The sequence below is a fragment of the Allgaiera indica genome (assembly GCF_900106675.1).
GTDB lineage: Bacteria > Pseudomonadota > Alphaproteobacteria > Rhodobacterales > Rhodobacteraceae > Acidimangrovimonas > Acidimangrovimonas indica.
This window is the reverse complement of record NZ_FNOB01000002.1, coordinates 110759-224031: the sequence shown is the minus strand read 5'-3', so window position 1 is coordinate 224031 and position 113273 is coordinate 110759. Positions and strand designations below refer to the sequence as shown.

Sequence of the window (113273 nt, the reverse complement as noted above, 5' to 3'; positions counted from 1 at the left end):
GGCCAGATCAAGTTCCGCCAGCGGGCGGGTCATGCAATCGGGGTCGGGCGGGATCTGGCGCGCCGCGGGTTCGGGGGGCAGATCGAGGCCGTTGCGGGCGATATAGGCATCGGCCTCGTCCAGCAGCTCCAGATACTGCGCGTCGCCGCGGGCGATGTTCCGGGCCAGGTCCGGGGCAAAGCGCAGCCGGCCATCGGCATAGCCTTCGCTGCGCCCCACCAGGGTCAGCCCGCGCGCCGCCAGACGGCGGAAATCCACGGTCTCGCCGCCATGGGCGCCGCTGACGGCGATGGTGACATGTTCGCTGCCCTCGGGGGCGGGGGGCAGATCCCATTTGCCCAGCACCCCCAGCCACCAGACGAAATCGCGCCCGCGATAGCGGCGCGGCGGGCGGTCGTGCGGGCCCACCGAAAGATAGACCCGACGCCCCGAGGCGGCGAGTTCCTCTGCGATCTGCACGCCGGACGCGCCGGCGCCGATCACCAGAACCGCCCCCTCGGGCAACACGCCCGGATTGCGGTAGGCGGCGGAATGGATCTGGGTGAGGCCGGCCTCGGCGGGGATCAGCGGCGGGATATGCGGGCACTGGAAGGCGCCGGTGGCGACGACCAGGCGCTGGGCCTCGACCGCTCCGGCGCTGGTTTCGACATGGAACCCGGACGCGCCGTCGCGCCGGCGCGCGCGGGTGGCGGTAATGCCGCAGCGGATCGGGGCGCGGTTGCGCCCGGCGTAGGCCTCCAGATAGTCGGCCACATCTTCCTTTGCCGGAAAATCGTCGGCGGCGGTCCCGGTGTAGGGCTGGTCGGGGAAGCGATCGTGCCAGGCGGGGCCGTTCGCGACCATCGAATCCCAGCGCCCCGTGCGCCAACGTTCGGCGATCCGGTCCTTTTCCAGCACCAGATGCGGGACGCCGTGCCCGTTCAGGTGCATGCTGATCGCGATGCCGGCCTGCCCGCCGCCCACCACCAAGGTGTCGATCCACTCCATCCGCGGCTCCGCCCTACATTGTCGAGATTAAAGGTGTAACGTCTTGTCACCCCGGCACAACATGCGATTTCCGGCGGCAACTGCGCCGTCCCCCTTCGCCTTGCCTGATCACGACCGGATACGACACTCCGCGCGGCGCGCTAGCGTGCGGCGTCGGCGTCTTCGGGCGCGGGCGGGGTTTCGGGCAGGACCGGCAGTTCGAACCAGAATAGCGATCCCTTGCCCTCGCGCGGGGCGTAGTTCACCGAACCGTCGTGCAGCCGCATCAGGAAGGCGGCCACCGCCAGCCCCAGTCCCGCGCCTTCCGCACTGCGGCGGCTGCTGGAATCGGCCTGGGTGAAACGATCCCAGATCTTCTTGCGGTTCTCTTCGGGCACGCCCGCGCCTTCGTCCGCGACGGTGACCATGCCCAATTGCCCGTCCTTGGTGCGACGGATGCCAAGCCGCACCTCGCCGCCATCGGGTGAGAATTTGACCGCATTCGACAGCAAGTTCTCCAGCACCAGTTCCAGCCGCTCCCGGTCACCCAAGACGCGAACGCTTTCGCAATCCTCGGCCACCACGATCCGCACACCCGATCGCGCCTCTAGCTCCTGACGGTAGGCGGCCGTGGTCTCGACCAGATCCAGCAGATCCAGCGGTGCGCGGGCGATCGAATGGATCTTGCCCTCGAATTCCATCATCTCGGTCATGTTCACGATCAGCCGCCGCAGGCGTTCGCTATTGGTGGCGGCGATGCCGACGAAACGCTCGCATTTCTCGGGGTCGTTGCGGATGGATTCATTGGCCAGCAGCTTCAGAATTCCGTGGATCGAGGTCAGCGGCGTGCGCAACTCGTGGCTGACGGTGGCCAGGAATTCCGATTTCGCCTGCTCCAGTTTCTGGCGCTCGGAAATGTCGCGCAGGACGCCGATGAAATGCTGCACGCCGTCGATCTCGGTCTCGGTGACGGTCAACTCTAGCGGAAAGCGGCTGCCGTCGCTGCGACGCCCGACTTCTGCGCGGCCTTCCCATTCGATCTTGCGTTCGCCGCTTTCGACATAGCGGCGCAGATACTTGTCGTGCGAACGCGCCTGGCGCAAGGGCATCAGCATGCTGACGTTTTCGCCCAGGGCCTGTTCGCGGTCATAGCCGAACATGCGCTCGCACGCGGGATTGAAGCTGACGATCGTGCCACTGCCGTCGATCGTGACGATACCTTCGCCGATGCTGTCAAGGATCAGGTTCAGGCGCGTCTCGGCCTGGACGCGACGATCGAAAAGCTTCTGAAAGGCACGTGCCAGGCGACCCAGTTCATGATGCCAGTCTTGTGGCATACGCAGGTGCGAATTGTCTTCCGTCGCAGTGTCGATCGCGCGCCCCAGCGCGCGCATCGGGCGCATGACGATCGAGGTCAGGGTCACGGTGGCGATCAGCGCCAGTGCCAGGATCAGACCGGCTGCAACCCAACCTTCCCAGGTCGGGTTTCCGAGCGCATTCATCAGATCCGGCAGCGATTCGACAAAGGCCACACGGATCACTTGTCCGGGCTGGTCGGGCGACAATTTCACCGTGGTGTAATAGCCGATCGCATCCGAGAAGGTCAGCAGCCCGCGCGCGGGCTTGGCCGTCAGGACGCTCTTGACCAGCGCCGAGGGCTCTTGGGTGTACTCGCCGTTGATCTGCAGGTTCTGCTTGCCGTCGTGGCCGTCGACCGTCAGGTAATCGCCCTGTTCGTTGCTCACCACGATGCGCGAGGCCTTCGGCAATTCGTCGAAGACATGGGACAGAAGGTCACTGTAGTCGAAGTTCAGAATGACGAAGGCCGCCGGCTGTCGTCCCGCGTCCAGCAGCGGATACATGACCCGTTGGGTGAAGACCACGGGGTACGAGATCTTGCCGAACTCGCGGTTGAAATCGACACGCGAGAACAGCGCGGGCGGGCGCAGGGTGCCTGTCCGCGTGCTGGCACTCCAATCCTGCCGGGCGATGAGCCTGTAATAGCTTTCGTTGGATTTGTCCTGCAGCCCGGCCTCCGGCACGGGCGAGACCGAACCATCGGATTGCTTGTCAACGCGCAGGATCTCTCGGCCGGTGCGGATCGAGATGACCCGCGCCTGGAGATATTCGTGATTGGTTTCAAGCAATGTCTTGAACAGCGTGGTGGCTGCTTGTTTCGCCTGCGCCGGGTTGGCGTCTGGCGGCTGGCCCGCAGGGGCAAGGGCCGTGACGTTGGCGCTGTTGTCCGATCGCGGTTTCGAACCTCCGGCGTTCTTGGCGGCGAGCCTGTGGTTGTTCGCAAAGGGGGGCGCCGCGGGCACCGGCGGCAGGCCGACAAGTTCTCGTACGCTGGCGGTATTGCCCAGCAGGGCGGCATCGCGCGCAAACTGCTGGAACTGAAATTCATACTGCTGCGCAAGCCAGATGGATTGGCTTCGCACCGTTGCCTGGGCGCCCGCCTGAGCGATTTCGCGCGCCTGCAGGTGAAACAGCACCGCGATAATGCCGGCCGCCGCGATCGCGACGGCCCCGGTGATGGCTGGGATGGTGACGCGAAGTGAAAACAAGTCTGGCGCTCGTTGATTGCTCGTTGCGACGCGGCATGCGTTCCGTTGCGGAAATGGTCGCTGTGCCCGTCCTATCTTCTATGCGGCGGTTCTTCCATACCCTGGCAAGGGGATGCCGGCGACGATCTGCGAACATCCGACCACCAGACGACCGTGTCGCGGGGCTTGCGGCCGGGGCCACGGTTTCGTGTGACCCGGCCGAATGATCGGCGTGTCCGCGAACACGCGGCCGGGCATCAATCCTGAAGGGGGATCACGTCGTCTGCGGTTTCCCTTCCCTTGAGGCCGATTTCGAATTGATCAAGATAGGCATTGGGGTGACGCGCGTCGAAAACCTTGCCGTCAATCGCCGCGGCACCCGGTTCGCGGCGCTCGCCGCCGCCCTGCCAATCGAAGTCGCCGGGATTCGCCCGGCCCTGGGCAACCAGCTGATGCGCCGCCAGCAGATAGAGCGAGGGCCGAAACACCGCGCGGGCGGTTTGCTCGTACCAGTCGTCTTGCTTATAGGTCGGGATCTGGCCCCAGCGGCGCATCTGGGTCAGGTACCAGATGGCTTCGGAATAGAAGGGCACGCCGGCGCGGTCGCGAAAGAAGCGCGAAGGCTCCTTCAGCAGGCCTTCGGTTCCGTCGGAGCCGTGCGGATGCCCCGACAGGGACAGCGCGATGATCGAGGCGCTGATGCCCACATATTCCGGCGCGGCCAGCATCCGCGCCGCGACATCCCGGTTCTTGCCGTCGCGTGCATCCAGCCAGATCGAGGCGCGGATCAGCGCCCGCACAAGCGCCGCGGTGGTGTTGGGGTATCGGTCGGCAAAGGCCTGGCTGACCACAAAGGCCTTTTCCGCCCCGCCGGGACGGATCGCGGCGGAATTGATCACCGGCACCCCCAGATCCCGCGCCGCCGCGCTTTGGTTCCAGGGCTCACCTGCGGCAAAACCCTGGATCGTGCCGGCCTCCAACGTGGCCGTCATCCGGGCCGCGGGAACCGGCCAGATGTCGATCTGAGCCCCGGCCGTGCCCGCCTTGTCGCTTGCCGTGTAGTAACCCGGTCGGATTCCGCCCGCTGCCAGCCAGTAGCGGAGCTGGTAATTGTGCGATGAAAGCTCTGACACCACACCGAAATTCAGGTGCCCGATCAGCCCGGCGACGCCGGGGTGCGTGCTGGAAAGCGCATTGGCCCGGACCGGCAGACGGATCCGACCATCGGGATCGGTCGCGACGGCGGGCCGTATGTCGTTCCAGATCTGGCGCGACAGCGTCACAGCATTGCCGTTCGCACCAAGGATCAGCGGCACAATCAAATCAGCCCGCGCGCCATATCCGATGCGTGTCGCCAGCGGCAGCCCTACCGGGGCCTGAGTTCCGTCCAGCGCCCCGGACAAAAGCCGTGTCTCCAGCATGGCGATATTGGATTGCGGCTCAAGCGCAACATCAAGCCCCTCGGCTTTGAAATACCCAAGCTCCTTGGCCACGATGATCGGTGCGGCATCGGTCTGTTTCAGATAGCCCAGCGTCAAGCGAGGCTTCTCGATCCGTCCGCTGTTTACGCTGCTGAAGGGGTGGGTCAGCCCGGCAAGCAGCAGCACCCCGCATGCAAGCAGGGCGCCCAGCAAGAGCGTTCGTCTGTTGTTGTGCAACCCGTGCACGTCTCACCCTCCGCCCGCCACCCTTAGACGAATGTCACGCGACCGTTATAACGTCTGTCGCGATTTCGTGAAATGTATGAATTGCCGCAGTCACATTCCTTGGGACCTGTGCGTTTCATGCATCATTCGGCATGTGAGGCGGTGCATTGACCGCGGCTTCCGCCGCATCAGGCCGGCGATCCGCCGGCTATGGTAAATGACCACATTTTGGCCCCAATCGCGACCTCATGCAGCCTCAGCTTCCGTCGAGAATTAATCATTAATTGTGCGGCAAGCCCGGCCGCTGCATTCGGTCAGGAGGCGCCATGCGACTGTCAAACAAGGCGGCAATATGGATCGCGGCATTCACGGTGCTGTTCATCGTGGTTGGACTTTACGCCGTGCGGTCCTACCGCGACGCCTTCGAGGCAAGCGTCCAGGCCAACAGCGTCCAACGCAGCGGCGAGGCGCTCAAGCTGATCATCAACCGCTCGCTCAACCGCGAATGGGACAGCCTCGACGCGCTGGCGAAGTCCATCGACGTGAACAACCCGGCGCGTCTGCAGGGGGTTGCGGATACCATGCCGCGCGCCAGCCGCCGTCTGTCCTGGGTGGGATACATCTCGACCGGCGGTATCGTCGAGGCCGGCACCGGCGGCGCCGAGATGGGCTGGAATGTCTCGAAGGCGCGCTGGTTCCGCAGCGCGCTGCGCGGCCCGACGCTGAGCGATCCGTTTCAGGCCAAATCGGGCGCGGGGCTGGCCAGCTTCATCAACCTGGCCTATCCGGTGCGCCGCAAAGGCGGTCAGGTGACGGGGGTGCTGGTCTATCGTCTCAGCATGAACTGGCTTGAGAACTTCGTGATCGATTCCGCCAAGGCTTTGGGCATGGATGCCTTTGTCGTCGACAGTGCCGGCAACATTCTGGTCTCTGCGCATACGGTCTCGGGGGCGCCGCCCTCGGCGGCCTCGCTACATGCGGCGCGGCTTAGCATGTTGCGCGGGCTCTTGCCGGTCGAGACCCGCGAGGCAGGCTATGTCAGCGCCTCGATCCCGCGACTATTGGGCAATTCGCTGCGCAGCAACGACTGGACCCTGATCGTGCGGATGCCGAACCGGCTGCATGTCGCGGTGGGCGGAGAGAGTTGGCGCCATGCCGAGACCGCGCTGATAGCGATCGCGTTGATGGTGGCGCTGTGCCTGATCGCCGCGATGCGGATGTTCCTGCGCCCGATCGAGATCCAGTCAGCGGCCTTCGCCGATCTGACCGAGGGCAAGTTCACCTATCCGCGGGAATTCCGCAGCTCGCGCGAGGCGCGTGATCTGGGCGCGTCGCTGGCCTTCCTGCAAACCCAGCTTGAGGGCTTGCGCGCCAAGGTGAACGTCAGCGCCGACGGTCGTGGCGGATCCGGCAAGAGCCAGCCGCCCGCCGGACCCGGTGGCAATGGTCGTGTGTCCCGGCTGCACCCCGTGCGCGGCAATCCCTACCGCAAGGCCAGCTGACCCATTCCCTCTGGCGCCGCGAGGCCGGGCCCGCAGGCCGAAGCCGATCCGCGATCCATCCAAGGCAGCTTTGCCCGGCCGGTCCACTCCGGCAAGCCGCGGCCCGCTTCCGCCGGCCGCCCGCCGGCGGCGGCGGCGGGGCCGTGCCTGGCAATCACCTTGGCCTCAGGCCAAGCCGCCTGATGATGTCTTGTGCCAGCGCCGCGCCGCGCACCTGAGAGATGCCGGGCACCCCCCGCCGCGCATAGAAGCGCCGCGCAAGGCGGGCGCGTTGTTCAGCGTTCGGGTGCAGCGCCAGGATGACCCCGTCCTTGGTCTCGTGCGTTGCGCTGCACGATATGTCGCCCACCTCCGGCAGGCGCAACAGGCCCGCCGCCCCTGCCGGATAGGCAAAGCCGCGCAGCCGGGCGCGCTCGGTCGTGAGGCCCACCAACCAGACCCGGTGGGTCTGGCCGCCAAGTTGCGCGATCACCCGTTCCGGCGCATCGCCGACATGCATCTCGCGGCGCGGCAGCTCGATGCAGGTGAAGATCGTGACCGCCAGCACCAGCAGATTGTAGAATGACCAGAACAGGATCACGATCTTGCCGTCGCCGGCATCGGCGAAGGCGAAGCGGTCGGAAACGATGCCGATCAGCAGCCCGCCCAGCGTCAGCGCGAAAAGCACCAGGAAGGGCCACATCAGCCCCCATTGCACGACCACCTCGTCGCGCGCGCCGCCCTTCGCGGTAACCTTGAACTTCTGCGGCTTGCCGCTGAGCAGCCCGGTGAAGGCGCCGCGCACGATCGGGATCGCGCCTACCAGCTGCTGCACGTCATTCAGGATCGGCGCCAGCATGTTGCCGAACAGCAGATAGAAGGTCATCAGCGTCCAGACGTAGTAGCAGCCGAAATAGTCGATCGCCTCGTTTAGCGGGGCGTTCAGCACGATCACGTTGCCGAACCAGTAGAGCAGGGGAAAGATCAGCGCGGCCAGCCGAAACAGGAAAGTGAAGATCCAGTAGAACGAGGAATCGAGGATGCTCCAGCGTCCCAAGAGGTCCAGCTTGGCGCGCCCGAAGGGGCCGAAGCGGCTGCGCGCGATTTCCAGTGTGCCCATGCCCCAGCGCCCGCGCTGCGTGATGTATTCCCTCAGCCCCTCGGGGGCCAGGCCCTCGGTCAGCGCCTCGTTCAGATAGTCGGTCTTCCAGCCGCGATCGCGCAGCACCTGGGTCAGCAGGAAATCCTCGGTCACGCTGATCGTCGGAAACCCCCCGACGTCCTGTAGCGCCCGCCAGCGGATCATCGACGAGGTGCCGCAGCAGATCGCGATGCCCCAGGCGTCGCGCGCCGGCTGGACATGGTCGAAGAAAAAGCGCTGCTCGTCGGGGAAAGAGCGGGTTAGCCCAAGGTTGTACTGGATCGGATCGGCGTTGAAGAAATGCTGCGGCGTCTGCACCAATCCGACCCGGTGGTCGTGAAACAGCGCCAGCGTGCGCGAGATGAAGCCGTGGTGCGGCACGAAATCGGCATCCAGAACGGCGACGAAATCGGGGGGGGTGCGATCGGCGGCCAGGACGCTGAGCGCGTTGTTCATATTGCCCGCCTTGGCGCCCTCGTTGCCGTCGCGCCGAAGGTAGCGCACCGAATTGGCGGCGCAATAGTCGCGCAGCCAGTCGCGGCGCCCGTCGTCCAGTACCAGGATCTGCTTGTTGCTGTGGCGCAGGCCGCGCGCACCGGCAATGGTGCGTTCCAGCACCTCGAGATCCTCGTTGTAGGTGGCGATCAGGATCGCGACGCGAGGCTCCGGCTCGGGCTGCCACCAGCCCAGATGGGCCTTTGCTTCGGCCTTTCGGTCGCGGGTGCGGGTCAGGATCAATGAGGCGCTGAGCGCGCCGATCATGGTCAGCGCCTCAAGCGCGAAGAATGACAGGCTGGCAATGTAGTCCAGCGTCAGCCCCGGTGGCGCCAGGGTGGCCGTCCCCCGCCACCAAAGATAGCGCAGCGCGAAGATCGCGACGCCAAGGTACAGCAGAGCGCGATGGCTGGTGCGTTCGGGCGAGATGAAAAGCGGCAGAACCAGCGACAGGCCCAGGATCGCCAGCACATGCATGAAGGCGGATTGGACCGGGTCGAGGTAAAGCATCGGCATGGCGGATCAGAAGATGCTGTGCAGGAAATCGAGCGGCGAGGTATCGAAGAACACCCGCCCCGTGCGGCCGATCGCGCATTGCAGATCCGGGTCCGCCACCAGCCCGGGGACCGCGATGGCCACGTCGAAGCGTTCCAGGTGGCGGCGGCTGGGGGCGACGGCCAGGCCCTCATAGACGGTGGCCGCGCCGGTGCCCGCAAGGCGCAGGATATAACCGTCGAACACCCGGTTCTCGCCCAGCGCGCGGAAGGTGACCTTTTGGCCCCGGTGCAGGCGCTGATAGGTGATCTCGGGCACCGAGGCGGTGACGAGTACGCGGTCGCAATCGGCGACCCGCGCGACCGGATCGCCGCGGTTCACATAGCCGCCGTTATGGGCCAGTTCCTGCCAGTAGATGCCGTCGACATGGGCCAGGATGTCGCGGGTGCCGCCAATCTGCGCGTCGCCCATCCCCTGCTTGAGCCGCGCGGCAACCACCGCGACGCGTTGCTTTTGCGCGGCCTCGCGCGCCTTCAGGTCGTCGAGGTTCCGATCCAGAAGCAGCGTCTGTTGCTCGGAATAGGGCGCGTCGTTGTAGCCGTCACCCAGATAGGTGCCCTTGCGGGCGGCGGCCAGCGCCTCTTGCAGCACCGCCACGCTTTCTTTCGCGCGGTTCAGGGCAATCCGGTCGGCGACAGAGCCCGCAGTGCCCGCCGCGCTGTCCTTGCCGGTTGCGGAAGCGGGCGCGCCGGGGGCCGGTAGGGCCTTGGCCGCCGCGGGGCTTAGCAGCGCCAGCCGCTCACGGGCGAAGTTCAGCTCTAGCGTCAGGGTCTGGATCCGGCCAGCCTGATAGGCCGCGGTGCGCTGGCGCAGCCGCTCGTGGAAGCTGCGCAATTCGGCCGCCTCGGCCTGCAGATGGGCGAGGGCGGCCTTTTCCAGGCCCAGCTCCATCCGCAGGTCGGCCAGCCGGGTGTGGTCGACGGTTTCGTCGGACACGGTGGCCAGCACGTCGTTCGAGACCACGCTGCTGCCGATCTGGCGCTCGGGCACTGACAGGGTGCCGCCGATCGGCGCCCGCGCCAGCGTGACGGGGGCATTGATCGTGGCATCCGCGCTGGCGCCGGTCAGCTGTTCGCCGATGATGATCCAGACCGCCACGAGCAGCACGACAATTCCGACGGCAGCCTTGAGGTATCGCATTGTCTTCCTTCTATTCGCTTGGTGGGACGAACCCGGGCGCGCGGGGTCATCGCAAGGTATCGCAAGTAGACGGGCCGCGCCACAGATATGGGCGCATGTGCCGCGCGGCGCAGCGACACGCGCCGGCCTCCGCGGATCGGGCGCTTTGCCCTGGCCCGCGACCGCGCGTGCCCTATTGTCTGCCGGGCGCAAGGGACGGGTTCGGCACGACCCGGCCCCACGCGCGCCGTGGTATCAAGGACAGCATCCGAGGCAGATCATGACACTTCCGTTCCGGGGCCGGCGCGAGGATCCCCGCCTTCTGACCGGGCAGGGGCGCTATAGCGCCGATCACAACCTGCCCGGCCAGGCCTGGGCCGTGTTCCTGCGCGCCGATCTGGCCCATGCCGAGATCCGGGGCCTCGACACGGCGGCCGCGCGCGCCGCACAGGGCGTGCTGGCGGTGTTGACCGGCGCGGACATGGCGGCGGCGGGCTACCGCCGCGGGGTGGCGCAATTGCCCGTCAGGGGCCGCGACGGCGCGCTCAAGACCGTCGACGCCCCCGCGCTTGCCCAGGACCGGGTGCGGTATGTGGGCGAACCGCTTGCGCTTGTGGTCGCCGAGACCGAGGCCCAGGCCCGGGACGCGGCCGAACTGATCACGCCGGATCTGCGGCCGCTGGGGGTGGTGCCGGACATGCCGGCGGCGCTGACAGCGCAAGCCCCTCTGATACATGATGAAATACCCGGAAACATTTGCTTTGACATGGATTTCGGGGATTGCGGCCGGATCGCGAGGGCCTTCGAGAAAGCGCCTCACCGGGTTCGGGTGACGCTGGAAAGCCCGCGCCTGTTCGGCGCCCCGATGGAGCCGAAGGCAGCGCTTGCGCGCTGGGAAGGCGACGTGCTTGACCTTTGGTGCCCAAGCCAGGGCATCACCCCCTTGCGCGGGGGGCTGGCGGCGGTGACGGGCCTGGGACCCGACCAGATGCGCCTGCACGCCGAGGACGTGGGCGGCGCCTTCGGCGTACGCGGCCAGATCTATCCCGAATATACCGCGCTGGCGCTGGCGGCCAGAGAGATCGGACGGCCCGTCAAATGGGTGGCCTCCCGGTCCGAGACGATCCTGTCGGATTATCAGGGCCGGGGCCTGACCCTGGGCGCCGAACTGGCGCTGGATGCCGAAGGCCGGTTCCTGGCGCTGCGCCATGACGTGCTGGCCGACATGGGGGCCTATCCATCGGCCGCCGGGCCGCTGACCAGCGTCCTGAACCCGCTGCAGATGGCTTGCGGCGCCTATCGCATTCCGGCGGTGGGCGGCCGGATCCGGCTGGTGCTGACCAACCGCACGCCGGTCTCGGCCTATCGCGGCGCGGTGCGGCCCGACATGGCCTATGTCGTCGAGCGGCTGGTCGACGAGGCCGCGCGCCGGACCGGGTTCGACCGCATCGAATTGCGCCGCATGAACCTGATCCCGGCGGCCGACTTTCCCTATGCGCTTTCCACCACGCCGATGCCGGTGGCCTATGACAGCGGCGATTTCGCGGGACTCCTCGACCGGGCGCTGGCGCGCGCCGACTGGGCGGGTTTTCCCGCCCGCCGCGCCGAGGCCCGGGCGCGTGGCAAGCTGCGCGGCATCGGCTGCGCGCTGTTCATCGAACCCTCGGGCGGCGGGCCGCAGACCGACCAGGTCGCCCTGACGTGGGAGGCCGACGGCACCCTGACCATCCACACCGCCGCCGTGGCCTCCGGCCAGGGGCACGAGACGGTGTTTCCCGAACTGCTGGGCGTCCAGCTCGGCCTGCCGCCCGATCGCATCCGGCTGAAGGGCGGGCGCGCCGACAGCCCGTTCATCGCGGGCGGCGGGGCCTTCGGGTCGCGCACCATGATGGCGCAGGGCTCGACCACGCAGGAGGCCGGGCGCCAGATGCTGGCCAAGGCGCGCGGTCTGGCGGCCGAGCTGCTGGAGGTGTCGCCCGAGGCGCTGAGCTATTCCGAGGGTCTTTTCACCGCGCAGGGCACCAATCGCGCGCTGTCGCTGACCGATCTGGCGGCGCAGGTGCCGGGCGGGCTGGACGTGATGGCCGAACAGCCGGGGCCGCAGGCCTTTCCGTCGGGCATGCATGTGGCCGAGGTCGAGATCGACCCGGACACCGGCACCTGCGTGTTGCTGCGCTATACCTCGGTCGACGATTGCGGCACGGTGGTGAACCCCACGCTCGTCGAGGGCCAGATCATCGGCGGGTTGGTCCAGGGTCTGGGACAGGTGTTCGGAGAGGCCGCGGGCTATGACGAAGAGGCCCAGCTGCTGACCGGCAGCTTCATGGATTATCCGATGCCGCGCGCCGATCTGTTGCCCCGCGTCGATATCGAGCTGGGCGGCGTGCCCTCTCCGGGCAATGCGCTTGGGGCGAAGGGGGTGGGCGAGGCCGGCACCGTCGGCGCGCTGCCCACGGCGATGAACGCGGTGATGGATGCACTTGCGCCCGAGGGCGTGGCGCATCTGGACATGCCGGCAACGCCCTGGCGCATCTGGCAGGCGCTGCAGGACGCGAAGGGGTAAGGCCGCGCCGCAATCGGCCAAGCGCCGCCCTTTGTGTGTGGCCGCAGGATTCTGCCCGCGCGGCCGCGCGTGCCGCGCGACTGCCAAAGCGCCTGCCGGTCGTGCGGGAGGCACGGCGCGCGGTACGCTGGCAGACGCTGGCCCCGTGCCTGCAGTGCGGCGGACGGAAGCGGGCCCCGGCGCTTCGAGGAAGCCCCTGCCCAAGCCGCAACCGTCGGTGCCGGGTTGCAAGGCGAACAGCGCCAACCCGGCCCATAGCCGAGAATTTTCCCGCCCGAAGGGTTTCGCTGCATTGCAGCATGTCGTATGGAGGCGGCTCACGCGCAACGTCCCGAAGGTTTGACATGCCCACTTCCGCCCTGGCGGCATTTGCCCGCGCCGTCTCGCCCGATCACGCGCCGCTGGTGCCCTATTCTCTGGCGGACATCCGAACCGAGCTTCTGGCCGGGCTGACCGTCGCGTTGGCGCTGGTGCCCGAGGCGGTGGCGTTTTCGCTGGTCGCGGGCGTGAACCCGTTGGTCGGGCTTTATGCCGCGTTCATGGTGGGGCTGATAACGGCGCTTTTCGGCGGCCGGCCGGGGATGGTCTCGGGGGCGACCGGGTCGATGGCGGTGGTCATGGTCAGCCTGGTGGCGGCGCATGGGGTGGAATATCTGTTCGCCACGGTGGTGCTGACCGGGGTGCTGCAGATCCTGGCCGGCATCTTCCGGTTGGGCAAGTTCATGCGTCTGGTGCCGCATTCGGTGATGATGGGCTTCGTCAACGGGCTGGCGATCGTGATCGGGCTGGCGCAGCTGCATCAGTTCCACGTCAGCGACGGGCATGGTGGCCAGGTCTGGATGCAGGGCCAACAGCTGTGGATCACGCTGGGGCTGGTCGCGCTGACCATGGCGGCGATCTGGGCCGCGCCGCGGGTGACGCGGGCGGTGCCGGCGCCGCTGGTGGGCATCCTGATCACCGCCGCGATCGTCATCGGCTTTGGCATCAATGTGCCGCGGGTGGGCGATATGGCCTCGATCACCGGCACGTTGCCCAGCTTTCATCTGCCGATGGTGCCGCTGACCCTGGAGACGCTGAAGATCGTCGTGCCCTATGCGGTGATCCTGGCGGCGGTGGGCCTGATCGAAAGCCTGCTGACGCTGAACCTGGTGGGCGAGATCACCGGCAAGAAGGGCGGCGCCAGCCAGGAATGCATCGCGCAGGGCGCGGCCAACCTGGCGACCGGGTTCTTCGGCGGCATGGGCGGCTGCGCGATGATCGGCCAGTCGATGATCAACGTCACCTCGGGCGGGCGCACGCGGCTGGCGGCCACGGTGGCGGCGCTGTTCCTTCTGTCCTTCATCCTGGTCGGCGCGCCGCTGATCGAACAGATCCCGCTGGCGGCGCTGACCGGCGTGATGTTCATGGTGGTGATCGGCACCTTCGCCTGGAATTCCTTCCGCGTGCTGGCGCGGGTGCCGCGCGCCGATGCGGTGGTGATCGTGCTGGTCACCGTGATCACCGTGTTCACCGATCTGGCGACCGCGGTGGTTGCGGGGGTGATCGTCTCGGCGCTGGCCTATGCCTGGCAGAACGCCAAGCGCATCCACGCCCGCACCCGCACCACGCCCGAGGGCGCCAAGGTCTACCAGATCGAGGGGCCCTTGTTCTTCGGCTCGGCCGAGGGGTTCGCCGAACTTTTCACCCCCGATACCGACCCGTCGCTGGTGATCGTCGATTTCGCCGGCAGCCGGGTGGCGGATCAGTCCGCCCTGGCCGCGATCGAGGCGCTGGCGGCGAAATACGATGCCCGCGGCAAGACGCTGGTGCTGCGCCACCTTAGCCGCGATTGCCACCGTCTGCTGCACCGCGCGGGTCAGCTGATGGTCGACAGCGACGACGACCCGACCTATGGCGTGGCGGTCGATTACAGCGTGCGCCCCGGCGCGCTGGGCGCGGCGCACTGACGGGGGGCCTTGCCCGTTCCGCGCGTGCACGCACGGCTTGGGCCCGGCCCCCTTTCACCCGGTACGCGCCGCAGGCGCAGGGCGGGCGCCTGCCCGCTCGGACGGGCTGGCGCTTGGGGGCGCTCGATCACGCGGGCAGCTCAGGCAGAACCTTGCGGCCACAAATGGCGCTGCTCGACTGCCTTGACGCGCGCCGCCCCCGGGCAGGTGCGCGCCCTGCTCGGGGCGGGGGCTATGCCTCCCCCGGCCGGGTCATCTGAAAGACGTTCTCGACCACCGAATAATCCTTGTAGCCAAGCCGCGCGACCGGGGTGAACCGCGTCACGTCGAAGATCCCGTCCACCAGGCAATCGTCGCGCATGTGGATGCCGGTCACCTCTGCCAGCACCAGGTAATTCGCCTTGCCCAGCAGTTCCACCACCTGGGTCAGCCGGCATTCCAGTGCCGCCGGCGCATCGGCCACGCGCGAACAGGCGATGGTCTGGCATTCGGCGCGCTCCAGCCCCGCCAGGGCGAATTCGTCCACCTCGCGGCCATAGGCGCCCGAGGTCAGGTTCATCGCCTCCTTCTGGGCCAGGCCGACGATATTGACGCAAAACACCCCGGTTTCCTCGATATTGGCCAGGCTGTCCTTGCCGCGCGGGCGGTCGGGCTTGTCGGTGGTGGTGGAAAACATCACCTGCGGCGGAAAATACGAGACCGCGTTGAAGAAGGAATAGGGCGCGAGGTTCTCGGACCCGTCGCTGCCGCGGGTCGAGATCCAGCCGATCGGCCGCGGCGTGACGATCGCGTTGAAGGGGTTGTGCGGCAGGCCGTGGCCGTCGGCCGGGCGGTAGAACATGGGCGGCTCCTGTTTGGTTTGCCCCTGACCTAGCGCCGTGCTACGCGGCTTTCCAGTGCCAAGCGGAGGGATCGCCCCTGTATCAGCTGACCGAAGAGGCGCCCGAGGACATCTGGGAGGTCGAGGCGCTTTACGATCTGTGCTTCGCGCCCGGGCGCACGGCGCTATCCTCTTACCGGCTGCGCGACGGGGTGGATCCGGTGCGCGAACTTTGCCTGATCCTGCGCGAAGACGGGGTGCTGGCGGCGGTGATCCGTTACTGGCCGGTGCTGGTGGGCGGTGAACCCACGCTGCTTTTGGGGCCGGTGGCGGTGCATCCGACGCGCCAGGGCGAAGGCTTGGGCGGCTATCTGATCTACGAAAGCCTCGACGAGGCGCGCCGGCTGGGCTGGGCGCGGGTGCTGCTGGTGGGCGACGCGCCCTATTACCGCCGCTTCGGCTTCACCCGGCGCGACGGCGTGCTGATGCCGCCGCCGACGAACCCCGAACGGGTGCTGGGGTTCGATCTGATCCCCGGCGCGTGGGAGGGCGTGACCGGCCCAGTCGAGAAATGGCGGCAGGCCGAGACGGGCGAGGGGCCCTAGCCGGGGCATTGGCGCCGAAGCTGGATCCCTTTTCCGCCCGGTGCGCGCCCGCCCCGCTCAGGCGGTGACGGCGGCACGCTGCCGCAGGCGCTCATAGATCGCAAACAGCCCCATACCTGCGATCATCGCAGCGACGAAGGCGCCGCCGCCGATCCCGCTGAAGGTAAGCGCGGCGATCGCCGGGCCGGGGCAGAAGCCCGCCAGCGCCCATCCAAGGCCGAAAAGCGCCGAGCCGGTCAGCAGCCGTGCGTCGATCACCTGTTCGGGCATCGCCGGGATCTGTCCGCCCAGCACCGCGCGCGGGTGCCGCCGGGTCAGCCGCCAGGCGAACAGCATCGGCGCGATCGCGCCCCCCAGAACGAAGGCCAACGTCGGATCCCAGTGGCCGAAAAGGTCCAGAAACCCCTGCACCCGCGCGGTGTCTGTCATCCCCGAAACCAGCAGCCCGAGGCCGAAAAGACCGCCCGAAAGGGCCGCAACCAGAATCCGCATCAGATCACTCCCAGAACATGGCGGGCGAGGAACAGGGTGGCGAAGCCCACGCCCAGATAGACCAGCGTCGCGACGATCGAGCGGGCCGAGAAGCGCGACATCCCGCAAACCCCGTGGCCCGAGGTGCAGCCATTGGCCAGCCGCGTGCCGAAGCCCACCAGCAGCCCGGCCAACACCATCAGCCCCAGATTGCCCGAGGCATGGGTGACGCCCGGCGCGCCGAACCCCAGGACGGCCAATGCCGGCACCCCGATCAGCGCTCCGACGAAGGCCAGCCGCTCCTTCGCGTTGTCCTGGCCGGAGCCGTCCATCAGCCCGCCCAGGATGCCGCTTGCCCCCATGACCCGGGCGTTGACCAACAGAAGGAGCGCGGCCGCCAGGCCGATCATCAGCCCTCCGGCCAGGCCGAAAATCCAGGATTGGGGCAGTGCGTTTAGCATCTTTCGGCTCTCTGTCTTGGGCGGGGATTGCGGCGGAATTTCCGTGACCTTTATTTAAAGCCTCTATGTAAGATATTGCAATTACGGTAAAATAATAAGGATCGCGTTCCTTCTATGGTGTGGGGGACGAAACGCGGGCCGCGCGGTGGCGAGCGTAAGAGGACAGCGTCACGCCTCGGGATGGAAGGCCGGAACAATCGTCCGGTGCAGACGCGGCCGGGGGCGTGCGGGGCTGGCTTTGGAGCGATCAGCGATGCGCGGGTTGGTAGCCGTCGGTCAGCGTCTTGAGAAATGCGATCAGGTCGTTTTCCTGCGCCTCGGTCAGTGCCGGGCCCTGGCCGGGCTTGCGACCGAAGGGGGTATCGGTGCGGTCGACATTGGCGCGCAGGCTGGCCGGCAGGTCGTTGAAGCGTTGCACCTTTCCGTCGCGTAGTGGGTAGATCGCGCCGGGGTCGCTGTCGCGGCGGGCGTAGAAATCCAGCACCTGGCGCAGCGAATGGTAGATGCCGTTGTGAAAGAAGGCCCGGCGGGTGGCCACGTTGCGCAGGGTGGGGGTCTTGAACAGGCCGCAATAGGCGCGCTTTCGCGCGATCGCGTCCCGACGCAGCGGCCCGCAAAGCCCCAGGTCGTAATACCCTTTGCGCGCGTTCGCCGGGATCGTGGGATTGCGCGGCACGCCCAGCGCCTCATATTCGAAATCGGTGAACAGGGGCGGCGAGCCGTCGCGCCCGGGCTTGTCGAGGTGACAGGCCGCGCAATTGCCGGTCTTCGGGTCGTTGAAGATCTTCAGCCCCCGCGCCTCGGCCGGGGTCAGCTTGGCCTTGCCGGCAAGATAGGCGTCATACTTGCTGCTGTAGGGGTGAAAGGATGGATCCTCGATCTGATAGCGGGCCAGCGCGAAGGCGGCCTCGGAGATCAGCATCCCATCGTCGCCCAGCACCGATTTCCCGAACAGCGCCGCCAGCGCGCCACCGTAGGCGCGGCGCAGCGTCCGGGCCAGGGCGGCGGGGGTGTTGGCCATCTCGAAACGGGTGAGCAGCGGGCCCTTGGCCTGGTCTTCCAGCGTGTCGACGCGCCCGTCCCAGAAGAAGCCGCCGCGCGGGACCGGCGCGGCCAGGGTGGTCCGGCCCGCGATCTTGCGCGGCGGCGTGGCCCGCGAGGCGCCAAGGCGGGGGTCGAACGTGGCCACCCCGTGCGCGGCCGCGCCACCGCGGGCGACGGCCTGCGGCGAGGCCTCGTTCAGTTCCATCGCCGGGTTTTCGGGGCCGATGGTGAAGGGCGGGGTGCGGTCCTTGTAGGTCAGCGTGGGCACCGCGCGGCGGCCGAAGCGGCGCAGATCGGGGCCGCCGGGCTGCACCGGGCGCGCATTGTCGGGCGCGTAATGGTTGCGCGGATCGTGGCAGGACGCACAGGACATCTGCCCCGAGGCCGACAGCCGCGTATCGAAGAACATCTTCCGCCCCAGCATCGCGACGGCGCTCAGACTATGGGCAAGCGGCGGCGGCACGGGGGCTGGCGGGGGCGGGGCGGCGGGGGCTGGCGGGGGCGGGGCGGCGGGGGCTTCGGCCCGGGCCGCAAGCAGAAAGACCGCGCCGGCCAGCACCAAGCCGGCCGACGCGAGAAGGGGGATACGGTTCAGGCGGGACAAGAAGCGTCTCCCCCGGCAGATCACGTGCGATCCGTCACGAATGCAGCGGCGCGCCGGTCTTGGGATCGAGGATCAGCGCGTGCGCCGTCGGTTTGGCCCAGTCGAACATCCCGTCGATCGACCCCGCGACCGCATCGAACGATCCCTGGCCCAGGCGCTGGCCGCCCATCCAGTTGTCCTCGATGAACCGCATGACCGAGGTCTGATCGGTCAGCGTGTGGTCGATGTAGTTCGGCTTGGCATAGGGAGAGATCACCACGAAGGGCTGGCGCGTGCCATAGCCGCAGCGGCCCTGCGCCGGCTTGCCCTGGACGCCCGGCAGCGGCACGCCGGTGGTGCCGCATTTGCCGCCGTCCAGCACGTCATAGCCCCTCACCCGCAGATACGAGGGGTTGATGACGGCATGGGCGTGGTCGTACCAGCCATCGGAATCGTCATAAAGCACGATGATCGCCGTATCCTTCCAGAACTTGGATTTCTCTACCGCGTTCACCGCGCGAACGATGAAATGCTGCCCGTCGAGCGGGTCGGAATAGCCGGCGTGGCCGTCCTCGAAACCCGGCGCCTTGAGGAAGCTGACGGCGGGCAGGTTGTCGGCATCCAGCGCGGCGTACCAATCCTTCATGTCGTATTGATGGTTGGCGCCGCCGTCGTGATCGGTGCCGATCACCGCGACCGAGGCCGGGCGCTTGTGCGTGGGGTTCGCCGTCGACGGGTAGTATTGGAACGGCTCGTGATGCGGGATGTAGTCGACGATGTTAACATGCGTCACCGCCGAGGTCGTCTTGCGCCCGCAGCCGGTGGTGCCGTTCGGATTGGTCACCGACAGGTCGAACCCGCCCTCGAACCAGCCCCAGGTGATGCCGCGCGCGTTCAGCATGTCGCCGATGTTGCGCCCGGTCATCAGCGCGGTCTTGCCGTGCGAACAGACATCGCCCGTGGGATCGAGATCCGAGATCATCGTCCAGCCGCCCTGACCGTCGGGCACGACGCGGCCCTTGTCATAGGTGCCGTCGGCCTCCAGCGTCGCGCCGACCGGCAGCATCACGCCATTGGTCTGGCCCGACACCAGATTGATCGCCCCCGGGCTGGACGGGCCGAAGGTGGTCGAGAAGGAATTGTCGCTCATCGCGAAGTTCTGGGCATAGTTCCACAGCGCCGTGACGGTGTTGCCGTCGAAATAGCCCATCACCTGGCCCTTGGTGCCGAAGGACCCGGCGCCGCCCTTCGATCCGCGCCCGGTGTTGGCCGGGAACAGATCCATTTTGCCGCCGTCATAGGCCGCCTGTTCGGCGGTATAGCCGTGGTTCTGGTCGGCGGTGGCGGCCTGGGTGCGGTCCAGCCGGAAGGGCAGGGCGGCATCGGCGCCGTTCCCGGCGTTGGTCTTGTTGGGGTTGTGTTCCAGCAGGCCCGCGCTCAGCAGCGTGTTCGCCTCGGGCGTGGCCGGCGCGGCATGGAAGGCGGGTTCTCCCTTGGGGTTGGTGGCCTTGGGATAGGTGCCGAAGTAATGGTCGAAGGAGACGTTCTCCTGGAAGATCACGACCAGATGCTTGATCGGCGTCGCGGTGTTGGGGGCGGCGGTGACATGACCCGCAGTCTGGGCCTGGGCGCCCGGCGCGGCGGCACAGGCCAACGCCAGCGCCGATACGGCGGCGGCGATCTGCGGTCGGTGGATGCGTTTGATCATGGGTTCCCTCGTTCGGTGGCGGGTCCGGCACGGTGCTGGGGCCGGGACGTATACGGACTAGGCGGGGTCTCCAACACTTCGGTGAAGGGATGACTCACGTTTTCTCAATGTTGCGTGATGTGGCGGGGATCGCGCCCCGGTCGTGCCCCGGTTGCGCTGCGGCGAGGCGCGCGGTGGCCATTGCAAGGCTGCGGGCGCCGCCCTACCATGATAGGCATGGATCACGAAAACCTGCCTGTTGCCGCACCGGCCCCGAACGCCGCCCCGGACGCCGCCCCGGACGCCGACGAGATCGCCCGCCTCGCCGCGCGTTACCGGGCGGCGGCAGGGCCGGTGATGACGGCGGTCAACCTGCTTGGCTCTCAGGTCGAGAAACGGGTCGAGGCATTGCCCGACGCCGTGAAGGACCGGATCGAGACCGTCGTCGAAGGTGCCCTGCGGCGTGTCTATGGGCTGGCCGGCCGGACGCTGGGCCAGGGCGCCGGCACCGCCGAACCCGGGCATCGCTCGGCGGCGGTGCTGACCGGCGCGATCGGCGGCTTCGGCGGCCTGCCTTCGGCGCTGGCGGAACTGCCGGTGACGGTGACGCTGATCTTCCGCGCGATCCAGAAGATCGCGGCCTCCTACGGCTATGACCCGGCGGATCCCTCGGTGCGGCTGGAATGCCTGCAGGTGTTCGGCGCGGGCAGCCCGCTGCATCGCGATGACGGGGTCAACACCTCGTTCCTGGGCGCGCGGGTGGCGATCACCGGCCCGGCGCTGAACCGGGTGTTGGCGACGGTGGCGCCGCGCGTCTCGGTCGTGCTGAGCGAGAAGCTTGCCGCCCAGGCGGTGCCGCTGCTGGGCGCGGTGGCCGGGGCGGGGATCAACTACGCCTTCCTGCGCTATTATCAGGAAATGGCCCATGTCCGTTTCGGTCTGCGCCGGCTGGAAGATCGGGGCCATGATCGTGCGCAGGTACTGGCCGCCTTCCGCGCCGCCGCCGCCCGGCCGCCCGCGCGGCCCTAGCCGGGCGCGCCCCCCCCGCCGCGGCGCAGCAGGATTGCGCAGGAAACGGGCTGCTCCAGGCGCCGCGAACGCGCAGGATATCCGCGTCTGTCACACGGAGGTATCCCATGTCCTTTCGCATCCGCGGGCTCTCGCCCGATCCGTTCCGCCCGCTCTATGGCCTGTCTGACGAGGTGCTCGCCGCCCGGGGCGTGATCCGCCACGAGGTCGCCGCCGCCCCGGGCGTTCCCGACCGCGTTACCCTGCGCGATCTTGAGCCGGGCAAGACGGCACTGTTGCTGAACTACGAGCACCTGCCGGTTGATTCGCCCTACCGCTCGCGCCACGCGATCTTCGTGGCCGAGGGCGCCGAGACCCCCTATGACGCGGTGGACGAACTGCCCGAGGTACTGTCCCGTCGCGTTCTGTCGCTGCGCGGGATCGACGTGCGGGGCCATATTGTGGTGGCGGATCTTGCCGAGGGCGCGGAGATCGCGCCCGCGATCCGCAAGATGCTGGCGCAGGACGAGGTCGCATACATTCACAGCCATTACGCGATGCACGGCTGCTTCGCCGCGCGCATCGACCGGGCATGAGGGCGGGGCCCTGAGCGCAAGCGTGCCCGTGCGGGCGTGACGGGCCGCTAGTTCTCGTCCGCCTCCGCGTCGGCCTCGGTCCCTTCCTCCACCGCGTATTCGGTGAAGATCCGGCCCTGCAGCATGAAGAAGGCGAACATCGCGATGGTCAGCACGAAGGTCTTGAAGGTGACCCAGGTCTCGGTGCTCATGGTGCGCCAGACGATCTCGTTCAGCACGGCCATGCCCAGGAAGAAGACGCAGACCCGGCGGGTCAGGATCATCCAGCCCTCGTGCTTGAGCGGCACCACCTCTTCCATCACCACGCGCAGGTAGCTTTTGCCGCGCAACAGCCCGATGCCGAGGATGCCGCCGAACAGCAGGTAGATGATCGTGGGCTTCATCTTGATGAAGGCGGGATCGTTCAGCCAGACGGTCAGCCCGCCGAAGATCACCACCATCACTGCGGTGGTGATCTGCATCTTCGACAGATGCCCGGTCAGGCGCCACAGGATCGCGGTGGTGATCAGCATCAGCGGGATGAAGGCCGCGGTGACCAGGATGAAGCCGTCGTAATTGGTGCCCCCGATCATGAAATGCTGGCCCTTGAGCCGCATGTAGCCCAGGAAGAACACCAGGATCGGGCCGAATTCCAGCACCATCTTGACGATCGGATTGATCTTGCGTCCGGCCATTGCCCGCCTCCTGTCAGCCCGGGACGTGATGCCCCGGATCGCGCCCGCGCGCAAGGCACGGCCCGGATTAAACGCCCTATCGAATTGCTTCCGTCGCGGCGGCCGGGGGGCCGAAGGCGACCGTGCTCAGAGGGGGGCGCCGGGGCCCAGGGCTGCGGCGGTGCCCAGCAGGATCAATGCTTGGCCACCCCAATAGCACAGCCATACCGAGCGGGACAGCCAGGGCGACGGACGGTCCAGGCAAAAGAGTTCGATCGCAAGCAGCAGGTCGGACAACACGAACAATGCCGCCCCCAGCATCACCGTCAACGCCCGGCCGGGCAGGGTGAGCACCGCAAGCATCATCGCCGTGATCACCAGCACATAGCCGCGCACCGGCCATTTCAGCGCGCCGGTGCGCGGCGCCAGCCAGAATTCGGTGGACCCCGCCAGTACCAGCACCACCAGCGACGGCACGATCAACGGATCATTGGTGCCCATTCGCAGGAACAGCCAGGCATAGGCCAGGTGGCCCGCGGCAAAAGCCGCCATCCCGATCAGAAAGCTGCGCTGACCGGGGCGCGAAAGGGCCAAATCGCCCACCGCCCCCAGCGCCAGCCCCAAGGCGATCAAGGGTGGCGCCCCCAGCGGCAGCGCAGCGGCCGCCAGCAGCGCGGTGGCCATCGTCTTGAAAATGCTGCGCTGCCATGAAACCGGACGCGTGATCCAGCGCAGCAAATAGACCACCGCCAGTCCGAACCCCAGAGAGAACGCCATCCCCGCCATCAGCGGATCCCCGCTTTTCGGGCCGGCCCTTGCCTTGTTCGCGCCATGATTTCCTGCTTCGCTTTGCGCTCGGACCCCCCATTTACGCAATCCGGGCCCTCGCGGGAAGAGCACGATGTATCTGTTCGCCATAGCCACCTTGATGCCCGTGACCTTGTTCGCCGTCGGGGCCGCGCTGGGCGGCCTGTGGGCGCTGGCGGCACTGGCCTATATGACGGTCTTCGTCTTCGTGATGGACGAACGCGTGGCCTATGCCGGCGGCGCCGCGCAGGAGGGGGCCGAGTTTCCCGCCGCCGATCGGCTGTCGATCCTGCTGGGGGGGATGCATTTCGCGCTTTTGCTTCTGGCCATCGCCGCGGTCGGCGGGGCGACCGGCCTGGGCTGGGGGGCGCGGATCGCGCTTTTCATGGCCTTCGGGCTTTATTTCGGGCAGGTCAGCAATTCGAATGCGCATGAACTGATCCACCGTTCCCGTCGCGGTCTGTTCCGGCTGGGGATGTGGATCTATATCTCATTGCTTTTCGGCCACCATACCTCGGCCCATCGTCATATCCATCACCGTTTCGTCGGCACGGTCGATGACCCCAACACCGCCGTGCTTGGCCAGGGCTTCTACGCTTTCGCGCCGCAGGCTTGGTGGGGCAGCTTCCGCGCCGGGGCCGAGATCGAGACCGCCCTGCGCAAGAGCCGCCGCGCAGATGTCGGGCCGCACCCCTATGCGATCTACCTGGGTGGCGCGCTGGCCTGCCTGCTGCTGGTGGCGGCGCTTTTCGGGCTGGGCGGGGTGGTGTCGTACCTGCTGCTTGCCGCCTATGCGCAGATGCAATTGCTGGTGTCGGATTATGTGCAGCATTATGGGCTGGAGCGGCGCCGAGAGCGCCATGGCCGGACCCAAGCGGTGGGGCCCGGGCATTCCTGGAACGCGCCGCATTGGTATTCGGGCGCGATGATGCTGAACGCGCCTCGCCATTCCGCACATCATCAACATCCCGGCACCCCGTTTCCCGGCTTGGCATTGCCGGCACGGGGGGCGGCACCGATGTTGCCCTTCTCCTTGCCGGTGATGGGGGCCATCGCGCTTTTCCCGCCCTTGTGGCGGCGGATGATGGACAAGCGCGTCGAGCGCTGGCGCGCCAAGGCCCCGCCGCCGCCGCCAGCGGTGCCCGAGCCCGTCGTGTCGGGCCGCGCGTCCGGACGGCCCAGGCCCGTTGCCGTACCCACCGCGCCGGCCATCGCGAAGCGCAAGCCCCGGTCGGTCGCCGCAAATGCCCCTCAGACCGGCGATCGGGGGACCGACGCGCCCGCGCCCGAGGCTCGGGCCAAGACAACGGCGCCCGCGGCAGAGGGTATGGTAATTGCCGAAGCAGTGGCGCGTACGATGCGGAGCGAAACCGAAACCGGATAGGCTGGCGAGCCGGGCCAGGTGGTGAAATCGCAGCGATGTCGCTGCGATCTTGTCAAAGGCGTGACTTCATGGGATTGCGGTGCCATGGCCTCTGGTTCTGCCTGCATTCCCACGCGTGCCGATGGCGCGGACCCTGGTCGGGGCAGCGCCAGGGTATCGGCGGCGGCACAGCCCATGGCAGGTATGCTGTGGATGCTGGCCTCGGGGCTGTGCTTTGTCGCGGTCAACGCGATCGTCAAGTATCTGGGCGATGCCCTGCCGGCCAGCGAGGCCGCTTTCCTGCGTTATGCGCTGGGGCTGGTGTTCCTGGTGCCGATGCTGCGGCCGATCCTGCGCAACCGCTACACGCTGCGTTCGCTGTCGCTGTTTGCGGCGCGCGGGGTGGTACATGGGATGGGGGTGCTGCTGTGGTTCTATGCGATGGCGCGGATCCCGATCGCCGAGGTCACCGCGATCAACTATCTCGCGCCGGTCTATGTGACCATCGGCGCGGCGCTCTTCCTGGGAGAGCAACTTGCGGCACGCCGCATCGTCGCGGTCCTGGTCGCGCTGCTGGGCGTGGCGGTGATCGTGCGCCCGGGCTTTGCCGCCGTGTCATCGGGCGAGTTGGCGATGCTGGGGGTGGCGGTGTTCTTCGCGGCCTCCTACCTGATCGCCAAGAAGCTGGCCGATGAGGCCCCGGCGCCGGTGGTGGTGGCGATGCTGTCGATCACGGTGACGATCGCGCTGGCGCCGATGGCGGCCAGCAATTGGGTGACGCCCGCCTGGCACGAGGTGATCTGGCTGTCGATCGTCGCGGCCTTCGCCACGGCGGGGCATCTGTGCATGACCCATGCCTTCCGCCTGGCCCCGGTGACGGTGACCCAGCCGGTGACCTTCCTGCAATTGATCTGGGCCACCGCGATCGGCGCGATCTGGTTCAATGAGCCGGTCGATATCTGGGTGGTGACCGGCGGTGGCATGATCATCGCCGCGGTCAGCTTCATCACCTGGCGCGAGGCGGTGATCAAACGCCGGCTGGTGACGCCGGTGGTGAACCAGATGAAGGGCTAGGGCAGGGCTCGGCCCGATCTGGGCACGCGCCTGCCCGTGAGGCGCGTGGCGGAAGCTGGCCCTCTGTCGCCCCTAGCCCTCTGTCGCCCGGTGCGCGCCGTAGGCGCAGGGCGAGCGCCTGCCCGTCCCGTCACTTCCCGTCTCCCGTCGAAGGCGTGCCGACAATTGGCGGCGTGCCTTTGGCTCGACGGGCTGGTGCTTGGATGCTCTCATATAGCGCGGGCAGTCTCACGGGACCTTGCCGCGATAAATGGCGTCGCTCCCCCGCCACGAGGTGCCACCCCACGGCCAGGTGCGCGCTGCTCGGGCCGGGCCGGTCGGGCTCAGCCCGCGCGTCCGCCGGTCGGGTCCAGCAGCCGCCCCAGCACGCTGTCGCGCGTCACCTCGCCGATCACCCGGCCGTCCTCGGTTACGCCGACCGCGGCGTGATGGGCGCTGACCCGCGCCATGACTTCCTGGATCGGGGTCTCGGCGGCGACAGTCGTGGTCGGGGGGGCGCCGCCCACCGATTGCATCGCATCGCGCGCGGTCAGCACGCCCAGCGGGTTCATATGCGCCACGAAATCGGCCACGTATTCGGAAGACGGGTTCTGGAAGATTTCGCGCGCGGTGCCGCATTGCACGATCCGCCCGCCCTCCATCAGCGCGATCCGGTTGCCGATCTTGAAGGCTTCGTCCAGATCGTGGCTGACGAAGACGATCGTGCGGCGCAGCTTTTGCTGCAATTCCAGCAACTCGTCCTGCAGCTTGGTGCGGATCAGCGGGTCGAGGGCCGAGAAGGGTTCGTCCATCAACAGGATCGGCGCCTCGGTGGCAAAGGCCCGCGCCAACCCGACGCGCTGCTGCATGCCGCCCGACAATTCGCCCACCCGGCGGTCGGCCCAGTCCGACAGGCCCACCAGGTTCAGCTGCTGATCCACCTTCTCGCGGCGCTGGGCACGCGACATGCCGCCCAGTTCCAGCCCCAGGCCCACGTTCTCGCGCACCGTGCGCCACGGCAGCAGGCCGAATTGCTGGAACACCATCGACACCGTCTTCAACCGCAGCCGGCGCAGCGTCGCGGCATCGGCATGGGTCACGTCGATCAGACCCTCCCCGTCCGAGACATGCGCCGCGCCGCGCACCACCGGGTTCAGCCCGTTCACCGCGCGCAAAAGCGTCGACTTGCCCGACCCGGAAAGGCCCATCAACACCAGGATCTCGCCCTCGGCCACGTCGAGGCTGCAATCATGCACCCCCAGGACCTGATCGGTCTCGGCCTGCACCTTCTCGCGGCTATGGCCGCGGTCCATCAGCGGCAGGGCGCTTTCCGGGTCCTCGCCGAAGACGATCGAGACCTTGTCGAAGCGGACGGCGATGTTGCGGTCGGCACTCATTTGCGTGTCACCCTCAGCATCCGGTCCAGAAGCACCGCCACCACGACGATGATGAAGCCCGATTCAAACCCAAGCGCGGTGTTGACCTGGCTCAGCGCCCGCACCACCGGCACGCCCAGTCCATCGGCGCCCACATAGGCCGCGATCACCACCATCGACAGCGACAGCATGATGGTCTGGTTCAGCCCCGCCATGATCTGCGGAAAGGCATAGGGCAGTTCCACCTTCCACAGCCGCTGGCGCGGGGTCGAGCCGAAGGCGGTGGCGGCCTCGAGCAGCGTGGTGGGGGTGGAGGAAATGCCAAGCTGCGTCAGCCGGATCGGGGCGGGCAGCACGAAGATCACCGTGGCGATCAGGCCGGGCACCATGCCCAGGCCGAAGAAGATGATCGCCGGGATCAGATAGACGAAGGGCGGCAGCGTCTGCATCAGGTCCAAGAGCGGACTGACCACCTGATAGGTGCGCGGCCGGTGCGCCAGGAAGATGCCGATCGGCACCCCGATCCCCATGCACACCACGCAGGCCGCCAGCACCAGCGTCAGGCTTTGCGTCGTCTCCTGCCAATAGCCCTGGTTGAGGATGAACAGGAACCCCAGGAGCACCAGCAGGCCGATCTTCCACGACCGCTGCAGGAACCAAGTAAGCAACACGAAGGCCGCGACGACCACATAAGGTTGATAGACGTCGGGGTAGAGGGGTTTGTAGCCAGTGTAGAGGATCGGCATGTGCTCATACAGCCAAGCAGCAAAAGGCTTGAATGTGACAGCAGGGATCAACAACAAAAGCCATACGGTGTCATCAAAGATCCGCTGGAAGATGTGCGCGTCTACTGGGAACTGAAGAATCGACAATATTGAGCCGATCATCCGCTCCATCATTATAGACAGCCCGTCGAAAAACCATCCTGCGTGGTTCTGAAGCCAGTTGAAGAGGTCCGCGGCCACGCGGCCTACGGGGATCTTGTGGTCGGTAATCCAGTTCATCCTGCCCTGCCCAAGGTCGCGGGGCCCCGGACGATGCCCGGGGCCCGGCCGATCACATGCCCAACGCCTTGTCGACCGCGGCCACGGCGTCGCCGCCGTCCTTGGTCGTCACGCCTTTCAACCAAGGCTTGATCGCGTCGGGGTTGGCCTTGAGCCATTTCACCGCCGCCGCCTTCGGCTGGGCCCCGTCGTCAAGGATCGAGCCCATGATCTGGTTTTCCATCTTCAGGTTGAAGACCAGGTTTTCCAGGAGCTTGCCGACATTCGGGCATTGCTTGACGAAGCCCGCGTGCACGTTGGTATAGACCGTCGCGCCGCCGTAGTTGGGCCCGAAGAACTTGTCGCCGCCCGACAGGTAGGTCATGTCGAAACGGGTGTTCATCGGATGCGGCTCCCAGCCCAGGAAGATGATCGGCTTGTGGCGCTGCTTGGCGCGCTGCACCTGGGCCAGCATCCCCTGTTCGGAGCTCGGCACCATCTGGAAGTTTTTCAGACCAAACGCGTTCTGCTTGATCATCTTCAGGATTTCCTTGTTGCCGTCATTGCCCGGCTCGATCCCGTAGATTTTGTGGTCCAGCGCCTTGCCGTGCTTGGCGATGTCGGCAAAGCTCTTGATGCCCAGTTCGGCGCCGTATTTGTTGGTGGCCAGCGTGTATTTGGCGCCCTCCAGGTTGGCGCGCACCACATCCACCGTGCCGGCCTTCTTGTAGGGTGCGATGATGCTTTCCATGGTCGGCATCCAGTTGCCCAGGAACACCTGTACATCGCCCTTGGCCAGCGCCGTGTAGGTCACCGGGACCGACAGCATCTTGGTCTCGGTCTTGTAGCCCAGGGCGCCCAGGATGAACTCCGTCACCGCCGTGGTAGAGGTGATATCGGTCCAGCCGACATCCGAAAAGCTGATCGTGTCGCAGTTTGCTGCGGTTTCGGCCCGGGCGGCCTGGGCCGCGGGAAGGGCAAGGGCCAGCCCCGCGCAGGCTGTGAGGAGGGTCGTGCGAATGGTCATGAACGGGCTCCCATGTTGGTCTTCCGGTTTGGTCTTGCGCAAAGAAGCGCGGCATTGCGCCGCAACGTAACCCGCAGGCCACAAGCTTGCAAAGCGATATGAGGGGCTTTCTGCCCTTTTATTGATTGACGAGTCAATAAACCATGCGCTAGCCAGATTCAACAGCAGCAAGGAGCGGCGATGCCACGGCTTGGTATGGAACCGATTCGCAAGGCGGCGCTGGTCGAGGCGACGATTGCCGAGATCGGCCGGGCCGGCAGCCTGGACGTGACGGTGGCGCAGATCGCCCGCCGTGCGGGGGTGTCCTCGGCGCTCGCGCATCATTACTTCGGCTCGAAAGAGCAGATGTTCCTGGCCGCGATGCGCCACATCCTCAGCCTTTACGGCGCCGAGGTGCGCGGTGCGCTGGCGCTGGCCGAGGGCCCGCGCGACCGGCTGCGCGCGGTGATCCGGGCATCGTTCGCGGCCTCTTCCTTCCGGCGCGAAACCATCGGTGCCTGGCTGAATTTCTATGTCCTGGCCCAGACCGTGCCCGAGGTGCAGCGGCTGCTGCGGGTCTATCAGCACCGGATCTGTTCGAACCTGCGCGCCCCCCTGCGCGCCCTTGCGCCCGAACGGGCCGAGGCGCTGGCCGAAGGGCTGGCCGCGATGATCGACGGCGTCTATCTGCGCGAGGTTCTGGGCCAGCGCCCGCCCGACGGGGCGCAGGCCGCGGCCATGGTGCTGGATTACCTCGACGCGCAGCTTGGCGCCGGATCGAACAGCGGAGATGCGGCATGATCACGATCCTTGGGCGCGCGACCTCGTCCAACGTGCAGGCGGTGATGTGGGGCGTGGCGGAACTGGGCCTTGCGCATGAGCGCCTGGATTACGGCCATGTCTACGGCGGCACCGACACGCCCGAATTCCGCGCGATGAACCCCAACGGCCTGGTCCCGGTGCTGCGCGACGGCGATCTGGCGATGTTCGAAAGCTGCGCCATCCTGCGCTATCTGGCGGCGCGCTATGGCGACGGCGGCGCCTTCTGGCCCGCCGATCCGGTGGCCCGCGCCCGCGTCGACATGTGGGCCGAATGGGGCAAGACCAGCTTTGCCCCCGCCTTTACCGGCCCGATCTTCTGGTCCCGCGTCCGCACCCCCGCGCGCGACCGCGACGAGGCCGCCTTGACCCGCGCGATCGCGGCGTTTGAGGGCAGGCTCGACATCCTGGAGGGCCGGATCGGGCAGGGGGGCCATGTCTGCGGCGACGCCTTCACCCTGGCCGACATCGTGATCGGCCATGTGCTTTACCGCTGGTTCGACATCGACGTGCCGCGCCGTCCCCGTCCGGCGATCGAGGCCTATCACGACCGTCTCAAGGCCCGCCCGGCCTATGCCGGGCATGTCATGATCTCCTACGAACCGCTGCGCGCCAAGGGGGCCTGATGGAAGCCGACATCGTGATCGTGGGGGCCGGTTCCGCCGGCTGCGCCCTGGCCTACCGGCTGGCCGAGGCAGGGGTGCAGGTGCTGGTCATCGAACATGGCGGCACCGACGCGGGGCCGTTCATCCAGATGCCCGCCGCGCTTTCCTACCCGATGAACATGGCGCGCTACGACTGGGGCTACCGGTCGGAGCCCGAGCCGCATCTGGGCGGCCGCCGCCTCGCGGTGCCGCGCGGCAAGGTGCTGGGGGGGTCGTCCTCGATCAACGGGATGGTCTATGTGCGCGGCCATGCCCGCGATTTCGACCATTGGGCCGAGGCGGGCGCCTCGGGCTGGTCCTTCGCCGACGTGCTGCCCTATTTCAAGCGCATGGAGCATTGGCACGGCGGCGCGGACGGCGCGCCCAGCGACTGGCGCGGCGACAGCGGACCCCTGCACATCACCCGCGGCCCGCGGAAGAACCCGCTGTTTCAGGCCTTCGTCGAGGCCGGGCGGCAGGCCGGCTATCCGGTGACCGAGGATTACAACGGCCATCAGCAGGAAGGCTTCGGCGCGATGGAGGCCACGATCTGGCGCGGGCGGCGCTGGTCGGCGGCGAATGCCTATCTGAAACCCGCGCTGAAGCGGCCGAACTGCACGCTGATCCGGGCGCTCGCCCGCCGCGTGGTGATCGAGGAAGGCCGCGCAACCGGCGTCGAGGTGACGCGCGGCGGCCGCACGGAAGTGATCCGCGCCCGGCGCGAGGTGGTGCTGGCGGCCTCGTCGATCAACACGCCGAAGCTTCTGATGCTGTCGGGCATCGGCCCTGCCGCGCATCTGGCCGATCGCGGCATCGCGGTTGTCGCCGACCGCCCCGGCGTGGGCGGCAATTTGCAAGATCACCTCGAGGTCTATGTGCAGATGGCGGCGGCGCAGCCGATCACCCTTTACAAATACTGGAACCTGCGGGGCAAGGCGCTGCTGGGGGCGCAATGGCTGCTGACGCGGGGCGGGGGCCTTGCCGGTTCGAACCAGTTCGAAAGTGCCGCCTTCATCCGTTCGCGCGCGGGCATCGAATATCCCGACATCCAGTACCATTTCCTGCCGATCGCGGTGCGCTACGACGGCCGCGCGGCAGCCGAAGGCCATGGCTTTCAGGCCCATGTCGGTCCGATGCGGGCGCAATCGCGCGGCACGGTGCGGCTGGGGCCGAACCCCGAGGCCCCCCCCGAGATCCGCTTCAACGCGATGTCCGAGGCCCGGGACTGGGAGGAATTTCGCGCCTGCATCCGCCTGACCCGCGAGATCTTCGCGCAAGACGCCTTCAAACCCTATGTGAAGCACGAGATCCAGCCCGGCGCCGCGGTCCAGAGCGACGACGAGATCGACGCCTTCATCCGCGACCATGCCGAAAGCGCCTATCACCCCTGCGGCACCGCCCGGATGGGCCGGCGCGACGATCCCGGCGCCGTGGTCGACCCGGACTGCCGGGTGATCGGGGTGGACGGCCTGCGCGTGGTCGACAGTTCGATCTTTCCGCGCATCACCAACGGCAATCTCAACGGCCCGTCGATCATGGTGGGAGAGAAGGCCGCCGACCATATCCTGGGCCGGGGCCTTTTGCCGCCCTCGAACGCCGAGCCCTGGATCAACCCGGGCTGGCGAATCGCGCAGCGCTGATCTGGCGCGCGACTTGACCGGTATCAAGGCCGGGCGGTGGGGGGGGGCGTTAGCCTGGGCGAAAGATCCCCGGGAAGGAGCGCCCCCTTGAGCATCACCCCGCATGAACTGCACGACGACTTCCCCGCCGAGGCCGACCGGATCGCCGCGCTGAAAGCCGCGAACGCCCATTTCGCCCGTCTGGTCGACGAATACCACGCACTCAACCGCGCGGTACATGGCGCCGAGACCAATACCCATCCCACGGACCGCGCCCACGAGGCCGACATGCGTCGCAAGCGCGTGGCGCTGAAGGATGAGATCTGGAGGATGCTGCAACGGGCCTGAACGCCGCGACGGCCTGCCCTGCGCCCCCGTACCCAAGCCGGCGGCGCGGCGGGCGGCGCCGTGTCGCTGATCGCGCCATCCTGACCGCTGGACGCCGCCACTTTGCAAAGGCTAGGATCGGGTTCGCAAACCGCGTGGAGGCCCGATGTCCACTCCGAAACTCTATGCCGGCCTGAAGCTGCGCGAGATCCGCACCAATCTGGGGCTGACCCAGAAGGCCTTTGCCGGCAAGCTGGGCGTGTCGCTGCCCTATCTGAACCAGATGGAGAACAACCATCGCCCGGTATCGGCCGGGGTGGTGCTGGCGCTGGCGCGGGAATTCAGGCTGGACGTGACCGAGCTGTCCACCGACGATGCCGAACGCATCGTCAGCGACATGCGCGAGGCGCTGGCCGATCCGGTCTTCGGCCCCGCCGCGCCGCCGATCGCGGATCTGCGGCTTGCGGCCTCGAACGCCCCGGCCCTGGCGCGCGCCTTCCTCGATTTGCACCGCGCCTACCGGCGGACGCATGAGCGGCTGGCCTCGCTCGATGAGGCGCTCGACACCAAGGATGCGACGCTGCGGCCCTCGCCATGGGAGGAGGTGCGCGATTTCTTCCACTACTGCGACAATTACATCGACGCGGTGGACCGCGCGGCCGAGCATTTCGCCAGCCCCGCGGGCCGTCCAGGCGACCCGATGCGCGCAGCCCAAGAGGCCCTGGCCCACCAGGGCGTCACCTTCACCCGGGCCGATGGGCCGTGGCTGCGGTATTTCGACCCCGATACCAAGCAGTTGACGCTTTCCTCGCGTGCGCCGGGCAGCACGCAGCGTTTTCAGGCGCTGCATCAGGTGGCCCTTCTCGCGCAGAACGAGTTGCTGGAAGCCACGCTGGATCTGGCCCGTTTCCAGACCGCCGAGGCACGCGCGATCGCCAAGATCGGGCTTGCGAACTACTTCGCCGGTGCCGCGCTGATGCCCTATCGGCTGTTCATGGCCGCCGCGCAGGAGACCCGCCACGACCTGGAGCGCCTGGCCGACCGCTTCGGCGCCTCGATCGAACAGGTGGCGCATCGCCTTTCCACCCTGCAGCGCCCCGGCGCCAAGGGCATTCCTTTCTTCTTCGTGCGGGTGGATCAGGCCGGCACGATCACCAAGCGCCATTCGGCCACGCGGCTGCAGTTTGCCCGCTTCGGTGGTGCCTGCCCGCTTTGGAACGTACACCGCGCGTTCGAAACGCCGGGCCGTTTCCTGCGTCAGCTGGCCGAGACGCCGGACGGCGTGCGCTATCTTTGCCTGGCGCGCGAGGTGTCGAAGCCCGCGGGATCTTTCCGGGCGCCGGTCCGGCGCTACTCGATCGGGCTGGGTTGCGAGGTGCAGCATGCCGGCGCCCTGGTCTATGCCGATGATCTGGACCTGACCCGCAGCTTTGAGCCGATCGGCATCTCCTGCCGGATCTGCGAGCGGCCCGATTGCCATCAGCGCTCGGTCCCGCCGCTGGAGCGGCGCCTAAGCGTCGATCCCGGCAAGCGCGGGATCCTGCCCTACGAGATCGGGGGATAGCTGCGCGGGGACACGATCGGATGTCGCTGCGCAACTAGAGGTTGATCTCGACGCGCTTAGTGCGAAGAACATGGACGTCTGATCGGGCGGCCGTTCGCGTCCGTGACGGCATGCAATTTGGTGTTCATGCCCCCGTGGTTCGACGGATCAGACGCCCACGCCCCTCGTTTTCGACTGCAGGCCCAAGGCCGTGCGATCGGCTTTCAGATACTTGCGCGGGCTCACCCGATCATGGTCGTCTTCCGATCCGCCGCTTCCGCAGCCATTGACGCGCCTGTCATTCGTCAGGATCTTTCGCGGAGAACTGTCCAGCTCGCGATCGTAACCGAGAGGATTGTCGAAAGGATCGGTCTCCGCGCTGTTCTTGAGCGCGGCGGCCGCGAGTAGCTTCCGGTGGAAGTTTCTCAATCGCGCCTCGATCAGATCGGCACTCTGATCGGGCAGGCCGAGCGCTGCCTCAATGAAGGGTATGCGGGGCATGACAATCCTCGTCCGTTGCCGAAGCGGCAGGCGCCATCGGCTTCGCAAGAAAGATCTTTGCGAGTGTGTCCTTACAAATGTGGCAAACGCCCGGTGGCCTGGATCGTAGGTCGGTCCGAAGCAGGGCCGGGGAGTGTTTGGACGATGCTGAGGGTGAGGCTGGCGGTCAAGACGGGCGCTAGGAGGCTGCTAGGGCGTAAGCTTGGCCGAGGGCTGCTAATGCCGCTAGAGCCAATATATATTAACATATTGAAAATAAATGCTTATGTATGAAGTCTGCTCTCGATGAGCGATTACTGCCTTGTTTGTGAGCGCCCCAAACCCGGAAAATGTGTCTCAACAGGCTATCGTATCATCATCACGGCGACTGCTACGACAACGCCCAGGCGGCGGACCGGCCTGTTTGCAGATTTTCAATTCGCAGCAAGTACCCTGCCAAATGTTTGCAAATTTGACGAATTCCCCTTTGGTCGGTCGGTCTTTCCCGCTAATGTCCCGCCCAGCGAGGGGCCGCGCCCGGGCGGCTCGGAGGACCCGGAGAGATCGCCGATGAAGGATATCCTGCAACAGCTGGAAGATCGCCGCGCCGAGGCCCGGCTGGGGGGGGGCGAGAAGCGGATCGCGGCGCAGCACGCCAAGGGCAAGCTTACCGCGCGCGAGCGGCTCGAACTGCTGCTCGATGAGGGCAGCTTCGAGGAATTCGACATGTTCAAGGCCCACCGCTGTACCGATTTCGACATGCAAGACAGTCGCCCGGCGGGCGACGGCGTGATTACCGGCTGGGGCACGGTGAATGGCCGCATGGTCTACGTCTTTTCCCAGGATTTCACCGTTTTCGGCGGATCTTTGTCGGAAACTCATGCCGAAAAGATCTGCAAGATCATGGATATGGCGGTGCAGAACGGGGCGCCGGTAATCGGGCTGAACGATTCCGGGGGCGCGCGGATCCAGGAAGGCGTCGCCTCGCTGGCGGGTTACGCCGACGTGTTCCAGCGCAATATCATGGCCTCGGGCGTGGTGCCGCAGATCAGCGTCATCATGGGGCCCTGCGCAGGCGGCGCGGTCTATTCCCCGGCGATGACCGATTTCATCTTCATGGTGCGCGACACCTCCTACATGTTCGTCACCGGCCCCGACGTGGTGAAGACCGTCACCAACGAGATCGTGACCGCCGAGGAACTGGGCGGCGCCTCGACCCATACCAGGAAATCCTCGGTCGCCGACGGCGCCTTCGAGGATGATGTCGAGGCGATGATGGAGGTGCGGCGGCTGATCGACTTCCTGCCCGCTTCGAACCGCGAAAAGCCGCCGGTGCGGCCGTTCTTCGACGACCCCGCGCGGCTGGAACGCAGCCTCGACACGCTGATCCCGGACAACCCCAACCAGCCCTACGACATGAAGGAGCTGATCCTGAAGGTCGCGGACGAGGGCGACTTCTATGAGATCCAGCAGGATTTCGCGAAGAACATCATCACCGGTTTCATCCGGCTGGAGGGCTCGACCGTCGGCGTGGTGGCGAACCAGCCCATGGTGCTGGCGGGGTGCCTCGACATCGACAGCAGCCGCAAGGCCGCGCGTTTCGTGCGCTTTTGCGATGCCTTCGAGATCCCGATCCTGACCTTCGTCGATGTGCCCGGCTTTCTGCCGGGGACCGGGCAGGAATACGGCGGCGTCATCAAGCACGGGGCGAAGCTGTTGTTCGCCTATGGCGAGGCGACGGTGCCGAAGGTGACCGTCATCACCCGCAAGGCCTATGGCGGCGCCTATGACGTGATGGCCTCGAAACATCTGCGCGGCGATTTCAACTATGCCTGGCCTACCGCCGAGATCGCGGTGATGGGCGCCAAGGGCGCGGTCGAGATCCTCTATCGTTCCGAACTGGGCGATGCCGAGAAGATCGCGCAGCGCACGAAGGATTACGAGGACCGCTTCGCCAACCCCTTCGTCGCCGCCGAAAAGGGCTTTATCGACGAGGTGATCCAGCCGCATTCCACCCGCAGGAGGGTGGCGCGGGCCTTCGCCAGCCTGCGCGGCAAGAAGCTGCAAAACCCGTGGAAGAAACACGACAACATTCCGCTTTAGGGGGCTTCTATGGCCGCGCTCGACGTCGTCAAACTGGACATTCCGGCCGAAGCCCGTGATCCGCTGATCCAGGGTCTCGATCTGTCGATGTTTTCGAAGGCGGACCTGCTGAACATGCTGCTGCAGCGGTCCGAGGTGCTTTACGACGTGCCGCGCTATGGCCAGGTGATCAAGGCCTGGGGCGCGGGCGACACCGCCCCGATCGAGGCGCAGATCGACCGGCTGGGCGACGAGATCGCGCGCCGCGTCGCGGGCGTCCTGCATGCCGAATACCGCGCCCTGCGCCCGGCGCTGAAGGATCTGGCGCCCGGGCGACTGGCCGATATCGGTTGCGGCTATGCGATCTGGGATCTCTTCGCGTTCCGCGATCTGGGTTGCGATATCGTGCTGATCGATATCGAGACCAACGCGCACCGCCATTTCGGCTATGCCGAAGAGGGCGCGGCCTATACCGATCTGGCCACCGCGCGCGCCTTTCTGCAGGCCAACGGCGTGGCCGCGGACCGCATCACCACGCTCAACCCCGATCGCGACGATCTGGCGGCGGGCGCGGGCCGTATCGACCTGGCGGTCAGCTTCGTCTCCTGCGGCTTTCACTATCCGGTTGCGACCTATCTGCCGTTCTTCCGCGATCAGGTGGCGCCCGACGGGGCGGTGCTGGTCGATCTGCGCGCGCGCCGGTCGGATGAACAGGTCTGGGATCTGGTCGGGCTGGGCCGGATCGAGGTGCTTGCCGGACATCCCAAGGCGCGGCGCGTGTTGCTGCGCAAGACCGGGTAGGGCCATGACGCGGGGCAGGATCTTGATATTTTGCGCGCTGCTTTCGGCGTTGCCGGGCGCGGCCCGGGCTGCGGGCGGGGCCGCGACAGCAACGCAAGCCGCGCCAGCGGCCGCGCTGATCCCGCTGCCGTCGGGGCAGGTGGTGACGCTTTTCCAGGTCATCTGGCCCCGTGCGGACGAGCGCCGCGGTGAGCGCCGCCTGCGCTATCGCTTTGTCGCCCCGCGGATCGCGCGCGACGCGGCGCGACGGGTGGATGCCCGCGCGGTCGAGGACGATATGCTTCATCTTTGCACGCACGTCGCGTTGCCGGCGCTGCGCCAGGACGGACGGCAGATCGACGAGATCGTGATCACGCTGATGGCGCGGCCGGTACCGTTCGGTTCGACCGATCCGCAGGTGCGCCAGTTCATCGACACCTTCCTGCCCGAAGGTGACCAATGCCAGTGGGAGGGCCTGTGATGGCACGGCATGGCGGCAAGGGGCCGCGCTCGGCACGCAAGCAGCAAGGGAGTGGCGGCCATTCCGGGGCGGAGATGGTCAAGCATCGCGGCTTTCCCGGCCGCATGCCCGGGACCGATTTCCAGTTCACCATCCGCCGCGCCGCCAAGGAAGGCGCCAGCCGGATCCTGCGGCGCGAGCGCTACGCCGATCGCCGCGCCGTCGACCGCGCCGCCGATCGGGCCTTCATGACGGCGCTGTGGGAGCATTTCGGCGAAGAACCCTTCGTGCGCGGCAATCTCGATGCCGGGCGGCTGTCGTGGCTGATCGGGCGCGAGGTGGTGGCAGTCGACGACCCCTTCGATCCGCAGGACTACAATGCGCTTATGCGTGTCGACCGTGCCGTGGCAGAAGCAAGCTTTCCCGAGATCTTCGCCGAGAATACGGCGATGGGCTGGCGCGACGAGGACGATTGGGACGGTGTCGACGACGCCGACGACACGGCGGGTGACGGGGACGCAGGCCGGGGCGGAAGCAACCGCGGGGGGCGGGCTTCGGCATGATTCCGCGCAACCCCCAAGCGAAACGGCAAGGAACTGCGCAGATTCAGGGGGCGGGAAGTTTCGGCTTCCCCCGGGCCAAGGCCTGCGACATGCTGACCCATGAGGCGCGGCATACCCATTCCGCGGCTCTGATTTGTCAAGACCGTTACCCTTCCCCTACCCTTAGGCCAGACCCTCCCCGGGTCTGGCCGCCTTTTTTTGACGGAACACCGTCGGCACGGTTTTCCCGGGCGCGCAGGGAACCGCTCTGCGCCCGGCGGCGTTGCCATCGTGGAAATCAGGGAGGAGGCCGGAACATTTTCCGTATCTCCCTGTCGGTTAACAATGAGGAGACGTTAAAATGCAGATCGCTTCCAACCTGCCTGTCAAATCTAACCTGTCTGCCAAGCTGGGGAAATTCGCCATCGCGGCGGTGCTTGTCAGCTCGCTCGCCGGCTGCTTCCAAAACGATGCGCAGCGCGGCGTGGCCGGGGCGGTCGCGGGTGGCGCGATCGCGGGTGCGACTGGCGGAAGTGTCGGGACCGGGGCTCTCATCGGCGGTGCGGCCGGTGTGTTCTGCCGCGACGCGGGGGCGAAGGCCTGCCGCAACAAATAACGGCTCGCTGACCGGGCGCGCTCGGCCGCGTCCGGCCCCTCGGGCCACCAATTACATCGACGCCATCGCGGCTGCCTGCCGCGGTGGCGTCTTGTCGTTCGCGGAGGTGGCCGCAACGTGCCGCCCCGTCAGTCGGGAAGGGCGGAGATGTTCAAGAAGATCCTGATCGCAAACCGGGGCGAGATCGCCTGCCGGGTCATCAAGTCGGCGCGCAAGATGGGCATCAAGACGGTGGCCGTCTATTCCGATGCCGACCGCAATGCGCTGCATGTGAAGATGGCCGACGAGGCGGTGCATATCGGGCCGCCGCCCGCCAAACAAAGCTATATCGTGATCGACAAGATCCTGGCCGCGATCAAGGCAACGGGCGCCGAGGCGGTTCATCCCGGCTATGGATTTCTTAGCGAAAACAAGAAGTTCGCGGAAGCTCTTGATGCGGCGGGCGTGGCCTTCATCGGGCCGCCGGCGGGCGCGATCGAGGCCATGGGCGACAAGATCACCTCGAAAAAGCTGGCCGCCGAGGCGGGGGTGTCCACGGTGCCCGGCTACATGGGCCTGATCGGCGATGCCGAAGAGGCGGTGAAGATCAGCCGGGATATCGGCTATCCGGTGATGATCAAGGCCAGCGCCGGCGGCGGCGGCAAGGGCATGCGCATCGCCTGGAGCGACGACGAGGCGCGCGAGGGCTTCCAATCCTCGAAGAACGAGGCCGCGGCCAGCTTTGGCGACGACCGCATCTTCATCGAGAAATTCGTGACCCAGCCGCGCCATATCGAGATCCAGGTGCTGGCCGACAAGCACGGCAATTGCGTCTATGTAAACGAGCGCGAATGCTCGATCCAACGCCGCAACCAGAAGGTCATCGAAGAGGCGCCTTCGCCCTTCCTCGACCCCGAGACGCGCCGCGCGATGGGTGAACAGGCGGTGGCGCTGGCGAAGGCGGTGGATTACGCCAGCGCGGGCACGGTGGAATTCATCGTCGACGGCGACAAGAACTTCTACTTCCTCGAGATGAACACCCGCCTTCAGGTCGAACATCCGGTGACCGAACTGATCACCGGGATCGACCTGGTCGAACAGATGATCCGGGTGGCGGATGGCCAGAAGCTGCCCTTCGCGCAATCCGATATCGGCATCAACGGCTGGGCGATCGAAAGCAGGCTATACGCCGAGGACCCCTATCGCAACTTCCTGCCCTCGATCGGGCGGCTGACGCGCTATCGCCCGCCGGCCGAGGTGGCCACGGGCACGGCGGCGGTGCGCAACGATACCGGCGTGTTCGAGGGCGGCGAGATCAGCATGTATTACGACCCGATGATCGCCAAGCTTTGCACCTGGGCGCCGACGCGAGAGGCCGCCATCGACGAGATGCGCCGCGCCCTTGACGGCTTCGAGGTCGAAGGCATCGGCCACAACCTGCCGTTTCTTTCGGCGGTGATGGACCATCCGCGTTTCATCTCGGGCAACATCACCACCGCTTTCATCGCCGAGGAATATCCCGACGGCTTCACCGGCGCGACGCTGGACGACGCCCAGATCAGCCGGATCGCCGCGGCGGCGGCGGCGATGCACCGCGTGGCCGAGATCCGGCGCGCGCGCATCTCCGGCCGGCTCGGCAACCATGAACGCCATGTCGGCAAGCATTGGGTCGTCTGCCTCGCGGGGCAGGAGATCGAGGTTCAGATCGAGGCCGATCGCGCCGGGTCCACCGTCACCGTGGGCGGGCGCGAATTGCGGGTGGAAAGCGACTGGACCCCGGGGCAGTCGCTGGCGCGGCTGACGGTGGGCGGCGCGCCGCTGGTGCTGAAGGTCGACGAGATCGCGGCCGGCTACCGCATCCGCAGCCGGGGCGCGGATCTGAAGGTCTATGTCCGGCGTCCCCGCGCGGCCGAACTGGCGCGGCTGATGCCCGAAAAGCTGCCGCCCGACACCTCGAAGCTTCTGCTATGCCCGATGCCGGGGCTGGTGGTGAAGATCAACGTGTCCGAGGGCGACGAAGTGCAGGAGGGCCAGGCGCTGGCCACCGTCGAGGCGATGAAGATGGAAAACATCCTGCGCGCGGAACGCAAGGGCGTGGTCAAGAAGGTCAATGCCGAACCCGGCGCCAGCCTGGCGGTCGACGACGTGATCATGGAGTTCGAGTGACGCGATGGATCTGGTCCTGCTTCTTGGCGCGCACCGGACCGGCTCGACCGCGCTGGAACGGGTGCTGGCGCGCAATGAGGGCGCGCTGGGTGAGGCAGGGCTGACCTTCTGGCCGCAGGCCGAGCTGCGCCGCGATCCCGCCTTCAACGACGCTTTCGCGCTGACCCGGCGCGCGGCGCGCAAGCCTGCCGCAAGCAAGGCGCTGGAAGGATTGCGCGCGCGACTTGCGGCCCAATGGCAGGGCGCGGCCGAGCAGGGGATGCGCGGCGTGCTTCTGTCCGAGGAAAACATGCTGGGCCATATGGCTGCGAACCTGCGCCGCGGGGCCTTCTACCCGCGCGCCGCGGCGCGTCTGCGGGCCTATGCGGCGCTCTTGCCCGCCGCGCCGCGGCGCATCGGGCTGGGCATCCGCTCCTATGCCGATTACTGGATCTCGGCCTATCGCTACAGCCTGCCGCGCCACGACCTGGCCGAATTTTCCCTGCTGCGTTCGGCCCTGACGGCACAGAAGCGGGGGTGGTGCGATCTGGTCACCGATATCGCCACCGTCTTTCCCGAGGCCGAGCTGCTGGTCTGGCCGCAAGAGGCGCTGGGCACGGCGCTGCCCGCGGTCGCGGCGCGGCTGACCGGCTATCCGACCGAGGCGCCCGCGCTGACCGTGCCCGCGCGGCGCATCAATGCCGCGCCTCAGGCCGGGGATGCCGCGCTGATCCATGACCTGCGCCGCGACACGCCGGGGCTGAAGGGGGCCGAACTGGAAGCCGCGCTTGCCAGCCTGCGCGCCGCCCGCACGCAGGCGACCGACACGCAGGATCAGGAATTCACCGCGCTGCAGCGCCGGGGCTTCGCCCACCGCTATGCCGAGGATCTGGCCGAGATGGCCGACGGCCATGCCGGCGCGCAGCTGATTGCCAGCCCACCGCCCGCGGCGCCCGGGGACGACGCCGGAAGCGAACTCGACGCCGCGGCCGCGCGCGGGATGGCCTGGCCAGTGGACGAAAGGGACGCAAGATGAGCGACAGGATGAACGATTGGAAGGCCCTGGCCGAGAAGGAGCTGCGCGGTCGCCCGCTGCAGGACCTGACCTGGCACACGCTGGAGGGCATCGACGTCAAGCCGCTTTACACCCAGGCCGATACCGACGGTCTGGCGCATATGGGGGGGCTGCCGGGCCTTGGCCCCTTCACCCGCGGCCCGCGCGCCACCATGTATGCCGGCCGGCCCTGGACGATCCGCCAATATGCGGGCTTTTCCACGGCCGAGGAATCGAACGCCTTCTACCGCCGCGCGCTGGCCGCCGGGCAGCAGGGCGTGTCGGTGGCCTTCGATCTGGCCACCCACCGCGGCTATGACAGCGACCATCCGCGCGTCGTGGGCGATGTCGGCAAGGCGGGCGTCGCGATCGACAGCGTCGAGGACATGAAGATCCTTTTCGACGGCATCCCGCTCGACCAGGTCAGCGTCTCGATGACCATGAACGGCGCGGTGATCCCGGTGTTGGCGAACTTCATCGTCACCGGGGAAGAGCAGGGCGTGAACCGCGCGGTCCTGTCGGGGACCATCCAGAACGACATCCTCAAGGAGTTCATGGTCCGCAACACCTATATCTATCCGCCCGAGCCCTCGATGCGGATCATCGCGGACATCATCGAATACACCGCCAACGAGATGCCGAAGTTCAACTCGATCTCGATTTCCGGCTACCACATGCAGGAGGCGGGCGCGAACCTGGTGCAAGAGCTTGCCTATACCCTGGCCGACGGGCGCGAATATGTGCGCACCGCGATCAAGGCCGGCATGGATGTGGACAAGTTCGCAGGGCGGCTGTCGTTCTTCTTCGCGATCGGGATGAACTTCTTCATGGAGGCCGCCAAGCTGCGGGCCGCGCGCCTTTTGTGGCACCGGATCATGTCGGAATTCGGCGCGAAGAAGCCCGGCAGCCTGATGCTGCGCACCCATTGCCAGACCTCGGGCGTCAGCCTGCAGGAGCAGGACCCCTACAACAATATCATCCGCACGGCGTATGAGGCTATGGCGGCGGCGCTGGGGGGCACGCAATCGCTGCACACCAATGCGCTGGACGAGGCGATCGCGTTGCCCACCGAATTCTCGGCCCGGATCGCGCGCAACACCCAGCTGATCTTGCAAGAAGAGACCGGCATTACCAATGTCGTCGATCCGCTGGCCGGTTCCTATTACGTCGAAAGCCTGACGGCGGAACTGGCCGAAAAGGCCTGGGCGCTGATCGAGGAGGTCGAGGCGATGGGCGGCATGACCAAGGCGGTGGCCTCGGGCATGCCGAAGCTGCGCATCGAAGAGACCGCGGCGCGGCGCCAGGCGATGATCGACCGCGGCGAAGAGGTGATCGTCGGCGTCAACAAGTACCGCAAGGACCGCGAGGATCCGATCGACATTCTTGATGTCGACAACGTCAAGGTGCGCGAGGCCCAGGTGGCGCGGCTTGCGCGGGTCCGCGCGACCCGCGACGAGGCCGCCTGTCAGGCGGCGCTGGACGAACTGACCCGCCGCGCGGGCAACCCAGCGAACGGGGGCGGCAACCTTCTGGAGGCGGCGGTCGAGGCGGCGCGGGCGCGCGCCAGCGTGGGAGAGATTTCGATGGCGATGGAAAAGGTGTTCGGCCGTCACCGGGCCGAGGTGAAGACGCTGGCCGGAGTCTATGGCTCGGCCTATGAGGGCGACGCGGGCTTTGCCGCGATCCAGAAGGATGTGGAGGCCTTCGCCGAGGAAGAGGGCCGCCGTCCGCGGATGCTGGTGGTGAAGATGGGCCAGGACGGCCACGACCGCGGCGCAAAGGTGATCGCCACGGCCTTCGCCGATATCGGCTTCGATGTCGATGTGGGGCCCTTGTTCCAGACCCCGGAAGAGGCCGCCCAGGATGCGATCGACAACGACGTGCATGTCGTGGGGATTTCTTCGCAGGCCGCGGGGCACAAGACGCTGGCGCCGAAGCTGGTCGAGGCTTTGAAGGAAGCGGGGGCGGGCGATATCCTGGTGATCTGCGGCGGCGTGATCCCGCAGCAGGATTATCAATATCTCCATGACCATGGGGTCAAGGCGATCTTCGGGCCCGGAACCAACATCCCCGAAGCGGCGAAGAACATCCTGACACTGATCCGCGAGGCGCGGGGCTGACAGCCGCGGTATTGCCGATCGGGGGGAAGGGGGCTTTGCCGGGGCAAGGACCGGCCGGCCCGAAGGTAAGATGCAAGAGCCCCGATATCGCGACCAAAGGCAGGGGCGCGGCCCCGGCTCTGCGAGCGTATTTGAAGAACGATGAAGGTGGAAGGCGGCCTTTGCGTCTTGCTGCGGGAAATGACCCGGCAGGTGGCGGGGGTGTGAAACCCCCGGCGCCGTGATGCGCAGACCGTGCGTGGCCGCGACGCCGAAGGCCCCGGCCGACCGGTTTGCCGGCGGCGCTATCCGGTGCGGGCTTAGGTGAGCTTGGCCAGAAGCGCGAGGAAACAATCGCGTTCGGATTCGGTCAGCGGGGCCAGGGTGTCGCGCGTGACCGCCTGCGCCTGGGCCACGCGCGCTTCGTAAAGGGCGCGGCCCTGTGACGAGGCGGCCAGAGTGATGCGGCGCTGATCGCCCGGATCGCGTCCGGCCGTGACCAGCCCCTTGGCGCGCAGCCGGTCTATCACGCCCTTGATCGTCGCGGCGTCCATCGCCGTCTGCCGCCCCAGCGCGTTCTGTGATTCGGGGCCGGCCTCGCACAGTTTCGCCAGCGCGGCGAACTGGGTCGGCGTCAGGTCGGGGATCTGGGTCGCAAATATAGCCAGATGTCGCTGCGTGGCGCGGCGCAGCAAGAACCCCACCTGCCGGTCAAGTATGTATTCTGTCGTGTCGCTTTCCATCCTGCCCCGATCCTTTCGGTTCGGCGCACCCTCCGCAAGCCCGAAATCGGACCATCGGCGCCGCGACCCGCTTCCAGCGCCTTTCCAGGGACACAAACCATTGACAGCGCCGGGGGGCACAGGTCTATGTTTGTGTACGAACAATAAGCTTCGGGGAACGACCCATGGCCCCCTATCACCGGCCCGAAACCCTGCCCGATGCGCTGCGCCTTCTGGCCTCTGGCGGCGCGGTGGCGGCGGCCGGCTGCACCGATCTGTTCCCTGCGACGCCGCGTGCCGCGCTGTCGGGATCGGTGGTCGATCTGACCCGGGTGGCGGAGCTGCGCGGCATTTCCGAGACCGGCGAGGGCTGGCGCCTGGGCGCGGCGACGCGCTGGTCGGAATTGTTGCGCACGCCGCTGCCGCCCGCCTTCGATGGGCTGAAGGCCGCCGCGCGCGAGGTCGGATCGGTCCAGATCCAGAACGCGGGTACGCTGGGTGGCAATCTGTGCAACGCCTCGCCCGCCGCCGATGGCGTGCCCTGCCTGCTGACGCTGGAGGCCGAGGTCGAACTGGCCTCGGCCCGCGGTGACAGGCGGTTGCCGCTGGCCACCTTCATCACCGGCGCGCGCCGTACCGCGCTTGACCCGGGCGAGGTGCTGGTCGCGCTGCATGTGCCGGCGCGGGCCGCGCGCGGGCGGGGGGCGTTTCGCAAGCTGGGGGCGCGGCGCTATCTGGTGATCTCGATCGCGATGGTCGCGGCGCGGCTGGAACTGGCGGGCGGCCGCATCGCCACGGCAGCGCTGTCGGTGGGCGCCTGTGGCCCGGTCGCGACACGCCTGCCCGCGCAGGAGGCCGCGCTGCTGGGCCTTGCCCCCGACGCGGCCGCCGCACAGGTCAGCGCGGCGCTGGTGGCCCCTGCGCTGTCGCCCATAGGCGACGTGCGCGGCGGCGCGGAATACCGGATCGAGGCGGCGGTGGAATTGCTGCGCCGGGCGCTGTCGGATCTGACCATTCAGGGTTTTGCGAAGGGGGACATGCGATGAACCGGGAAAGCACGATGACCCGTCTGCGCGTCAACGGCCAGAGCTTTCCCGTCGCCGCCGATCCGGCCCGGCGCCTAAGCGACCTTCTGCGCGAGGACCTGGGGCTGCGCGGCATCAAGGTTGGTTGCGACGCGGGCGATTGCGGCGCCTGCACGGTCTTGCTTGACGGTGCCCCGGTCTGCGCCTGCCTGACGCCGATGGCCCAGGCCGAAGGGCACGAGATCCGCACCGTCGAGGGGCTGCGCGGCGCGGCGCTGGATGCCTTGCAGACGGCCTTTTTGCGCCATGGCGCGGCGCAATGCGGGATCTGCACGCCGGGGATGCTGATGGCGGCGACGGCGCTTTTGTCCGAAGTGCCGGAACCTACCGAGGATCAGGCGCGCGAAGCGCTGGGCGGGGTTCTGTGCCGCTGCACCGGCTACGGTCGGATCATCGCGGCGGTCTGCGATGCGGGCCGCGCGCTTGCCGGGCCGCGTCCGGCGGCGGGGCAGGCCGTGGGCGCGGCGATCGAGCGGCTCGACGGCGTGCCCAAGGTCGATGGAACCGAGGTTTTCGGCGCCGATCACTGGCCCCAGGACGCGCTGGTCGTGCGGGCGGTGCGTTCGCCGCATTTCGCGGCGCGGTTCGGCTTTGGCGATCTCGACGCCTGGTCGGGCGCGCGCGGCGTGCAAGTCTTCACCGCCGCCGATCTTCCGGGCGAGAACCGCTTTGGCGTCATTCCCCCCTTCGCTGATCAGCCCGCGCTGGCGGAACGGGAGGTGCGGCTTCGCGGCGAGGCCGTGGCGATCGTCGTGGGTGAGGCCGGCGTGATGGCGGCGCTCGATCTGGTCGATTTTCCGGTGGACTGGGAGGAAATCGAGCCGGTGATGAACCCCGACACGGCGCTTGGCGCGCGGCCCGTGCAGGCGGGGCGCGCCGACAATGTGCTGATCCGGGGCCGGGTGGTGCAGGGCGACGCGGCGGCGGGCCTTGCCGGCGCGGCGCATGTGGCGGAGGTGGAGGCGCGGACCTCGTTCGTCGAGCACGCCTATATCGAGCCCGAGGCGGGTGTCGCCTGGCTGGAGGGCGATATTTTGGCGATCCAGGCCTGCACCCAGGCGCCGGTGATGGACCGCGACGGGGTGGCGAAGGTGCTGGGGCTGGCGCCGGAAAAGGTGCGGATCATCCCCTCGGCGGCGGGCGGCGGGTTCGGATCGAAGCTTGACCTTTCGTTGCAACCACTGATCGGGCTTGCCGCGTTGAAGACCGGGCGGCCCTGCCGGATGGTCTATAGCCGATCCGAATCGATGCAATCGACCACCAAGCGCCACCCGGCCCATATGCGCGCGCGGATCGGCGCGGATGCGCAGGGCCGCATCTGCGGGATGGAATTCGACGGCACGTTCGACACAGGCGCCTATGCCAGCTGGGGCCCGACTGTGGCGAACCGGGTGCCGGTGCATGCCTCGGGTCCCTACCGCACGCCGAACTACCGCGCCGAAACGGTGGCGATGCATACCAACGGGCCCGTGGCCGGGGCATTTCGGGGCTTTGGCGTGCCGCAGGCGGCGGTGGCGCAGGAAGTGGCCTATGACGACCTGGCCGAGGCGCTGGGGATGGACCGGCTGGCCTTCCGCCGCCTGAATGCGCTGGAGGAGGGCGAGGCCTCTGTCTGCGGGCAGGTGATGCGCGGCGTGGGCATCGGCGCCTGCCTGGATGCGCTGCGGCCGCGCTGGCGGGCGGCCCAGGCGGATGCGGCCGAATTCAATGCCGCGCATTCGGGCGTCAAGCGCGGGATTGGGGTGGCAAGTTGCTGGTATGGCTGCGGAAATACCGCGCTTCCAAATCCCTCGACGGTGCGGGCGGGGATCACGCGCGAGGGCGGGTTGCGGCTGCATCAGGGCGCCACGGATATCGGCCAGGGCGCAAATACGGTGATCGCCCAGATCTTTGCCGATGCGCTGGGCGCGGCGGTGGAAGACATCGCGCTGATCGGGCCGGATACCGCGCTGACGCCGGATTGCGGCAAGACCTCGGCTTCGCGTCAGACGGTGGTGACGGGGAAGGCGGCGCTGCTGGCGGGGCAGGCGCTGCGGGCGCAGATCCTGGCGCGCACCAACCGGGCGGCGGAGGCGCGGATCGGCCTTGGCCCGGGCAAGGTGGTAGTAACCGACGCGCAGGGCTGCGCCGAAATCGCCCTGGCGGACCTGCCCGAGGCGGGCCACGGCTATGTACTGATGGCCGAGGAGACCTATGACCCGCCCACCGTGGCCCTGGACGGGAACGGACAGGGCGCGCCCTATGCCGTCTATGGCTACGGCGCGCATCTGGCCGAGGTAGAGGTGGATCTGGCGCTTGGCACGGTCAAGGTCGCGCGGATCACCGCGGCGCATGATCTGGGTCGGGTGGTGAACCCGCTGCTGGCGCGTGGCCAGATCGAGGGCGGCATCGCCCAGGGCCTGGGAATGGCGCTGATGGAGGAATATGTTCCGGGCCGCACCGAGAACCTGCACGATTACCTGATCCCCACCACCGGCGACATGCCCGAGGTCGAGGCGATCTTCATCGAGGTGCCCGACCCCGAGGGCCCGATGGGCGCCAAGGGGCTGGGCGAGCATGTGCTGATCCCCACGGCGCCGGCGATCCTGAACGCCATCCGCGACGCCTCGGGCGTGCGGATCACCCATATCCCGGCGCTGCCGCATCGGGTGCGGGCCGCGATCCGGGAGGCGGGGCGATGAACGCGGGCAAAACTCTTCTGAAGAGTTTTGCCAAATTCCTTCCAAAGGAATTTGGGGGCCCGAGATGACCGATCACGATCATGACACGCGTGCCGACACCTCGGACGGCACCCTGCCGGGCGGGCGCGTGCGTGCCGAAAAGATCCGCTGCGACGCCTGTCCGGTGATGTGCTATATCGCCGAGGGCCGCGCGGGGGCCTGCGACCGCTATGCCAACGAAGGCGGCCGCATCGTGCGTTGCGACCCGGCCACCGTGCTTGACCGCCGGCTAGCGGCGGGCGCACAGATCCGTCCCTTCCTGAAGGCCGATTGGAATGGCACCCTGTCGGATGCCGATGTTTTTGTCAGCGCGGTCGGCGCGGGCACGACCTATCCCGACTACAAGCCCGCCCCCTTCATCGTCAGCCGCGAGATCGAGGGCGTCGATGTCGTGACCGTGGTGACCGAGGCGATCTATTCCTATTGCGGCGTCAAGGTGAAGATCGACACCGACCGGCACCTGGGCGGCGAAGGCGCGGTTGTGCGCGCCGATGGCGAGGCGGTGGGGCTGGTTGCCACGTCGGAATACGGCTCTCAGATGCTGTCGCTTGGCGGCGTCGATCATCTGACGGGGGGGTCGAAGGCGGAGGGCCGCGTCACCTGTGACACGCTGATGAAGCTTTGCAACCGCGCGGCGGTGGAACTGACCATCGACGGGGGCGCGGGGGTCGTGGTTCAGGCCGGCCAGCCGCCGATCGTGGATGGCAGCCGCGAGGAACGCATGCGGGTCGGCTGCGGCTCGGCCACGATCGGGATGTTCGCCGCGCAATGGCACGGGCTGGTGGACGAGGTGGTGGTGGTCGACGACCACATCACCGGCGTCGTCAGCGAACATCAGGCGGGCAAGGTGCTGGGCTGGCCGGATACCGGGATCAAGATCAAGGGCCGCCGCTCGACGCCCGGGCGCTATTTTCAGGTGGCGGGGCCGGGGCTGGGCTGGGGCGGCACCGATATCGAGGATCCGCTGACGATCCTGGGCCCGTGGAACCCGAAGAAGGGGGCGCGGCCGGGGCTGAGCTTGCTGATGGTTTCGACCACCGGGGAACACGCGGCCTTCTATGTGCTCGACGAGGATCTGACCCCGATCGCGCGGCCACTGCCTGCGGCGTTGCGGCCTTCGGTGGACCTGATTGCCGAGAATTGCGAGCCCGCGCTTTGCACGGTGATGTTCACCGGCGGCGCTGGGGGCAGCTTGCGCTCGGGGGCGACGCGAAACCCGGTGCGGCTGACCCGGGCGGTGCAGTCGGGGCGCGCCCAGGTCAGCTGTGGCGGCGCGCCCGCCTGGGTCTGGCCGGGCGGGGGCATCACCTTCCTTGTCGACGTGCTGAAGATGCCGGAAAACGCCTTCGGCTATGTCCCCACGCCGGCGCTGGTGGCGCCGCTTGAATTCACCATGAACCGCGCGGAATATGTCGCGCTGGGCGGGCATGAGGACGCGATCCGCAGCTTGCGCTCGGTGCTGGAGGAGGGCGGCGAATACGGCGCGGAATGGCGCGCGCTGGGGCCGGTGCGCTGATGGGCATAGAGGCCTCTTACCTGCCGGACGGGGCGCGGCTGCACCTTCACCACGGTCCGATCGACCTGATACTTTGGGCCGATGCCGACACGAGAAAGGCCGCCTATACCCTCGCGACAGATCGATTTTCCGGATTGCTGGAGGAACTCGTGACCGAATTGCCGGTGCTGCGCAGCCCCGCGCCGCGAACCCCGGAAGGACCGGTCGCGCGGCGGATGGCGGCGGCCGTCGCACCCTATGCGGCCGAATTCATCACCCCGATGGCGGCGGTCGCGGGGGCGGTGGCGGATGCGGTACTGGCCGCGATGGCCGATGCGCCCGGCCTGACCAAGGCGCATGTGAACAACGGCGGCGATATCGCCTTTCATCTTGCGCCGGGGCAAAGCTTGACGGCCGCGATCGCCGGGGCGCCTGCCGGGCTGAGGCTAACGGCGGACCAGCCCTTCCGCGGGCTTGCCACCTCGGGCTGGCGCGGGCGCAGCCATTCGCTGGGCATCGCCGACGCGGTCACGGTGATCGCCCGCAGCGCAGCCGAGGCCGATGCGGCGGCCACGATGATCGCCAATGCCGTCAACCTGCCCGGCCACCCTTCAATCATACGCCGACCGGCTTGCGACCTGGCGCCCGACAGCGACCTTGGGCCGCGCCTGGTCACGGTCGATGTCGGCCCGCTCTCGGCCGCGGAAAGCGCCCATGCGCTGGACCGTGGCCTTGCCGCCGCCCGTCGCTATCACGCCCGCGGCCTGATCGGCGCCGCGCTTCTGTCGCTCAACGGCCTTACCCGTACCGCCGGCGCGGTGCCCACCCCCGAACCGGAGCTTGCCCATGACTGATTTCGCCCTTCGCAAGACGATGATCCTCCTTGAGGAAATCCATCACGAGGGCGGCCCCGAAGCCGCCTCCCCGCGCCTGCGTGGCGCCATCCTCGCGCTGGTGAAGAACCCCTTCGCCGGCCGCTACGAGCCCGACCTGCAGCCGGCGATGGAACGCCTCAAGCCACTTGGCCTGATGATGACCGAACGGCTGATCGCCGCGATGGGCGGGCGCGGCGGCATCGACAGCTACGGCAAGGGCGCCATCGTGGGCGAGGGCGGCGAGATCGAACATGGCGCGCTCTGGCACGTCCCGGGCGGCTATGCGATGCGCGCACGGCTGGGCGAAAGCCGCGCCATCGTGCCCTCGGCGATGAAGGTGGGCGGCATGGGCGCACGGCTCGACGTGCCGCTTGGCCATATCAACGCAGCCTATGTGCGCAGCCATTTCGACGCGATCGAGGTGGGCCTGCACGATGGCCCCAGGGCAGGCGAGATCCTCTTTGCGCTCGCGATGGCGCGCGGCGGGCGAGTGCACGACCGGATGGGCGGCCTCACGGTGGCCGAGGTGAAGGGCGAGGATGGTTTGCGCTGAAACCCCGCGGGCGGGGGCGCTGCCCCCTGCACCCCCGGAGTATTGGAGCCAAGATGAAGGCCATTGAGGTCTTTTTCCTTCATCTTGGCAAGAAATACTCCACGGGGGTCCGGGGGTGTGAAACCCCCGGCGCGCTGTTCTGCAAGGTCGCCAGGCCTCAGGGCAGCAGCACCGTGCCCCCCACGGTCTTGCGGGCTTCCAGCGCGCGGTGCGCCTCGGCCACCTGGTCCAGCGCGAAGCGCTGGTCGACGCGGATCTTCACCTTGCCCGAGGTCACCATGGCGAACAGCTCCTGCGCCATCGCCTGGCAATCCTCGTGCTTGGCGATATGGGTGAAAAGCGTGGGCCGGGTGATCTTGAGCGAGCCAAGCGCGCCCAGGCGGCCCAGTTCGAACGGCGGCACCGGACCCGAGGCATTGCCGAAGGAGATCATCGTCCCTAGCGGCCGCAGGCATTTGAGCGAGCCCTCGAACGTGTCCTTGCCGACCGAATCCATCACCACGTCGACGCCGCGCTGGTCGGTTATTTCCTTCACCCGTGCCTCGAAATCCTCGCTCCGGTAGTTGATCACATGCTCGGCGCCGTGTTCCTTCGCCAGCGCGCATTTCTCGTCCGAGCCCGCGGTGCCGATCAGGTGGATGCCCTTGGCGCGTGCCCATTGGCAGGCGATCAGCCCTACCCCCCCCGCCGCGGCATGGAACAGCACCCAGTCGCCAGCCTTTAGCGGCACGGTGCGCTCGAACAGATAAACCACCGTCATGCCCTTCAGCATCATCGCCGCGCCCTCCTCGAACGAGATCGCGTCGGGCAACGGGCAGACCTGCGCGGCCGGCATCACCCGTTCTTCGGTGTAGGCTCCGGGCGGGCCCGCGGCATAGGCGGCGCGGTCGCCGGCCTTCAGATGGGCCACGCCGTCGCCCACCTCGGTGACGACGCCCGCGGCCTCCATCCCCAGCGCCAGGGGCAGCGCGTTCGGGTATAGCCCGGTGCGCTGGTAGACGTCGATAAAGTTGAGGCCCAGGGCCTCGTGCCGGATGCGGATCTCGCCAGGGCCGGGATCGCCCACGGGCCGATCGACCAGCTTGAATTGTTCGGGCCCGCCGAAGGCCTCGATGATCGCGGTTTTCGCCATGATGTCTCCTCCTGTCTGTATTGGTTGTAGCGGGGCGGGTGCCGCGGGCAAGCGCGCCCGGGGCCAGAGCGCCCAGGTCAGAGCGCCCGGGTCAGAGCGGCGGCGGCGGGCGGCGGCCTGGCCAGTCGGTGGCGCGGTGCCAGGCCTGGGCCAGGCGCAGCAGCCCGCGATCGCCGCCGCGGCGGCCGATCAGTTGCATCCCCATCGGCAGGCCCTGCGCACTGACGCCCGCGGGGACCGAGATCGCCGGCAATCCGATCAGGCTGACTGGCACGACGACCTCCATCCAGCGGTGATAGCTGTCCATCTGCCGCTCGCCGATCATGTGCGGCCAGTCCAGCGTCTTGTCGAACGGCCAGACCTGGGCCGAGGGCAGCACCAGCGCGTCGTAGTCCTCAAACAGCGCGGCGGCGGCGGCGAACCATTCCGAACGGATCACGCTGGCGCGGTGGACCTCCATCGCGCTGAAGCCCAGGCCGCGCTCGATTTCCCATATGGCCTCGGGCTTCAGCAGCTTTCGGCGCGCCGGGTCGGCATGGTGGATCGCCTGCCGCGCGGCCACGGCCCAGCTGCGCAGGGTGGTCCAGCTTTGCCACAGCTTCTCGGCCGGGAAGGGCGGGGGCAGGGGGGTGACCTCGCAGCCCATCCCGGCGAAGTCCCGCAGCGCGGCTTCGCACAGGTCCAGGATCCCCGGCTCCATCGTATAGGCGCCGCCCCAATCGCCCAGCCAGCCGATGCGCAGGCCGCGCGGGTCGGTGTCGAGCGCCTCGGCATAGGGTTCGGGCGGTAGACTGTGGGGCAGGCGTGGGTCGGGCTGCGACAGGGTTTCCAGCAGGGCGGCCAGATCCTCGATGTTGCGCGCCATCGGCCCGTCGGTGGACAGCGGATGCAGGAAGGTGTCGCCCACCGGATCGTGCGGCACGAGGCCATAGGAGGGCCGCATCCCATAGACGTTGCAATAGGCCGCGGGGTTGCGCAAAGAGCCCATCATGTCCGAGCCGTCCGCGACCGGCAGCAGCCGCGCCGCCAGCGCCGCCGCCGCGCCGCCAGACGAGCCGCCGGCGGTGCGCGTGCTGTCATAGGGGTTCGCGGTGGTGCCAAACACCGGGTTGCGGCTGTGGGATCCCAGACCGAATTCCGGCACGTTGGTCTTGCCGATCAGGATGGCGCCGGCGGCGCGCAGGCGGCGGGGCAGCATGTCGTCGGCGCGGGGCACCAAATCGGCGAAGATCGGAGAACCCCAGGTGCTGCGGATCCCCGCCACCGCCTGCAGATCCTTCACCGCCAGCGGCAGCCCGTGCAGCCAGCCCCGGCGCGGGGCGGCGTCGGCGGCGCGGGCCTCGGCCATCAACGTGTCGCGGTCGCGCAGGCTGACGATCGCGGTCAGGTCGGGGTTCAGCGCCGCGATCCGGTCGAGGGTGGCTGCCATCACCTCTTCGGAGGAGGTCTCGCCCCGCGCGATCATCCGCGACAGCGCGACGGCGCCGAGGTCGGTGAGGTTTGTCATGGGGGGCGCCTTTCCTGTGCCGTCTGCGCGGTACTTTGGCGGCGGGCGGGGAAAGGTGCAAGGGGCGGGCGCCCGGAGCCCGCCGCGCGCGCCGCCGGCTCGTCAGGCACCTTGGGGCAGCAGGAACACGCTGCGGGCCAGGGGGCCGCGCAGGCGCTCGCGGCCGTACCATTGCTCTAGCAGGTGCTTCGACAGAAGCTCCGGGTTTTGGGAGACGAAGGCCTCGAACGTCGCGTCGGGCGAGGCCGCCAGCCGTTCCGCGATCAGGCTCAGGAAGGCATAGGTGATGGTCAGGTTGAACTTCTCCGGCGCGCCGGCCGAGGCGGCGATGGCGCGCAGGCCCTTGGCGTAGGTCGCCGCCGCGTCGATGAAATCGTATTTGCGCAGCAGATCGAAGGCCACGCGGACATGCTGCTCATGGTGAAAGGCGGCTGCATCGACGCTTCCCGCCTCGAAGGCCTGCGTGATCCCGGACGGACCGCTCGCCTGTGTCATGTCTCGTCCTCCGCGAATTTGTGGCTGTCCTCGGCGCTCCAGTCGAGGTCGTAGACGGCCTTGAGCTGGGCAATCTTCTTCAGGGTCTCGTCCGAGAAGGGAGGCTTGTTCTCGAAACTGTGCAGCGCGATCGCCTCGATCAGGTCGCCGAGCGAGATGTTGAGGTACTCGGCGGTCCCCTTCAGCACCTTCAGCAACCGCTTCTCGATGCGCGCCCCGGTCTGAATGCGTTCGATCTTGTCGCCCATGATGTTATTTTGGTACATTGGAAACAAGCAGTCAACCCCGCGGAAGAGGGCGCGCGCCGTCACGCAAAAGAAAAACGCCATTATCCACGAAACAAAGCGGCTTCTCCGGCACGCCCAATACAGGTTGCCACATCGGCGCCCAACGACGGCCATCACGTAGTCGCTTCGCCTTTTCAGCAAAGAGCCAATCTATGGGTTCCCCAAGACTAGGCTCGATCATGATCACCGAACTCAAGTCCGTGCGTGATCTCTGGAAGAAGATGCCGACCGAGCGCCAGGCCCGGATCTTCCTCGAGCAGGCCATCTGGGCCGGGGACCGTTTCTGCCCGCATTGCGGCAGCTTGGGCTCGACACGGCTTCGGGGCGACTCCACGCGCGCCGGTCTCTGCCAGTGCGCCGAGAAGGAGTGTCGGCGGCAGTTCACCGTCACCACGAAGGCGCCGCTCCACACGACGAAGCTCGACCTCCGCATCTGGATCGCCACCATGTTCTTCGTGCTGACTTCCTCCAAGGGGATTTCATCCGTCGTCATGGCGCGCATCCTTGGAGTGAATCAGAAAACGGCGTGGAAGCTCGGCCACGCGATCCGGGAGCTGATGGACGACCGCGAGGGGATTGCCGGTCGGTTGTCGGGCATCGTCGATGTCGATGAGGCCTTCGTCGGAGGCAAGCCGAAGTTCGAGCACGGGGTTAAGAACAAGCGGGGCCGCGGCACCGGGAAGCCGATTGTCCTGGTTGCCGCCGCCCGAAATGGTCAGGCGCGTGCCTTCCTCGTCCCGAATGCCCAGGGGCGCACGATGGGGCCAGTTATCAAGGACTGGATCGATCCGGACTCGGTGATGATCACCGACAAGAACTCGCCCAACAAGAAGATCGGCGCCGCCTTCGCCGGGCACATGACGGTGCAGCGCAACAAGCACGAATATGCCGACCGCAGGACCGGGGCGCATATCAACACTGCGGAGGCCGTGAATGCCGTCGTGCAACGTGCCCTGATCGGGGTCTACCCTCGGCTGGTGAGACAGCACCTCCATCGGTATCTCGATGAGATCCTGCGGCGTTGGAACCACCGTAAGCCGACGATGAAGGTCCGGACCCGGAAGTCGGCTTCGGGGCATGCATCCGCTGAAACGACGACGGTATGGAAGCCCATCCCGGTCGTCGATCAGATGCGCGGATTGCTCCGATGCGCCGTGGGTCGCGGAATGAGGCGCACTCCCGTGTGGGGGCTTCGCTGGCCATGAACCGTGTTGGGAGCCCACTTGCTCCGCCTCTCATCACGCGACTCCATCGGTGTAGCCATCAGGCCTGTCCGTTCCTGACCGCGATCATGAGGCCCGTTCCCGTATCAAGATACACGGTGGCCCAGTCCGATCTGACCTGCAGGGATGCGAGAAGCGACACAACCTTGGTGTGATGGTCCAAGGGCCAGGAGGGATGTGGCCGCAGGTCGTCCACGACATAGAGTCCACCGGGTGCGATAAGGTCGAGCGTCTCGTCCAAGTGAGAGAATTTTCCCGGCCTGGCATCTGCGAAGACAAGATCGAAGCTGCGGGCCTCTTGCCCCGTGATGAAGACCGCAGCGTCCTCGCATTCGAACCGGACACGGGCATCGTCCCCAAGACCTTTTCTGGCGATCGCCTGACAAGAGGCATCAGTGTCGATGCTGACAAGGCGCGCCGCGGCATCCATTCCGTCCAACAGGAAGGCCGTCGCCAGACCGGTGCCGGTCCCGAGTTCCAACAACCGTCCTCCGGGTTTCGACGCGGCAAGCGCGCGCAATAGGGCGCCGACCTCGAGTCCGGACGACATGGAAAAACCACTGCCTTCCGTCATGGCCGACAGCCGTCCATAGGGTCAGGGACTGGATCGGCGAGACTGCGGAAGCCGTCGCGGGCCGGCTGCGCGACGAGATCATCCGGGGCGACCTTGTCCCGGGGACACTGCTGCGTCAGGAGGCGCTCGCCCGGCGTTTCGAGACCAGCAGGATGCCGATCCGCGACGGGCTGAAGATGCTCGAGCGTGAAGGCCTCGTAGTGCTCCCCGTCAACCGCAGCGCTCGGGTTTCACCGCTCGACCCCGACAGCCTTCGCGAGATCAACGAGATGAGGGCGGTGGCCGAGCCGCTGGCGCTGAAGCACGCCATCCCCGAGATCAGCGAGCGTCAGATCGGCGTCGCCGAAGCGATTCAAGATGAGGCAGAACTGGCGGGGATCGAAGCCTTTCCGCGCCTCAACGCGGCCTTCCATGCTGCACTGCTCGCTCCGTGCGGTCGGCCCCGACTGCTCGCCCATATCGCAATGCTCAATGACCTTTCGGAAAGGTATTTCCACATCGCGGCGGTCGAAATGGATTATGCCGAGCGATCACACCACGAACACCGCGATCTGCTCGAAACGTGTAAGAAGAGGGATGCGCCTGCCGCCTGCCAGATGCTGGAGCGCCATATCAATTGCGCCAGCGAACTCATGCTCGACGCGCTGCAAGCAGCGGACAGGTAGTTCTGGTAAATTCCCAGTTTTCTTTGGTGGATAATAGGGAAGAAAAACGCGGCCCCGAAAGGCCGCGTTTGGATCATGTCGGAGCGTTCCGGATCAGGCGGTGTGCTTGATCAGGAAGGTGTAGACGCCGTTCGCCTCGCTGTGCTCCATCATCTCGTTGCCGGTGGTGCGGCAGAAGGCTTCGAAATCCTTCACCGCGCCAGGGTCGGTCGCGTCGATCTGCAAGACCGCGCCGGTTGCCATGTCCTTCAGCGCCTTCTTCGCGCGCAGGATCGGCAGTGGGCAGTTCAGCCCCTTGGCGTCAAGAACCTGATCGGCCATGTCGTTCGTTCCTTCTTCTGTCTCAGATGTAAAGGTTGATGTCGCTCTTGGCGGCGACGTCGACCCAGCTTGCTGCACCGCCGAGCGTCGGCCCCTCGATCATGTCCTCTTTCTTGTATTCGAAAAGGTCCATGGTCATCTGGCAGGCGATCATGTTGACATCGGCCTCGACCGCCAGTTCGCGCAGTTCCTCGATCGAGGCGACGCCCTTCTTCTTCATCATGTTCTTCATCATGTTGGTCGTCAGCGAGGTCATCCCCGGCAGCGCCGCCACGATGTTCGGCATGGCCATGTGGCCGCCGCCCATGGGCATTTCCATCGCGGAATTGCCCAGCGGGTTGATCTTGAGGTTCAGATCCTTCTTGAGCAGCGTAAGCCCGTAGAAGGTAAAGAACATCGTCGTCTCGATCCCCATGGCCGCCGCCGTGGTGGCCAGGATGAAGGGCGGGTAAGCCCAGTCGAGGGTGCCCTTCGTGACGATGATCGTCATCGACTTGGCATTGGTATCGTCGAGCATAGTCTCCTCCTGCCGGATAGCCCGGCGCTTGAATGGTCCCCCGGCCGGATCCGCTCCGCGCCGGTTATTCGCAGCCCGCGAAAGAATCCGCTTCCATCTTCGCTTCGTAAGGTGCGGCGACGTCCGAGCCCTTGGTCAGACTGGCCAGTTCGGACGGGTCGGTCGGCTTGACCTTGACCATCCAGCCCTCGCCATAGGTGTCGGTATTGGCCAGTGTCGGCGTGGCGACCAGATTGTCGTTCACCGCGACGATCTCGGCCTCGAAGCCAAGCTTCGCCGGGCCCACCCACTTGCCGGATTCGACGGTGGCGCAGCTCTTGCCGGCCTTGATCGTCTTGCCGGCCTTCTTCGCGGTAAAGGCCACCAGCTGCCCGGCCATGCCGGTCGCGATCATGGTCATGCCGACCGAGAAGGTGCCGTCGCCTTCGTCGCGGTACCAAAGGTTGTTCTCCACGTCGTAGAGAAGCTCATCGGGTAGGTTGCAGCCACGCACAACAGGCATTCAGGCCTCCATCGCTCCAGCGGTTTCAGTTTTGGCGGCATCGGCCTGCCGGATCGGGCGGGACGAGCAGCAGAATTCGCCCAGGCCATCGGCTTGCAGCTTGCCGCCGATGAAAAGGGCCAGGTGACGCACGACCATGGCGCCGACGCGGATGGTGCGGGCGATATCGTCCGCCGCCGGGTCGTGAAGGATCAGGTTGTGATGATAGACCGCCTCGCGGCAGGTTTCCCGGCAGGCGTTGAAGCTGGGATTGCCCTTCGCGGCCTGACGGTGCAGGGCGATCAGGCGAAACCCTTCGTGCTTGTCGTCCGTGGGCACCTGGCCCTTGGCCACCAGCCAGGTTTCCAGGATCACCTCGGACATCGACAGAAGTTCCGCCGCCAGGGCCTCGGCCCTGGGCGCCAGATCCTCGTCGGGCGCCGCGATGATCGCGTCCGCCCGTTGTTCGATCTCGTCGATGGTGAGGCGTTCCGCGCTCATCCCAGCCCCTTTTCCTTCAGCAGCGACCGGGCATCCGAGAAATTCTCGTTCACGCCGACCTTCTTGGCCGACAGGCCAAGGGCCATGCCCAACAGCTGCGTAAAATAAAGTATCTTGATATTCGTCTTTCTGCCAAGCACCTTTTCGGCCCGGATCTGGTGCATTTCCAGCCCGGTGTGGCAGGTCGGGCATTCGGTGGCCACGACATCGGCGCCGCAGGCCTCGGCGGCGGTGAGGATGTTCAGCACCAGCTTGGTCGAGGTGTCGCTGTCCGACAGCGTATGCGCACCGCCGCAGCAGGCCGTCTTCAGCGGGAAATCGACGTTCTCGGCACCGGCGGCGGCGAGGATGTCGTCCATGTAATGCGGCTTCGAGGTCGATTCGCTGCCCGGCCCCTGGTCCTTCTCGGGGAAGATATGGCGCGGGCGGGTGTACATGCAGCCGTAGTAGTTGGCCACCTTGATGCCCTGCAGCGAGTTCTTCACCCGCTCGCGGATGCCGTCCTCGCCGATCGACTTCTTGATCCAGTCGAGCGCGTGGATGGTTTCGACCTTGCCGGCCTCATAGGTCTTGTGCCCGGCCTTCGACGACAGCCGGTTGTTGACCTCTTTCGAGGTCTCGTCGTGATCCAGGTCGTATTCGGCCTTCTTGAGGTTGTGATAGCAGCCGTTGCAGGGCGCCATCACGGTGTCGAAGCCCATTTCCTCGGTGATCGAGAGGTTGCGCGCCGACAGGTAGGTCTGGATCTTGGGGTCGATGTTCTTGACCTCCATCGCGCCGCAGCAGTTCCAGTTCTTGATCTCGACCAGATCAAGGCCCAGTTCCTTGCCGACCGCCTTGGTCGAGCGGTTGTAGGCGTGGCCCGACCCTTCCAGCGCGCAGCCGGGGTAATAGGCGACCTTCTTGTATTTCATGTCTCCGGCCATCACTTCGCTCCCTTGCTGCCAAGCCCCAATGCCTTGCGGTTGGCGGCTTCCCGTTCCTCGACATATTCGTTGATCGCGTCCCGCGCGCGCGCCCAGCCCCGGGTCTTGGGGCGGAACACCGTCGCGAAGCCCAGCTTCATCAGGTAGATGACCGGGAAGCGCTTGACCAAGCCGGTGACCATGGCGATCAGCCAGGGCTGGGCCAGCGGCTGGCCGGTGCGCTTGTAGAATTCGCGCAGCACCAGGCCGTCCTCGATCTTGCCGCGGCCGATGACCTGTTCGGAAAACGCCTCGTCGAAGATCATCGACGGCGATTTCGGCGTGTGGCCCTTGAGTTCCAGCCAATGCGAGGTGGCCTTCATCACACCCTCGGGCACGACGTCGCGCGGGCAGGCGTAGGTGCATTTGTTGCACGACACGCATTGCCAGATGATGTCCTTGTCGCGCAGCAGTTCGTCTTCCATGCCCATGCGGATCAGGTAGATCCAGTAGCGCGGGTTGAAATCCGGGTTGATCGCGTTGACGGTGCAGGAATTGGTGCACGACCCGCATTGCCAGCAGCGGTGGATGTTCTCACCGCCGGGCAGGGCCGCGATCTCTTCTTGCAGGTTCTCGTTGTAATCGGGCACCGAGCGACCTTCGATGAAGGTCGACCAGTGGCCCGAGACGTCCATGCCCTCGATCACAAGCTCTTCATGCTCGACCAGCTTTTCGGGCCGGATCAGGGATTTCTCATGGATGGGCATCAGGTCTTCTCCTGGTGGGGGATGGCCTTGGGCGTGCCAAGAACATGGGCGGTGCCGTCGATCAGCTTCAGCCGCGTGCGTCCGGTCTCGGTATCGACGGCGTCGAGGCCCAGCATCCGGCGGGTGTGCAGCATCGGATCTGAAGAGGTGGCGAATTCGGCGCGCATCAGGCTGCCGCCACGGTCGTTGATGTAATCTGCATAGACGTGGGACATCAGCAGGTCGGTGTAGAAGGGCAGGTCGCGGAACACGCCCTGATCGGTCAGAAAGCTTTCGATCTCGGCCGCGAGCGTGCGGAAGGCAAGGTAGTCGTCGGCCACCGGGATCTTGGCGGTGGCGACATCGTCGGCGAACCAGATCTCGCGCAGGACGCCGGTCTTGACCTTGGCGTCCCAGACCCAGCGGCACATCAGCGGGTAGCGGTCGGGAGAGATGAAATGCATCACCTCTGCCCCCAGATCGCGCACCCAGCGATGCGCCTTGTCATCGGGAAAGCGGGCGACGAAATCGGCCAGCCGGCGATCGGCCGTCTTGGTGTCGGACCAGCCCGCCAGCAAGCTTTCCAGACGCGCGCGCAGGGCCTCGAACCCGTTCTCGCCGATATAGGTGCCGACCTTGCGGCGCACCGGCGTGATGAAGGCGGCGAGGTCGAGGAACTCCATCTCGGTCAGCTCCGCCACGCGGCCCTTGCCCAGCATCTCCTCGAAAAGAGAGGCCTTGAGCGACAGCGCGGTGACGTAGCGTTCGACGCCGCCGGTGGGTTCGGCCGAGACGACCAGATGTTCGAACGCACGGCGCAGGGTCGGGCCGGACAGATCCAGCACCGGCGCCTCGGGGGGCGCCGATTCCGCTTCCTGTTTGCGCCGCAGCCCGAACATCACTCAGCCGCCGTTTCCACCGCTTTCGCCGAGAAGCCGAGCGCCGCCATCGCCGCCGCCGAGCCCTGCGCGATCGAGTCGTCGATCGTTTCCGGGCCGGTCGCCGAACCCGCCACGAACACGCCCGGACGCGAGGTCTCGCACAGGGTGGTGTAGGTGTTCTGGCGGTCGATGTAGCCGTATTTGTTCAGCTTCACCCCAAAGACCGAACTGATCGTCATGTTGTCGACGTTCGGATCCATGCCGACGGCGTGCACCACCATATCGAAGGGGATCGAGATCGGACGCTTGACCAGCGTGTCCTCGCCCTTGACCAGCAGGCGCTTGCCGTCCGAGGTGACCTCGGCGATCCGGGCCTTGATGTACTTGACCTTGTACTCTTCCTGGGAGCCCCAGTAGAACTCGCCCTCGTAAAGGCCGAAGGTCCGGATATCCATGTAGTAGATGTAGACGTTCGAGTCCGGCAGTTCCTCGCGGATTTCCATCGCCAGGTTCGCGGACACGGTGCAGCAGATCTTCGAGCACCACTCGCGGCCGATCTGGCGGTCACGCGAGCCGACGCACAGCAGGATCGCCACGCGGTCCGGCTTGCGCCCGTCCGAGGGGCAGCGCACGCCCTTGCCGGACGAGATCATCTGTTCCACCTGGGTGGTGGTGACCACGTCGGGGTAGGTGCCAAAGCCCCATTCCGGCTTGTTGATGCTGTCGAAATGGGTGAAGCCGGTGGTCAGGATCGTGCTGGCCGCCTCGATCTTGGTGCCGTCCTTCAGGGTCGCGGTGAAAGCGCCCGGCTCGCCGCCGAATTCCTGCACATGGGTGTTCAGATGCACGGTGACGTTGGGGTTCTGCTCGACCCGGGTGACCATGGCGCCGATGGCGTCCTTGGCCCATTCATGGGACGGCACCAGCTTGGCATAGCCCGACAGGATCGGCGCGCCGCCAAGGCGGTCTTCCTTCTCGACGAGGACAACCTTGCGGCCGGTGCTGGCTGCGGCATGGGCGGCGGACAGGCCCGAAGGCCCCCCGCCGACGATCAGGATGGGTCCACTCACTTATCCGCTCCTGCAAGTGCTTTGGGTTTCTCATAGCCGGGGCCCGAGGTGATGGCCCGCTTCGGGTCGTAGAGGGTCTCGATCTTGCCGACCTTGACGTCCTCCAGGTAGGCCTCGAATTCGGCCTTCTTCTTCTCCCAGTCGATCCCCATCTTCTCCAGCAGGTTCTCGAAGGGCGACGCATGCCAGTGCAGCTGCGCCAGCTTGTAGGGATGGGCGCCGAGCGCCAGCGCGGCGAACTGGCAATCCGCCATCACCGGCAACTCGTAGACCTTGTCGACGGCGCGGCCGATCCACTGGTTCTTGTCGAGCGTGGTGATGCAGCCGGTGTCATGGCCGATCATCACGTCCGATTTCGCCTCTTCCACCGCGACCTTGATCTTGCGGTCGATGGCGAAGGACCGGGTGAACTCGCGCTCGCCGATGATGTGGCGGAAGCCGAAGCCGCAGCAATCGTACCAGGTGGAATAGTCGATCACCTGGGTGCCCAGCGTCTGCAACAGGCCCGTGGTCACCGCCACGCGGTTGCCGTCCATCACGTCGTCGTCGTAGATCACGTCCTCGGGCACCATCTTGTAGACATGGCACGCCGGATGCACCGTGGTGCGGATGTTCGAGACGTCGATCTCCTGGTAGTTCTTCAGCCGGTGGCGCATGACATGCAGCCATTCCGAGTAGTGCACCAGCTCTTCCGGGATCAGCAGCTTGCCGTCCACCAGGCGGCCCAGCTTGCCCAGGATCTTGGTGACTTCCTCGCGCAGTTCGGCGGAGTGGATCAGGAAATGACGCATTTCCTTGTAGTTGCCGAACGAGGTGCCGCAGTGGATCAGCGGGTAATAGGTGCCTTCGGGCAGGCCCTGGGCCTTGGCCGAGACATAGGCCTGGTGGTAGTTGCGCAAGAACACCGCCGCCAGCGACACGACGTTGCCGATGCCCGAGCCGTGGTAGTTCCACGCCGTGCAAGAGGTCTGGTCGGTCTCGTCGAGGTAGTTCAGCTCCATCTTGTTCATCAGCCACAGCACCGAGGACGGATACCCCGGGATGTTGCCGCACTGGCCGCAGGACTTGTGGTGCCACAGGTTGTTGGTCGGGATCTTCTTGTCCCAGCCATAGAGCGTCTTGGCCATGATCGGCTGGTGCTGCTCTTCGGTGATCCGGTGGACCTTGATCTGGCCCTCCTTCTCAAGCTGCCACATCTCGTCACGGACATCGACCTTGCGCTCTTTGTTGGTCAGAAGCGCGCGTTTGTCGATCTTTGCCTCGACCCAGTCGGTCGCTCGGCGTGCCTCGTCGCGGCTGAGGTTCGAAGGCTGCCATTCGGCGCCAAAGCCGCTGAAGGCGCCATTCCCGTTGTCATCGCTTGCCATCGCAGGGTCTCCCTTGATCGGCGCCGGGGGCTGGCCGCCCCGCACGGCGCGGCGCTTAATCGTCGTCGTCCTCGTCGTCGTCGTCCTGCTCTTCGAGCCAGTCTTCCCACTCTTCGCGCTTTTCCTCCATCACGTCGGAGACCACGTCGAAGAGATTTTCGTCAACGGTTTCAAGCTGATCGAGGACGCCCGTGGCCTCCCAGATGGTGTAAAGCTCGACCGAGGTCTTGAGGTTGACCTCCCATGCCGTGTCCAGCGTGTGCATGGTCGGCATCGGGATCGCCTTGCGCAGGATCATCAGCGGCGCGTCCACCTTGGCGACGTTCGGGCCCCAGTCGGGGAACGCCTCCTTGGTGATCATGTTCGGCGCCAGCTGGTTGCCGGTCGACACCAGCTTCAGAAGCACGCGGCTGAACGGCCGCAGCACTTCCTTCGCGGTTTCCATGCCGTGCTTGATCGCCACTTCGCGCATGATCATGACCAGGCCGCCGGGCGAATTCTCGAACGGGCAGCGTGCCGCGCAGGTGTAGCACTGGGCGCAGGCCCAGATCTTTTCCTGCATCGCGTCGTAGATGCCCTCGAGGTTCTCCGTCCACAGAAGCTGGACGATCTCGCGCGGGGAATAGTCGTAGTAATGCGCGGACGGGCAGGTCGCGGTGCAGATCCCGCAGTTCAGGCAACCGTGGATCTCGTGGTCATAGACGGAGTGCCCCCTGATGTCGTCGAAGATCTCTTCGAGCTTCTCATAGGGCACGATCGGCTTTTCCGACACCGGGTCGCTGATCTGTGGATCAGGAAGTTTCGCGTGAACCGTCACCGTGGCCTCCCTTCGGCGATTGTCAACGTATGGAGCGACGCGTCAGTAGGTCAGGACTTTGGCGTCGTCGTTTTCCATGATGTCTTCGATGACCTTCGCGCCGCCCACGATGCCTTCGCATTCAGGGATCAGGTCGTCTTCGGTCATGTCGAAGAGATCGAGGTTGGGCGAGCAGCAGTAGAACTTCGCGCCAGCCTCGTGAGCGTCCTTGATGAAATCATAGACGGTCTTGGGTGATCCTTCCTTGACCACCAGCTTTTCGGCCACGCCCTTCTTCATCAGCTGGCCGGCGGTGGCGGTGCAGACAACGTCCACCTCGTAATCCATCGCTGCGGCGACGGTGGCCTGAAAGAACGGCGCGCCAAGCTCTTCGCCGTTGCGCGGGTCGGTATTGACCATCACGATGATCAGTTTGTCAGCCAAGGGTTCCTCCCAGATGTTCGCGGGGGGCCAGCCTTTGCGGCCATTCTCTCCCCCCAGGTCATTTGTCGCAGGATAGATGCAAAGATTTGAATAAGCAATGCTACCGTCGCATCAAATTCACATCCATCGCGCATGTTTTACGAGTCCGACCATCAGCTCGGTCAGCGATTCTCCGATTTCCTTTTGTGCGTTGGTCAGGTCTTGCAGCGGCGAGACGCAATCTTGGGGTGTATCGGTGAATTCCATGATCAGATCTTCCATCATACCACGTTTCATCCCCGGGTGGCCGAGAAATCCAAGTGATTCGCCGATGGCGAAGACCAGCGGCGCGCCGTCGGGGCCGGTGGCCAGGATGTCGGCGCCCTCGGGCAGGGCCGGGGCGTCGCGCAGATAGCAGCCCATGGGAAAGCTTGCCGGCATGTGGCCGCCCAGCGCGTCGGGGCGCGTGGCGGTGGCGGTGGGCACCTCGAACCGCAGTGGTGCTTCCTGCGCGCCGCCGCCCGCCGCGGTTGAAAGCAGCACCGCGCCCAGTTCAAGCCCCACAACCGGCAGCCCGGCCTCCAGGAAGGCGCGGGTCAGGCGCAGTTCATGCCCGAGCGAGGGCAGGATATGCCCGGAGACCACCCCATAGGGTCCGCCACCCAGCAGCATCATCCCGTCGAACCCGTCCACCGAGGTCGGCAGCATACCGCCCGAGGTGAACGGCCGCTTGTAGTGAAAACGGATGTTCCGCCCCTCGAAATGATCCTCCATCAGGCCGAGATATTCGGCCTCGGTATGCTGGATCACGCAGATGGTCTTCATTCCGTGTCCTTCTGTCCCTGGCCCGGCGCCCGGTGCCGTGCCGCGGTCTGAATCGATCCGCGCAGACTTCCCGGTCGCGTCGCCAAAGTCAAATATACATTCGCATGAATGAATAAATTTAACGATTTGCGGTGTCGGGCAGGGGCGGGCCAGGCGCGACGCCGGCAAGGACGGGCGCGGCGGGCCTGGCGGCCCCGCCGGTGCCCGCGTCTTGTGCGGCTCCTTCCAGCGCGCCGGCACGGCTGCCTTCGCGCGATGATTTCCCGTCCGGCAGGCAAAACGTTTGCCATTGCATCTAAAAATTGGAATATATGAGACTCAGGACTGGCCCAGCATGGCCCGGAGACGACAGAAAGGCCACGATGCCCGCCCGTTTCATCAGTTCCGAGATCTACCGGGCGACCGGCTACAGGGGGAATCATCCCCTTGCGATCCAGCGCATCGGATCGGTGCTGACGCTTGCGGAACAGCTCGGCTGGCTGCCCGGCGGCTATGAGGACAGCTACCGCGCCAGCCGCGAGGACCTGCTGAAATTCCACGCCCCCGACTATATAGACGCAATCGTCACCTGCGAACGAGAGCGCCGGGTGCCCGAAGAGGTGCGCGAGCGATACAAGATCGGCACGCTGGAAAACCCTGTGTTCGAAGGCCTTTACGAGCGCGCCAGCATGTCGGTCGGCGGCTCGATCCAATGCGCGAAGCTGGCGCTGGAATCGGGCGTGGCCTATCACCCGTCGGGCGGCACGCATCACGGGATGCGCGACCATGCCTCGGGATTCTGCTTCTTCAACGATCCGGTCTTCGCGATGCTGACCTTTCTGGAAGAAGGGCTGGAACGCGTGCTTTATGTCGATCTCGATGCCCATCACGGCGACGGGGTCGAGGTGGCCTTTGCCGACGATCCGCGCGTGATGACGATCTCGATGCATGAGGAAAACCGCTGGCCCTGGACCGGCACGCTGGGCGACCGCGCCGGCGGTCGGGCCCGCAACCTGCCGGTGCCGGGCCGGATGAACGACAGCGAATTCGACTATCTGATGGAACATGCGGTGCTGCCGCTGGCGCGCGGCTTCGCGCCGCAGGCGGTGGTGGTCACCTGTGGCGCCGATCCGCTGGCAGGCGATCCGCTGTCCTCGCTGGAATTGTCGAACACCGCGCTTTGGGATGCGGTTGTGGCGCTGACCCGCGTCGCGCCGCATACGGCGGTGCTGGGCGGGGGCGGCTACAACCCCTGGACCGTGGCGCGGTGCTGGACCGGTCTTTGGGGGCGGCTTGCCGGCTACGCGATCCCCGCCGACCTGCCGGCCGAAAGCCGGGACTTGCTTGAAGCGCTCGACTGCGATCTTGTCGATGACGAGGACGACATGCAGCCGGGCTGGACCACCACGCTTGCCGATCCGCGCAATGATGGCATGATACGGGAACGTTTCCGCGAAATTGCCGAGGCGGTGCTGGCGCCGGAGGAAGAAGTGGCCTGAGCGCCGCGAAGGGAGGAACGCATGTCTGACTGGCTGAGCCGGATCAGCGAGATCGAAGAACTCGAGGACGCCGAATTCGACCCCATCCTTGTGGCCGAGATGGAGCGCGCGGCGCCGCAGATGCTGGATCGTCGGATCCGGTTCTCGACGCCCACATTCAAGGAATACGATTCGGCCGAGGTGAAGGGCTGCGGCAAGAATTCCTTCCCGGCGTTTTCGATCACGGCAGGTGGATGCGCTCTGGATTGCGATCATTGCCAGGCGAAGATCCTGGAGCCGATGATCCCCGCCACGAAGCCCGAGATGCTGGACCGGAAGGTCCGCGACCTGATCCTGTTGCAGGATCTGCAGGGCTTCTTGCTGTCGGGGGGCTCGAACCGGCGCAACGAGATCCGCTATGAACGTTTCTACCCGGTGATCGAGGGGCTGAAGCGCGATTTCCCGCACCTGAAAGTCGCGATCCACACCGCGCTGACCGACGAGGCCGGCGCGCGCCGGATGGAATCGGCCGGCGTGGACACCGCGATGATGGACGTGATCGGCGCGCAGGAGACGATCGAACAGGTCTATCACCTCGACCGGCCGGTGGCGGATTTCGAGGCCACGCTGGCGGCGCTGACCGCGACCAGCATGGAGGTCAGCCCCCATATCGTGGTGGGCCTGCATTACGGCGAGATCCTGGGCGAGGCGAATGCGCTCGATATCGTGTCGCGCTATCCGGTGAACGCGCTGGTGCTGGTGGTGATCATGCCGTTCTATGCCAAGCCCGGCACCTTCAAGACGCCCTCGACCGGCGATGTCGGGCGGATCTTCCTGGAGGCCCGCACGCGGCTGCCCGACAAGCAGGTGCTTCTGGGCTGTGCCCGCCCCGCGGGGATGCACAAGCGGGTGGTCGATGCCTATGCGGTGATGGCCGGGCTTGACGGCATCGCCTTCCCGGCCGACGGCGCGCTGGGTGTGACCCGGGCGATCGGGCGCGACTGGCATCAGGAACACGCCTGCTGCTCGATCAAGATCGGCGCCGACATCGGCGGGGGCTCGGTCAAGATCCCGTCCTGCGCGGCGTCATGAGCGCGCGCGTCGATATCCTCGTCTGCGGGCTGGGGCCCGCGGGCGCGGCGGCGGCCGAGGCCGCGGCGCGCGCCGGTCACCGCGTGCTGGCGGTCGAGCGCAACGCCACGCCGGGCCTGCCGGTGCAATGCGCCGAATTCGTACCCCAGATGATCGGCGCCGATGTGCCCGACGTGCGCGCCAGCCGCGTCCAGGACATCGCCGAGATGGAAACCTACGTCGGCGCCGACCCCGCCGACCTGACCCCCGATTTCCGCGGCTACATGATCGACCGCGCCGCGTTCGACCAGGCGCTGATCGCCAAGGCCCAGGCGGCGGGGGCGGACTGCCGCTTTGGTGCGCCGGTGCAGGAGATCACCCGCGACGGCGTGGTCACCGCCGGCGGGCAGGAGATCCGCGCCACGCTGATCATCGGCGCCGACGGGCCGCGCTCGCCCGTGGGGCGCGCGGCGGGGCGGCCGAATGTCGAGCTGGTCGAAACCCGGCAGATCACCGTCGACCTGCTGCAGCCCCATGCGGCGACCGACATCTTCCTGCGCCCCGAGATCGTGGGCGGCTATGCCTGGCTGTTTCCCAAGGGCCGCGTCGCCAATCTGGGGCTGGGCGTGGTGCCCGAGCGCAAGGCGGATCTGAAATCGCTGCTGGTGGCGTTGCATGCGCAACTGGTGACGGAAGGCCGGCTGGGGCGCGAGGTGCATCATACCACCGGCGGGCTGATCCCGGTGGGCGGCATTGTCGGGCTTGCCACCCGCATCGGCCCGGTGCCAGTGCTGCTGGCGGGCGACGCGGCGGGGCTGACCAATCCGATCACCGGCGCGGGCATCAATGCCGCGGTGATCTCGGGCCGCCTGGCGGGAGAGGCCGCGGCGGCGCTTCTGGCGGGGGACGCCGGCGCGCTGGAGGATTACGCCGAGGAGGTAAGCGACACGTTCGGCCCCTCGGTCGCGCTGGCGGTGCGGCGGCGCCGCGCGCTGATAGAGAATTATCGGGGGATGGCGATGCCGGCGCCGGACGCGTTGCGCGACAGCTGGATCGCCTATCCCCAATACTGGACACGAGACAGGACGGGCGCCACAGCCCACAAGGAAACACGGAAGGCGGAGGAAACAGCATGACCTGCTTGAAGCCCGAAAACGCAATGCCGGGGGCGGCTGGACCGGGGGGCGTCGATTTCAACGCCTATGACGTGATGGAGCCGCGCCGCCCCGGCGCGACCCCGGCGCCGTTCCGCAACGGCAAGCCGGTGAAGGATGCCAACATCGCGCCGCACGGCCTTTACCGTCCCGACTACCGGATCATGACGCCGCATATGCGATCGCCCGAATACGTCCAGATGTCGACCGCCGCGGCGATCACCCTGGGGCTGGTCGAGGGCCAGATGCATGGCTGTTCCTGCACGCGCTGCCTGAACCTGCTGCTGACCTATCCCGAGGGCTGCCGCGCCAACTGCGCCTATTGCGGCCTGGCCCGCCACCGCGAGGCCGAGCGCAACTATGCCGACCGCAACTTCATCCGCGTCGACTGGCCGGCGGTCAGCATGGACGAGATCGTCGAGCGCATCGCCAATGATCCGAACACGCCGTTCCATCGGATGTGCATCTCTATGATCACCCATCCGAATTCGGACAAGGACACCTTCACGGTGCTGAAGAAATGGACCGACCGGATCGACCCCGATCGCATTCCGATCTCGATCCTGTCGAACCCGCAGACCATGACCCGCGACGACGTCCAGCGCCTGCACGAGATGGGATCCGACATCTTCACCGTGGCGCTCGACGCCGCGACGCCGGAACTGTTCGACCGCACCCGCGGCAAGGGCGTGCAATCGCCCCATACCTGGAAGAAGTACTGGGAGATCCTCGAGGACGCGCGCGACATCTTCGGCCCGCAGAAGTTCGGCGCGCATATCATCGTCGGCATGGGGGAAACCGAATACGAGATCATGCAGCTGATCCAGCAGCTCGTCGACATGGGTGGCCACAGCCACATGTTCTGCTTCTTCCCCGAGAAGGGGTCGCTGATGGATCACCTGCCGGCCACGCCGCGCGACCAGTGGCGCCGGGTGCAGCTGGCGCGCTATCTGGTGGATTACTGCGGCGTGAACGTGGCCCAGATGAAGTTCGACGAGGCCGGGCGGATCGTCGATTTCGGCATGCCGGAATCGGAGCTGTCGGCGATCATCGACGCCGGCATCGCCTTCCGCACCTCGGGCTGCCCGGGCAAGTTCGCCGATGATATTTCGGCCTGCGACCGGCCCTATGGCGACAGCCCGCCCTCGAACATCGCCTCGTATCCCTTCCCGTTGAAGGAGGTGGACATTCGCAAGGTGCGCAGCCAGCTGGGCAAGCTGCGCCCGGGCGAGACCTACGAGGACGGCGAGGAATTCGATATCTGAAAGCGTGGCGGGGGGGGGGCGCTGCCCCCCGCCTTCGGCTCCCCCCGGAGTATTTTCGCCAAGATGAAGGGGGATGGGATTTTCGGGAGGAATTGAGATGACGAAGCCGTTTCGGGTGATTGATACCAAGGTGCGGCCCTGCCGCGAGCAGATGGCCTTTGATCAGGCGCTGATCGAGTGCCACAAGGCGGGGGAGATCCCCGACACGCTGCGGTTCCTGACCTTTCCGCCCTCGGTCCTGGTGGGGCGGCATCAGGCGATCAGCCAGGAGTTGAACCTTGACGCCTGCCGCGAGGCCGGTGTCGGCATCGGGCGGCGGATCACCGGGGGCGGGGCGCTTTACCTTGACGAGGGCCAGTTCGGCTGGGAGCTGATCTTTTCCAAGCAGACGCTGGGGTTGACCAACCTGGGCGATGTGGCGCGCGCGCTGTGCGAGGCCTGCGCGGCGGGGCTGTCGAAGCTGGGCGTCGCGGTGAAGTATCGCCCGCGCAATGATCTGGAGGTCGAGGGACGCAAGATCGGCGGCACCGGTGGCTTTTTCGACGGCGACACGATCTTCTATCAGGGCACGGTGCTGGTCGACATGAACGGGGCGAAGATGGCCTCGCTGCTGAATATCCCCGCGGCGAAGCTGGCCAAGCGCGGCCAGACCAGCGGCGCGCAGCGCGTGGTGACGCTGACCGAACTTTTCGACGGCGCGCCGCCGCCGGTGGACGAGATCAAGCAGGCGGTGATGGAGGGCTTTCGCGAAGGCCTGGGGATCGACCCGCAATGGGGCGAGATCAGCGAGGCCGAGGAAGCGACCGCGCGGCGCCTTTTCGACGAGGAGATCGGCCAGGACGAGTTCGTCTATTCGATCGACGATCCGGCGCATCCTTCGGATGTGCGTTCGGGCGGGTTCACCGGGCAGGGCGGGCGGATCGCGGCGCATGTCCGGCTGGAGGGGCCGCTGCAGAACCGTATCCGCGAGATCGTGGTGACCGGGGATTTCTTCGTCACCCCGCCGTCGACGATCCTGGATCTGGAGGCCGCGCTGCGCGGTGTCATGGTCGACGAGTTGGAGGCCGAGGTGGAGCGCTTCTTTGCCGAGGCGAAGGTTGGCCTGCTGACCGCCGCGCCGGCCGATTTCGTCCGTGCGATTCGCAACGCGATCGAGGGCGCCGAGGTCTACGAGACCGCCGAGTGACGCGGCCGGCGGGCTTCAGCCCGCCGCCAGCGCGCGGGCCAGGGCGTTGTGGCGTTCCAGCAGGTGGGCCAGGTCGATGGTGGTGAGCGCGCCGTCGCGCACCACCTGACGTCCCTCGACGAACAGGTGCTGCACCCGGGTCGGTCCGGCCAGAAGCAGCGCCGCCGGATCCCAGGACCCCGCGCTTTCCACCCCGCAGATGTCCCAAAGCGCCAGATCCGCGCGCAGGCCCGGCGCGATCCGGCCCAGATCGGCCCGGCCCAGCACTTCGGCGCCACCGCGGGTGACCATGCGCAGCGCCTCGCGCGGGCTCATCGCGTCGGCGCCCAGGCTGACGCGTTGCAAGAGCATCGCCTGGCGCGCCTCGGCGATCAGGTTGCCTGCGTCGTTCGAGGCCGATCCGTCCACGCCGATCCCCAGCTTGACGCCCGCGTCGCGCATCCCGCGCACCGGGGCGATCCCCGATCCCAGCCGGCAGTTGGAGCAGGGGCAATGCGCCACGCCCGTGCCGCTGCGCCCGAACAGCGCGATCTCGTCCGCGTCCAGCTTTACGCAATGGGCGTGCCAGACATCGGGTCCGGTCCAGCCCAGATCCTCGGCATACTGGCCGGGGCGGCAGCCGAACATGGCCTGCGAATAGGCAATGTCCTCGTCGTTCTCGGCCAGGTGGGTATGCAGCATCACCCCCTTGTCGCGGGCCAGAAGCGCGGTGTCGCGCATCAGTTCTCGGCTGACCGAGAACGGCGAGCAGGGGGCCAGCGCCACCTGCACCATGGCGCCGGGGGCGGGGTCGTGGAAGGTGTCGATGACGCGGATCGAATCCTCCAGGATCGCGGTCTCGGTCTCGACCATAGAGTCGGGGGGCAGGCCACCGGCGCTTTCCCCGATCGACATGGCGCCGCGGGTGGCGTGCAGGCGCAGGCCGATCCGCTGCGCGGCGGCAATGCTGTCGTCCAACCGGGCGCCGTTGGGAAAGATGTACTGGTGATCGGCGCTCAGCGTGCAGCCCGAAAGCGCCAGTTCCGCAAGCCCCGCAAGGGCCGCGACATGCATCTCTTCCGGTCCCATCCGTGCCCAGATCGGATACAGCCTGCGAAGCCAACCGAAAAGCGGCGCGTCCTGCGCGCCCGGCACCGCGCGGGTCATCGACTGATACAGGTGATGGTGGGTGTTGATCAGCCCGGGCGTGACCAGGCAGCGGCGCGCGTCGATCACCTCGCCCTTGGTGGTCAGGCCCTGGCCCACCGCGGCGATGGTGCCGCCGCGCAGCAGGATATCGCAATCGGCAAGCTCTTCGCCGGCGTCGTTCATGGTCACGACGCAGCGCGCGGCGCGCAGCAGGGTTTCTGTCATGGGATCCTCACACAGGCATCTACCCCCTTCGTCCTGTGTGAAACGCACCGCCGGAAAGAGGCAAAGAACGCGGTCGCGGGGCGTTTCGTATCAGGTGAGGGGGGCAGGGGGCAAGAGAGGCCGGCGAAATGGATGCGGCAAGCCGGTTCGATCGGCCGCAGGCTAGGCGTTCAGCAGGGCCAGCGCCTCGGCATGGATGGCGGGGTTGGCGGCGGCAAGCGCCCGGCCGCCCATATGGGCCGGGCCGCCCTGCCAGTCGGTGACAATGCCGCCGGCGGCCTCGATCACCGCGATCGGCGCCTGAATGTCGTAGGGCTGCAGGCCTGCCTCGATCACCAGGTCGATCTGCCCGGCGGCCAGCAGGGCATAGGCATAGCAGTCCATCCCGTAGCGCGTCAGCCGGGCGGCGCGCGAAACGCGCCGGAAGGCGGCGCCGTCCTCGGGCGTGCCGACTTCGGGGAAAGTGGTGAAGACGATCGCCTCGGCCATCGGCCGGGCGGGGCGGGTCTTCAGCGTGACTGCCCCGCGCGGGCCGGTCATCCGCGCCAGCCCCGGCGCGCCGACGAAGCGTTCCCCGATATAGGGCTGGTCGATGATCCCCAGGAACGGCCCATCGCGATCCGACAGCGCGATCAGCACCCCCCATGTCGGGGTGCCCGAAAGATAGCCCCGCGTGCCGTCGATCGGGTCCAGCACCCAGGTCAGCCCCGAGGTGCCCTCGCTGGCGCCGGTTTCCTCGCCCAGCACCGCATCTTGCGGGCGCTGGGCTGCCAGGATCGCGCGCATCCGTTCCTCGGCCGCCCGGTCGGCGATCGTGACCGGATCGAAGCCCTCGTTCAGCTTGCTGTCGGCACCCAGACCGGGGCTGCGGAAATGGGCCAGCGTTTCCTCGCGCGCCGCGTCGGCCAAGTGGTGTGCCAGCGCCAGCGCCGCGTCGCGTTGCCCATCCGTCAGTCTTGGCATGCCCGGTCTCCCCGTCTGACCCTGCCGCGGCGTTACCGGGGCATGTGCTCGGGGTCAAGCGGTTCGGCCTTTCAGGCGACGTCGTCGCTCAGCACCCGGGCCAGATCGAACAGGCGCCGGCGCTGCTGTTCGGGAATGGCATAGTAGGAGCGCACCAGTTCCAGCGCCTCCTTGTCGGCAAGAATGTCGCCCTCGACCTTGCCTTGGCTTTCGCGCTGATCGTCGAGTCCCTCGAAGAAGAAGCTGATCGGCACGCTCAGCGAGGCCGCGATATCCCACAGACGCGAAGCGCTGACGCGGTTCATGCCGGTTTCGTATTTCTGGATCTGCTGGAACTTGATCCCGACCTGATCGGCCAACTGCTGCTGGGTCATGCCCACCATCCAGCGGCGGTGCCGGATACGTTTGCCGACATGCGCGTCAACGGGGTGTTTCATGGTCTTCCTCCGGAGTGTCGAATGAATCGAATTGTCGTCCTAATACAAGTATAAAAGCAATTCTCGTTCCAACTTCCGCGCAAAAGGCCGCATACGACAAATTTGGCCGTTACTATACTAAATATCCGTTAGAGGGGCGCAGATTCCCACTGAAATCGCCAGAAAGGAGATCGCCGCGGCCTCCGGTACTGAAACAATTATCCACAATCTCATAAAAAGTTCGCATTTTGCAACTCAATTCGCAACTTTGGCGGGAGTTCGCTGCGAAATGCAACCAAGAGGCGGCCTCCCATGGCGGCCAGAGCGGCGCCAGCCTCTGGTCAAGGCGTCCGGCGGCGGCTAGGTTTTCGCACCAGCACGGAGGAAGAGATGCGCGCCTTTCAGGTCACCGAATATGGCAAGACCCCCGAGATGAACGAAGTCGATTTGCCACAGCCGGGGCCGGGAGAGCTGCGGCTGAAGGTGGCGGCCTGCGGGTTGAATTTTGCCGATCTGCTGATGGTCACCGGCGAATACCAGGAACGCCCGCCGCTTCCCTTCACCCTGGGGATGGAGATTTCGGGCATCGTCGATGCCTTGGGAGAGGGTGTCGCCGGGCCGGCTCCCGGCACGCGGGTGGGCGCATTCGGCGGCCGCGGCGGGCTCGCCGATTATGCGGTGGTGCCGGCCGATCGTTGCCTTCCGCTGGCCGATACGATGTCCTTCGAAGAGGCGGCGGCCTTTCCGGTGGCCTATGGCACCAGCCATGTGGCGCTGTCGCATCGCGCGCGGCTGGCGTCGGGCGAGACGCTCTTGGTGCTGGGCGCCGCCGGCGGCGTAGGCCTGACCGCGGTCGAGATCGGCAAGCTGATGGGCGCGCGGGTGATCGCCTGTGCGCGGGGTGCGGCGAAGCTGCAGGTCGCGAAGGCCGCCGGGGCCGATCATCTGATCGACAGTGACGCGCAGGACATCCGCCAGGCGGTGAAGGATCTGGGCGGCTGCGACGTGGTTTATGACCCGGTGGGCGGCGATCAGTTCATGGCCGCCCTGCGCGCCACCCGCCCCGAGGGCCGCCTGATCACCATCGGCTTCGCCAGCGGCGAGGTGCCGCAGATCCCTTCGAACCTGCTTCTGGTCAAGAACCTCACCGCGATCGGCTTCTACTGGGGCGGCTACATGGCCTTCCGCCCGCAGGTGGTGACCGACAGCCTGGCCCAGCTGTACCGCTGGCATGCGCAGGGGCGCCTGCACCCCCACATCAGCCACCGCCTGCCGCTGGAGCGCGCCGCCGAGGGCATGGAATTGCTGCGCAGCCGCAAATCCACCGGCAAGGTCGTGATCACGCCCTGATCACGCCTTCAGCGCGCGATAGGTCTGGCGAATGAGATCGGCGGCCAGGGCGGTCACGCCGGATCCGGCGGCGGCCGGCGTGTACAGGTTGATCTGTGTGCGCGCCAGATCGGGCAGCGCGCCGCCATGCTGGATGCGTTCCAGATATTTCGGCTCGGCCCCCTCCACAAGCACATCGACCGCCAGATCGGCGCTGACCGAGGCCTCGATCGACCGGGTGGAATCCGATTCCACCGCCATGATCCAGTCGATCCCGGCCCGGTCCAATGCTTCCTGCACGCCGCTGCGAAAGATGCTGCTGTATTCGAAGGCCAGGGGCAGGGGGCGCTGGCGCCAGGCCTGTCCGCCCGGCGCCCCGATCCAGATCAGCGGCAGTTCGATCAGCGTCTCGCCCTCGGGTCCGATGCTGTTCTCGGTGGTCAGGATCAGATCGCAATCGCCCCGCGCGAACAAGGCCTTGAGTCGCCGGGTATAGGAAGAGATCAGCGTCACCCGGATGCGCGGGTATTCGGCATGGAAGCGTTTCAGCACTTTCGGGATCGCCGGATAGACGATGTCCGAGGGCACCCCGATCGTCACCTCGCCCTCAAAGGCGTCGCCGGTCAGCCGCGCCACCGCCTCGTCGTTGGTCTGCAGCAGCCGGCGCGCATAGCCCAGCATCTGCTCGCCCGCCGCAGTCAGCGCGACGCCCCGCCCGGCGCGGTTCAGCAACTGCACGCCAAGCGATTCCTCCAGCCGCTTGATCTGCATCGAGACCGCCGATTGCGTGAGGTTCAGAAACCCGGCCGCCCGGGTCACGCCGCCGGAATCGGCCACCGCGGCGAAGGACCGCAGGGCGGTCAGATCGAGATTGCGCAACATATCATCCTTTGTGATGTATAATCTCAAAATCATTCATTTTAAATATTTAAGCGATCCCTCCATATTGATCAACAGAGGGAATGATAACTGACAGAACCCCCACGATTTGCGAAGGATGACGGCGATGACGACCTCGGTTCACACTTCGGGCGTTGCAGTCCGCAGCGCACATGCGACCCACCCTCTGGCCCGGCTGGCTGGCCTTGCCAGGCGGGCCCTTGCGCTGCGTCGCGAACGGAACATTCTGGCCCGGCTCGACGACCGCGCGCTGGCAGATATAGGCCTAACCCGGACCCAGGCCCAGGCCGAGGCCGCTCGCCCGGTCTGGGACGTTCCGGCCTATTGGCGGCGCTAGGCCCGCCGCGCCGGAAGCGCCCGTCCGGGGCGCGCTGGGGGTCACAAACCCGGGCGAACCGGGTGAAGGTGCGGTTTGGAAACGCTTTGTCCGACTGAAAAGCTTGAAAACGGCGCGCGGCTTCCCGATATTGATCTCAGGAAATAGGCCCTCCGCCGGAGGGCCGCTTCGGGGACATAGATGGAGGCTTTCCATGGCTGACTATGAGACGATCCGCACGGTTGGGGCTGGCGCCCGCGCCGGTGCGCGGATCGACGAGGGCCTTCGTGCCCACATGAACAAGGTCTACGGGCTGATGTCCGTCGGCCTGCTGCTGACCGCGGCGGTCGCCTGGGCCGTCGGCACCACGCCCGCATTGATGAGCGTGTTCCGCAACGTGGCCACCGGGCAGATGACCATCCTGGGCTGGGTCGCGATGTTCCTGCCGCTGATCATGGTCTTCGCCTTCGGCGCCGCGATCAACCGGCTCTCCTATGCCGGCGCGCAGTTGTTCTTCTACGCCTTCGCGGCCGCCATGGGCCTGTCGATCAGCTGGATCTTCATCGCCTTCACCGGCATCTCGATCGCGCAGACCTTCCTGGTCACCTCGATCGCCTTCGCGGGGCTCAGCCTCTACGGCTACACCACGAAGCGCGACCTTTCGGGCCTGGGCACCTTCCTGCTGATGGGCCTGATCGGCATTCTGGTGGCTTCGGTGGTCAACATCTTCCTGCAGTCGAGCGCGCTGATGTTCGCGGTCTCGGTGCTGGGCGTGCTGATCTTCGCGGGGCTGACCGCGTTCGACACCCAGTCGATCAAGACCCAATACATCCAGATGGCCGAGTCTGGCGATCAGGAATGGCTGGGCAAGTCGGCGATCATGGGCGCGCTGCGGCTCTACCTCGACTTCATCAACCTGTTCATGTTCCTGCTGCAATTCATGGGCAACCGGAACTGACGGGGCCGATGACCGAACCAAGGGGCCGGGGGGTGACCTCCGGCCCTTTTTGCATTCCGGGTCCTTTGCGCCCCCCCTTTCATTGTTCCCCAAATACGCCCGCGGCGTCTGGTGCCGGCCGTCCACCTCGCCTAGTCTCGCGCCATGAACGCGCCCTCCCTTACCTTCTCCGAAGACCAGGCCGAGGCCTGGGACCGTATCGCCGACCTTCTGCGCGGCGCGGGTGTCGATGTCGACGCGGGCGCGCTGATCCCCGATGTCTCGGGCGCGGCCAGCGTGCTGGCGGTGGTGGGCAAGGCGGGATCGGGCAAGACCATGCTTCTGGCGCGTCTGGTCGACGGGCTGGTCGAGGCCGGCGTCGAGATCGTCTCGGGCGATTACGAGGGCCGCCGCCGGCGCGAACGCCGCACGCTGGCGGTGCTGGCGCCGACCAACAAGGCGGCCAGCGTGCTGCGCAACCGAGGCGTGCCCGCGACCACGATCCACCGCATCCTCTACACCCCGGTCTATGACCCCGAATACGAGAAGATCGCCGAATGGCTGGCCGGCAACGGCGACCGCCCCGAGATCGAGGGCCTGACCGAGGCCGCGCTCGACCGCGCCCAAGCCTTCTATGATGCCGTCAAATCGGTGCCCGGCGCCCTGGCGTCGGCTGGCCTGCGCGGCTCTGACTTCATCCGGGGCTGGAAGCGGCGCGAGGACCCGCTGGATATCGGCTTCGTCGATGAAAGCTCGATGCTCGATGACAAGCAGTTCGAGGATCTGAAGGAGATCTTCCCAACCCTCGTTCTTTTCGGCGACCCGGCGCAGCTGGCCCCCGTCGGCCAGTCCGGCGAGATGGTCTTCGACCGCTTCACCCCGGCGCGGAAGCTCGAGCTTCACCGCATCCACCGCCAGGCCGAGGACAACCCGATCCTCGATCTGGCCCATGCGCTGGCCGATCCGGCGCTGGAGTTCAGCGATTTCGAGCAGATGATCCGAGAGGCCGCCGCCCGCGACGACCGCGTGGTGATGGCCGAGCGGGTCGAGGCCGAGCTGATGGCGCGCTCGCCGGTACTGGTGTGGCGCAACGCCACCCGCATCCGGCTGATCCACGCCTTCCGCGCGGCCTACGGCGCGCCGGCCGACGCCCTGCTACCCGGAGAGCCGCTGATCTGCGACGGGATCGAGCTGCCGTTGAAGCACCGCAAGAAGCGCATCGATCTGGAGGCGCGGGGGCTGATCAAGGGCGCGCAGGTGATCTATCTGGGCCCCGGCAAGAAGCCCGGCTTTTCACGCCTGCACGTGATCGGGGCCGAGGATCCGCGCGTGTCCGCAGCCTCGATCGTCAAGATCGAGATGCCGGACGAGGAAGAGCCCTTCATCCCCTTCGCCGCCCGCATGGGCGCGGCCTTCCTGCACGGCGCGGCGGTGACGATCCACAAGGCGCAGGGCAGCCAATGGGAGAATGTGCAGGTCTTCGCGCCCGACCTCTGGGCCGCCTCGCGTACCGGCCGCAACGAGGCGGGGGTGGCGCTGTGGAAGCGGCTTGCCTATGTGGCGATCACCCGGGCCGAGCATCGGCTTTTCTGGGTGGTGCGCAACCGGCTGGGCCGCCCGGCGGCGGCGTTGACCGTCGAGGACCTGAAAGCGCCCGCCGCGCCGCTGGAACTGGCGGCGCAGGAGGACGGCTGAGACGCCGGGCGGGGCGGGAAGGCGAACCTTCAGGAATGGTTCGCAATCCTTTGATATAAAAATATTTCTCTGCCGTCCTTCAAGCCGCGCCGCGCGCGTCGCAAGAAGGACGCCACCGGACTGGCCGAGACCCCGCCGATCAGCGGGAAGACCGGCGGGGAAGCAGGCCGCGCCCGATGGTCCGCCCAGCCGCACGAAGGCCTAGACACCGATTTCCACGGCGCGCGAAAGCGGTTGCACGCCGAAGGCGCGGCTTGGCCTGCGATCGAAGCACGGCGCGATGGGTGGAACGCACCATGTCCGGTTTCCGAAACGGTCCGGCACGGCGAGACGGCGCAGGCGGATGCCTGCGTCGCCGCCGAGATCGGCCCCCGCAAAGTGCCACCCCGCCGGGACGGGCAGGCGTAGCGGGCCTCGCGTGGGGGGGCTTATCCCCTCTTGCTGGCCTCCAGCGTGTCCTCGAAGGTGCGCAGGCCCGTCCGCGGCGCCTGCACCAGCACCGCCATGTTGCCGGGCTTGTGTTCGTTCTTGCGCATCTTGGTATGGGCGCGCGGGATCTCGGCCCAGGGAAAGACCTCGGACATGGCCGGGTCGATCCGGCGTTCCATCATCAGCTTGTTGGCGGCCGAGGCCTGTTTGAGATGCGCGAAATGGCTGCCCTGCAGGCGCTTTTGGTGCATCCACATGTAGCGCACGTCGAAGGTGCAGTTGAAGCCGGTGGTGCCGGCACAGATCACCACCATGCCGCCCTTCTTGCACACCAGCGCCGAAACCGGGAAGGTCGCCTCGCCCGGGTGTTCGAACACCATGTCGACATTCACCCCCTTGCCGGTGATGTCCCAGATCGCCTTGCCGAACTTGCGCGCCTCCTTCAGCCAGGCGTTGTATTCGGGCGTGTTGACCGTCGGCAATTGCCCCCAGCAGGCGAAATCCTTGCGGTTGATCACCCCTTTGGCGCCCAGCGACAGCACGAAATCGCGCTTATCCTCGTCCGAGATCACCCCGATCGCATTCGCGCCGGCGGCGTTGATCAGCTGGATCGCGAAGGACCCCAGCCCCCCCGACGCGCCCCACACCAGCACGTTCTGCCCGGGCTTCAGGTCGTGCGGTTCATGGCCGAACAGCATCCGGTAGGCGGTGGCCAGCGTCAGCGTGTAGCAGGCGCTTTCCTCCCATGTCAGGTGGCGCGGGCGCGGCATCAGCTGTTGCGCCTGCACGCGGGTGAATTGCGCGAAGCTGCCGTCCGGCGTCTCATATCCCCAGATCCGCTGCGAGGGCGAGAACATCGGATCGCCGCCGTTGCATTCCTCGTCGTCGCCGTCGTCCTGGTTGCAGTGGATCACCACCTCGTCGCCGACCTTCCAGCGGGTGACCTTGTCGCCCACCGCCCAGACGATCCCCGAGGCGTCGGACCCGGCGATGTGATAGGGCGCGCCGTGGCCATCGAACGGGCTGATCGGAACGCCCAGGCCGGCCCAGATGCCATTGTAGTTGACCCCCGCCGCCATCACCAGGACCAGCACCTCGTGGCTGTCGATTTCCCAGGTGGGCACCACCTCGACCTGAAAACTGTCCTCGGGCTCGCCGTGACGCTCGCGCCGGATCGCCCAGGCGTACATCTGCTTCGGCACATAGCCGAGCGGCGGCATTTCGCCGATCTCGTACAGATCCTTCTCGGGCGCCTCGTAAGGGGCGATCTCGGGCGTCTTGTCGCGCTTGCCGTCCAGGGCCATCGGTACCTCCTTCTTATGCTGCGGCGCAGAATTCGGTGCCCGCTCTGGACCGAATTAATGGTCGGTGCGCAATATTGCAATATGAAGTCTGCATGATTTTGTAATTTTATGTCTCTGACGTGGCCGAGATGGGCGAAGGTTCGGTGCCGGGGCGCGCATTTGCTGCGGCTGCATCCAGATGCTGTTGCACCGGCGCGGCATAGAACGCCAGCAACGGCGCGGCGCGGCGGCGTGGCGTGACGGTGTTGCCCCGAACCCGCACCAACCCCCGCCGGGCCAGCGCATCCAGGCCCATGCGTGCGCCCACGGCCGGATCGGCGCCGGGCAGGCGCAGGGGCGCGCCATGGCTGCGCAGACGCTCTGCGATCTCGCAGGCCCGGTCCTCCAGCGTGTCGCGGGTGGTGGCGCCGGCGGCCAGCGCGGCGGCGGCAAGCGGCACCGGCAGGATCGGCACCACCTGGCGGACCTCTTGCATCAGGCGCTCGGTCAGGGCCTCGGTCGTGGGGCTGCCGGTCTCGGCCAGGAAGCGGCTCAGCGACAGCGGCGCGCCGAAGCTGACGGCGGCATAGCCCAGCCGCATGTCGCGCCGGAAGACCGCGCCCACCAGCCGCCGGATCAGGAAGCGCAGCGCCGCGAGGGGGCGGGCGCGGAACCGTCGCTCGCCGGATTGGGCGGCGCTGACGAGGATCCGATCCTCCAGCACCCGGTCATATCCGAAGGCCACCGGCATGAAGACCACGTCGCGCCCGCCGCCGGGGCTGAAACCGCTGACGATGTAGTGCAGCAGGCCCATCCGCGACGGCCCCACCCGGCCATCGAGGCTAAGGCCGCCTTCGGGAAAGATCGCCTGGGTCACGCCCTCGGCGGTGGCCATCTGGACATAGCGCGCCAGCACCTTGCGGTAGAGGGTGTTGCGCGACCGGCGGCGGATGAAATAGGCGCCCATCGCGCGTATCAAGAGGCTCAGGGGCCAGACACGCGCCCATTCGCCCACCGCATAGCTAAGGGTCGAGCGTTCCGACGAAAGCCAGGTGACCAGGATGTAATCCATGTTGGAACGGTGGTTCATGACGAAGATCACCGTGGCCTTGGGGTCGATCGCGGCAATCGCGGCGGTGTCGAGCCGGCCGATCCGCACCCGGTAAAGCGCCCGGCTAAGCCAGCGCGTCACCCGCGCCGCGACGCCGAAATAGATCAGGGTCGAAAAGCCCGGCACGATTTCGCGCGCATAGCGCCGGGCCTCTTCGGCGGCGACGGGTTCGGGCACGCCGGTCTCATGCGCGTGGTCGGCCACGGCTTCGGTCACCACGGGGTCGTAGACCAGGCGGTTGATCCGGTCCTGCCGCGCCATCAGCTTGAACGGCTCGATCGGGCGTTGCAGGCGGGTGTTCAGCCGCGCGACGGCGCGTTCCATGCGCTTGCGCAGGAACCAGCGCATCGAGGGCGCCAGCACCCGGTCCAGCGCGCCGATGGCCGCCAGCGCAAGCGCCAGCACCACCAACCAGATCGGAAGTTCGACGGTCCCCCCCATCGGCGCAGGTTTACAGGAAGCGGCGGCGGGGTAAATCCTGTGCGTCAATTCGCCGGGGGCGCGCGAGGCTCTCCTTCAGCCCGGTGCGCGCAGCAGGCGCGGGGCAAGCGCCCACCCGTCCCGGCAGGCTGGCGCTTCGCAGCTCTCGTTCGCGCTGGGGCCAGGGGAGGTGCTGCACCATAAATGGCGACGTGGATGGTCAGGGGCGCCACCCCCGGACAGGCGCTTGCCCTGCGCAAGCCCCGCAGGATCGGAAACGTCCCCGCCATCTCACCGGATTGCCGCATCGCAGCGAATTGACGGGACATTTTCTGCCGATTACTAACAGTGTTGCGAAATAAAATTACTACCCGCGATTCCCGGAGGCCACTATGACCGACGCCCAGCCCCAGAAAGACAGGCCCTGGCTGTTCCGCACCTATGCCGGGCATTCGACGGCGGCCGCCTCGAACGCGCTCTATCGCGGCAACCTCGCGAAGGGGCAGACGGGCCTTTCCGTGGCCTTCGATTTGCCCACCCAGACCGGCTATGACAGCGACCACGAACTGGCGCGGGGCGAGGTCGGCAAGGTCGGCGTCCCGGTCGCGCATCTGGGCGACATGCGGGCGCTTTTCGACCAGATCCCGCTTGAACAGATGAATACCTCTATGACGATCAACGCGACGGCGCCGTGGTTGCTGGCGCTCTACATCACGGTGGCCGAAGAGCAGGGGGCGGATGTCGCGCAGCTTCAGGGCACGGTGCAGAACGACATCATCAAGGAATATCTCTCGCGCGGGACTTATATCTGCCCGCCCAAGCCCAGCCTGCGGATGATCACCGATGTCGCCGCCTACACGCGCCAGCATCTGCCGAAATGGAACCCGATGAACGTCTGTTCCTACCATCTGCAAGAGGCCGGCGCGACGCCCGAACAGGAACTGGCCTTCGCGCTGGCCACCGCGATCGCGGTGCTGGACGACCTGAAGGGCAAGGTCGATCCGCAGGATTTCCCCGGCATGGTGGGGCGGATCAGCTTCTTCGTGAATGCCGGTATCCGCTTTGTCACCGAGCTTTGCAAGATGCGCGCCTTCACCGACCTGTGGGACGAGATCTGCCGCGACCGCTATGGCGTGACGGACGCGCGAATGCGCCGCTTTCGCTACGGGGTGCAGGTCAACAGCCTGGGCCTGACCGAACAGCAGCCGGAAAACAACGTCTACCGCATCCTGATTGAGATGCTGGCGGTCACGCTGTCGAAGAAGGCCCGTGCCCGCGCCGTGCAATTGCCGGCCTGGAACGAGGCGCTGGGCCTGCCGCGCCCCTGGGATCAGCAATGGTCGCTTCGGATGCAGCAGATCCTGGCCTATGAGACGGACCTGCTGGAGTACGACGATCTGTTCGACCAGAATCCGGCGGTCGAGCGCAAGGTCGCGGCGCTGAAGGAAGACGCGCAGGCCGAGCTGGCGCAGATCGACGCGATGGGCGGCGCGGTCGCGGCGATCGAATACATGAAAGGCCGGCTGGTCGAGGCCAATGCCGACCGCATTGCCCGGATCGAGGCGGGCCAGACCGTGGTGGTCGGCGTGAACCGCTGGGCCGAGGGGGCCGAAAGTCCGCTGACGGCCGGGGACGGCGCGATCCTGGTGGTCGACCCGGAAGCCGAGGCTGATCAGATCGCGCGGCTCGCCGCCTGGCGCGCATCGCGTGACGACGCGGCGGTGAAGGCCGCGCTGGCCGATCTCCGTGCTGCCGCCGCGTCGGGCGAGAACATCATGCCGTCTTCGATCGTGGCGGCGAGGGCCGGCGCCACCACGGGCGAATGGGGCGATGCGGTGCGCGCGGCCTTTGGTCAGTATCGCGGGCCCACGGGTGTCAGCCGGGCGCCCTCGAACCGGACCGAGGGGCTTGACGAGATCCGCGCGGCGGTGGATGCGGCCTCGGCCCGGCTGGGGCGGCGGCTGAAGTTCCTGGTCGGCAAGCCGGGCCTCGACGGCCATTCCAACGGCGCCGAGCAGATCGCGGCCCGGGCGCGCGATTGCGGTATGGACATCAGCTACGAGGGCATCCGCCTGACCCCGGCCGAGATCGTCGCGGCGGCGCAGGCCGATCCCCCGCATGTGATAGGTCTCTCGATTCTTTCGGGCAGTCATCTGCCGCTGATCGCCGAGGTGATCGAGCGGATGGCGACCGCGGGCCTGGCGGACGTGCCGGTGATCGTCGGCGGCATCATTCCCGAGGCCGACGCCGACCGGCTGCGCGCGCTGGGCGTCGCCGCCGTCTATACGCCCAAGGATTTCGAGCTGAACCGGATCATGTTCGACATCGTGGGGCTGGTCGGCGCCCGGCCGGTGGCGGCACAATGACCCGCCGCGCCATCCGGGCCCGCATCACCGGCCGCGTGCAGGGGGTGTGGTTCCGCGGCTGGACGTCCGAGACGGCGCAAACCCTGGGTTTGGACGGCTGGGTACGCAACGATCCCGACGGCGCCGTCACCGCCCTGATCGCGGGGCCGGAGGCACAGGTGGCGCAGATGCTCGAGGCATTGCATCAGGGCCCCGAGGCTGCGCGGGTCCAGACGGTAGAGACCAAGATCGCCGAAGATCCCGGCGCCATAGGGTTCGAGATCCGCCGCTAGGCGGGCCGCGCGCGCCCCCCGGTACTCCCGCGATATTCGAACCAGGAAGAAGAAGGCCGCGTCCTTTCATCGTTCTTCAAATACGCAAGCGGGCGTTCAGAACGCGATCACCTCGCGGTCGGTCACGATCAGGTCAAGCGGCTGGTCGGTCGCCTCGATCGGCACGTGGTCCACTTCCTGCGCGGCAAAGGCATAGCCGATCGCCAGCGTCGGGCGCGCGGCGCGCAGCGCTTCCAGCGTGCGGTCGTAAAAGCCGCCGCCATAGCCCAGGCGAAAGCCGCGGCGGTCGAAGGCCAGCAGCGGCACGATCAGCACCTCGGGTGTGATCCAGTCCCCCGCAGCCGGGATCAGGGCGCCGAATTCGCCTGCGATCATCTCCGCGCCGGGGTGCCAGGCGCGGAACGTCAGCGCCTGGGCGGGGCCGGGGATCACCGGCACGCCGACCGGGCCCGCATGGGCGGCCATCGCGGGCAGCGGGTCGAGTTCGGTGCGCATCGGCATATAGCCCGCAAGCGGCCGTCCCGCGTGGGGCGCCAGCACCTGTGTCAGCCGTGCGGGGGCGGCGCCGGGGCCCTGGGCGAAGGCGGCCTTGCGGCGCGCGAAGGCGGCCTTGCGGGCGGCGGCCTTGATGTCCGCCGAGGTCATAGCAGGATCACCGAGGCGAGCCAGAGGAACGAGAAGAAGCCGACCACATCGGTCACCGTGGTCACGAAGGCGCCCGAGGACAGCGCGGGGTCGAAGCCCAGCTTTTCCAGCCCCAGCGGGATCAGGATCCCGGCCAGCGCCGCGGCGAAGAGGTTGATCACCATCGCCAGGCCGATCACCAGCCCCAACACCGGCTGGTCGAACCAGGCATAGCTTATGACCCCCATGATCACCCCGAAGAATATGCCGTTGGCCACCCCTTGCAGCACCTCGCGCCCGATCACCCGGCCGACGTTGGAATAGGTCAGGCTGCGCGTCGCCAGCGCCCTGACCGCCACCGTCAGCCCCTGGGTGCCCGCGTTGCCGCCCTGCGAGGCCACGATCGGCATCAGCACCGCCAGCGCCACCAGCTTCGAGATCGTGCCCTCGAAAAGCGAAATCACCGCCGAGGCAAGGATCGCCGTCAAGAGGTTCACGAACAGCCAGGGGAACCGCTGCTTGGCGGTCTCGATCCAGCTGTCGGACAGGCTGCCTTCGCCGACCCCGGCGAGGCGCAGGATGTCCTCCTCGTGTTCCTCGTCCAGCACGTTCATCGCGTCGTCGATGGTAATCACGCCGACCAGGCGGTCGTTCTCGTCCACCACGGGGGCCGAAATCAGGTGATACTGGTTGAAAAGATAGGCGACCTCGGCTTCTTCCTCGGTGGCGCGGATGGTGCGGAACATCGCTTCCGTGATGTCGCGCAGCTTGACCGAGCGTTTCGAGGACAGCAGCCGCCCCAGCGTCACGTTGCCCACCGGCTTCATTCGCGGATCGACCAGGATCACATGATAGAACTGGTCGGGCAGCCAATCTTCGGCGCGCAGAAAGTCGATGGCCTCGCCCACCGTCCAGTGTTCCGGCGCCACCACCGTCTCGCGCTGCATCAGGCGGCCGGCGGAATATTCCGGGTAGGACATCGCCTGTTCGACGGCGACGCGGTCGGCATCGTCCAGCGCGTCTAGGATGATCTCCTGCTGGGGTTCCTCCAGGTCCTCGAGGATGTCGACGACATCGTCGGAATCCAGTTCGCGCACCGCCTCGCCCAGCACCTCGGGGGGCAGGGCGGCGATCACCTCCTCGCGGATCGACTCGTCCAGTTCCGACAGGATGTCGCCGTCGATCTCTCCTGACCACAGGGCCAGCAGGTCGGCGCGTTCTCCGGCGCCAAGCTGTTCCAGAAGGTCGGCGATATCGGCGGCGTGCAGCCGTTCCAGCAGGCTGTTCAGCCGGGCGGTATCGCCGGCCTCGACCGCGTCGAGGATTGCATCACGGCGTTCGCGCCCGACGCCATGGAGCTCTTCTTCGCGGGCGTCTTCCGCGGGGGATGTCTCGATCGTCGTGTCGTCGGTCATCGCGCCCCCCCGGCCTGGATCTTCCCGTCGGATTGACCGGACCCTAGCCGAAAGTGTTTCTTCGAAACAGAGGCAACGGGAAAATTTACCCCATCGCGAAAGCCGCCTAGATTGGCCAACGGACAAGCGCCGCGGCGCAAAGCGGAGAGGGTTGATGGCAGAGCTGATCCTGGGCCAGGTGTTGACTTACGCGGCCGATCCCCTTGCCGAGGGGCCGGGGGCCGCGCGCCATCTGGGCCATGGCGCGGTGCTGGTCGAGGACGGGCGCATCCTGGCGGTCGGCGGGGCGGAGGATCTGCGCGCGGCCCATCCGCAGGCACAGGTCACGGACATGGGGCGGGCGCTGCTGTCGGCCGGGTTTGTCGATGCCCATGCCCATTATCCGCAGACCGCGATCATCGCCTCCTGGGGCAAGCGGCTGATCGACTGGCTGAACAGCTATACCTTCCCCGAAGAGGCGCGCTTTGCCGACCCCGCCTATGCGCGCGAGGTGGCGCGGCGCTATTTCGACCTGACGCTGGCGAACGGCACCACCACCGCCGTCAGCTATTGCACGATCCATCCGGCCAGCGTCGAGGCCTATTTCGAAGAGGCCCGGCGGCGGGGTCTGCGGGCGCTGGGCGGCAAGACCTGCATGGATCGCGACACCGCGCCCGAGGGCCTGCGCGACACCGCGCGATCGGCCTATGACGATTCGAAGCGCCTGCTGGAGAATTGGCACGGGCGGGACCGGCTGTCCTATGTCATCACCCCGCGCTTTTCGCCCACCTCGACGCCAGAGCAGCTTGCCGCGCTGGGCGCGCTTTGGGCCGAGCATCCCGATTGCCTGATGCAGACCCATCTGAGCGAACAGCTGGATGAAATCGCCTGGGTCAAGACGCTCTATCCGCGGGCGCGCGATTACCTCGACACCTATGAAGCCCACGGGTTGCTGGGGCCGGGCGGTCTGTATGGCCACGCGATCCACCTGGAACGCCGTGAGGTCGACCGCCTTCGCGCGGTGGGCGCAAGCGTGATCCACTGCCCGACATCGAACACTTTCATCGGCTCGGGGCTGTTTGACATGGCCGGGCTGACGGGCGCGGGGCTGAAGGTGGGGTTGGCCACCGATACCGGGGGCGGGTCGTCGTTTTCGATGCTGCGCACGATGGCCGCGGCCTATGAGGTCGGGCAATTGCGCCACAACCCACTGCACCCGGCGGTGCTGTGGTGGCTGGCGACGCAAGGCTCGGCAAGGGCGCTGGGGCTGGCCGACCGCATCGGCAACCTCGCCCCGGGGATGGAGGCCGATCTGATCGCCGTCGATCTGGCCTCGACGCCCGCGATCGCGCAGCGCGCGGCGCGGGCCGGTGATCTGTGGGAGGCGCTGTTCCCCACGATCATGATGGGCGATGACCGCGCCATCGCCGGCGTCTGGGTGGGGGGCGCGCGGGCGAAATAGCGCCCGGCGCCGCCGCACGCGGGCGGGGCGCGGTTGGGGTGGGGCGCGATTGGGGCTGGACATGATCAAACGTTTGATTTAATCATTCGTTTGAATGAGAGGTCCCATGCCCCGCGATCCCGACAAGACATCTGCGCCAAAGAACCGTGCCGACCGGACTGGCCCCAACACTGGCCCCAGCACTGGCCGCGACGAGGCTGGCCCCGAGGCCACCCGTGCCGCGCTGATCGCGGCGGGGCTGCATCTTTTCGGGCACAAGGGCTTCGCCGCGGCCTCGACGCGCGAGATCGCGGCGCGGGCGGGGGCGAATGTGGCCGCGATCGGTTATCACTTCGGCTCCAAGGCCGGGCTCAGGCTTGCCTGCGCGGATGAGGTCGCCCGGCGCCTGGCCGGGGTGATGGCGAGGGTCGAGGCCGGCTCGCCGCCGCGTTCCCCGCAAGAGGCTCGGCAGCGCCTGCAGGCCGGGGTGCGCGCCATGGTCGCCTTTATCGCCGCCGCGCCCGAGGCCGCCGATCTTGCCGCCTTCCTGCTGCGCGAGATGACCGACGAGGCCGGCACGCTCGACCGCCTGTACGACAGCGTCGTTTCCCCCAGGCACGGCGAATTGTGCCGCCTGTGGGGGCAGGCCACCGGCACCGACCCCGACAGCGAGGACACCCGCCTGTCGGTCTTCGCGATGATCGGCCAGATCATCTATTTCCGCATCGGACGCCCGATCATCCTGCGCCGGATGGGGTGGCGGCAGATGCAGGCCGGGCCGCTGTGCGACATCCTGGTCCGCCACCTCAACGCCGCGCTCGATGCGGCCACAGCCGAGGGGAAAGCCAAATGATCCTGTGTTCCGTGCCGGTCCTCAGCGCCTTCCTGTCGGCCTGCGCCGCGCCCCCGCCGCTGGCCACCGGCTATGTCGAGGGCGATTACGTTCTGGTCGCGCCGGTCGCCGTGGCCCAGGTAGAGGCGCTGAAGGTACGCCGGGGGCAGCATGTCAAGGCAGGCGCGGTGCTGGCGGTCACCGAGCACCGCGATGCCGAAATCGCGCTGGCCCAGGCCACTGCCGCGCTTGCCCAGGCGCAAAGCCAGTTGGCCAACCTTCAGGAAGGCCGCCGCCCGCAGGAGATCGCGGTGATCGCGGCGACGCTGGCCTCGGCCGAGGCGCAGGCGAATGAGGCATCGAAGGAAGTCGCCCGGCTGAGCAGCCTGAACGACCGCGGGGTGACCAGCCAGGCGCAACTTGACGGCGCGACGACCCAGCTTGAGGTGGCCCGCGCCCAGGTGGCCCAGGCCAAGGCCAACCTGGCCGTCGCGCGGCTGCCCGCACGCCCCAAGCAGATCGAGGCCGCCGAGGCCGCGGTGGCCCAGGCCCGCGCCCGCCGCGACGCCGCCGCCTGGCAGCTGTCGCAGCGCACGCTGCTGGCGCCCAGGGCGGGCACCGTCTTTGACATCCTGCGCCGGGCGGGGGAAATCGCCGGTCCGCAAGCGCCGGTGATCTCGTTCCTGCCCGACGGGGCGGTGAAGCTGAAGCTGTATTTCCCCGAGACCGCGTTTGCCCGCATTCACCCCGGCGCCGTCCTGAATGTCCATTGCGACGGCTGCGGCCGCGGCGAGAAGGCGAAGGTGACCTATGTCTCGGACAGCCCCGAATTCACACCGCCGGTGATCTATTCGCTGCAAAACCGCCAGAAGCTTGTCTATCTGGTCGAGGCAAAGCCCGAGCCGGGCGCGGTGCTGCTCAAGCCCGGCCAGATCGTCGACGTGGACCTGCCGGGGGCGGACAAGTGAGCGCCGCCCCCGCCACGCCCGTCCCCGCCACGCCCGTCCCCGCGCCGCCCGGCTCCGGCGGCCGCCCCGCGATCGACGTGAAGGGGCTGGTGAAGCGCTACGGCGAGCGCACCGTGGTGGACAATGTCTCGATGCAGGTCGAGACGGGCGAGATCGCGGGTTTTCTGGGTCCCAACGGCTCGGGCAAGACCACGACGATCCGGGTGATGTGCGGCCTGCTGACGCCCGACGCGGGCGAGGGCCAGGTGCTGGGCCACGACCTGCGCCGCGACGCCCGCCGCATCAAACGCGAAGTCGGCTACATGACCCAGAGGTTCAGCTTCTACGAGGATCTGTCGATCGCCGAGAACCTGGCCTTCGTCGCGGGTCTCTACGACCTGCGGCCGGTGAAGAAATACGTCTCGGACACGCTGGCCGACCTGGGCCTGACATCGCGCCAGCACCAGTTGGCGGGCAGTCTTTCGGGTGGCTGGAAGCAGCGCCTGGCGCTGGCGGCCTGCATCATGCACAACCCCAGGCTTCTGTTGCTCGATGAGCCCACGGCGGGCGTCGACCCCAAGGCGCGGCGCGAATTCTGGGACGAGATCCACCGGCTGGCGGCGGGTGGCATGACGGTGCTGGTCAGCACCCATTACATGGACGAGGCCGAGCGCTGCCACCGGATCAACTATATCTCCTATGGCAAGCTGGTGGCGCGCGGCACGGTGGCCGAGGTGGTCGCGGGCGCGGGCCTGACGACCTATGTGGTCGAGGGCGGGGTGGGCGCCGATCTGATCGCGCTGGACGACCGGCTGCGCGCGGCGCCGGGCGTCGAGCAGGTGGCGCCCTTCGGCGCGGTGCTGCATGTGGTGGGCCGCGACGCGGCGGCGCTGAAGGCTTCGGTCACTCGGATCGCGGCCGAGGCCGGCGCGCGCGCGACGCCGGCCGAGACCAGCCTGGAGGACGCCTTCATCCATTTCATGCACGGCGCGAAGGACAACATGGCATGACCCGGGTGCTGTCGCTTCGCCGCCTGCGCGCGATGCTGGTGAAGGAAACCATCCAGATGCGGCGCGACCGGGTGACCTTTGCGATGATGCTGGGCATTCCGCTGCTGTTGCTGATCCTGTTCGGGTTCGCCATCAACACCGACCCCAAGCATCTGCCCGCCGCGTTGGTGGCGCCGACCCAGGACCGCTACACCCGTGCCATCGTCACCGCGCTGGAGATGACGGGCTATTACCATTTCACCTACCCGAACGTCTCGGCGGCCGAGGCCGAGCGGCTGATCGCGGACGGCACGGTCAGCTTCGTGGTCACCATCCCGTCGGATTTCGGCCGTCGGGTGGCGCGCGGCGACCATCCCCAGATCCTGATCGAGGCCGACGCGACCGATCCGGCGGTGGCCTCGGGCGCGGTCTCGACGCTGGGCACGGTGGCGTCGCAGGCGCTTCTGCGCGAGGCAGGCGCCGAGGCGCAGGCGGCGCAGGCCGCGGCCAGCCAGCTTCAGGTGATCGTGCACAAGCGCTACAACCCCGAGGGCATCACCCAGTACAACATCGTGCCGGGGCTTCTGGGGGTGATCTTGCAGATGACCATGGTGATGATGACCTCGATGGCGCTGACCCGCGAGACCGAGCGCGGCACGATGGAGAACCTGCTGGCGATGCCGGTCTCGCCGCTCGAGATCATGCTGGGCAAGGTGTTGCCCTATCTTGCGGTGGGGGCGGTGCAGATGGCGGTGATCCTGGGCGCGGCGAAGGTGCTGTTCCATGTGCCCTTCGTCGGCGCGATGTGGCTTTTGCTGCTCGGGGTGCTGCTGTTCGTGCTGGCGCTGGTGCTTCTGGGTTACACGATCTCGACCATGGCGCGGAACCAGATGCAGGCGATGCAGCTGGCGTTCTTCTTCTTCCTGCCCTCGATCCTGCTGTCGGGCTTCATGTTCCCGTTCCGCGGCATGCCGGGCTGGGCGCAATGGGTGGGCGAGATGCTGCCGCTGACGCATTTCCTGCGGCTGGTGCGGGCGGTGATGCTGAAGGGCGCGGACCTTGCGACGGTGCGCCCCGAGGTCGGGGCGCTTCTGGCCTTCATCCTGGTGTTCTCGCTGCTGGCGCTCAGCCGCTTCCGCCGGACGCTGGACTAGGCTAGACCGGCACGATGAGAGCATTGATCCAACGGGTGAGCACGGCGCGGGTCGCGGTCGGGGAACGGGTGACGGGTGAAATCGGCCCCGGCCTTCTGATCCTGGTCTGCGCCATGCAGGGCGATACCGATGTACAGGCCGACGCACTGGCGGCGAAGATCGCGAAACTTCGGATCTTCAGGGACGCGGCGGGCAAGATGAACCGCTCGCTTCTAGACACCGGCGGCGCGGCGCTGGTGGTCAGCCAGTTCACCCTGGCCGCCGACACCTCGCACGGCAACCGGCCCGGCTTTTCGGCCGCCGCGCCCCCCGACGAGGGCAAGCGCCTCTATGAATATTTCGCGGCCGCGCTCGCGGGTCTCGGGATCGTGGTGCGGACCGGCGAATTCGGCGCCGACATGTCGGTCAGCCTGACCAACGACGGCCCCGTCACGATCTGGGTGGAAATGTAGGAGGCTGGGGGTTTCACACCCCCAGACCCCCGTGGAGTATTTTTCCCAAGATGAAGGACGAAATGCGCCCGATTTCTTTCATCTTGGCGCAAATACTCCGGGGGTCCGGGGGCAGAGCCCCCGGCGCCGGCCTTGCAACCTAGGCTTTCACCACCAGTTCGCGCGGCACGTTGGCCAGGCATTCCACCCCGGTTTCGGTGATCAGGATGCTTTCGGTCATCTCGAAGCCCATGTCCTGCAGCCAGAGCCCGGTCATGAAGTGGAAGGTCATGCCCGTCACCAGCTCCGTCTTGTCGCCGCGGCGCAGGCTCATGGTGCGCTCGCCCCAGTCGGGCGGATAGCTCAGCCCGATGGGATAGCCGGTGCGGCTGTCCTTCTCGAAGCCGTGCCTGGCCAGCGTGTCGAAGAAGGCCACCGCGATGTCCTCGCAGGTGTTGCCGGGCCTGGCGGAGGCGAGGCCGGCCTCCATCCCCTCGGCGACCGCCGCCTCGGCGTCGCGGAAGGTCTGGGTGGGTTCGCCCAGGAAGAGGGTGCGCGACAGCGGGCAATGATAGCGGCGGTAGACGCCGGCGATCTCGAAGAAGGTGCCTTCGCCCTTCTGCAGCGGGCGTTCGTCCCAGGTCAGGTGTGGCGCGGTGGCCTCGCGGCCCGAGGGCAGCATCGGCACGATCGCCGGATAATCGCCGCCGATCCCGGGCACGCCGCGCAAGCTTGCGTCGTAGATCTCGGCCACCAGATCGCATTTGCGCATGCCGACCTCGGCCACGTCGCGGATGCGGGCGTGCATCGCCTCGACCAGACGCGCGGCCTGGCGCATATGGGCGATCTCGGCCTCGGACTTGACCGCGCGCTGCCAATTCACGAGGCCCGTGCAATCGGTGAAGGGCGCGTTCGGCAGGTTGCGCGAAAGGCTGGCGAAGGCCGCCGCGGTGAACCAGTAATTGTCCATCTCCACGCCGATCCGCGCCGCGCCGTGGCCGCGGTCGATCAGCTGGGCCGAGAGGTAATCCATGGGATGGCGCTCGGTCGACTGGACGTAATGGTCGGGGTAGGGGATCAGGCTGTCCTCGGCCAGCCAGGCGGTCAGCTTGGCGCCCTCGGCATCCATGGCGCGGCCGAACCACAGCGGTTCGCCCGTCATGGTCAGCACCACCGCTTGATGGACGTAGAAGGACCAGCCGTCATAGCCGGTCAGCCAGTGCATGTTGGACGGGTCGGTGACGATCAGTAGATCGACCCCGGCGCGGTCCATAGCGGCGCGGGTGCGGGTAATGCGGGCGTCGTATTCGGCGCGGGTGAAGGGGGGCAGGGACATGTCGTTCCTTTCACGATTCTCGGGCAGCAGCTTCCGTCCGGGCGGGCGGAAGGGCAACCCCTGCCGGTGGCCTGCGAAACGGTCTGAAACCTGCGTTCACATCCTGTGATCGGCGCCCGCTTGCGCGAGGGCGGCGTCCGGGTCAGTTTCTAGCGACACCACGGGCAGGAAAGGGTTTCCATGAGGACCACTCGCAAGACCGTCCTGCAGGAGTTGGCGCGCAGGATCCTGGCCGCCGGGGCTGGCGGGCCGCTTCGGGTGGCGATCGACGGGCGCACCGCCTCGGGGAAAACCACGCTTGCCTACGCCTTGGCCGAGACGATCGCGGCCTTGGGGCGCCCGGTCATCCAGACCTCGATCGACGGGTTTCACCGCCCGCGGGCGGAACGCTACGCACGGGGGCGCATGTCGGCGGAGGGGTATTATTACGATGCGCGCGATCTGGGGGCGGTGAGGGAGCTTTTGCTCGATCCCCTGGGGCCCGGGGGCGACCGGCGCTATCGCACGGCCAGCTTCGATCTTGAACGCGACCAGCCGATCGATCAGCCGCCCAGCTTGGCCCCCGAAGAGGCCGTGCTGATCGTCGATGGCACCTTCCTGATGCGGCCGGAACTGGCCGGGGCCTGGGATGTCACGGTCTTCCTGAGCACGACCGAGGCCGAGGCCGAACGGCGCGGGCTGGGGCGTGATGCCGACAGGCTGGGTGGCACTGCCGCCGCGCGGCGGCTCTATGCCGAACGCTACCGCCCTGCCTTTGCTCTGTATGACCGACTGTGCGGACCCCGCGCGCGGGCCGATATCGTCGTCGACAACACTGACCTCGTGCGGCCGGTGCTGTTGGGCTGACGGCCCCGGCTTGCCCTAGCGAGGGAAATAGGGGCCAAGGTTGGCGCGCACGCGATCAAGCGGCGTGGCGCCGCCGGCGTCGGGGACGAAGGGCTGGCCGGTGATCGCCTCATAGGCCTGGATATAGACCTGGCTGGTCTTTTCGATCATTTCGGCGGGGATCTCGGGGATCGGGTCGTGATAGGGATCGCAGCGCGCGCCGACCCAGGCGCGGATGAAATCCTTATCAAAGCTGGGCGGACGGGTGCCGTTTTCCAGCGCAGACTGATAGCCATCGGCGATCCAGTAACGCGAACTGTCCGGGGTGTGGATCTCGTCGGCGAGCAGGATGCGGCCCTCGGCATCGGTGCCGAATTCGTATTTCGTGTCGACCAGGATCAGCCCCCGTTCGGCGGCGATCTTCTGGCCGCGGGCGAAAAGCGCCAGCGCGTATTCCGCGACCCGGTCCCACTGCGCCTGGGTCAGCAGGCCGTCGGCCACGATCTGTTCGGCGGTCAGCGGCTCGTCGTGGCCGCCGTCGAAGGCCTTCGAGGTGGGGGTGATGATCGGCGCGGGCAGGGCCTCGTTGTCGCGCAGGCCCTCGGGGAATTGGTGGCCGTACATTCGCCGCTGGCCCTGCTTGTAGAGCGTCAGGATCGAGGTGCCGGTGCTGCCCGCAAGATAGCCGCGCACGATCACCTCGACCGGCAGGATGTCCAGCCGCTTGCCCACCACCACGTTGGGATCGGGGTAGTCGAGCACATGGTTGGGGCAGATGTCGGCGGTCCGCTCGAACCAGTAGCGCGCAACTTGCGTCAGCACCTGGCCCTTCCAGGGGATGCAGGCCAGGATGCGGTCGAAGGCGCTGATCCGGTCGGAAGAGATGATGATCCGCCGCGGGCCGTGGGTGGCGTCGGCGGGAAGGTCGTAATTGTCGCGCACCTTGCCGCGGTAGTAGTTCGGCAGTTCCGCGATCACGGCGTCTTCGAGGATGCGCATTCGGGGGCCTCCGGTCAGGTTCGCATCCCTATCCGACGCGGCCCGGGGGGTGTCAATGGCCGCGCGCGGGGCAGGGGCGGCGCGTGGCCGGAAATTTACGCGCAAAGGGGGCGCTGCGCGCGGGGCCCTGACGGTTTGCAGTGCCAGCGGAGGAGGATGGGGCGGCGCCGGCGCAGCACCTCGCGCGCCGAGAGGGCCGCGGGCGCCGAGCCGGACCTCTTGCCGGCCGGTACGCGCGTGGAACGCGCAGGGAGAGCGCCTGCCCGCCCGGACGGGCTGGCGCTTTGCAGCTCTCGATCGCGTCTCAGCGCGGGGAGGGGTTGGGCCATAAATGGCGATGCGCGACCGGTCGGCGCGCCACCCCGTGGGCAGGCGCTCGCCCTGCTTTCGCGGCTTAGTGGGCGCGTCGCCCCGCCGCCTACCGCTCCGGCGCGGGGATGAATTCGCCATTGTCGCCGGGCGGCAGGCGGAAGCGGCCATGCGCCCAGTCGCCGGCGCGCCAGGCCTCTTTCGCGGCCTCGATCTTGTCCTTCGACGAGGCCACGAAATTCCACCAGATATAGCGCGGCCCGCCCAGTGTGGCGCCGCCCAGCAGCATGATCCGCGCGCCCTGATCGCCCGCCCGCACCGCGATCCGATCGCCGGGGCGGAACACCAGCATCCGCCCGGCCGCGTAGGTCTCGCCGCCGACCGAGACGCTGCCCTGAAGGATATGGACACCGCGGTCCTCGTGGTCGTCGGGCAGCGGGATTGCCGCGCCCGGCGCCAGTTCGGCATCGGCATAGAAGGTCTCGGACGGCATCTCGAACGGGGCCTTTTCGCCCCAGCCGGTGCCCAGGATCAGCCGCAGCTTCTTGCCCTCGCCTTCCAGAACGGGCAGCTCCGCCCTGGCCACATGCAGGAAATCCGCGGCACCCTCTTCGCGGTCCTCGGGCAGGGCAAGCCAGGTCTGCACGCCCAGCATCTGGCGCACATGGTCACGCTCGCCCTCGTCGGTGCGTTCGGAATGGGTGATGCCGTGGCCTGCGACCATCCAGTTCACCGCGCCCGGCTCGATCCATTGATCGGTACCCAGGGAATCGCGGTGATGCAGGCGGCCCTGCAGCAGATAGGTCACCGTGCCCAGCCCGATATGCGGATGCGGGCGCACGTCGATGCCCTGACCGGTCAGGAATTCCGACGGCCCGATCTGGTCGAAGAAGATGAACGGGCCGACCATCTGGCGCCGGGCCGAGGGCAGGGCGCGGCGCACCTCGAAACCGCCCAGGTCGCGGGCACGAGGGACGATCTCGGTCTCGATCCGGTCAACGGCGTCGCCGACGGGGATGGCGGGGTCCAGTGCGGGGTTCCAGCTCATGTCTTTCTCCTTTCGCCTGCACTTCATTCATATAGTAGGCGGGGCATGTGCGTCAGCTTGAAGTGGCGCAGGCAGGCTGCGCATCCGCGCACATTCGGCCGGCGGTGGGCGGCTTTTTCCCCGCACCGGGGATTTGCGCCGGGCGGGAACACAGGCCGCATCGGGCCTTTCATGGCGTCTTTGCGGCGCGGACATCCCGCGCGGGTCTGGACGCCGTGCCCCCCCCGGCGCCCGCCTCCGCCCGGGGGGGGAGCCGCGCGGCAATTCCCGGACTGGCGCGGCCACCCGCCGAACCCCTCTGGCGAGCCGCGCCCCGACGCCCTAGTCTGGCGCCAAACAAAGGAGATCCCGATGCGCTGCGTATTCGTCCAGTTCCGCTGCCAGCCCGGCCAGACCTACGAGGTGGCCGAAGCGATCTATGACCGAGAGGTCGTGTCCGAGCTGTTCTCGACCTCGGGTGATTACGACCTGCTGGCCAAGGTCTATATCCCCGACGGGCAGGACGTGGGGCATTACCTTTCCGACCGGCTGTTCGACATCCCCGGCATCAGCCGCACGCTGACCACGATCACCTTCAAGGCCTTCTAGGGTGGCGCGGGCCGCCGACAGCGCCGCCGCGGGGACCGTGATCGTCACCGGCGCCAGCGCCGGCATCGGCCGTGCGGTGGCCTTGCTGTTCCTGCGCGAAGGCTGGAACGTCGCCTTGCTGGCGCGCCGGCTGGACCGGTTGCAGGAGATCGCGGATGGCGAGGCGCGCGCCCTGGCGCAGCAATGCGACGTGACCGATCCGGACGCGGTGGACGCGGCCTTCGCCGCCGCCGCCGCGCGGTTCGGCCGGATCGACGTGCTGTTCAACAATGCCGGCCTCTTTCCGCCCCAGGGCTCGATCGACATGGTCTCGAACGAGGATTGGGCCCGGGCCGTGGCGGTGAACCTGACGGGGATGTTCTATTGCGCCCGCGCGGCCTTCGGCGCGATGCGGGCGCAGCGGCCGCAGGGGGGGCGGATCATCAACAACGGCTCGATCTCGGCCCATGTGCCGCGGCCCGGCTCGGTCGCCTATACGACGACCAAACACGCGATCACCGGGCTGACAAAGTCGCTGTCGCTGGATGGGCGGCCCTATGACATCGCCTGCGGGCAGATCGACATTGGCAATGCCCGCACCGAGTTGTTGCAGGAGGTGATCGACCGTGCCCGCGCCGAGGACCCAGAGGCCCCGGTGCCGCCGACGATGGATGTGGCGCATGTCGCCGAGGCGGTGCTGAACATGGCCCGGCTGCCACCCGAGGCGAACGTGCAGTTCATGACGCTGATGGCGACGAAGATGCCCTATATCGGGCGCGGCTGAACCGGGCGCGGCAAGGCTTGGTGCCGGGGCGAAGGCCCGGACCGCGTGCCTAGCGCCGCAGCAGCTGGAACGCGGCCGAGGCCAGCCAGCCCGCGCTGATCGCGATGAACAGCGACAGAATGCCGTAAAGCGCCGGGCGATCGGCCGACAGGTTGAACAGCCAGCGTTCGATCCCGGCCTTGCGCACCTCGATCGAGGTTTCCGACATGTCGATCACCTTGCGATCCTGGGTCAGGAAGATGCGCAGCTTGTACGCGCCCTCGGTCAGGTTCGCGGGCAACTGCACCCGGGTGCTGAACAGCGTGTTGTCCCTGAACTTGACTGCGCCGATTTCGTTTTCGTACTTGCCATCCTTGGTGCGGATCTTGATCAGCGCGTCGATGAACTTCTTCGGATGTTGGGCAGTGGCCGTGCCGCCGATCTCGCGGATCGCAAGCGGGACCGAGATGTGATAGCGCAGATCCTCGGTATGCGAGATGAGATCGAACAGCGGCCCGGTGGTCGACACCGCATAGAAGCTGGGCGCGCTGTCGACATGCACCGATTCATGGTTTGCCCAGATGCCGAAGATCCGGGCCTTTTTGCGCACGATCAGCGGCTCTGACGGGCCTTCCAGGGTGATGACGATATTCTGGGTCTGGCCCTTGGGCAGGGGCGCGTCGCGGGCGACGGCACCATAGACCAGGATGTCGGAGCCGTCGAAATTGGCGGTGATCGCCACCTGATCGCGGCTGACCCCAGTCACCAGCTTCTGGGCGCCGGCGGTGGTGGCGAAAAGCGCAAACAGCAGCGTCAGCAGGAGCCGGGTCATGACGCGTGCCCCACCACGTTGAGATTGTAAAGATCCGCCGGATGCAGCACCAGCCCGAAGAAGATCTTCAGGCAGACCGCCAGCACCAGAAGCGCCAGCAGGATGCGCAGTTGTTCGGCCTTCAGCCGCAGCCCGATGATCGCGCCGATCTGCGCCCCCACCACGCCGCCGACGATCAAGAGCAGCGCAAGCACCAGATCCACCGACTGGCTGGTCAGGACGTGGGCCATCACCGCATAGGCCGAGATGAAGATCACCTGATAAAGCGAGGTGCCGACAACCACCTTGGTGTTCATCCCCAGGATGTAGATCATCGCGGGCACCAGGATGAACCCGCCGCCGACGCCCAGTGTCGTGGTCAGGAAGCCGATGAACACCCCCAGCAGGATCGGCGGCAGCACCGAGATATACAGACCCGAGGTGCGGAATTTCACCTTCAGCGGCCATTTCTGCGCCTTGGAATGGCCCCGGCGGCGCACCGGCGCCGTCTTGCCGTCGCGGGCCTCGCGCCGGTTGCGCAGGATCGCCCGCAGGCTTTCTTGGAACATCATTGTCCCGATCAGCCCCATCAGCACGACGTAGGAGACCTCGACGAACAGGTTGATATGGCCAAGACGTTCCAGTTCGCGAAACACATAGATGCCGATGGTCGAACCGACGAAACCCGACAGCAGCATCACCGTGCCCATGCGGAAATCGACCGTGCGGCGCTTGAGATGCACCATCACCGCTGAAACCGACGAGGCCACCACCTGCACCGCGCCGGTCGAAACCGCGACGGTCGGCGGGATGCCGATGAAGAACAGGGCAGGGGTGATCAGAAAACCGCCGCCGACGCCGAACATGCCCGACAAAAGCCCGACGACACCGCCGATGCCAAACAGCAGGAAGGCGTTGACCACGACTTCGGCGATGGGAAGGTATATTTGCATAGCGGCCCCGCGTCGCGGAAAGTTGCGTTCTGATGCACTGGCTCGGCCTTGGAGTCAAACCTTTGCATACGTGAATATGAAGAATTCACATTCAACTTAGCAAATATCGTCGCAGGATCCGTTCGAGTTTTTCCGCGCCCTGTGGCGCGACCGCCTTGGTCTGGGCGTGGCTGATCTCTTCATCAGCCAGTCCGGCGCCCATGTTGGTGATCGTCGATATCGCTGCGACCCGCAGCCCCAGGAACCGCGCCAGGATCACCTCGGGCACCGTGGACATGCCGACGGCATCGGCGCCAAGCGTCCGGATGGCGCGGATTTCGGCGGGGGTCTCGAAGCTGGGCCCCGAGAACCAGGCATAGACGCCTTCGGGCAGGGCGATGCCCTCGGCCCGGGCAGCGGCCTGCAGCCCGGCGCGCATCTCGGCGTCATGGGCATCGGTCAGGGGGACGAAACGGGCGTCGCTGGGCTCTCCGATCAGGGGGTTCGTTCCCGAAAAATTGATATGATCGCTCAGCAGCATAAGCCCGCCGGGCGGGATGTCGGGGCGCAGGGATCCGGCCGCGTTGGTCGCGATCAGCCGCTCGGCCCCCAGGGCGCGCAGCACTTCAAGCGGCCGGCGCATGGCGTCCGCGCGGCCGGATTCGTAGTAATGCGCGCGCCCGGCGAAGATCGCCACGCGGGTGCCCTCCAGATCGCCGACCACCAGTTTCGCGCTGTGCCCCGAGACGCCGGCATGGGGAAAGCCCTCCAGTTCGGCATAGGGGATCGCGACGCCGTCGACGGCCTCGGCCAGAGGACCCAGCCCCGAGCCCAGGATCAGCCCCAGCGCGACGGGTTCCGCGCCCGCCCGCGCCCGGATCAGATCGGCCAGCGTCTCAGCGTTCCTTGACATAGGGCTCACCTCCGGCGCGTGGCGGGATCGCCTTGCCGACAAAGCCTGCAAGGATGATCACGGTCAGGATGTAGGGCAGGGCTTCCATCACCTGGTTGGGGATGTGCAGCGGCCCGATGTCGAGCGTCTGGTAGCGGTATGACAGCGCCGCGAAGAAGCCAAACAGCATGGTCGAACCCAGCGCGTACCACGGCCGCCATTTGGCGAAGATCAGTGCCGCCAGCGCGATATAGCCGCGTCCCGCCGTCATTTCGCGCCCGAAGCCCGAGGCCAGCGATGTCGACAGATAGGCGCCGGCCGCGCCGGTGAGCAACCCGGCGATCAGCACCGCCGAATAGCGCAGGCGGATCACCGAAACGCCGGCCACATCGACGGCGGCGGGGTTTTCGCCCACCGCGCGCAGCCGCAGCCCGAAGCGGGTCTTGTACAGCACCCACCAGGTGGCGGGCACGCACAGGAAGGCGATGTAGACCAGGATCGTATGCCCCGAAAGCAGATGCTGATAGACGGGGCCGACCCCGGGGATCGCGCCGATCTCCTTGGCGAAGGGCAGGGTGATCGGCTCGAACCGGCCGCCGGGGCGCAGCGAGGGCGTGGCGCCGCCCTGCTGGAACCAGCTTTGCGCCAGCAGCACGGTCATCCCCGATGCCAGGAAGTTAAGCGCCACCCCCGAGATCAGCTGATTGCCGCGGAAGGTGATCGAGGCCAGCCCGTGGATCAGCGAGAACAGCATCGCGGCGCCGATCCCCGCCAACAGCCCCAGCCAGGCGTCGTTGGTGACATAGGCCACGGCCCCCGACATCATCGCCGCGGCCAGCATCTTGCCTTCCAACCCGATATCGAAGATGCCGGCGCGTTCGGAAAACAGCCCCGCCAGACAGGCCAGCAGCAGCGGCGTGCCCAGCCGGACCGAGCTGTCGAGGATCTCGATGATCGTGGCGTAATCCATCACGCGCGTCCTTTCCGGCGCCGCAGGAACAGTTTCTCAAGCGGCATCCTGACGACATTGTCGAGCGCCCCGGTGAACAGGATCACCAGCGCCTGGATCACGATCACCAATTCGCGCGGGACATTGGCCCAAAGCGCCAGCTCGCCGCCGCCCTGATAGAGGAAGCCGAACAGCAGCGCGGCCAGGAATACCCCGAACGGGTGGTTGCGCCCCATCAGCGCCACCGCGATGCCGATGAAGCCGGCCCCTTCCGAGGCATTCATGATCAGCCGGCCGCTTTCGCCCATGGTCGAATTCACCGCCATCATGCCCCCCAGCGCGCCCGAAATCAGCATCGCGTACATGGTGATGCGCACCGGGCGGATACCGGCGTAATGGGCGGCGGGTTCGGATTTGCCGAAGGCGCGGATCTCGTACCCCAGCCGGGTGTGCCAGATCAGCAGCCAGACCAGCACGCAGGCCGCCACCGCCAGCAGAAGGGTGACATTGGCCGGTGTGTGCCGGGCGAAGGGAATGCCGAACACCCCCAGCATCTGATGGAGAGAGGGCAGCGTCGTCGCGGCCGGAAAATTCGCGGTCGAGGGATCCATCGAGCCTTCGGGGCGCAGCACGTTGACCAGCAGGTAGTTCAACAGCGCCGAGGCGATGAAGTTGAACATGATCGTGGTGATCACGATATGGCTGCCGCGCCTGGCCTGCAGCCAGGCCGGGATCGCGGCCCAGGCCGCCCCCAGCAGCGCCGCGCCGACGCTTGCGCCGACAATCGCCAGCCACCAGTTCGGCCAGGGGATGAACAGGCACATTAGCGCCACGCCCAGCCCCCCCATCGTCGCCTGGCCCTCGCCGCCGATGTTGAACAGCCCCGCATGCGAGGCCACCGCAAAGCCAAGCCCCGTCAGCATGAAATTGGTGGCGTAATAAAGGGTATAGCCCCAGCCATAGGTGGACCCCAGCGCCCCAGTCACCATGATCCGGATCGCCTCGAACGGGTTTTCCCCGATCGCCCACATCACCAGTCCCGACAGGAAGAAGGCGATCAGCAGATTGAGCAGCGGAACCAGGACCACATCGGCCCAATGCGGCATTCGTTCCATCAGGCGGCCTCTCCGTCCGGTTTGCCGGTCACACCGGCCATCAGAAGTCCCAATTCGCGCTCATCCGTCTGATCGGGCAGGCGTTCGCCCATGATGCGGCCGTCGAACATCACCGCGATCCGGTCGGACAGCGACATGATCTCATCGAGTTCCACCGAAACCAGCAAGATCGCCTTGCCCGCGTCGCGCAGCGCCACGATCTGCTGGTGAATGAACTCGATCGCGCCGATGTCGACGCCGCGGGTCGGCTGGCCGACAAGCAGCAGGTCGGGGTTGCGCTCGATCTCGCGCGCCAGCACGATCTTCTGCTGGTTGCCGCCCGAGAAGTTCTTCGCCGCCAGTTTCGCATCCGGCGGGCGCACGTCGAAACGCTCCATCTTGGCCTGGGCCTCGCGCAGGATCGCGGCATTGTCCATCAACAGGGCATTGCGCTGATAGGCGGGATCGTGGTGATAGCCGAAGGCGATGTTTTCCCAGGCGGCGAAATCCATGATCAGGCCGGTATGCTGGCGGTCCTCGGACACGTGCGCGATGCCCGCCTCGCGGCGCGAGCGCGCATCCGCCGGCCGCCCGACCAGCGGCAGTTCGCGCCCGTTCAGCACGATGCGCCCGGTGGCGTCGCGGATGCCGCCCAGAACCTCCAGCAGTTCCGACTGACCGTTGCCGGCGACACCGGCGATGCTCAGGATCTCTCCGGCGCGGACCTGCAGGCTGACGCCCTTCAGGCGCTCCACCCCGAACCGGTCGCGCACATGCAGATCCTCGACCTCGACGACGGTGCGGCCGGGCCGGGCGGGCTTCTTGTCGACCCGCAGCAGAACCTTGCGGCCGACCATCAGCTCGGCCAGCGCCTGGGGGTTGGTGTCGGCGGTCCTGACCGTCGCGGTCATCTCGCCGCGGCGCATCACTGAAACCGTGTCGGTGATCTCCATCACCTCGCGCAGCTTGTGGGTGATCAGGATGATCGTCTTGCCCTCGCGCCGCAGGTTGGCGAGGATGCGAAACAGGTGATCGGCCTCGGCCGGGGTCAGCACGCCGGTGGGTTCGTCCAGGATCAGGATATCGGCCTGGCGATACAGCGCCTTGAGGATCTCGACCCGCTGCTGGTGCCCGACCGAGAGGTTCTCGATCACCTCGTCGGGATCGACGTTCAACTCATATTCGCGGGCAAGATGCAGCAATTCCTTGCGGGCCTTGGCCAGCGAGGGGCGCAACAGCGCGCCGTCCTCGGCGCCCAGGATCACGTTCTCCAGCACGGTGAAGTTCTGCACCAGCTTGAAATGCTGGAACACCATGCCGATCCCGGCGCGGATCGCGGCCTGGCTGTCGGGGATCTGCGTGGGCTTGCCGCCGATCAGGATCTCGCCCGCGTCGGCCTTGTAGAAGCCGTAAAGGATCGACATCAGCGTCGATTTCCCGGCGCCGTTCTCGCCGATGATGCCGTGGATCGTGCCGCGCCGGACCCGGATCGAGATGTCCTTGTTCGCCTGCACCGGTCCGAAGGCCTTCGAGATGCCGCGCAACTCGATCGCCAGCGGGGCGTCGGCGGACAAGGAGTCGGAAGCGTCTGGGGCGGCAGTCGCCTGCCGCCCCGGTGTGGTGTCGTTCGACATCTGCGCGCCCTAGTCGATCTGAACCGGGCACTTATTGTCGGTCATGTAGTCGTGGACCTTGATCTTGCCGTCGATGATCTCTTTCTTCGCGGCATCGACCTTGGCCTTCATCTCGGGCGTGATCAGCTTCTTGTTGTACTGGTCGTAGGAATAATCCACGCCGTTGTTGGAAAGGCCCATCACCTTGACGCCCGGCTTGACGTTCTTGCCTTCCTTGAAGGCATTGTAGACGGCCACGTCGACGCGCTTGACCATCGAGGTCAGCACATGGCCGGGGTGCAGGTAATCCTGGTTGCTGTCGACGCCGATGCCCAGCTTGCCGGCATCCGCCATCGATTGCAGCACGCCGATGCCGGTGCCGCCGGCAGCGGCGAAGACCACATCCGCGCCCTGGCTCATCTGCGCCTTGGCCAGTTCGCCGCCCTTCACCGGGTCGTTCCAGGCCGAGGGCGTGGTGCCGGTCATGTTGCCGATGACCTTGTCCTTCGGCGCTACCGCCTTCACGCCCTGGGCATAGCCGCATTCGAACTTGCGGATCAGCGGGATGTCCATGCCGCCGATGAAGCCCACGGTGCCGGTCTTCGAGGCCATCGCCGCGAGCATTCCGACAAGGTAGGATCCCTGTTCCTCATGGAAGACGATCGATTCGACATTGGGTTCCTTCACCACCGAATCGACGATGACGAACTTGGTCTTGGGATAGTCCGGCGCCACCTTGTCCAGCGTGTCGGCGAAGGCGAAACCCGTCATCACGATCGGGTTGGCGCCCATCTGGGCCAGCTGGCGCAGCGCCTGGCTTCGCTGGGCCTGGGTCTGGATCTGGAACTCGCGGTATTTCTTGCCGGTTTCCTTGGCCCATTTCTCCGCGCCGTGGAAGGCGGCCTCGTTGAAGGATTTGTCGTATTTGCCGCCGATGTCGTAGATGATCGCGGGCTCGGCAAGTGCTGCGACGGCACTCAACGCAAGCACCGCGGCGGCGCCGAGGGTGGATTTCATCACGGTCATGAATGTCTCCCGGTTGGTTTTGGGGCGGTGCCTGTGTCGGCCCTGCCCGAAGAGGGGCGATCCGATCCGTGGCCGGATCCTCGTGGAATAAGGCCGAATCGGACCGACAAGATCAAGGAACATTTTGCGCGCGCGCGGCAATAATTTTACCGGCAGGTCAATTTTTGAAGGATGCGGGCGAGACCTGGGCGGGGCGGAGGCACTGCGCGCCGACGCCGGGGCGCGAAGGCCGCGGGCTATGGCGGGCCAGACGGGCCGGGGCCTCACGTCAGCGGGCGGCGCAGGATCAGCGCATCGATCTTTGCGCCCTCGGGGGTGGTGTAATAGCCGCGCCGCGCCCCGGCCTGTTCCCATCCGGTGGCGGCATATAGGGCGCGGGCCGGGGCGTTGTCGGCGGCGACCTCCAGGAAGGCCGATCTGGCGCCGCGGTCGCGGGCCTCGTTGGCGAAATCCTCGACCAGGGCACGGCCGGTGCCGCGGCGCCGGGCCTCGGGGGCGACGGCAAGGGTCAGCAATTCGGCCTCGTCGGCGATGGCGCGGCCCAGCACGAAGGCCTGCGGGCGCACCTTCAGGAAGCTTCCGGGCAGCGACAGCAGGCTGGCGAATTCGTCCGCGTTCCAGGGGCGTGGGGTGGTGAAGCTGCGCGCATGCAGGGCGGCAAGGGCCTGGGGGCCGGCCTCGGGCTTCATGGCAGGATCACCGGCGGCGGATCGGAGGGCGGCGCGGCATCGGCGCCGCGCAGATACAGCGGCGCCGGGCGCGGTTGCGGCGCGTCCCGGCGGGCGGCGGCGATGCGGGCGATCGCGGTGGCAAGGGTCCGGGGATCCGTCGCCTCGGCCACGCGGCTGCCCTGCGCCTGTTCCAGCGCGTCTTCGCGTGGCATCAGGGCAGGGGTGCCGCCGGGCAGGCGCTGCGCATAGACCGCGCCGCGCCGCGCATCGACCAGCGCGGTGACCGGGCCGTCATGACCGTCCGCCAGCGCCTCGAAGCTGCTGACCCCGATCGCGGGGATCTTCAGCGCCAGCGCCAGCCCGCGCGCGGCCGAAACCGCGATGCGGATGCCGGTGAAATTGCCCGGCCCCACCCCGACGCCGAGCGCGGCGAGGTCGCGCCACGCGACGCCGGCCTCCGCCAGCACTTCCTCGAGCAGCGGCATCAGCCGTTCGGCCTGGCCCTTGTCCATCGTCTCGGCCCGGGCGGAAAGGATGCGGTCGCCAGAGAGCAAAGCGGCCGCGCAATGCGCGGCCGATGTGTCGAAGCCCAGGATCATCGGGGCGGTGTCCGCCTCAGGCCGCAACCGGGCGCACCTCCAGCACTTCGGGGATGTAGTGGCGCAGCAGGTTCTCGATCCCCATCTTCAGCGTCAGCGTCGAAGAGGGGCAGCCGGCGCAGGCGCCCTGCATGTGCAGGTAGACGATGCCGCGATCGTAGCCGTGGAAGGTGATGTCGCCGCCGTCCTGGGCCACGGCGGGGCGCACGCGGGTGTCCAGCAACTCCTTGATCTGGGTCACGATCTCGCTGTCGGGGCCGTCCTCATGGCTTTGGTGGCCGCCGGCGCCGGTGGCGGTGCCCATCGCCGGCTGGCCGGATTGGAAATGTTCCATGATCGCGCCGAGGATCGAGGGTTTCAGGTGATCCCAGACCTGGTTCTCGGCCTTGGTCACGGTGATGAAGTCGGGTCCGAAGAAGACGCCCTCGACCCCCTCGACCGCGAACAGGCGCTCGGCCAGGGGGGAGCCCTGGGCATCGGCGCGGGTCGGGAAATCGGCGGTGCCGGCGGCCACGACCTCGCGGCCGGGCAGGAATTTCAGCGTCGCGGGGTTCGGGGTGGATTCGGTCTGGATGAACATGGGAAATCTCCGACTGTTACACTCGGATATGCGCCCTGGAACGGGAAGAGTCAAGTTCTGGAATGGTTCCAAGACGGGGTATCCCGGTGGCGGGCCGGAACGCCGGGTGGGGGCGCTGCCCCCGTCGCGCTGTGCGCGCCTCCCCCGGAGTATTTCCGCCAAGATGAAGGGGGGGCGAAGTGGGATGCGGCGCTCTCGGCGCTAGACTTTGGCGCGGCGAGGGGAATATCTAGGATCATGTCCCTTCCGCCCGGTTTCCTTGACGAATTGCGTGGCCGCCTCTCCCTGTCGCAGGTGGTGGGGCGCAAGGTCGTGTGGGACATGCGCAAGTCGAACCAGGGCAAGGGCGACTTCTGGGCGCCATGCCCGTTCCATCAGGAAAAGACCGCCAGCTTCCATGTCGATGACCGCAAGGGGTTCTATTACTGCTTTGGCTGCCACGCGAAGGGTGATGCGCTGAGCTTCGTGCGCGAGACCGAGAACGTGGGTTTCGTGGAGGCGGTGGAGATCCTGGCGCGCGAGGCCGGGATGCCGATGCCCGAGCGCGACCCGCAGGCCCAGCAGAAGGCCGACCGGCGAAGCCAGCTTGTCGAGGTGATGGAGCAGGCGGTGCAATATTACCGGCTCCAGCTGAAGACCGGGCAGGGCGCGGCGGCGCGCGATTATCTGGACCGGCGCAAGCTGAGCGAGGCGGGGCGCGCGCGGTTCGAGATCGGCTTTGCGCCCGAGGGCTGGCAGGGGCTTTGGGACCACCTGCGTGGCAAGGGGGTCGAAGAGGCGCTGATCCTCGAGGCGGGGCTGGCCAAGGCCTCGACCAAAGGCAAGCAGCCCTACGACACCTTCCGCAACCGCATCATGTTTCCGATCCGCGACGCGCGCGGGCGCGCCATCGCCTTTGGCGGCCGGGCGATGGACCCCAATGACAATGCGAAATACCTGAACTCGCCCGAGACGCCGCTGTTCGACAAGGGCCGCAGTCTTTACAACCACGGCCCCGCACGCGAGGGGGCGGGCAAGGGCCAGACCCTGATCGTGGCCGAGGGCTACATGGATGTGATCGCGCTGGCCGAGGCCGGGTTCACCGCCACGGTCGCCCCGCTGGGCACCGCGATCACCGAGGATCAGCTGCGGCTTTTGTGGCGCATTGCGCCCGAGCCGGTGATCGCGCTGGATGGCGATACGGCAGGGCTGCGCGCCGCGATGCGGGTGATCGATGTGGCGCTGCCGCTGCTGGAGGCCGGCAATTCGCTGCGCTTTTGCCTGATGCCCGAGGGGCTGGACCCCGACGACCTGATCCAGACGCAAGGCGCCGGGGCCATGCAGAAGCTGCTTGATCAGGCGCAGCCGATGGTGCGGCTGTTGTGGCGGCGCGAGACCGAGGGGCGCGTCTTCGACAGCCCCGAGCGCCGCGCCGCGCTGGACAAGTCCTTGCGCGCGACGTTGAAGAAGATCGCCGATCCCTCGATCCGTCACCACTATGGCGAGGAGATCAACGTGCTCAGGCAGGACCTGTTCGGCCGGGGACGTGAGGGCGCGCGCAAGCCCTTCCAGCCCTGGCCGCGCGGGCAGGGCCGCCCCGGCGCGAAATGGCAGCCGCCCGCGGTTCCGATGCCCGGCACCAAGGCGTCCTATCTGGCCACCGCGGGCGAGGCCGGCGCCGAACGCCTGCGTGAGGCGCTGATCCTGGCCACGCTGATCACTCATCCCGCGTTGGTCGAGCTTTTCGAACATCAATTGGAGGAGCTGGAACTGATCGGCCAGGGCCACGCCGCGTTGCGCCACGCGATCCTGCGTCACGCCGGGGACGCGGATCCTGCGAATTTTCGGAAAAAGATCGCCACCGATGCCGGCGAGGCCCTTGAAACGCTGTTCTCGCTTGGCCATGTCAACAGCGCGCCGCCGGTGCTGAAGACCGGCGATGCCGAGCTTGCCCGAATGTGCGTGGCCGAGGAACTTGCCAAGCTTGACGCCCGCCGCGGCGTTCGCAAGGAGATCGAACATGCGGTCGAGGACCTGGGCGGGTTGGCCGACGAGGGCGTGACCTGGCGGTTGGGCCAGGCGGCAGAGGCGATGCAGCGGGCGGGGCGATCTCAGCTAGAGGATTCGGGTGATCTGGGCGAGGATCGCGATGCGCTGTCGAAGCAGCTGCAATCGCTGATCGACGGTCAGGTCTGGGTGAAGAGGAAGTGATGGGTCGGAGTGCGAAATACGGCCGAAAGCGTGAACAGGACCGGGGAGCGTGGCGCGATCGCCGCGATTCGCGTCGCCCGGGCGGACGGCGCGCATGTCCTGCGTGTCATGCCTGATCGTGGGCAATGGGTGCCCGATGCGCGCGAAAGAATCGTCCGATGCGTGCCAGATGCGCGCACAGGCCGAAGAAATGGCCGCCGCGACCTTTCCGTCCCTGTGATTCGCCCTATTGATTCGCTACAACATTCCGAATGATTCGAACCCACCACCCGAATCATCGGCCCGCATCGAGGAGAGCCCATGGCACCGAAGGACACCGACGACGCCAAGACCGACGAGCAGGACTCTGACGTGACGCTCGACATGAGCCAGGCGCAGGTGAAACGGATGATCGCCGACGCGCGCGAACGCGGCTACATCACCTACGACCAGCTCAACCAGGTGCTGCCGCCCGAACAGGTGTCGTCCGAGCAGATCGAGGACGTGATGTCGATGCTGTCGGAAATGGGCATCAACGTCATCGAGAACGAGGAAGCAGAGGACGACGAGGCCGAGCAATCCAAGGGCGAGGTGGTGGAGACCGCCTCGACCTCGCGCGAGGTGGCGGTCGCGACCAGCTCTTCGGAAACCCTCGACCGCACCGACGATCCGGTGCGCATGTACCTGCGCGAGATGGGCTCGGTCGAACTGCTGAGCCGCGAGGGCGAGATCGCCATCGCCAAGCGCATCGAGGCTGGGCGCAACACGATGATCGCGGGGCTTTGCGAAAGCCCGCTGACCTTCCACGCGATCACGATCTGGCGCGACGAACTTCTGAACGAAGATATCCTGCTGCGCGACGTGATCGACCTGGAAACCACCTTCGGCCGTTCGATGGACGACGACGTCGACGACGATGTCCCCGCCGTCGACGGTGCCCCGCAGTCCGAGAGTTCGGGCAAGCGCGACGAGCCAGAGCTTGACGCCGATGGCCACCCGATCAGCAGCGATGACGACGAGGACGAGGACGACCAGTCGAACATGTCGCTGGCCGCGATGGAGGCCGCGCTGAAGCCGCGTGTGCTGGAAACGCTGGAACAGATCGCGCATGATTACACCGCGCTGTCCGAGATGCAGGATCAGCGCATGTCGGCCACGCTGAACGAGGACAACAGCTTTACCCTGGAGGCCGAGCAGGCCTATCAGACGCTGCGTTCCGAGATCGTGCTGCTGGTGAATGAGCTGCACCTGCACAACAACCGGATCGAGGCGCTGATCGACCAGCTTTACGGCATCAACCGCAAGATCATGTCGATCGATTCCAACATGGTGAAGCTGGCCGATCAGGCCCGCATCAACCGGCGCGAATTCATCGACGAATACCGTGGCTACGAGTTGGATCCCGCCTGGCTGGACCGGATGGCCGAGAAGGACGGGCGCGGCTGGAACGCGCTGATCGACCGCTCGCGCGACAAGGTCGAGAACCTGCGCGCCGAGATGGCCCAGGTGGGTCAATATGTCGGCGTCGACATCAGTGAATTCCGCCGCATCGTCAATCAGGTGCAGAAGGGCGAGAAAGAGGCGCGTCAGGCCAAGAAGGAAATGGTCGAAGCCAACCTGCGCCTGGTGATCTCGATCGCCAAGAAGTACACGAACAGGGGCCTGCAATTCCTTGATCTCATTCAGGAAGGCAATATCGGCCTGATGAAGGCGGTGGACAAGTTCGAATACCGCCGCGGCTACAAGTTCTCGACCTACGCGACCTGGTGGATCCGTCAGGCGATCACGCGTTCGATCGCGGATCAGGCGCGCACCATCCGCATCCCGGTGCACATGATCGAGACGATCAACAAGCTGGTGCGCACCGGCCGCCAGATGCTGCATGAGATCGGCCGAGAGCCGACGCCCGAGGAACTGGCGGAAAAGCTGCAGATGCCGCTGGAAAAGGTCCGCAAGGTGATGAAGATCGCCAAGGAGCCGATCAGCCTTGAGACCCCGATCGGCGACGAGGAGGACAGCCAGCTTG

The 113273-nt window shown here is 66.9% G+C and carries 104 protein-coding genes and 1 pseudogene (2 of these 105 running past the window's edge); 50 read left to right on the top strand and 55 right to left on the bottom strand.

The genetic code is table 11. The features are described 5' to 3' along the window. The 3 genes from BLV97_RS02740 to BLV97_RS02730 form a co-directional block, all read right to left on the bottom strand. Nucleotides 1–987: the 5' portion of a flavin-containing monooxygenase gene (locus tag BLV97_RS02740; protein ID WP_051646010.1), read on the bottom strand. 321 nt of this gene lie to the left of the window's left edge; only the first 987 of its 1308 coding nucleotides appear in the window; it begins with the start codon at nt 985–987; the stop codon falls past the left edge of the window. A 140-nt stretch (nt 988–1127) separates the two neighbouring features. Then, nucleotides 1128–3533, bottom strand: a complete 2406-nt coding sequence (locus BLV97_RS02735) for a PAS domain S-box protein (RefSeq protein WP_051646009.1) — start codon at nt 3531–3533, stop codon at nt 1128–1130. Between the two features lie 236 nt (nt 3534–3769). Beyond that, entirely contained in the window at nt 3770–5179 is a 1410-nt protein-coding gene (locus tag BLV97_RS02730; protein ID WP_081825025.1) for a CmpA/NrtA family ABC transporter substrate-binding protein, read from the bottom strand. A gap of 305 nt (nt 5180–5484) precedes the next feature. Here BLV97_RS02730 and BLV97_RS02725 point away from each other — a divergent pair, with 305 nt between their 5' ends. Further along, nucleotides 5485–6660, top strand: a complete 1176-nt coding sequence (locus BLV97_RS02725; protein WP_035841575.1) for a cache domain-containing protein — start codon at nt 5485–5487, stop codon at nt 6658–6660. Between the two features lie 154 nt (nt 6661–6814). On the opposite strand, the gene BLV97_RS02720 is transcribed toward BLV97_RS02725, so the two are convergent. Together BLV97_RS02720 and BLV97_RS02715 are read right to left on the bottom strand one after the other, a co-directional pair. Beyond that, nucleotides 6815–8791, bottom strand: a complete 1977-nt coding sequence (locus tag BLV97_RS02720) for a glycosyltransferase (protein WP_051646004.1) — start codon at nt 8789–8791, stop codon at nt 6815–6817. Nucleotides 8792–8797: 6 nt separating this feature from the next. Then, a complete protein-coding gene (locus tag BLV97_RS02715; RefSeq protein WP_035841503.1) occupies nt 8798–9970 on the bottom strand; it encodes an HlyD family secretion protein in 1173 nt (390 codons plus the stop codon). Nucleotides 9971–10229: 259 nt separating this feature from the next. On the opposite strand from BLV97_RS02715, the gene BLV97_RS02710 reads away from it, so the two are divergent. Together BLV97_RS02710 and BLV97_RS02705 are read left to right on the top strand one after the other, a co-directional pair. Beyond that, on the top strand, nt 10230–12512 hold the full coding sequence (locus BLV97_RS02710) for a xanthine dehydrogenase family protein molybdopterin-binding subunit (protein WP_051646003.1): 2283 nt from the start codon (nt 10230–10232) through the stop codon (nt 12510–12512). A gap of 344 nt (nt 12513–12856) precedes the next feature. Next, on the top strand, nt 12857–14458 hold the full coding sequence (locus BLV97_RS02705; RefSeq protein ID WP_035841501.1) for a SulP family inorganic anion transporter: 1602 nt from the start codon (nt 12857–12859) through the stop codon (nt 14456–14458). 232 nt (nt 14459–14690) lie between these two features. Here the strand turns inward: BLV97_RS02705 and BLV97_RS02700 are convergent, their stop codons facing one another. Further along, nucleotides 14691–15299 (bottom strand): flavin reductase family protein, encoded by a 609-nt coding sequence (locus tag BLV97_RS02700; protein WP_035841499.1) that lies wholly within the window; start codon nt 15297–15299, stop codon nt 14691–14693. Nucleotides 15300–15376: 77 nt separating this feature from the next. Here BLV97_RS02700 and BLV97_RS02695 point away from each other — a divergent pair, with 77 nt between their 5' ends. After that, complete coding sequence (locus BLV97_RS02695; RefSeq protein WP_035841496.1) at nt 15377–15883, top strand: GNAT family N-acetyltransferase; 507 nt, start codon at nt 15377–15379, stop codon at nt 15881–15883. A gap of 57 nt (nt 15884–15940) precedes the next feature. Here the strand turns inward: BLV97_RS02695 and BLV97_RS02690 are convergent, their stop codons facing one another. The 4 genes from BLV97_RS02690 to BLV97_RS02675 form a co-directional block, all read right to left on the bottom strand. Then, on the bottom strand, nt 15941–16375 hold the full coding sequence (locus BLV97_RS02690) for a DUF6691 family protein (protein ID WP_035841494.1): 435 nt from the start codon (nt 16373–16375) through the stop codon (nt 15941–15943). Further along, nucleotides 16375–16815, bottom strand: a complete 441-nt coding sequence (locus BLV97_RS02685; protein ID WP_244520947.1) for a YeeE/YedE family protein — start codon at nt 16813–16815, stop codon at nt 16375–16377. Before BLV97_RS02685 ends, BLV97_RS02690 begins: the two co-directional genes overlap by 1 nt. 247 nt (nt 16816–17062) lie before the next feature. Next, the gene (locus BLV97_RS02680; RefSeq protein ID WP_210184756.1) at nt 17063–18463 is read right to left on the bottom strand and encodes a cytochrome-c peroxidase; all 1401 of its coding nucleotides are present in this window, start codon (nt 18461–18463) and stop codon (nt 17063–17065) included. A gap of 34 nt (nt 18464–18497) precedes the next feature. Further along, complete coding sequence (locus BLV97_RS02675; RefSeq protein ID WP_092163935.1) at nt 18498–20150, bottom strand: phospholipase C; 1653 nt, start codon at nt 20148–20150, stop codon at nt 18498–18500. A gap of 216 nt (nt 20151–20366) precedes the next feature. Here BLV97_RS02675 and BLV97_RS02670 point away from each other — a divergent pair, with 216 nt between their 5' ends. After that, nucleotides 20367–21158, top strand: a complete 792-nt coding sequence (locus tag BLV97_RS02670) for an EcsC family protein (protein ID WP_035841491.1) — start codon at nt 20367–20369, stop codon at nt 21156–21158. Nucleotides 21159–21265: 107 nt separating this feature from the next. Next, nucleotides 21266–21733, top strand: a complete 468-nt coding sequence (locus BLV97_RS02665) for a DUF1203 domain-containing protein (protein WP_035841490.1) — start codon at nt 21266–21268, stop codon at nt 21731–21733. Between the two features lie 47 nt (nt 21734–21780). Here BLV97_RS02665 and BLV97_RS02660 read toward each other — a convergent pair whose 3' ends face one another. Beyond that, entirely contained in the window at nt 21781–22407 is a 627-nt protein-coding gene (locus BLV97_RS02660) for an inner membrane-spanning protein YciB (protein WP_035841488.1), read from the bottom strand. Between the two features lie 126 nt (nt 22408–22533). Then, a complete protein-coding gene (locus BLV97_RS02655; protein WP_081825020.1) occupies nt 22534–23172 on the bottom strand; it encodes a lysoplasmalogenase in 639 nt (212 codons plus the stop codon). 115 nt (nt 23173–23287) lie between these two features. Here BLV97_RS02655 and BLV97_RS02650 point away from each other — a divergent pair, with 115 nt between their 5' ends. Continuing rightward, on the top strand, nt 23288–24577 hold the full coding sequence (locus tag BLV97_RS02650) for an alkane 1-monooxygenase (protein ID WP_081825013.1): 1290 nt from the start codon (nt 23288–23290) through the stop codon (nt 24575–24577). Between the two features lie 174 nt (nt 24578–24751). Beyond that, complete coding sequence (locus BLV97_RS02645) at nt 24752–25630, top strand: DMT family transporter (protein WP_035841429.1); 879 nt, start codon at nt 24752–24754, stop codon at nt 25628–25630. Between the two features lie 323 nt (nt 25631–25953). Here the strand turns inward: BLV97_RS02645 and choV are convergent, their stop codons facing one another. Genes choV through BLV97_RS02630 form a run of 3 tightly spaced genes read right to left on the bottom strand, consistent with a single transcriptional unit; the run spans nt 25954 to nt 28995 of the window. Beyond that, nucleotides 25954–27006 carry a choline ABC transporter ATP-binding protein gene (gene choV, locus BLV97_RS02640; RefSeq protein ID WP_035841427.1) on the bottom strand — a complete coding sequence of 351 codons (1053 nt, stop codon included), beginning with the start codon at nt 27004–27006 and terminating at the stop codon, nt 25954–25956. Next, complete coding sequence (gene choW, locus BLV97_RS02635; RefSeq protein ID WP_035841425.1) at nt 27003–27989, bottom strand: choline ABC transporter permease subunit; 987 nt, start codon at nt 27987–27989, stop codon at nt 27003–27005. Before choW ends, choV begins: the two co-directional genes overlap by 4 nt. Before the next feature lie 52 nt (nt 27990–28041). Continuing rightward, complete coding sequence (locus BLV97_RS02630; protein WP_035841423.1) at nt 28042–28995, bottom strand: choline ABC transporter substrate-binding protein; 954 nt, start codon at nt 28993–28995, stop codon at nt 28042–28044. Nucleotides 28996–29175: 180 nt separating this feature from the next. On the opposite strand from BLV97_RS02630, the gene betI reads away from it, so the two are divergent. The 5 genes from betI to BLV97_RS02605 all read left to right on the top strand — a co-directional run bounded on the left by betI (nt 29176) and on the right by BLV97_RS02605 (nt 33947). Then, nucleotides 29176–29775: a choline-binding transcriptional repressor BetI gene (gene betI / locus BLV97_RS02625; RefSeq protein WP_092163934.1), complete on the top strand. Its 600-nt coding sequence runs from the start codon at nt 29176–29178 to the stop codon at nt 29773–29775. Next, nucleotides 29772–30419, top strand: coding sequence for a glutathione S-transferase family protein (locus BLV97_RS02620; RefSeq protein ID WP_035841419.1), 648 nt, complete (start codon nt 29772–29774; stop codon nt 30417–30419). Before betI ends, BLV97_RS02620 begins: the two co-directional genes overlap by 4 nt. After that, nucleotides 30419–32077: a choline dehydrogenase gene (gene betA, locus BLV97_RS02615; RefSeq protein WP_035841417.1), complete on the top strand. Its 1659-nt coding sequence runs from the start codon at nt 30419–30421 to the stop codon at nt 32075–32077. The genes BLV97_RS02620 and betA overlap by 1 nt, the downstream gene beginning before the upstream one ends. An 87-nt stretch (nt 32078–32164) precedes the next feature. Then, nucleotides 32165–32404 (top strand): HP1242/YdcH family protein, encoded by a 240-nt coding sequence (locus BLV97_RS02610; RefSeq protein WP_035841415.1) that lies wholly within the window; start codon nt 32165–32167, stop codon nt 32402–32404. Nucleotides 32405–32549: 145 nt separating this feature from the next. Next, a complete protein-coding gene (locus tag BLV97_RS02605; RefSeq protein ID WP_035841413.1) occupies nt 32550–33947 on the top strand; it encodes a helix-turn-helix domain-containing protein in 1398 nt (465 codons plus the stop codon). 80 nt (nt 33948–34027) lie between these two features. On the opposite strand, the pseudogene BLV97_RS20665 reads toward BLV97_RS02605, so the two are convergent. Beyond that, nucleotides 34028–34213 (bottom strand): annotated as a pseudogene (locus tag BLV97_RS20665) (IS5/IS1182 family transposase); the annotation flags it as partial. Nucleotides 34214–34976: 763 nt separating this feature from the next. Between BLV97_RS20665 and BLV97_RS02595 the strand changes: the two are divergent. The 8 genes from BLV97_RS02595 to scpA all read left to right on the top strand — a co-directional run bounded on the left by BLV97_RS02595 (nt 34977) and on the right by scpA (nt 44184). After that, complete coding sequence (locus BLV97_RS02595; protein ID WP_035841200.1) at nt 34977–36509, top strand: acyl-CoA carboxylase subunit beta; 1533 nt, start codon at nt 34977–34979, stop codon at nt 36507–36509. Nucleotides 36510–36518: 9 nt separating this feature from the next. After that, the gene (locus BLV97_RS02590; RefSeq protein ID WP_051645983.1) at nt 36519–37289 is read left to right on the top strand and encodes an SAM-dependent methyltransferase; all 771 of its coding nucleotides are present in this window, start codon (nt 36519–36521) and stop codon (nt 37287–37289) included. A gap of 4 nt (nt 37290–37293) precedes the next feature. Further along, nucleotides 37294–37749, top strand: coding sequence for a DUF6497 family protein (locus BLV97_RS02585; RefSeq protein WP_035841198.1), 456 nt, complete (start codon nt 37294–37296; stop codon nt 37747–37749). A gap of 74 nt (nt 37750–37823) precedes the next feature. Beyond that, nucleotides 37824–38291 carry a hypothetical protein gene (locus BLV97_RS02580; RefSeq protein WP_081825000.1) on the top strand — a complete coding sequence of 156 codons (468 nt, stop codon included), beginning with the start codon at nt 37824–37826 and terminating at the stop codon, nt 38289–38291. Between the two features lie 340 nt (nt 38292–38631). Next, nucleotides 38632–38886 (top strand): hypothetical protein, encoded by a 255-nt coding sequence (locus BLV97_RS02575; RefSeq protein ID WP_051645982.1) that lies wholly within the window; start codon nt 38632–38634, stop codon nt 38884–38886. Nucleotides 38887–39033: 147 nt separating this feature from the next. Beyond that, nucleotides 39034–41031: an acetyl-CoA carboxylase biotin carboxylase subunit gene (locus BLV97_RS02570; protein ID WP_035841195.1), complete on the top strand. Its 1998-nt coding sequence runs from the start codon at nt 39034–39036 to the stop codon at nt 41029–41031. Between the two features lie 4 nt (nt 41032–41035). Beyond that, nucleotides 41036–42046 carry a hypothetical protein gene (locus BLV97_RS02565; RefSeq protein WP_035841192.1) on the top strand — a complete coding sequence of 337 codons (1011 nt, stop codon included), beginning with the start codon at nt 41036–41038 and terminating at the stop codon, nt 42044–42046. After that, on the top strand, nt 42043–44184 hold the full coding sequence (gene scpA, locus BLV97_RS02560; protein ID WP_035841190.1) for a methylmalonyl-CoA mutase: 2142 nt from the start codon (nt 42043–42045) through the stop codon (nt 44182–44184). Before BLV97_RS02565 ends, scpA begins: the two co-directional genes overlap by 4 nt. 299 nt (nt 44185–44483) lie before the next feature. Here scpA and BLV97_RS02555 read toward each other — a convergent pair whose 3' ends face one another. Continuing rightward, on the bottom strand, nt 44484–44906 hold the full coding sequence (locus tag BLV97_RS02555) for a MarR family winged helix-turn-helix transcriptional regulator (protein WP_035841188.1): 423 nt from the start codon (nt 44904–44906) through the stop codon (nt 44484–44486). A gap of 164 nt (nt 44907–45070) precedes the next feature. Between BLV97_RS02555 and BLV97_RS02550 the strand changes: the two genes are divergently transcribed. The 5 genes from BLV97_RS02550 (at nt 45071) to BLV97_RS02530 (ending at nt 51613) form a co-directional block, all read left to right on the top strand. Then, nucleotides 45071–45931 carry an FAD binding domain-containing protein gene (locus BLV97_RS02550; RefSeq protein ID WP_035841185.1) on the top strand — a complete coding sequence of 287 codons (861 nt, stop codon included), beginning with the start codon at nt 45071–45073 and terminating at the stop codon, nt 45929–45931. A gap of 14 nt (nt 45932–45945) precedes the next feature. Continuing rightward, nucleotides 45946–48651, top strand: coding sequence for a molybdopterin-dependent oxidoreductase (locus BLV97_RS02545; RefSeq protein ID WP_176992625.1), 2706 nt, complete (start codon nt 45946–45948; stop codon nt 48649–48651). Nucleotides 48652–48817: 166 nt separating this feature from the next. Continuing rightward, nucleotides 48818–50206 (top strand): 6-hydroxynicotinate reductase, encoded by a 1389-nt coding sequence (locus BLV97_RS02540; RefSeq protein ID WP_244520954.1) that lies wholly within the window; start codon nt 48818–48820, stop codon nt 50204–50206. Then, entirely contained in the window at nt 50179–51039 is an 861-nt protein-coding gene (locus BLV97_RS02535) for a UPF0280 family protein (protein WP_244520946.1), read from the top strand. Before BLV97_RS02540 ends, BLV97_RS02535 begins: the two co-directional genes overlap by 28 nt. After that, entirely contained in the window at nt 51032–51613 is a 582-nt protein-coding gene (locus BLV97_RS02530) for an amino acid synthesis family protein (RefSeq protein WP_035841181.1), read from the top strand. Before BLV97_RS02535 ends, BLV97_RS02530 begins: the two co-directional genes overlap by 8 nt. 157 nt (nt 51614–51770) lie before the next feature. On the opposite strand, the gene BLV97_RS02525 is transcribed toward BLV97_RS02530, so the two are convergent. From BLV97_RS02525 to BLV97_RS02510, 4 genes are all read right to left on the bottom strand, one after another. Further along, on the bottom strand, nt 51771–52745 hold the full coding sequence (locus BLV97_RS02525) for a quinone oxidoreductase family protein (RefSeq protein WP_035841179.1): 975 nt from the start codon (nt 52743–52745) through the stop codon (nt 51771–51773). A gap of 91 nt (nt 52746–52836) precedes the next feature. Beyond that, complete coding sequence (locus BLV97_RS02520) at nt 52837–54252, bottom strand: amidase (protein ID WP_035841178.1); 1416 nt, start codon at nt 54250–54252, stop codon at nt 52837–52839. Between the two features lie 102 nt (nt 54253–54354). After that, nucleotides 54355–54747, bottom strand: coding sequence for a hypothetical protein (locus BLV97_RS02515; RefSeq protein WP_035841176.1), 393 nt, complete (start codon nt 54745–54747; stop codon nt 54355–54357). Next, complete coding sequence (locus BLV97_RS02510) at nt 54744–54995, bottom strand: hypothetical protein (RefSeq protein ID WP_092163946.1); 252 nt, start codon at nt 54993–54995, stop codon at nt 54744–54746. The genes BLV97_RS02515 and BLV97_RS02510 overlap by 4 nt, the downstream gene beginning before the upstream one ends. A 218-nt stretch (nt 54996–55213) precedes the next feature. Between BLV97_RS02510 and BLV97_RS02505 the strand changes: the two genes are divergently transcribed. Continuing rightward, a complete protein-coding gene (locus BLV97_RS02505; protein ID WP_035841222.1) occupies nt 55214–56239 on the top strand; it encodes an IS1595 family transposase in 1026 nt (341 codons plus the stop codon). Between the two features lie 58 nt (nt 56240–56297). Here the strand turns inward: BLV97_RS02505 and BLV97_RS02500 are convergent, their stop codons facing one another. Further along, nucleotides 56298–56831, bottom strand: a complete 534-nt coding sequence (locus BLV97_RS02500) for an O-methyltransferase (RefSeq protein ID WP_051645980.1) — start codon at nt 56829–56831, stop codon at nt 56298–56300. Here BLV97_RS02500 and BLV97_RS02495 point away from each other — a divergent pair. Continuing rightward, nucleotides 56777–57496, top strand: coding sequence for a GntR family transcriptional regulator (locus tag BLV97_RS02495; protein WP_321196578.1), 720 nt, complete (start codon nt 56777–56779; stop codon nt 57494–57496). The two genes, BLV97_RS02500 and BLV97_RS02495, sit on opposite strands and share 55 nt — an antisense overlap. Nucleotides 57497–57589: 93 nt before the next feature. Here BLV97_RS02495 and BLV97_RS02490 read toward each other — a convergent pair whose 3' ends face one another. From BLV97_RS02490 to BLV97_RS02435, 12 genes are all read right to left on the bottom strand, one after another. Beyond that, nucleotides 57590–57817 (bottom strand): sulfurtransferase TusA family protein, encoded by a 228-nt coding sequence (locus BLV97_RS02490; RefSeq protein WP_035841174.1) that lies wholly within the window; start codon nt 57815–57817, stop codon nt 57590–57592. Nucleotides 57818–57839: 22 nt separating this feature from the next. Next, nucleotides 57840–58334: a sulfur carrier protein DsrE2 gene (gene dsrE2 / locus BLV97_RS02485; RefSeq protein WP_035841172.1), complete on the bottom strand. Its 495-nt coding sequence runs from the start codon at nt 58332–58334 to the stop codon at nt 57840–57842. A 64-nt stretch (nt 58335–58398) separates the two neighbouring features. Beyond that, on the bottom strand, nt 58399–58836 hold the full coding sequence (locus tag BLV97_RS02480) for a biotin/lipoyl attachment domain-containing protein (protein WP_035841171.1): 438 nt from the start codon (nt 58834–58836) through the stop codon (nt 58399–58401). Next, complete coding sequence (locus BLV97_RS02475) at nt 58837–59316, bottom strand: hypothetical protein (protein ID WP_035841169.1); 480 nt, start codon at nt 59314–59316, stop codon at nt 58837–58839. Continuing rightward, nucleotides 59313–60242, bottom strand: coding sequence for a CoB--CoM heterodisulfide reductase iron-sulfur subunit B family protein (locus BLV97_RS02470; RefSeq protein ID WP_244520945.1), 930 nt, complete (start codon nt 60240–60242; stop codon nt 59313–59315). The genes BLV97_RS02475 and BLV97_RS02470 overlap by 4 nt, the downstream gene beginning before the upstream one ends. Continuing rightward, entirely contained in the window at nt 60242–60988 is a 747-nt protein-coding gene (locus BLV97_RS02465) for a 4Fe-4S dicluster domain-containing protein (protein WP_035841166.1), read from the bottom strand. Before BLV97_RS02465 ends, BLV97_RS02470 begins: the two co-directional genes overlap by 1 nt. Continuing rightward, nucleotides 60988–61866, bottom strand: a complete 879-nt coding sequence (locus BLV97_RS02460) for a hypothetical protein (protein WP_035841164.1) — start codon at nt 61864–61866, stop codon at nt 60988–60990. Before BLV97_RS02460 ends, BLV97_RS02465 begins: the two co-directional genes overlap by 1 nt. Beyond that, nucleotides 61866–62918 (bottom strand): CoB--CoM heterodisulfide reductase iron-sulfur subunit A family protein, encoded by a 1053-nt coding sequence (locus BLV97_RS02455; protein ID WP_081824997.1) that lies wholly within the window; start codon nt 62916–62918, stop codon nt 61866–61868. The genes BLV97_RS02460 and BLV97_RS02455 overlap by 1 nt, the downstream gene beginning before the upstream one ends. Further along, nucleotides 62915–64285: a heterodisulfide reductase-related iron-sulfur binding cluster gene (locus tag BLV97_RS02450; RefSeq protein WP_035841162.1), complete on the bottom strand. Its 1371-nt coding sequence runs from the start codon at nt 64283–64285 to the stop codon at nt 62915–62917. The genes BLV97_RS02455 and BLV97_RS02450 overlap by 4 nt, the downstream gene beginning before the upstream one ends. Nucleotides 64286–64340: 55 nt before the next feature. Continuing rightward, on the bottom strand, nt 64341–65102 hold the full coding sequence (locus BLV97_RS02445) for a 4Fe-4S dicluster domain-containing protein (protein ID WP_210184755.1): 762 nt from the start codon (nt 65100–65102) through the stop codon (nt 64341–64343). 42 nt (nt 65103–65144) lie between these two features. Continuing rightward, the gene (locus BLV97_RS02440) at nt 65145–65525 is read right to left on the bottom strand and encodes a DsrE family protein (protein WP_035841159.1); all 381 of its coding nucleotides are present in this window, start codon (nt 65523–65525) and stop codon (nt 65145–65147) included. 117 nt (nt 65526–65642) lie between these two features. Next, nucleotides 65643–66329 carry a type 1 glutamine amidotransferase family protein gene (locus BLV97_RS02435; protein WP_035841155.1) on the bottom strand — a complete coding sequence of 229 codons (687 nt, stop codon included), beginning with the start codon at nt 66327–66329 and terminating at the stop codon, nt 65643–65645. Between the two features lie 362 nt (nt 66330–66691). Between BLV97_RS02435 and BLV97_RS02430 the strand changes: the two genes are divergently transcribed. The 5 genes from BLV97_RS02430 (at nt 66692) to BLV97_RS02410 (ending at nt 72462) form a co-directional block, all read left to right on the top strand. After that, complete coding sequence (locus BLV97_RS02430; protein ID WP_035841153.1) at nt 66692–67807, top strand: acetoin utilization protein AcuC; 1116 nt, start codon at nt 66692–66694, stop codon at nt 67805–67807. Between the two features lie 21 nt (nt 67808–67828). Next, the gene (locus tag BLV97_RS02425) at nt 67829–68878 is read left to right on the top strand and encodes a radical SAM protein (protein WP_035841151.1); all 1050 of its coding nucleotides are present in this window, start codon (nt 67829–67831) and stop codon (nt 68876–68878) included. Continuing rightward, nucleotides 68875–69993, top strand: coding sequence for an NAD(P)/FAD-dependent oxidoreductase (locus BLV97_RS02420; protein ID WP_081824996.1), 1119 nt, complete (start codon nt 68875–68877; stop codon nt 69991–69993). Before BLV97_RS02425 ends, BLV97_RS02420 begins: the two co-directional genes overlap by 4 nt. After that, entirely contained in the window at nt 69990–71276 is a 1287-nt protein-coding gene (locus tag BLV97_RS02415; RefSeq protein WP_051645979.1) for a radical SAM protein, read from the top strand. The genes BLV97_RS02420 and BLV97_RS02415 overlap by 4 nt, the downstream gene beginning before the upstream one ends. Before the next feature lie 97 nt (nt 71277–71373). Beyond that, complete coding sequence (locus BLV97_RS02410; RefSeq protein WP_035841148.1) at nt 71374–72462, top strand: lipoate--protein ligase family protein; 1089 nt, start codon at nt 71374–71376, stop codon at nt 72460–72462. A 15-nt stretch (nt 72463–72477) separates the two neighbouring features. Here BLV97_RS02410 and BLV97_RS02405 read toward each other — a convergent pair whose 3' ends face one another. The 3 genes from BLV97_RS02405 to BLV97_RS02395 form a co-directional block, all read right to left on the bottom strand. Then, the gene (locus tag BLV97_RS02405; RefSeq protein ID WP_035841146.1) at nt 72478–73815 is read right to left on the bottom strand and encodes an 8-oxoguanine deaminase; all 1338 of its coding nucleotides are present in this window, start codon (nt 73813–73815) and stop codon (nt 72478–72480) included. A gap of 162 nt (nt 73816–73977) precedes the next feature. Continuing rightward, complete coding sequence (gene hisN / locus BLV97_RS02400) at nt 73978–74778, bottom strand: histidinol-phosphatase (protein WP_051645978.1); 801 nt, start codon at nt 74776–74778, stop codon at nt 73978–73980. A gap of 71 nt (nt 74779–74849) precedes the next feature. Next, the gene (locus tag BLV97_RS02395) at nt 74850–75215 is read right to left on the bottom strand and encodes a helix-turn-helix domain-containing protein (protein ID WP_035841143.1); all 366 of its coding nucleotides are present in this window, start codon (nt 75213–75215) and stop codon (nt 74850–74852) included. A gap of 369 nt (nt 75216–75584) precedes the next feature. Here BLV97_RS02395 and BLV97_RS02390 point away from each other — a divergent pair, with 369 nt between their 5' ends. Beyond that, nucleotides 75585–76544, top strand: coding sequence for an NADPH:quinone oxidoreductase family protein (locus tag BLV97_RS02390; protein ID WP_035841141.1), 960 nt, complete (start codon nt 75585–75587; stop codon nt 76542–76544). On the opposite strand, the gene BLV97_RS02385 is transcribed toward BLV97_RS02390, so the two are convergent. Continuing rightward, nucleotides 76545–77405, bottom strand: coding sequence for a LysR family transcriptional regulator (locus BLV97_RS02385; protein ID WP_035841140.1), 861 nt, complete (start codon nt 77403–77405; stop codon nt 76545–76547). It lies immediately after the preceding gene. A gap of 124 nt (nt 77406–77529) precedes the next feature. Between BLV97_RS02385 and BLV97_RS02380 the strand changes: the two genes are divergently transcribed. From BLV97_RS02380 to BLV97_RS02370, 3 genes are all read left to right on the top strand, one after another. After that, entirely contained in the window at nt 77530–77760 is a 231-nt protein-coding gene (locus tag BLV97_RS02380; protein ID WP_035841137.1) for a DUF1127 domain-containing protein, read from the top strand. Between the two features lie 193 nt (nt 77761–77953). Then, nucleotides 77954–78697 (top strand): Bax inhibitor-1/YccA family protein, encoded by a 744-nt coding sequence (locus tag BLV97_RS02375; RefSeq protein WP_035841135.1) that lies wholly within the window; start codon nt 77954–77956, stop codon nt 78695–78697. Nucleotides 78698–78841: 144 nt separating this feature from the next. After that, complete coding sequence (locus tag BLV97_RS02370) at nt 78842–80371, top strand: ATP-dependent DNA helicase (protein ID WP_092163932.1); 1530 nt, start codon at nt 78842–78844, stop codon at nt 80369–80371. Nucleotides 80372–80799: 428 nt separating this feature from the next. Here BLV97_RS02370 and ccrA read toward each other — a convergent pair whose 3' ends face one another. Then, on the bottom strand, nt 80800–82104 hold the full coding sequence (gene ccrA / locus BLV97_RS02365; protein ID WP_035840920.1) for a crotonyl-CoA carboxylase/reductase: 1305 nt from the start codon (nt 82102–82104) through the stop codon (nt 80800–80802). 106 nt (nt 82105–82210) lie between these two features. Further along, nucleotides 82211–83635 (bottom strand): 1-acyl-sn-glycerol-3-phosphate acyltransferase, encoded by a 1425-nt coding sequence (locus tag BLV97_RS02360; protein ID WP_051645968.1) that lies wholly within the window; start codon nt 83633–83635, stop codon nt 82211–82213. A gap of 371 nt (nt 83636–84006) precedes the next feature. Between BLV97_RS02360 and BLV97_RS02355 the strand changes: the two genes are divergently transcribed. Together BLV97_RS02355 and BLV97_RS02350 are read left to right on the top strand one after the other, a co-directional pair. Next, nucleotides 84007–85980: a methylmalonyl-CoA mutase family protein gene (locus BLV97_RS02355; RefSeq protein ID WP_035840917.1), complete on the top strand. Its 1974-nt coding sequence runs from the start codon at nt 84007–84009 to the stop codon at nt 85978–85980. Then, nucleotides 85977–86252: an acylphosphatase gene (locus BLV97_RS02350; protein WP_035840914.1), complete on the top strand. Its 276-nt coding sequence runs from the start codon at nt 85977–85979 to the stop codon at nt 86250–86252. Before BLV97_RS02355 ends, BLV97_RS02350 begins: the two co-directional genes overlap by 4 nt. 96 nt (nt 86253–86348) lie before the next feature. Here BLV97_RS02350 and BLV97_RS02345 read toward each other — a convergent pair whose 3' ends face one another. Together BLV97_RS02345 and mgtE are read right to left on the bottom strand one after the other, a co-directional pair. Next, on the bottom strand, nt 86349–86897 hold the full coding sequence (locus BLV97_RS02345) for a 5-formyltetrahydrofolate cyclo-ligase (RefSeq protein WP_035840911.1): 549 nt from the start codon (nt 86895–86897) through the stop codon (nt 86349–86351). Continuing rightward, the gene (gene mgtE, locus BLV97_RS02340) at nt 86894–88291 is read right to left on the bottom strand and encodes a magnesium transporter (RefSeq protein ID WP_035840909.1); all 1398 of its coding nucleotides are present in this window, start codon (nt 88289–88291) and stop codon (nt 86894–86896) included. Before mgtE ends, BLV97_RS02345 begins: the two co-directional genes overlap by 4 nt. Before the next feature lie 154 nt (nt 88292–88445). Between mgtE and guaD the strand changes: the two genes are divergently transcribed. The 6 genes from guaD (at nt 88446) to dtd (ending at nt 94085) form a co-directional block, all read left to right on the top strand. Beyond that, nucleotides 88446–89732 (top strand): guanine deaminase, encoded by a 1287-nt coding sequence (gene guaD, locus BLV97_RS02335; RefSeq protein WP_035840907.1) that lies wholly within the window; start codon nt 88446–88448, stop codon nt 89730–89732. A gap of 106 nt (nt 89733–89838) precedes the next feature. After that, nucleotides 89839–90564, top strand: a complete 726-nt coding sequence (locus tag BLV97_RS21755; RefSeq protein WP_081824984.1) for a CerR family C-terminal domain-containing protein — start codon at nt 89839–89841, stop codon at nt 90562–90564. Then, nucleotides 90561–91511: an HlyD family secretion protein gene (locus tag BLV97_RS02325; RefSeq protein ID WP_035840904.1), complete on the top strand. Its 951-nt coding sequence runs from the start codon at nt 90561–90563 to the stop codon at nt 91509–91511. Before BLV97_RS21755 ends, BLV97_RS02325 begins: the two co-directional genes overlap by 4 nt. A 71-nt stretch (nt 91512–91582) precedes the next feature. Then, nucleotides 91583–92500 carry an ABC transporter ATP-binding protein gene (locus BLV97_RS02320; RefSeq protein WP_035840937.1) on the top strand — a complete coding sequence of 306 codons (918 nt, stop codon included), beginning with the start codon at nt 91583–91585 and terminating at the stop codon, nt 92498–92500. Continuing rightward, nucleotides 92497–93633: an ABC transporter permease gene (locus tag BLV97_RS02315; protein ID WP_035840901.1), complete on the top strand. Its 1137-nt coding sequence runs from the start codon at nt 92497–92499 to the stop codon at nt 93631–93633. Before BLV97_RS02320 ends, BLV97_RS02315 begins: the two co-directional genes overlap by 4 nt. 14 nt (nt 93634–93647) lie before the next feature. Continuing rightward, a complete protein-coding gene (gene dtd, locus BLV97_RS02310; protein ID WP_035840900.1) occupies nt 93648–94085 on the top strand; it encodes a D-aminoacyl-tRNA deacylase in 438 nt (145 codons plus the stop codon). 139 nt (nt 94086–94224) lie between these two features. On the opposite strand, the gene doeA is transcribed toward dtd, so the two are convergent. Then, nucleotides 94225–95400 carry an ectoine hydrolase DoeA gene (gene doeA, locus BLV97_RS02305; protein WP_035840898.1) on the bottom strand — a complete coding sequence of 392 codons (1176 nt, stop codon included), beginning with the start codon at nt 95398–95400 and terminating at the stop codon, nt 94225–94227. A 180-nt stretch (nt 95401–95580) separates the two neighbouring features. Between doeA and BLV97_RS02300 the strand changes: the two genes are divergently transcribed. Then, complete coding sequence (locus BLV97_RS02300; protein ID WP_035840896.1) at nt 95581–96246, top strand: nucleoside/nucleotide kinase family protein; 666 nt, start codon at nt 95581–95583, stop codon at nt 96244–96246. Between the two features lie 15 nt (nt 96247–96261). On the opposite strand, the gene BLV97_RS02295 is transcribed toward BLV97_RS02300, so the two are convergent. Continuing rightward, nucleotides 96262–97224: a phosphoribosylaminoimidazolesuccinocarboxamide synthase gene (locus tag BLV97_RS02295; RefSeq protein WP_035840895.1), complete on the bottom strand. Its 963-nt coding sequence runs from the start codon at nt 97222–97224 to the stop codon at nt 96262–96264. 418 nt (nt 97225–97642) lie between these two features. Next, the gene (locus tag BLV97_RS02290; RefSeq protein WP_035840893.1) at nt 97643–98581 is read right to left on the bottom strand and encodes a pirin family protein; all 939 of its coding nucleotides are present in this window, start codon (nt 98579–98581) and stop codon (nt 97643–97645) included. Between the two features lie 351 nt (nt 98582–98932). Here BLV97_RS02290 and BLV97_RS02285 point away from each other — a divergent pair, with 351 nt between their 5' ends. Then, nucleotides 98933–99169 (top strand): Lrp/AsnC ligand binding domain-containing protein, encoded by a 237-nt coding sequence (locus tag BLV97_RS02285; protein ID WP_035840890.1) that lies wholly within the window; start codon nt 98933–98935, stop codon nt 99167–99169. A 1-nt stretch (nt 99170) separates the two neighbouring features. Continuing rightward, nucleotides 99171–99932, top strand: coding sequence for an SDR family oxidoreductase (locus BLV97_RS02280; protein WP_035840887.1), 762 nt, complete (start codon nt 99171–99173; stop codon nt 99930–99932). Between the two features lie 49 nt (nt 99933–99981). Here the strand turns inward: BLV97_RS02280 and BLV97_RS02275 are convergent, their stop codons facing one another. The 10 genes from BLV97_RS02275 to BLV97_RS02230 all read right to left on the bottom strand — a co-directional run bounded on the left by BLV97_RS02275 (nt 99982) and on the right by BLV97_RS02230 (nt 109078). After that, a complete protein-coding gene (locus BLV97_RS02275; protein ID WP_035840885.1) occupies nt 99982–100743 on the bottom strand; it encodes a TIGR02186 family protein in 762 nt (253 codons plus the stop codon). Beyond that, nucleotides 100740–101675, bottom strand: a complete 936-nt coding sequence (locus BLV97_RS02270) for a sulfite exporter TauE/SafE family protein (RefSeq protein ID WP_035840884.1) — start codon at nt 101673–101675, stop codon at nt 100740–100742. The genes BLV97_RS02275 and BLV97_RS02270 overlap by 4 nt, the downstream gene beginning before the upstream one ends. Before the next feature lie 91 nt (nt 101676–101766). Further along, nucleotides 101767–102567, bottom strand: a complete 801-nt coding sequence (locus BLV97_RS02265; protein ID WP_035840882.1) for a purine-nucleoside phosphorylase — start codon at nt 102565–102567, stop codon at nt 101767–101769. Further along, on the bottom strand, nt 102551–103516 hold the full coding sequence (locus tag BLV97_RS02260) for an ABC transporter permease (protein WP_035840881.1): 966 nt from the start codon (nt 103514–103516) through the stop codon (nt 102551–102553). Before BLV97_RS02260 ends, BLV97_RS02265 begins: the two co-directional genes overlap by 17 nt. Continuing rightward, nucleotides 103516–104610 carry an ABC transporter permease gene (locus BLV97_RS02255; RefSeq protein ID WP_035840878.1) on the bottom strand — a complete coding sequence of 365 codons (1095 nt, stop codon included), beginning with the start codon at nt 104608–104610 and terminating at the stop codon, nt 103516–103518. The genes BLV97_RS02260 and BLV97_RS02255 overlap by 1 nt, the downstream gene beginning before the upstream one ends. Next, a complete protein-coding gene (locus BLV97_RS02250; RefSeq protein ID WP_035840875.1) occupies nt 104610–106223 on the bottom strand; it encodes an ABC transporter ATP-binding protein in 1614 nt (537 codons plus the stop codon). The genes BLV97_RS02255 and BLV97_RS02250 overlap by 1 nt, the downstream gene beginning before the upstream one ends. A 9-nt stretch (nt 106224–106232) precedes the next feature. Continuing rightward, nucleotides 106233–107228: a BMP family lipoprotein gene (locus tag BLV97_RS02245; protein WP_035840872.1), complete on the bottom strand. Its 996-nt coding sequence runs from the start codon at nt 107226–107228 to the stop codon at nt 106233–106235. A gap of 263 nt (nt 107229–107491) precedes the next feature. Continuing rightward, nucleotides 107492–107917 (bottom strand): GNAT family N-acetyltransferase, encoded by a 426-nt coding sequence (locus tag BLV97_RS02240; protein WP_035840870.1) that lies wholly within the window; start codon nt 107915–107917, stop codon nt 107492–107494. Then, nucleotides 107914–108525, bottom strand: a complete 612-nt coding sequence (gene tsaB, locus BLV97_RS02235; protein WP_035840868.1) for a tRNA (adenosine(37)-N6)-threonylcarbamoyltransferase complex dimerization subunit type 1 TsaB — start codon at nt 108523–108525, stop codon at nt 107914–107916. The genes BLV97_RS02240 and tsaB overlap by 4 nt, the downstream gene beginning before the upstream one ends. Then, nucleotides 108515–109078 (bottom strand): NifU family protein, encoded by a 564-nt coding sequence (locus BLV97_RS02230; protein ID WP_035840866.1) that lies wholly within the window; start codon nt 109076–109078, stop codon nt 108515–108517. The genes tsaB and BLV97_RS02230 overlap by 11 nt, the downstream gene beginning before the upstream one ends. 237 nt (nt 109079–109315) lie before the next feature. On the opposite strand from BLV97_RS02230, the gene dnaG reads away from it, so the two are divergent. Further along, nucleotides 109316–111268: a DNA primase gene (gene dnaG, locus BLV97_RS02225; RefSeq protein ID WP_035840864.1), complete on the top strand. Its 1953-nt coding sequence runs from the start codon at nt 109316–109318 to the stop codon at nt 111266–111268. A gap of 300 nt (nt 111269–111568) precedes the next feature. Continuing rightward, nucleotides 111569–113273, top strand: the 5' portion of a protein-coding gene (gene rpoD, locus BLV97_RS02220; protein ID WP_035840861.1) for an RNA polymerase sigma factor RpoD. Its footprint extends 284 nt past the window's final position; 1705 of the gene's 1989 nt are visible here — the first part of the coding sequence; it begins with the start codon at nt 111569–111571; its stop codon lies off the right edge, out of view.

Bases quoted from the DNA above. Each gene is read 5' to 3' on its own strand.
- BLV97_RS02525 (WP_035841179.1), bottom strand. From the start codon at position 52,745: ATGGCGAAAACCGCGATCATCGAGGCCTTCGGCGGGCCCGAACAATTC.
- BLV97_RS02605 (WP_035841413.1), top strand. From the start codon at position 32,550: ATGTCCACTCCGAAACTCTATGCCGGCCTGAAGCTGCGCGAGATCCGC.
- ccrA (WP_035840920.1), bottom strand. From the start codon at position 82,104: ATGGCCCTGGACGGCAAGCGCGACAAGACGCCCGAGATCGCCCCTTAC.
- BLV97_RS02465 (WP_035841166.1), bottom strand. From the start codon at position 60,988: ATGCCCATCCATGAGAAATCCCTGATCCGGCCCGAAAAGCTGGTCGAG.
- guaD (WP_035840907.1), top strand. From the start codon at position 88,446: ATGGCAGAGCTGATCCTGGGCCAGGTGTTGACTTACGCGGCCGATCCC.
- BLV97_RS02690 (WP_035841494.1), bottom strand. From the start codon at position 16,375: ATGCGGATTCTGGTTGCGGCCCTTTCGGGCGGTCTTTTCGGCCTCGGG.
- dtd (WP_035840900.1), top strand. From the start codon at position 93,648: ATGAGAGCATTGATCCAACGGGTGAGCACGGCGCGGGTCGCGGTCGGG.
- BLV97_RS02665 (WP_035841490.1), top strand. From the start codon at position 21,266: ATGTCCTTTCGCATCCGCGGGCTCTCGCCCGATCCGTTCCGCCCGCTC.
- BLV97_RS02460 (WP_035841164.1), bottom strand. From the start codon at position 61,866: ATGTTCGGGCTGCGGCGCAAACAGGAAGCGGAATCGGCGCCCCCCGAG.
- BLV97_RS02275 (WP_035840885.1), bottom strand. From the start codon at position 100,743: ATGACCCGGCTCCTGCTGACGCTGCTGTTTGCGCTTTTCGCCACCACC.
- BLV97_RS02285 (WP_035840890.1), top strand. From the start codon at position 98,933: ATGCGCTGCGTATTCGTCCAGTTCCGCTGCCAGCCCGGCCAGACCTAC.
- dsrE2 (WP_035841172.1), bottom strand. From the start codon at position 58,334: ATGCTCGACGATACCAATGCCAAGTCGATGACGATCATCGTCACGAAG.
- BLV97_RS02450 (WP_035841162.1), bottom strand. From the start codon at position 64,285: ATGGCAAGCGATGACAACGGGAATGGCGCCTTCAGCGGCTTTGGCGCC.
- BLV97_RS02345 (WP_035840911.1), bottom strand. From the start codon at position 86,897: ATGACCTCGGCGGACATCAAGGCCGCCGCCCGCAAGGCCGCCTTCGCG.
- dnaG (WP_035840864.1), top strand. From the start codon at position 109,316: ATGTCCCTTCCGCCCGGTTTCCTTGACGAATTGCGTGGCCGCCTCTCC.
- BLV97_RS02725 (WP_035841575.1), top strand. From the start codon at position 5,485: ATGCGACTGTCAAACAAGGCGGCAATATGGATCGCGGCATTCACGGTG.
- BLV97_RS02550 (WP_035841185.1), top strand. From the start codon at position 45,071: ATGGCCCCCTATCACCGGCCCGAAACCCTGCCCGATGCGCTGCGCCTT.
- BLV97_RS02530 (WP_035841181.1), top strand. From the start codon at position 51,032: ATGACTGATTTCGCCCTTCGCAAGACGATGATCCTCCTTGAGGAAATC.
- BLV97_RS02705 (WP_035841501.1), top strand. From the start codon at position 12,857: ATGCCCACTTCCGCCCTGGCGGCATTTGCCCGCGCCGTCTCGCCCGAT.
- BLV97_RS02520 (WP_035841178.1), bottom strand. From the start codon at position 54,252: ATGACAAACCTCACCGACCTCGGCGCCGTCGCGCTGTCGCGGATGATC.
- BLV97_RS02410 (WP_035841148.1), top strand. From the start codon at position 71,374: ATGACGAAGCCGTTTCGGGTGATTGATACCAAGGTGCGGCCCTGCCGC.
- BLV97_RS02505 (WP_035841222.1), top strand. From the start codon at position 55,214: ATGATCACCGAACTCAAGTCCGTGCGTGATCTCTGGAAGAAGATGCCG.
- BLV97_RS02675 (WP_092163935.1), bottom strand. From the start codon at position 20,150: ATGATCAAACGCATCCACCGACCGCAGATCGCCGCCGCCGTATCGGCG.
- BLV97_RS02710 (WP_051646003.1), top strand. From the start codon at position 10,230: ATGACACTTCCGTTCCGGGGCCGGCGCGAGGATCCCCGCCTTCTGACC.
- BLV97_RS02420 (WP_081824996.1), top strand. From the start codon at position 68,875: ATGAGCGCGCGCGTCGATATCCTCGTCTGCGGGCTGGGGCCCGCGGGC.
- BLV97_RS02630 (WP_035841423.1), bottom strand. From the start codon at position 28,995: ATGACCATTCGCACGACCCTCCTCACAGCCTGCGCGGGGCTGGCCCTT.
- BLV97_RS02380 (WP_035841137.1), top strand. From the start codon at position 77,530: ATGACGACCTCGGTTCACACTTCGGGCGTTGCAGTCCGCAGCGCACAT.
- BLV97_RS02360 (WP_051645968.1), bottom strand. From the start codon at position 83,635: ATGGGGGGGACCGTCGAACTTCCGATCTGGTTGGTGGTGCTGGCGCTT.
- BLV97_RS02240 (WP_035840870.1), bottom strand. From the start codon at position 107,917: ATGAAGCCCGAGGCCGGCCCCCAGGCCCTTGCCGCCCTGCATGCGCGC.
- BLV97_RS02415 (WP_051645979.1), top strand. From the start codon at position 69,990: ATGACCTGCTTGAAGCCCGAAAACGCAATGCCGGGGGCGGCTGGACCG.
- BLV97_RS02300 (WP_035840896.1), top strand. From the start codon at position 95,581: ATGAGGACCACTCGCAAGACCGTCCTGCAGGAGTTGGCGCGCAGGATC.
- BLV97_RS02355 (WP_035840917.1), top strand. From the start codon at position 84,007: ATGACCGACGCCCAGCCCCAGAAAGACAGGCCCTGGCTGTTCCGCACC.
- BLV97_RS02430 (WP_035841153.1), top strand. From the start codon at position 66,692: ATGCCCGCCCGTTTCATCAGTTCCGAGATCTACCGGGCGACCGGCTAC.
- BLV97_RS02650 (WP_081825013.1), top strand. From the start codon at position 23,288: ATGTATCTGTTCGCCATAGCCACCTTGATGCCCGTGACCTTGTTCGCC.
- BLV97_RS21755 (WP_081824984.1), top strand. From the start codon at position 89,839: ATGCCCCGCGATCCCGACAAGACATCTGCGCCAAAGAACCGTGCCGAC.
- scpA (WP_035841190.1), top strand. From the start codon at position 42,043: ATGAGCGACAGGATGAACGATTGGAAGGCCCTGGCCGAGAAGGAGCTG.
- BLV97_RS02585 (WP_035841198.1), top strand. From the start codon at position 37,294: ATGACGCGGGGCAGGATCTTGATATTTTGCGCGCTGCTTTCGGCGTTG.
- BLV97_RS02555 (WP_035841188.1), bottom strand. From the start codon at position 44,906: ATGGAAAGCGACACGACAGAATACATACTTGACCGGCAGGTGGGGTTC.
- BLV97_RS02670 (WP_035841491.1), top strand. From the start codon at position 20,367: ATGGATCACGAAAACCTGCCTGTTGCCGCACCGGCCCCGAACGCCGCC.
- BLV97_RS02385 (WP_035841140.1), bottom strand. From the start codon at position 77,405: ATGTTGCGCAATCTCGATCTGACCGCCCTGCGGTCCTTCGCCGCGGTG.
- BLV97_RS02295 (WP_035840895.1), bottom strand. From the start codon at position 97,224: ATGCGCATCCTCGAAGACGCCGTGATCGCGGAACTGCCGAACTACTAC.
- BLV97_RS02700 (WP_035841499.1), bottom strand. From the start codon at position 15,299: ATGTTCTACCGCCCGGCCGACGGCCACGGCCTGCCGCACAACCCCTTC.
- BLV97_RS02405 (WP_035841146.1), bottom strand. From the start codon at position 73,815: ATGACAGAAACCCTGCTGCGCGCCGCGCGCTGCGTCGTGACCATGAAC.
- BLV97_RS02230 (WP_035840866.1), bottom strand. From the start codon at position 109,078: ATGTTCATCCAGACCGAATCCACCCCGAACCCCGCGACGCTGAAATTC.
- BLV97_RS02350 (WP_035840914.1), top strand. From the start codon at position 85,977: ATGACCCGCCGCGCCATCCGGGCCCGCATCACCGGCCGCGTGCAGGGG.
- doeA (WP_035840898.1), bottom strand. From the start codon at position 95,400: ATGTCCCTGCCCCCCTTCACCCGCGCCGAATACGACGCCCGCATTACC.
- BLV97_RS02620 (WP_035841419.1), top strand. From the start codon at position 29,772: ATGATCACGATCCTTGGGCGCGCGACCTCGTCCAACGTGCAGGCGGTG.
- BLV97_RS02575 (WP_051645982.1), top strand. From the start codon at position 38,632: ATGCAGATCGCTTCCAACCTGCCTGTCAAATCTAACCTGTCTGCCAAG.
- choW (WP_035841425.1), bottom strand. From the start codon at position 27,989: ATGAACTGGATTACCGACCACAAGATCCCCGTAGGCCGCGTGGCCGCG.
- BLV97_RS02265 (WP_035840882.1), bottom strand. From the start codon at position 102,567: ATGTCAAGGAACGCTGAGACGCTGGCCGATCTGATCCGGGCGCGGGCG.
- BLV97_RS02260 (WP_035840881.1), bottom strand. From the start codon at position 103,516: ATGGATTACGCCACGATCATCGAGATCCTCGACAGCTCGGTCCGGCTG.
- BLV97_RS02720 (WP_051646004.1), bottom strand. From the start codon at position 8,791: ATGCCGATGCTTTACCTCGACCCGGTCCAATCCGCCTTCATGCATGTG.
- BLV97_RS02655 (WP_081825020.1), bottom strand. From the start codon at position 23,172: ATGGCGGGGATGGCGTTCTCTCTGGGGTTCGGACTGGCGGTGGTCTAT.
- BLV97_RS02570 (WP_035841195.1), top strand. From the start codon at position 39,034: ATGTTCAAGAAGATCCTGATCGCAAACCGGGGCGAGATCGCCTGCCGG.
- BLV97_RS02425 (WP_035841151.1), top strand. From the start codon at position 67,829: ATGTCTGACTGGCTGAGCCGGATCAGCGAGATCGAAGAACTCGAGGAC.
- BLV97_RS02290 (WP_035840893.1), bottom strand. From the start codon at position 98,581: ATGAGCTGGAACCCCGCACTGGACCCCGCCATCCCCGTCGGCGACGCC.
- betA (WP_035841417.1), top strand. From the start codon at position 30,419: ATGGAAGCCGACATCGTGATCGTGGGGGCCGGTTCCGCCGGCTGCGCC.
- BLV97_RS02250 (WP_035840875.1), bottom strand. From the start codon at position 106,223: ATGTCGAACGACACCACACCGGGGCGGCAGGCGACTGCCGCCCCAGAC.
- BLV97_RS02685 (WP_244520947.1), bottom strand. From the start codon at position 16,815: ATGCTAAACGCACTGCCCCAATCCTGGATTTTCGGCCTGGCCGGAGGG.
- BLV97_RS02565 (WP_035841192.1), top strand. From the start codon at position 41,036: ATGGATCTGGTCCTGCTTCTTGGCGCGCACCGGACCGGCTCGACCGCG.
- BLV97_RS02435 (WP_035841155.1), bottom strand. From the start codon at position 66,329: ATGAAGACCATCTGCGTGATCCAGCATACCGAGGCCGAATATCTCGGC.
- BLV97_RS02375 (WP_035841135.1), top strand. From the start codon at position 77,954: ATGGCTGACTATGAGACGATCCGCACGGTTGGGGCTGGCGCCCGCGCC.
- BLV97_RS02715 (WP_035841503.1), bottom strand. From the start codon at position 9,970: ATGCGATACCTCAAGGCTGCCGTCGGAATTGTCGTGCTGCTCGTGGCG.
- BLV97_RS02475 (WP_035841169.1), bottom strand. From the start codon at position 59,316: ATGAGCGCGGAACGCCTCACCATCGACGAGATCGAACAACGGGCGGAC.
- BLV97_RS02595 (WP_035841200.1), top strand. From the start codon at position 34,977: ATGAAGGATATCCTGCAACAGCTGGAAGATCGCCGCGCCGAGGCCCGG.
- hisN (WP_051645978.1), bottom strand. From the start codon at position 74,778: ATGCCAAGACTGACGGATGGGCAACGCGACGCGGCGCTGGCGCTGGCA.
- BLV97_RS02255 (WP_035840878.1), bottom strand. From the start codon at position 104,610: ATGGAACGAATGCCGCATTGGGCCGATGTGGTCCTGGTTCCGCTGCTC.
- BLV97_RS02315 (WP_035840901.1), top strand. From the start codon at position 92,497: ATGACCCGGGTGCTGTCGCTTCGCCGCCTGCGCGCGATGCTGGTGAAG.
- BLV97_RS02325 (WP_035840904.1), top strand. From the start codon at position 90,561: ATGATCCTGTGTTCCGTGCCGGTCCTCAGCGCCTTCCTGTCGGCCTGC.
- BLV97_RS02510 (WP_092163946.1), bottom strand. From the start codon at position 54,995: ATGGGCGACAAGATCGAACGCATTCAGACCGGGGCGCGCATCGAGAAG.
- BLV97_RS02540 (WP_244520954.1), top strand. From the start codon at position 48,818: ATGTGCTATATCGCCGAGGGCCGCGCGGGGGCCTGCGACCGCTATGCC.
- mgtE (WP_035840909.1), bottom strand. From the start codon at position 88,291: ATGACCGACGACACGACGATCGAGACATCCCCCGCGGAAGACGCCCGC.
- BLV97_RS02245 (WP_035840872.1), bottom strand. From the start codon at position 107,228: ATGACCGTGATGAAATCCACCCTCGGCGCCGCCGCGGTGCTTGCGTTG.
- betI (WP_092163934.1), top strand. From the start codon at position 29,176: ATGCCACGGCTTGGTATGGAACCGATTCGCAAGGCGGCGCTGGTCGAG.
- BLV97_RS02645 (WP_035841429.1), top strand. From the start codon at position 24,752: ATGGCAGGTATGCTGTGGATGCTGGCCTCGGGGCTGTGCTTTGTCGCG.
- BLV97_RS02370 (WP_092163932.1), top strand. From the start codon at position 78,842: ATGAACGCGCCCTCCCTTACCTTCTCCGAAGACCAGGCCGAGGCCTGG.
- BLV97_RS02515 (WP_035841176.1), bottom strand. From the start codon at position 54,747: ATGACACAGGCGAGCGGTCCGTCCGGGATCACGCAGGCCTTCGAGGCG.
- BLV97_RS02395 (WP_035841143.1), bottom strand. From the start codon at position 75,215: ATGAAACACCCCGTTGACGCGCATGTCGGCAAACGTATCCGGCACCGC.
- BLV97_RS02480 (WP_035841171.1), bottom strand. From the start codon at position 58,836: ATGCCTGTTGTGCGTGGCTGCAACCTACCCGATGAGCTTCTCTACGAC.
- BLV97_RS02660 (WP_035841488.1), bottom strand. From the start codon at position 22,407: ATGGCCGGACGCAAGATCAATCCGATCGTCAAGATGGTGCTGGAATTC.
- BLV97_RS02535 (WP_244520946.1), top strand. From the start codon at position 50,179: ATGGCGCGCGCTGGGGCCGGTGCGCTGATGGGCATAGAGGCCTCTTAC.
- BLV97_RS02580 (WP_081825000.1), top strand. From the start codon at position 37,824: ATGGTCAAGCATCGCGGCTTTCCCGGCCGCATGCCCGGGACCGATTTC.
- BLV97_RS02500 (WP_051645980.1), bottom strand. From the start codon at position 56,831: ATGACGGAAGGCAGTGGTTTTTCCATGTCGTCCGGACTCGAGGTCGGC.
- BLV97_RS02545 (WP_176992625.1), top strand. From the start codon at position 45,946: ATGACCCGTCTGCGCGTCAACGGCCAGAGCTTTCCCGTCGCCGCCGAT.
- BLV97_RS02490 (WP_035841174.1), bottom strand. From the start codon at position 57,817: ATGGCCGATCAGGTTCTTGACGCCAAGGGGCTGAACTGCCCACTGCCG.
- BLV97_RS02390 (WP_035841141.1), top strand. From the start codon at position 75,585: ATGCGCGCCTTTCAGGTCACCGAATATGGCAAGACCCCCGAGATGAAC.
- choV (WP_035841427.1), bottom strand. From the start codon at position 27,006: ATGAGTGCCGACCGCAACATCGCCGTCCGCTTCGACAAGGTCTCGATC.
- BLV97_RS02270 (WP_035840884.1), bottom strand. From the start codon at position 101,675: ATGCAAATATACCTTCCCATCGCCGAAGTCGTGGTCAACGCCTTCCTG.
- BLV97_RS02590 (WP_051645983.1), top strand. From the start codon at position 36,519: ATGGCCGCGCTCGACGTCGTCAAACTGGACATTCCGGCCGAAGCCCGT.
- BLV97_RS02470 (WP_244520945.1), bottom strand. From the start codon at position 60,242: ATGGCCGGAGACATGAAATACAAGAAGGTCGCCTATTACCCCGGCTGC.